This is a genomic window from Streptomyces sp. NK08204, from assembly GCF_020400585.1.
Lineage (GTDB): Bacteria > Actinomycetota > Actinomycetes > Streptomycetales > Streptomycetaceae > Streptomyces.
The window spans coordinates 1-115,343 of the sequence record NZ_JAINVF010000008.1; the positions used below are offsets into that span (position 1 = coordinate 1).

A 115,343-nucleotide genomic window follows, 5' to 3' on the forward strand; every position below is an offset into this window, starting at 1 on the left:
ATACCGGGCCAGCACCGCCTCCACCTCCGGCGCCAGCGCCGCCTTGAATCGCTCGTGCACCGACAGCGAGTCGTCGCCGAGGGCGTGCGCCGCCGCCAGGACCTGCTGTCGCTGGGGCCCTTTGGGCACTCCGGCCGCCGCACGCTCGTAGAGTTCGGCGCCCTCCTCCAGGACGAGTCCGGTGTCGATTCCGGCCGGCACCTTCACGGAGGCGGCGTGCCGCCAGGTCGCCAGCGGATGGCTCCAGGCCTCCACGCGGAAGGACCACAGCCCCGTGGCGTCCGGCGTGATCTGCGCGCCCCAGCGGTCGCTGCCGGGCGAGAGTTCGTGCATCGGCGTCCAGGGGCCACGGCGGCCCGACGGGTCGCGCAGGACGACGTTGGCGCCGACGGCGTCATGCCCTTCACGGAACACGGTGGCCGTCACCTGGAACGTCTCCCCGGCCACCGCTTTCGCCGGGCGCCTGCCGCACTCCACGGCCGGCCGGACGTCACGTACCGGTACGCGGCCGATGGCCGGGGTCCTGCGCATGTGGTTCACCTCCGCCGTGTGCGAAGCCGGGCAGCCCGGCCCGGCTTCGCGATCCGAGAAAACGGTTCGGCTGCCGCCGAACCGCCAAGACGCCTGTACAGTGCCAGGTCAGGGGCCCGACGGCGTGGAACGCCGCTCTGGCGGCCTCCTTCTGGCGGTGCGAGCCGGTTTCGGCCGACCGTCCTGCTCCTGCAGGTAGGTGACCAGGTTGGTGCGGAGATACCGCTCGGCGGCGTCCGCGGCCTCCCGGGCGCAGCGCTTGCCCATCAGCACGCACAGTGTGTAACCCGAGTCCTCGAAGGTGGCTCGGAGAGTGCGGTCGTGCGGCGAGGCGAGCATCATCCGCTCCCACGCCCGATAACGCCGCAACTGCCGGGCCACTTCGGCCTTGGCGGGTAGCAGCATGGCCCTCTTCACCTTCCACGCTCTCGACTGGGCGCGTTCCCGACCCTCGGGTGGCATCCGCGCACGGAGGGGCGCGGCACCGTTACGGCGATCGAGGCTTTCACTTATGGTGCACGTCCGAGCACGCAGCGTCTTGTTGGAGCTTCAACCACGGGAGTGTCGTGGTGCTCGTGTTGCACGAATGGCGTAGCGGCCCCACTGTGGATGTGACTCTGAAGCGACAAGCGCTCACGCTTTGTGTCTGGAATCCCTTCGGACAGGTGAGGGGAGCGGGAGCTTCGCGGGTGAGGAGCAAGCGACTATGAAGACCGCAGTGCCCTGCTACTACCACATCGAGGTGGAAGTCAGCCCCGAACGGGTGGGACAGGTCAGCCGCATCCTGGCTGCCCATCTGCGTTACTGGGACCTCGAGAACCTCGTGGTCCCCGTCCGCCACGGCGCCGAACTGCTGCTGCGGGCGATCGACGAGCACGCGAAGGACAAGCACACCTCCATCGAGATGTGGTGGAACGGCCAGCACCTCATCACCGCGTTCGGGGGCGACGACCCCGATCTGCGCCCCGACCAGGACCTGCGGGCCTGCCTGGCGGACATCGCCGCCATGAGCGACGGCTGGGGCTGCTGTGCCTCGGACACCGGCAGCAAGATCATCTGGTTCTCGCAGCGTGCCCGCGCCGGTGAGCGCGTCCCGCTGGTGCCCGTCTCCCCGGCGCCCGCCCTGAACCAGGGCCTCCAGGTGCCGCGTGAGGAACCGGTGGTCGTGCTGGCCGCCCCCGCGGCCGCCGTGGACGACGCCCTGGAGGGCAGCCGGTGACCGCCCGCAAGTCCAGGAAAGGGGTGCCCGTGTGGAGCGGGCACCCCTACCCGTTGGGTGCCGTCTTCGACGGGCAGGGCACCAACTTCGCCCTGTTCAGCGAGGTCGCCGATCGGGTGGAGCTGATCCTCGTCGACGACGCGGGCAAGGAGACCTGCCTCCCGCTGCAGGAGGTGGACGGGTTCGTCTGGCACGCGTACCTTCCCGGCGTCGGCCCCGGCCGGCGCTACGGCTACCGGGTGCACGGGCCCTGGGATCCGTCCCTGGGTCACCGGTGCAACCCGGCCAAGCTGCTGCTCGATCCGTACGCCCGTGCCGTGGACGGGCAGATCGACAACCACGCCTCCCTCTACGAACGTGCGCCGCACGGCCCTGCCCCGGCCGACAGTGCCGGGCACTCCATGCTCGGGGTGGTCACCGACCCGTACTTCGACTGGGGTGACGACCGCCCGCCCCGGACGCCGTACGCGGACTCCGTGATCTACGAGGCGCATGTACGTGGCCTGACCCGCACCCACCCGGACGTCCCCGACAGGCTGCGCGGTACCTACGCCGGTCTCGCGCATCCCGCGGTGATCGAGCATCTGACCTCGCTCGGCGTGACCGCGGTGGAGCTGATGCCGGTGCACCAGTTCGTGCAGGACGGCGTCCTGCAGGACCGGGGTCTGTCCAACTACTGGGGCTACAACACCATCGGCTTCTTCGCCCCGCACAACGCCTATGCCGCCTTCGGCAGCCGCGGCCAGCAGGTCGACGAGTTCAAGGCGATGGTGAAGGCGCTGCACGCGGCCGGCCTGGAAGTGATCCTCGACGTGGTCTACAACCACACCGCCGAGGGCAACGAGATGGGCCCGACCCTGTCCTTCCGGGGCATCGACAACGCCTCCTACTACCGGCTGGTCGACGGTGACTGGGCGCATTACTACGACACCACCGGCACCGGCAACAGCCTGCTCATGCGGCACCCGTACGTGCTTCAACTGATCATGGACTCGTTGCGGTACTGGGTCACCGAGATGCATGTCGACGGCTTCCGCTTCGACCTCGCGGCCACCCTGGCCCGGCAGTTCCACGAGGTGGACCGGCTGTCGGCGTTCTTCGACCTGATCCAGCAGGACCCGGTGATCAGCCGCGTCAAGCTCATCGCCGAGCCGTGGGACGTCGGCGAGGGCGGCTACCAGGTGGGCAACTTCCCGCCGTTGTGGTCCGAGTGGAACGGCAGGTACCGGGACGCCGTACGGGACTTCTGGCGCGCCGAGCCCGGTTCGCTCGGCGAGTTCGCCTCCCGCCTCACCGGCTCCTCCGACCTGTACCAGCACAGCCGGCGCCGGCCGCGTGCCAGCGTCAACTTCGTCACCGCCCACGACGGTTTCACGCTGCGCGACCTCGTGTCGTACAACGACAAGCACAACGAGGCCAACGGGGAGGGGAACCGGGACGGGGAGAACGCCAACCGGTCCTGGAACTGCGGGGCCGAGGGGGAAACCCGCGACCCCGCCGTGCTCGAACTCCGCGCCCGGCAGCAGCGCAACCTGCTGGCCACGCTGCTGCTGTCCCAGGGCATCCCGATGCTCTGCCACGGCGACGAACTCGGCCGTAGCCAGCGCGGCAACAACAACGCCTACTGCCAGGACAACGACATCTCATGGGTCAACTGGGAGCTGACCGAGGAGCAGCGGGCCCTCGCCGACTTCACCCGCCGTCTCATCGCCCTGCGCGCCGCGCATCCCGTGCTGCGCCGGCGGCGCTTCTTCCGGGGCGAGACGGTGACCAACGCGCGGCAGCCGCTGCCCGACCTGGTGTGGCTGCGGCCCGACGCCCGGGAGATGACCCGCCGGGACTGGCACCGCGAGGACGCCCACTCGATCGGCATGTTCCTCAACGGCGACGCCATCGCCGAACGCGACCCCTACGGCCGCCGCGTCGTCGACGACTCCTTCCTGCTGCTGCTCAACGGCTACTGGGAGCCGGTCGACTTCCGTCTGCCCGATGGCTCCTTCGGTGAACGCTGGACGACCCTGATTGACACCGCCGACCCCGAGGGGATCCCCGACGAACGCGAACGCAAGGCGGGCACCAGGCTCCGTGTGGAGTGCCGCAGCCTGGTCCTTCTGTCGCGCCCGTCGCGCGCGGGGAGCTGACCGCACTGGGCCCGCACGCGGAGGAGCTGCGCGCCCTGGGCTTCGGTCCCCGCGGGCGGTCGCCGCCCGTCCTCAGCGGGCGCGGTGCGAGGTCACGGTGAACTGGGCGCCGTCGGGGTCGCGCAGGATCGCCTCGGACTCGTCCGCCTCGCGCAGGACGCTGCCGCCGTGCTTCTCCGCCGCGCGGGCGCAGGCGGCCACGTCGGCCACCGCGAAGTGGACCTGCCAGTGCGGTCGCACCTCGGGGTCCGGGGCGTCCTCCACCGCGCCCGAGTCGATGCGGGCCACCACGTCACCGCGGCTGCGCAGCACCACCTCGCCGCCCTCGTACTCGACCTCGCAGCAGCCCGGAATCTCAGAGGCCCAGTCGAGGATCTCCCCGTAGAAGATCGCGGAGTCGAAGGCGTTGCGCGTGTGCAGCCGGATGAAGGTCGGTGACGCCCGCCGCCACGTCTCCCAGTTGGAGATCAGCTCACCCTGCCAGATACCGAAGGTGGCGCCGTCCCGGTCGGCGAGCAGCGCGGCCCGGCCGGGCGGGAAGGACAGCGGCCCGACCGCCGCCGTACCGCCGCGCTCCCGGGCCCGGGCCACGGCCACGTCGGCGTCCCGCACCGCGAAGTACGGAGTCCAGGCCACCGCCATCTGCCACATCGAGGCGACCGCGGCGATCCCGGCCACCGGCACCCCGTTCGCCAGCGCGATCCGGAAGTGCTCACCGAGCTCGGCGCCACGCCAGCGCCAGCCCAGCACGGCCGCGTAGAACTCCTCGGTGGCCTCCAGGTCGCGGCTGGTCAGGCTCACCCAGCACGGTGCGCCGAAGACGGAACTGGTCGAGAGGACCTCTCGCTTCCTCGGCGTGTCGCCGGCGGGCGTGTCGTGGTTCATGTTCAGTCGCGTCCTGGTCTCGGGGCCCTCGAGGCCCGCTCTCGTTCCGGTGTCCGACGGACGACCTCGTTCCAGTGTCCAACCGGAACCGGGGCGGGCGCAGGTCGAGTACCCCGGTGGCAGAGGGCCAGTCGAGTGAGCACGATGGAGGCATGGGAGACAGCGAGCCGGACCGGATCCTCGCCCTGCAGGCCGAGGTGGATCAGTTGAAGGAGGCCGTGGCCTCCCACGCGGTCGTCGACCAGGCGATCGGCATGATCGTGGCCCTCGGCCGGGTCACCCCGGACGAGGGCTGGCAGGTGCTGAAGGACATCTCGCAGCACACCAACATCAAGCTCCGCAACGTCGCGGAGCTGATCCTGATCTGGGGGCGCAGGGGCGACATCCCGTCGGACATCCGTGCCGCGCTGGAGGACGCCCTCGATCGGTACGGGCCCACCCAGATCCCCGGCGCGGCGGACGAGTGAGGCATCAGCGGGCCTCGGCGAGCAGTTCCTCGCGTATCCGGTCGAAGCAGCCGCTCAGCAGCCGGGACACGTGCATCTGCGAGATGCCGAGCTGCTCGGCGATCCGGCTCTGCGTCATCCCGCGGAAGAACCGCAGGTAGAGGATGGTGCGCTCGCGCTCGGGCAGCGCGGCCAGGCACGGTCCCACGGCGGCCCGGTCGACGACGAGGTCGTAGCCGGGGTCGGACCGGCCGAGCGAGTCACCGAGGGCGTAACCGTCCGTGCCGGCGACCTCGGCGTCCAGGGACAGCGCCGTGAAGCACTCCAGGGCCTCCATCCCGGTGCGCACCTCGGCCTCGGTGAGCCGGGCGTGCGCGGCGATCTCGGCGACGGTGGGCGCCCGGCCCGGAGTGGTCTGCCCCAGCTCCTTCGCGGCCACGCGTACCCGGTTGCGCAGGTCCTGCACCCGGCGCGGTACGTGCAGGGTCCACATGTGGTCCCGGAAGTGGCGCTTGATCTCGCCGGTGATGGTCGGCACCGCGTACGCCTCGAAGGCGCGACCGCGTGCGGGATCGTAGTGGTCGACGGCCTTCACCAAGCCCAGGGCGGCCACCTGGTACAGATCTTCCAGGCTCTCCCCGCGCCCCCGGAAGCGCACGGCGATCCGCTCGGCCATGGGCAGCCACGACCGGACCACCTCGTCCCGGAGCGCCCGGCGCTCAGGACCGTCGGCCAGCGTCGCCAGCCGCTCGAAGGACTCGCCCGTGTCGGGGGCGTCGTCATGGGGATGGGGTTTCGTGCTCGCGGTGACACGCATGGTGCGCACCTCTCTCAGCAGGTGCTGGAAGGGACAGACACCGTGGGAGAAGGGGCGCTCGGACCAGGAGGGGGATCACCGGGGCACCCGGCGGAGCGGGCTCCCACGGACGTGCCTCCGGTCCGAAGCACTGACATCAGCTTCCCACAGAGGGGCACAGCAAGACAAATGCACCGATAAGGGGCAGGGGGGTGAACCGGGCCAGGGTGTGACCGGGAACGTGATGTGCGGCACGCGCCGGCACTCCTCCTCGGGGCCCGTACACGGATTCCTGCTGGGCAGCGCTTGATCAGCGATCAAAGCGGGCGAATCCGCTGACCACAGAGCATTCTGCTCATTTGACAGTGCGCTGAGCACACAGATAGACAGCAGCTCTCGAAGGTCGAGAGGGGCACTGTGTACGAGCCGAACGTGGTCGGGGACTGGCACGAGTACGACGAGCACGCCGGTCTGCGGGTCCGTGTCCATCGCCTGGAGGCGGCCGAGCCGCCGCGCGGACGCGACGACGCCGCCGTCGAGCTGGCGTACTTCCGTGTCCGGGTGACCGTCGAGAACCGTGGCGCACGGCACTACGGCATCCACCTGGAGGACGGTCAGGTCGACGTCCGGGTCGGCCCGGACGGGGAGGGCGCCTTCATCGACTGGCGCAACTCCCAGTTCATCGAGGGCTTCGACGTCTACCCGCTGCGCCGGGCCACCGCCGTGCTCTACGCGGCGGCTCCGGAGGCCGCCCTCGCGCACGTGGACGTGCAGGTCCAACTGCGCGTGAACGACGAGTGGACCGACCGGCGGCTGTGGGCGGGCGGCATCGGCGCACTGCAGGCGACCGCGGCGGCCACGCCGGCGGGCAGCGGGCCGGGTAGCCTGGCCCACCAGCTCAGCGTGTTCCTGAAGGACCAGAGCGAGCCGGGCACCGCCTGACCGGTCGGGGACGGGCTGCGCCCCCGGGTCTTGCGCCGTGCCCGGCCCCCAGGTCAGTGCGGGATGCCGTCGATGATCTCCCGTGCCCCCTGCCTGAGCAGCGCCACCGCCACCGACGTGCCGAGCGTGGCCGGATCGAGCCGGCCCGCCCACTCGTGGGCGTTCAGCCGGGTCTTGCCGTCCGGGGTGAACACGCAGGCGCGCAGGGACAGTTCACCGCTGCGGTCCACTCGGGCGTAGCCGGCGATGGGGCTGTTGCAGTGGCCCTGCAGCACATGCAGGAACATCCGCTCGGCCGTCGCCTCCCGGTGGGTGGCCGGATCGCCGAGCCCGCTGACCGCGTCGATCAGATCGGTGTCGTCCTCCCGGCACTGCAGGGCGAGGATGCCCGCGCCGATCGGCGGCATCATCGTCTCCGGGGACAGCACTTCGCTGATCACGTCGCGGCGGCCGATCCGCTCCAGGCCGGACACCGCCAGCAGCAGCGCGTCCGCGTCACCGGCGGCCAGCTTCTCCAGCCGGCGGTTGGCGTTGCCGCGGAACGGCACACACTCCAGATGGGGGTGCGTCACCGCCAGTTGGGCCACCCGGCGCACCGAGGAGGTGCCGATGCGTGTACCGGCCGGCAGTTCGTCGAGGGCGAGCCCGCCCGGGTGCACCAGCGCGTCCCGGATGTCGTCCCGCTTCAGGAACGCGGCGAACACCGTGCCCGCGGGCAGCGGACGGTCGGCGGGCACGTCCTTCACGCAGTGCACCGCGAGATCCGCCTCACCGGCCAGCAGGGCGGCGTCCACCTCCTTGGTGAACGCCCCCTTGCCCTCGACCTGGGACAGGTCGCCGAGCCACTTGTCGCCGGTGGTCCGCACGGGGACGACCGTGGTGCGCACACCTGGATGCAGGACGGCCAACTCGGCGCGGACACGCGCGACCTGAGCCAGCGCCATGGGCGAGTCGCGGGACACGATACGGATCAGTTCGGGAACCGGCATGTCGCACACGATAGACCCTCGGCCGCCCGGGCGGACCGGTCATCGGGCCAGGGGCAGGCTGTAGCGGACCTTGTCCTTGGCCCGGGCACCGAGACGGTCGTAGAAGCGCACCGCGCCCTCGTTCCAGGCCGGGGTCTGCCACTGCACCTCGGTGAGACCGAGCCGCCGGGCCTCGGCGACCACCGCGTCCACCAGCAGCGCACCGAGTCCGAGGCCGCGGTGTCCGGCCTCCAGGAACAGGCAGTCCATGTGGAGGTACTCGCGCCCCTCCCACGTCGACAGTTCGGGCGCGCAGGTGGCGTACCCGACGATCCGGCCGTCCACCGTCTGGGCGACCAGGCAGCGCAGCCGCGGCGCCGGGGTGTCGAACAGCAGGCGGGCCAGCCGGTCGGCGAGACCCGGAGGGGGCGGGGCGTCCCGCTCGTACTCGGCGTGCAGGGCGGCGAGTTCGGCCACGCGGGGCAGGTCACCGGGCTCGGCGTGCCGGATCAGGGGGGTGCCGCTCACCGGACCTCGCCCTCGACCGTGTCCGCGGCCCAGGCGGTGAGACGGTCGGCGAGCGGGCCGGTCCCGTCGAGGACGTGCCGGGAGAAGGCGTCCCGCTCGTGCGCGAGCAGGGCCGCCTCCCAGACACAGGGTGCGAGGCCCGCCCGGCCCGGCCGCAGCTCACCGGGCCGGCCGGCCGGCCCGGTGAACACGGCGAGGTCGGACATGTGGCCCTCGATCCACGTGTGCACCAGGACGTAGTCCCCGTCACCGCCCGCGTGCACCAGGAGCACCGCGAGCCCGAGCGAGCCGCGCAGCCGGCCGAGCGCCAGGTGCCCCCCGGCCAGTTCCAGCGCCGTCTTCGCGGCGGCCTCGCCGACCGAACGGCCCGGCGCCGTGAGGGCGTACACCTTCACCAGGTGCCCGGCGGCCTCACGGACGCCCAGGGCGCGGGCGGTACGGGTGTGATGGCCCCCGGCCATATCGAGCAGAGCGGTGGTGTCCACCGCCGGGGGCAGTTCTGCGTGAAGATCCATCCGGCCATCATGGGGTGCGGCCGGGCGGGGGTCCACGCCCGGTGCGGGAACGAATACGGAACGCGGATCTCCCAGTTGCTCGCCGCGGCGGCCGGCCGGCGACCGCGCCGCACCCGTCGAGCACCGCCCCGCTCTCGCGGCAGGGGTGAGGCGGTGCAGCCGCGGTCGAGGTGGTCGCGGCCGGCGGCCGGCGGGGCCGCCGGCCGCCGACGGCCAGGGACCCGTTCTCCCGGGAACAGCTCCAGGACCGCCTTGCCGGTCCTGGCGAGGCCGCCCCGCGCCTCGCCACGGGTCATGCGAAGCCCTCCGGCAGGTCCGCCGCCGACTCCTCCGGCGTGAGGTCCGGGCGCAGCCGCAGCCAGGACGGCTGGCGCAGCATGCCCGCCCGGGTACGGGTGCTGTAGCTGACCTCGCCGACCAGCCGGGGCAGCACCCAGTGGGCACCCGCGATCCGCGGCACCGGGTCGAAGGGGCACCGGCTGCTCGCGTCGCCCCGCAGCAGCGCCGCCAGTTCCGTCCGCTCCGCCTCGCTCCAGCCGGTGCCCACCCCGCCGACGTAGCGAAGCCGGCCGCCGGCGCGCTGGCCGACCAGCAGCGCCCCCGGCAGTCCGGTCAGCCGCCCCTTGCCGGGCAACCAGCCGCCGACGATCACGTCCTCGGCACGCATGTTCCGGATCTTGACCCAGGCGCGGGACCGGACCCCCGGCTCGTACACCGAGTCAAGCCGCTTGCACACGATGCCCTCCAGGCCGTGTTCCCGGGTGGCCCGCAGCGCCTGCGCGCCGTGCCCGACGACGGCCGCCGGAGTCGACCAGTTGGGCCCGGCGAGCCCCAACTCCTCCAGCCGCTCCCGCCGCCGTACGTAGGGCAGCCGCAGCAGCGGTTCCGACAGGTAGGGCACGTCGAACAGCACCAGGTGCACCGGCACCTGGGCGGCCCGGCGCGCGGCCCGCGCGGGGGCGTGCGCGAGGCCCATGCGGTTCTGCAGCAACTGGAAGTCGGGCCGCCCCTGCTCGTCCAGAGCCAGCACCTCGCCGTCCAGGACGGCGGGCGTGGTGCCCAGGGCGCCGCCGAGCGGCCGGAGTTCGGGATAGGCGCCGGTGATGTCCTCACCCGAGCGGGCCCGCAGCAGCACGCTGCCGTCGCCGGGCAGATAGGCCATCACCCGCTGGCCGTCCTGTTTGGTCTCGTACGCCCACCGCGCGTCCTGCGCGGCGGGCGGCAGGGTGCCGGGGGTGGCGAGCATGGGCGGGACGAGCGGGAGGGTCACGGCGGTCACGGCTGAAGGTCTCGACCGCCGCCGGCGTCCTCACGCGCCCTGCACCCACGGTTCCCCTGAACGGGCCCGGTGGTGCGCAGGGCCGGCCCAGCAGGTCGTCACTCGCGCAGCGTCGCGATGCTGACCGCGTTCGCGGCCACGACGGCCCCGATGGCAGCCCACTCCGCACCGCCCAGGTGCTGCCCGAGGACCAGCAGTCCGACCAAGGCGGCGAGCACCGGGTTGACGCTCATGAACAGACCGAACGTCTGGGCGGGGACGTGACGCAGCGTCAGCAGGTCGGCGAGGTAGGGCACGGCGGAGGACAGGACGCCGGCCGCGACGGCGCACAGGACCGCTCTCGCGGTGGGCGGGTGGCGCAGGGCGACCGCGACCCCGGCCGGCAGGAAGACGAGGGCGGACACCAGCGCTGCCGCCGCCGCGCCCTGCGCCCCGGCGATCCGGCGCCCGACGAGACGGTTGAGCAGGATGTACGACGCCCAGCAGCACGCCGCCACCAGGCCGAGAGCCATACCCGTGTAGTCCGCGGAGGGACGCGGGCGCGCCAGTACGACCACCCCGCCCGCCGCCAGCACCGCGCACCCGGCGTCGAGCCGCCGGCGTGCGGCGGCCAGCGCGACGGTGAGCGGGCCCAGGAACTCCAGGGTGACGGCGAGACCGAGGCCGATCCGGTCGACGGCGCTGTACAGGCTGAGGTTCATCGTGCCGAAGACCCCGGCCAGCAGCAGCACCGGCCACCACTGCCGCCAGGTGAGGGCGCTCAACCGCGGCCTGCCCACGGCCAGCAGCACGAGCGCGGCGACGTACTGCCGGACCGCCACCACACCGAGGGGACCGAGGACGGGGAAGGCCAGCGCTCCGAGGGCGGCACCCGTCTGGTTGGACAGCCCACTGCCGATCATGGTGGCCACCCCGGCCACTCGCCGGGCCCCGGGCGCCGGGACGGGCGCGGTCGCAGAAGCGGATGCCGTGAGGCGTTCGAGAGCTTGTCGCATGCCCGGATGGTGCGCCGCCCGGGTCCTTGCGCAAAATGCATGTACCGCTCCATCTATACGCTGACCGTATGGACGGCATCGATCTGCGGCAGCTGCGCTGCCTCGTGGCCATCGTCGACGAAGGCACCTTCACCGACGCGGCGATCGCCCTGGGTGTCTCCCAGGCCGCCGTCTCGCGCGCCCTGGCCTCGCTGGAACGGGCCCTCGGCGTACGGCTGCTCAGGCGCACCTCCCGGCAGGTGACGCCGACCGCGACCGGGCTGCGCGTGGTGGCACAGGCCCGGCGGGTGCTCGCGGACGTGTCCGACCTGGTCCGGGAGGCGACCTCCGGGCACACACGCCTGCGGATCGGCTACGCCTGGTCGGCGCTCGGCCGCCACACCCTCGCCTTCCAGCGGCGCTGGAGCGCGGCGCACGTGGACACCGACCTGCACCTGGTGCGCGTCAACTCGCCGTCGGCGGGTCTCGCGGAAGGGGCCTGCGACCTCTGCGTCGTCCGCCGTCCCCTGGACGACCGGCGCTTCGGCACCGCCGTCGTCGGCCTGGAGCGGCGGCTGTGCGCGCTCGCCTCCGACGACCCTCTGGCCAGACGCCGTTCGGTGCGGCTCGCCGACCTCGCCGACCGCACCCTCCTCATCGACCGCCGAACCGGTACCGCCACACCGCAGCTGTGGCCGCCCGACGCCCGCCCGGCCACCGAGGACACCCATGACGTGGACGACTGGCTCACCGCCATCGCCGCCGGACGGGGCATCGGGGTGACGGCCGAGTCCACCGCGCACCAGTATCCGAGGCCCGGTATCGCCTACCGGCCGGTGCGCGACGCCGAACCCGTCGCCGTGCGCCTCGCCTGGTGGCGCGACGACCCGCACCCTGCTCGGCAGGCCGTGCTCGAACTGCTCACCGAGCTCTACCGGACGGCAGGCAGGGGTACCTCCTCCAGTACCGTCCCGTAGGATCCGGCGGCAGGTCATCACAGGAGGTGCCGTGCCCCGGTCCGAAGGCTCGCCCGTGCTGGACGTACGCCGGCCAAGCGGTGGAGCCGGTGCCGGCCGCCGCAACGGCCACGCGCCGGACCCGTGCGGTGGCCGCGAAGACGGCCGCGGCCTTCCTCGCCGGGGCGTTCCCGGCCCATGTGAAGATGGCCATCCAACGGCGGCAACTGCCCGCCCGCAGCGGACCGTCGCCCCCGGGCGGCTGCCGCTCCAGGTTCCCCTGGTGCTGTGGGCCCGCGGTGCCGCCCGGAACGGGAAGGGACAGTCGTGACGAAAACCATCGGGATCGGCGACAAGGTCGAGGACTTCGCGCTGCCCGACGAGACCGGCGCCACGCGCCGGCTCACCGAACTGCTGGCCGAAGGGCCGGTCGTCCTGTTCTTCTACCCCGCCGCCCTGACGCCCGGCTGCACCGCCGAGGCCTGCCACTTCCGCGACCTCGCCGCCGAGTTCGCCGCCGTCGGCGCCCAGCCCGTCGGGATCAGCGGGGACAGCGTGGAGCGGCAGCAGGAGTTCGCCGGGCGGCACACCCTCGGCATGCCGCTGCTCTCCGACACCGACGGCACGATCCGCGAACGGTTCGGAGTCAAGCGCGGCTTCTCCCTCGCGCCCACCAAGCGCGTCACCTTCGTCATCGGCCAGGACCGGACAGTCCTGGACGTCGTCCGCAGCGAACTGCGCATGAACACCCACGCCGACCGGGCCCTGACCACACTGCGCACGCACCGGGGCTGACACGCCCCGGCCACCGCTGCGGTCCACCGCTTCGACGCGGGGCCGCAGCGGTCGGTGTGGACGAGGGTCGGGCCGGAGGCCGAGCAGCGGGCGGTACGAAGCCTCCGCGACGACCTCGACTCCGGCCGGTGGGCCGAGCGCAACAGCGACCTCGCTCACCTCGACGCGGTAGATCTCGGCCTCCGCCTGCTCATGTCGTGAAGGGACGCCGGTCGCGGTCCTTGACCCGGCGCCCGCCAGGTCAGCGGTGACGCGTTCCTCCTGCCGGCCGCGATGCTCCGGCCACCCTGTCAGTCCTCCGTCCGTCCTCGTCACCGAGCCCGGCCGCGACCCGGGTCGCCCGGCGGGCCTCACTGCCGGTGGCGGAGTCGCGCGGGGGTCTCGACGCGGTCGGGCGTCAGTCGCTCGTAGGCGCCGGGTTCGGCCGCGCCCCAGCCGGCGCCGTGTGCGCTGCCGGGTGAGGAGTCGGACATCGGTGCGCGGTAACGACCCCGTGGTGACCGGGAGTCCGCGGGCAGGCGCGGGCCGGGCCCGGCTTGGAGGAGGTCGCAGGCCGGGCGAGACCCCACAGAGGACCCCGCCCCCGTTGTTCCGCCCAGGGGGACGAAAGCCTCCCTCCGGGCGCAGCCGTGCGGTGCCCGGAGGCGGTCCCGGCGCACAGCCGGCCCATAGGGAAAACCCTCGATTGAATCCCACCCTGCTGACATGAACGGGTCATCACTGTCATTCTCCCTCCGCACGCTGATCCTCCCCGTTCTGTTCGCGGATCACGGTCCGGCTCAGATCAGCGCACCCGCGCAGACGACCCGTCTGTGCGGTCTGTCATCGGCCGCGACCCGGCGGTCGCAGCAGGAGGAGTTCGAGTGAGACGCCTTCCCCACAGACGCCTTTCCCACAAGCGGGCCATGGCCGGAGCCGCCCTGGTCTCCACCGCGGCGTTCCTCGCCGTCGGCCTCCAGGCCGTCCCGGCGACCGCCACGCCCGCGGCCCCCCACCCCAGCCCGCTGCGCACCGGCGCTCTCGAGGCGAAGCTCAGCCCCGCCCAGCACCGCGCGCTGATCGACAGCGCCCGGAAGCAGACCGGCGCGACGGCCCGCACCCTCGGGCTCGGCGCGAAGGAGAAGCTGGTCGTCAGGGACGTCATCAAGGACAACGACGGCACCCTGCACACCCGTTACGAGCGCACCTACGCCGGACTCCCCGTCCTCGGCGGCGACCTCGTGGTGCACACCCCGTCGGCCTCCCTGGCCAAGGGCACGGTGACCACCACCTTCAACAACAAGCACCGGATCAAGGTCACCTCCACCACCGCGACCTTCACCAAGTCCGCCGCCCAGGCCAAGGCGCTCAAGGCCGCGAAGGCCCTGGACGCCAAGAAGCCCACCGCCGACAGCGCCCGCAAGGTGATCTGGGCCGGCCAGGGCACGCCGAAGCTCGCCTGGGAGACGGTGATCGGCGGCTTCCAGGACGACGGCACGCCCAGCAAGCTGCACGTCATCACCGACGCCACCACCGGCAAGGAGCTGTACCGCTACCAGTCGGTCATGACCGGTACCGGCGTCACCCACTACAGCGGCACGGTCAGCATCAACACCACGCTGTCGGGCTCGACGTACCAGATGTACGACACCACCCGTGGTGGCCACAAGACGTACAACCTGAACCACGGCACGTCCGGCACGGGCACCCTGTTCTCGCAGTCCACCGACACCTGGGGCGACGGCGGCACCACGTCCAACGCCGCCACCGCGGGCGCGGACGCGCACTACGGCGCGCAGGAGACCTGGGACTTCTACAAGAACACGTTCGGCCGCAGCGGCATCAGGAACGACGGCGTCGCCGCCTACTCCCGCGTCCACTACGGCAACGCGTACGTGAACGCGTTCTGGGACGACACCTGCTTCTGCATGACCTACGGCGACGGCTCGAACAACACCGACCCGCTGACCTCCCTCGACGTCGCGGGCCACGAGATGACCCACGGTGTCACCTCCAACACCGCGGGCCTGAACTACAGCGGCGAGTCCGGCGGCCTGAACGAGGCCACCTCCGACATCTTCGGCACGGGCGTGGAGTTCTACGCGAACAACAGCTCGGACCCCGGTGACTACCTCATCGGCGAGAAGATCGACATCAACGGCAACGGCACGCCGCTGCGTTACATGGACAAGCCGAGCAAGGACGGCGGCTCGGCGGACAGCTGGTACTCGGGCGTCGGCAACCTGGACGTGCACTACTCGTCGGGTCCGGCGAACCACATGTTCTACCTGCTCTCCGAGGGCAGCGGCACCAAGGTGATCAACGGCGTCACCTACAACAGCCCGACCTCCGACGGCGTCGCCGTCACCGGCATCGGCCGGGCCGCCGCCCTGCAGATCTGGTACAAGGCGCTGACGACGTACATGACGTCCAGCACCAACTACGCGGGTGCCCGCACTGCCGCCCTGAACGCGGCTGCCGCGCTCTACGGCACCAACTCCGCCCAGTACGCGGGCGTGGGCAACGCGTTCGCCGGCATCAACGTCGGCAGCCACATCAACCCGCCGGCCAGCGGTGTGACGGTCACCAACCCGGGTAACCAGTCCTCCACCGTCGGTACCGCGGTGAGCCTGCAGGTCCAGGCGAGCAGCACCAACGCGGGCGCGCTGACGTACAGTGCCACCGGTCTGCCGGCCGGCCTGTCGATCAACAGCTCCACGGGTCTGATCACCGGCACGCCCACCACGGCGGGCACCTCCAGCACCACCGTGACGGTGAAGGACTCCACCGGCGCCACCGGGACCGCGACCTTCACGTGGACGGTCGCCACCAGCGGCGGCGGCTGCACCTCGACCCAGCTGCTGGCCAACCCCGGCTTCGAGTCGGGCAACACCGGCTGGACCGCGTCCAGCGGGGTCATCGACAACAGCACCGGTGAGGCCGCGCACAGCGGCTCCTACAAGGCCTGGCTCGACGGCTACGGTTCGTCGCACACCGACACGCTGTCGCAGTCGGTGACCATCCCGGCCGGCTGCAAGGCCACGCTCACCTTCTACCTGCACATCGACACCGCCGAGACCACCACCAGCACCCAGTACGACAAGCTGACGGTGACCGCCGGTTCGACCACCCTGGCGACGTACTCGAACCTGAACGCCGCCTCCGGGTACACGCAGAAGACCTTCGACCTGTCCTCGCTGGCGGGCCAGACGGTCACCCTGAAGTTCAACGGCGTGGAGGACTCCTCGCTGCAGACCAGCTTCGTCGTGGACGACACCGCCCTGACGACCGGCTGACCTGACACACACCGAGGTCCCGCACGCGGAAGCCGTCCGCGTGCGGGACCTTCGCATGTCGGAGCGCGGTCAGAACGCGCGCTTGAGCAGCGACAGCAGCGCCGCCCAGTGCCGTTCGTCGGCGTCCCGGTCGTACGCCGGGGTGTCCGCCTGGGTGTAGCCGTGGCGTGCGCCCTCGTAGACCTCGCAGGTGTGCCGTACCCCGGCCGCGGTGAGGGCCTCTTCCAGCCGATGGACCTGCTCCTCGGGGAGAGCCCGGTCCGCGTCGGCGTGCCCGAAGTACAGCTCGGCGGTGATGTTCCCGGCGTCCAGGTGGGGGCTGTCGGCGTCCTCGGTCGCCAGCATCCCGCCGTGGAAGCCCGCCGCGGCGGCGACCCGGTCGGGATGGGTGGCCGCTGTGCGCAGCACCAGCCGGGCGCCCATGCAGTAGCCGGTGACCGCCACCGGGCCGTCGGCCGCCAGCGGGCTCGCGGCGAGCCAGCCCAGATACGCGTCGGCGTCCCGTCGGCTCTGCTCCGGCGTCAGCGAGTCCAGGATGGGGCCGAGCCGCTGCCAGATGGTCGGGTCGGCTCCGGTGTCGATGAAGTCCGGCAGTTCCACGACCGGGGTGCGGCCGTGGCGGTAGAACACGTTCGGCACCAGGACGGTGTAACCGGCGGCGGCCAGCCGGTCGGCCATCGCCCTCAGATGCGGGCGCAGCCCGTAGGCGTCCTGGTAGAAGAGCACGGCCGGGTGTGGATTCCCGTCGGCCGGGTGGGCGAGGTAGGCGTCTGCGACGCCGTCCGCGGCCGGGATGTCGATGGCTGTGCCGTGTACGGCGGTCATGCGGAGAAGCCTCCCGTGGGATCGGCACCGGAAGGCGCGGGCCCCTCGGTGCTGCGGTCACCCCTCATGCTGCCACGCAAGATCGTTTCGGTTCACCGGAGTTCCGTCGCTCATTCGAAGCGGGTGGTGTCTCCCGCGCCGTGCCGTACGATCTCCACCTCGTCGCCGGAGAAGTCCACCACGGTGGTCGGCTCGGTGCCGCAGTCGCCCGAGTCGACCACCGCGTCCACCACGTGCTCGAGCCGGTCCTTGATCTCCCAGCCCTGTGTCAGCGGCTCCGCCTCGTCCGGCAGCAGCAGCGTGCTGGACAGCAGCGGCTCGCCCAGCTCGGCGAGCAGCGCCTGGGTGACCACGTGGTCGGGGATGCGCACGCCCACCGTCTTCTTCTTCGGGTGCAGCAGCCGGCGCGGCACCTCGCGGGTGGCCGGGAGGATGAAGGTGTAGCTGCCGGGCGTGGACGCCTTCACGGCCCGGAACACGTCGTTGTCCACCCGCACGAACTGCCCGAGCTGGGCGAAGTCCCGGCACATCAGGGTGAAGTGGTGCCGGTCGTCGAGGCGGCGGATCGACCGGATCCGGTCCATGCCGTCCTGGCTGCCCAGCCGGCAGCCCAGTGCGTAACAGGAGTCGGTGGGATATGCGATGAGCGCCCCCGCGCGCACCGCGTCGGCGATCTGGCCGATGCTGCGCGGCTGCGGGTTGTCGGGGTGCACGTCGAAGTACTTCGCCATCTGCCGAGCTTATGCCGTTCCCGGGCGTCGGCGGTGGAGGACGGGCGGGGCCCCGTCGGGTAGGGTCCAGGTTCATTCCGCCCAGGTCGATGCGAGGACGAGGAGAGGGGCACGTGACCGGTCGACCGGACGAGGGCCCGGGTGCGCGGCAGCCGTACGACAGCGACGGCGCGTGGGCGCGGCAGTTGCTCGACCAGCTCCGCCCCGCCGGACGTGACCCGGGCCGGGTGGTCGACTGGCTGGCCCGGACCGCCGGCGCGACGGTCTGTCTCCAGGACGCGGACGGCGCCCTGCTCGCCGGGCAGCGCCTGCCGCTCGATCCCGCCGTGGTCGCCGATGTGGCCGCCGGCCGGATCTCCGCCGCCGCCGTGCAGGACGCCGAACGGCACGTACGACTGCTCGGCATACGGCACCGCGAGCCGGGCACGGAGGCGGGCGCGGTGCTGGCCGTGGCCCGCCCGGCCCCCTTCGACCGACAGCTCTCCGAGATCCTGGGGCACACCGTCCGTGTCCTGGAACTGCTCCTGAGAGAGAGGGAGCTGACGGCCTCCGGGTACCGGCTGCGGCGGGCCGCGGCGGACCTGCGGCTGGCCATCCTGCAACTGCTCATGGTGGAGGACACCGTCTCCGCCCGCCGGGTCGCCGCCGGCCTGTGGCCCGGTCTGCTGGCCGAGGACAGCGCGCATGTGTACGTCGTCGAGGGCTCGCCCGCCGATCGGGACCGGCTCGCCGAGGAGTGCGTGGACGTCACCGAGGGCCAGGCGCTCGTCGTCCGCTGCCCGGCGATGGACGCTCATGTCATCGTCCTCAGCTCGGCACCGGCGGCGGGGGAGCGGCTGCGCTCGCTCGTCGGGGGGCGGCCCGGCACCTTCCTCGGCGGCAGCCTCCGGCAGAGCCTCGCCCGGACAGCCACCGGATACGGGCAGGCCGTCAGTGCCCTCGCCGTCGCCCGCTTCCGCCCCGACCAGGCCGCCGTCTACGCCGAACGCACCCACCCCGAACGGCTGATGGACCCCAGCGCGCTGCACGCCTGGTCCGCCGACGTGCTGCGCCCGCTGGACGCCCTGCCGCACCACATCCGCGCCGAGCTGCTCGCCACCACCCGGCTGGGCCTGGAGTTCACCGCCGTCAACGCGGCCAAGGTCCTCGGCGTCAGCCGTAACACCGTCCGCGCCCGTATGGACCGCGTCGCCGCCCTGCTGGGCGCCGACTTCTCCGTCCTCACCGTCCGTGCCGCCGCCCACCTCGCCCTCAACACCGCCGCGACGGGCGGCCCGTACGACCTCGACGGCACGGCCGTGGCCATGCCCGGCCCGGTCCGGCTCGGCGATCTGCTCGGCGGCGCGGAACTGGGCGCGTGGGCCCGGGACCTGCTGGGCCGCCTGGACGGGGACGGCCGTGACCTGCGCGGCACGCTGCGCGCCTGGATCGCCGCCGACGCGAACGCCGAACGGGCCGCCGGCGTGCGAGGCGTCCACGCCCAGACCGTCCGGGAACACACCCGGGCCGCCGAACCCGTACTGGAACGGCAGCTGCTGGCGACCGGTACCGATCTGTACGAGGTCGTCCTGGCCCATCTGGTCGTCGGGGACCTCCCCACACCCGTGCTCGGCCGGGCAAACCGGAAGCATCCGGACTCACCTGTGCACGGATGAGCCCCGCACGCGTCCGGGCGGGCACCGGTGCGCTACCCCGTGGTGAGAACCGCCGATAAGTTCAGGAGTGCGCGGGGAGCGACTGGGACGGGGGTCCGGTCGAATCCCCGCGTCCAGCTCTCAGGTCCCCAGCCGGACCGGAATCTCACGCCAGCCGTGGGCGATGAACGACGGAGTGTGCCGCAGCTCCTCGGGCTCGACGGCCGGCCGCAGTCCGGGGAAGCGGGCGAACAGCGCCGGGAGCGCCGTCAGGGCCTCCAGCCGGGCCAGCGGCGCCCCGACGCAGCGGTGTACGCCGATCCCGAAGGCCAGATGGTCGTCGGTCCCCCGCGCGGCGTCGAAGCCGGACGCGTCCGGCCCGTAGTGTTCGGGGTCCAGGCCCGCCGCGGCGTACGTCGTGATGATCGCGTCCCCGGCCGGGATCGTCACCTCCCCGACCGTCAGGTCGTCCACGGCGAACCGCAGCGGCAGCGCGGCGATGGACGGATGCACCCGCAGGGTCTCCTCGACCACCGCGGCCCAGCCGACCGTGCCGGAGCGCACCGCCGCCAGCTGGGCCGGGTCCGTCAGCAGGGCCACGATCGCGTTGCCGATGAGATTGACCGTGGTCTCGAATCCGGCACCGACGATCAGGAGCAGCGTGTGCAGCAGCTCCTCGTCCGAGAGCCGGTCGCCGGCCTCGTCCCGGACCCGGATCAGCTCCGTGGTGATGTCGTCGCCCGGGTCCGCACGCCGGTGCTCGATCAGCGCGCCGAGCACCGTGCCGATCCGCTGCTGCACGGACGCCGCCTGCTCGGGACTCTGGTCGGAGGTGTCCATGATGTCGGCGACGAGCCGCGCGGCGTCCGGCCGTAACGCGACCGGGACACCGAGCAGGTCGCAGATCATGCGCATCGGCAGCGGATGCGCGAACTGCGCCCGCAGGTCGACGACGCGCCCGCCGGCACCCTGCGCCGCCAGCGTGTCCAGCAGTTCGGCCGTCAGGGCCGCCACGCGCGGGCCCATCGCCTCGGTGCGCCGGTGGGTGAAGCTCGGCGCCACCAGCCTGCGCAGCCGGGCGTGCTCCGTGCCGTACGCGGAGAGCATGTTGACCACGCCCACCCAGGTCACGATCCAGCTCCAGGACGGGTGCCGGCCGATCTGCGGCCACAGCCGCCAGTGCCGGCGTGCGTCCTTGCTGACCCGGGCATCGAGGATCAGTTCCCGGAGGGTGTGGTGACCGGTGGGCGCCCAGGCGGGGATGCCGCCGGGCAGTTCCACGGGCACGACCGCGCCGAGGGCGCGCAGCCGGGCGCTCTCCGCGACGATGTCGGTACCGAAGGGGTCGAGGGCGATGCGGTCGTGGCGGGTCACGGCGGGCCTCCTGGGTAAGCGCTCTCGCGAGGCGGTCGCTGTCCCAGTACACATCGTGATCGCATGACGACATACAGTGAACATCTGTCCGGGCTCGAATCCGGCCGCGTCCGTGCCCCGCCGGTCAGCGCCCTCATGGCCCGGCAGCGAGCCGTCGCGGCCGGTCCGGGCGTGGACGTCGAAGATCCCCCGGCCCCTACCGTGCGCCCGGGGCCGGGGCCGCCGCCGGCGCCGGCGGCACGGCCGGCCGCTGCCTCCGCATCGCGGGGTGATGTCCGCCGCCCGTCCGGGAACCGGGCCGTGGCGACCGTGCGCCCCCGGACGTGCAGGTCCCGCGGTGTCGGGATCACCGCGAGCGGCCAACTGCTGGGGCGTGAAGCCGCGCGAGCGGGCCTGGCCGGTCGCGGACGCAGCGGGGTGTCCGATACCGGCCGCAGGTCAGGGGGGTGACAGCACCAGCATGGTCACGTCGTCGCGCACGTCGCAGTGCCGCACCAGCTCGGCCCACACCTCGCGGGGCAGCGCGGCCGGGTCGGGGGCCGTACCGGACAGGGCGGCCAGCCGCTCGGTCAGCGGATAGAACGCGTCGTCCGCGTCGCGCGCCTCCCACACCCCGTCGGAGGCCAGGAACAGCACGTCACCCGGGTCCAGCGACAGCGTGACCCCCTTGGGCGGGTCCGCCCCGACCAGGCCGACGCCTAGTGGCACCCCCGGGGTCACCGCGACCTCCCGGGCGCGCCCCTCGCGCAGCAGCACGGGCGCGGGATGACCGCAGGTCACCACCCGCACCGCGCCCGCGTCGGCGGAGAACTCCAGCAGCACCGCCGTCGCGAACAGCTCCGCGTACCGCACCCGCGTCGAGTCCGTCGCCAGCCTGCGGTCCATCCGGGCCGCGACCGACTCCAGGTCCGGCTGGTCGAGCGCCGCCTCCCGGAACGCCCCCAGCAGCGACACGACCGTCCCCACCGCCGCCAGCCCGTGCCCCTGCACGTCGCCCATCACCGCCCGGACGCCGTAGGGCCCCTCCCGTACGTCGAAGAAGTCCCCGCCGACCAGCGTGCCGTCCTGCGCGGCCCGGTACAGGCCCACGCATCCGATGCGCCCGACCCGGTCCGGCAGGGGCGGCAGCACGGCCCGCTGCACCGCCTCGGCGATACTGCGTTCCGCGACGAGCTGGGCGTCCCGGTGACTGCGCACGTACGACACGAACACACTCAGGGCCGCGACGAAGAGGATGGTCAGCAGGTCGGTGTTGCCGGGCCGGTTGAGATGCGCGGCCGGCAGGTTCAGCAGGATCACGACCAGCAGCCCGAGAACACCCGTGGCCAGCGGCCCGTACGACAGCACGGCCAGCGGGGGGATCGCGCCCAGCACGAACCCGATGTCGCGCGCGTCGGGAGTGGCCGTCGTGGCACCGGCCACGCCCACGAGCAGCAGGACGGGCAGCACACGCACCCAGCCCGGCGGCGGCGCACCCCGCAACCAGCCGCGGTCCTCCTCGTGCCGACGTGACGCCCTGCCGCGCTGCGACCTCACACGCCCACGTTACGCCGCGGTCCGCAAAAGCGGTGGACGCGGCAGCGGCCGTCCGCCTAGCCTGTGGGCACCACGCCCGAGACGGACGGAAGAAGGAGGCGAGCGTCATGTTCACACCCATCCTGCGCTCCCCCCTCCCCGTCGCGTGGGCGTGTCACGTCTGACCGGGAGCGCTCCACGTAGCACGGATCCCGGAGGATTCCTTGACCGCTGTGGTCATCCGCACGCTCGACGAGAGCAGTGCACACCTGTTCGACACCCTGCCCGACCCGCTCGGCTTCGGTGACCGCCACCGCACCACCCGTTACCGCCCCGACTGGCGGCGCATCGCCGTGCGTGACGGCCGGGTCGTGGCCCGGGCCGCCTGGTGGGCGAGGCCGGAGGACCCCGAGCCTCTCCTGATCAACTGGTTCGACGTGGCCGACGGCGAGGCCGACGCCGGGGCCGAACTCCTGCGGACCGCGCCCTGGCAGGTCGACGAACTCGAACTCGACCTGCCCGTCGGCTGGCGCGACACCCCGCATCTGCGAGCCGCCGCCGACGTGCGCACGGCCGCCGCGCGCAGGGCCGGATACGAGCCGCTGGTGGACCGCTTCCTCTACCGCTGGACCCGGGACCGGGGCCTGCCCGAGCGCCCCGGACGCCTCGTCTTCTCCCCCGAACCGGACGACCGGGTGTTCTTCGACGCCCTGCGCCGCATCCACTCCGTCACCCTCGACGCCCACGCCCTCCGGGCCATCGCACAGGGCGGGGTGGACCAGGCGGCCCAGGAGGAGCTGGACATCTTCCGGTGGTTCCCGTCACCGCGCGAGTGGTGGCAGATCGCGCGCACACCCGAGGGTGACCTGGCCGGCATCCACATTCCCGCGCGCAACCCGGCCGGGCCCTGCGTCGGCTTCATCGGCGTCCTGCCGGAGCACCGCGGCCACGGATACGCCTACGACCTGCTCGCCGAGTGCACCCACTTCCTGGCCGAACAGGGCGCCGAGTTCATCGCGGGCGGCACCGACCAGGGCAACTTCCCGATGGCCGCGCACTTCACCGAGGCCGGTTACCCGGTCGTGCGGGAACGCCGCAGCTTCTGGGCGGACCGGGTGCCCGACGCCGGGTGACGTGCGAGCCGGGCGGGGGCGGGGGCGTTCACGGCCGGACCCGGCCGTCGGCCGCGCCCCCGGCCCCGCCGCCGTTCAGCCGGGCCTCCGCCGTCGCCAGGATCTCGGTGACGCGGAGGCCGAAGGCCGCGTCGCAGGCGTGCGGGCGGCCCGTGGCGGCTGCGGCCAGGAGGGCGTCCGTGGCACGGGCGAGAGCGGCGACCGCGCTCTCGGAGCTGCTCGGCAGGAGGGTCACCCCCGACTCGCCGCGCAGTTCGACCTGCGCCCCGGCCGCCGCCGCGGGGGCGCTCAAGCTCAGTGTCAGCGTGCTCGACGCGCCGGCGGTGTGGTCGAGGACCAGGTGCACGGTGTCCGCCGGTCCGTGCACCGCCGCCACCACCTGGCGTACGTCACCGAGGACCGGCAGCAGCACGGACAGGGCGTGCGGGCCCACGTCCCACAGCGCGCCCTTCTCCCGCCGCCACGGCGAGGCGGCGAACGGACTGTCGCCCGTGAACACTGCGCCCAGCCACTGCGCCTGCGCTGTGAACCAGCCTCCCCGGCAAGCCTGTTCGGCCATCCAGGCCTCCGGTTCCCGCTGGAAGCGTGTGGTGAAGAACACCACCGACGCCACCCCGGTGCGCTCCACCGCCTGCACCACCGCCCGGGCCTCGGCGACCCCCAGCGCCAGGGGCTTGTCCAGCAGCAGATGACGGCCCGCCCTCGCCGCCCGCACCGCCAACTCCGCCTGCACGGACGGCGGGAGCGCCACTGCCACCGCGTCGACGTCGGCCAGCAGGGCATCCACCTCGCCGTACGCCCGCACGCCGTACCGCCCGGCCAGCGCGGTCGCCGCATCCGCCCGGCGACCCCACACCCCCGCGAAGTCCAGGCCGGGGTGCCCGGCGAGCGCGGGGGCGTAGGCCGCACGCGCCCACGGGCCCGTGCCCAGCAGTCCGATCCGCATGCCGCCGTCCTTCCCCGGGGCCGTTGTCCGCTCCCTCGGCCCCCCCGGCCTCCCCGGCCTCCCCGGCCTCCCCGGCCTCCCCGGCCTCCCCGGCCTCCCCGGCTGCCCCGGCTGCCCCGGCTCCGTCATCTCGGTCAAGAGGCCGCGCTCCGGTTGGCGTCGGCGCCCGCGCCGCCCTGGTCCCCGTCCCGGGCCAGCCAGTCGGCGATGGTCGCGGCGATCGGCTGGCCGGTGTCCATCTCGACGAAACCGAACTGGCCCGACTGGTTGCACTCCAGGAACCACCAGATCCCGTCGGTGTCCTCCGCGAAGTCGAACGCGCCGTAGGACAGTTCGGCACCCCTCATGTACCGCAGGACACCCTCGGCGACACGGGGAGGCACCTCGGCCGGAAGCCAGGGGGAGCCCGACCGGGCGAAACGGACGTCCACCTCGTCGGAGCCGGCGTCCGGGTCGGCGGGCTTGCGCGCGGCGAGCAGGGCGTCGCCGACGACGGTGAGCCGGATGTCGGCCCGCTTCACGACGCGCCGCTGCAGCAGGGTCGGGCCGTAGGCGACCGCGGCGAAGTCGGTGTCCGGCGCGACCCGGCTGGTCGGCACCGCCCGCGGCGGTTCCTGCGGGTGCGCGCCGGACACGGGCTTGACCACCAGGTCCGGAAAGCGTTGCGCGAACTCCCGGGCCGCCTGCGGGAAGGTCGTGATGAGCGTGGCCGGCACGGGGAGTCCGCTGCGCTGCGCCAGGTGCAGCTGCCAGGGCTTGTGGCGGGCACGCCGGGCGGCGTCCGGATGGTTCATCCAGCGCGCGTCCGTCCAGCGCAGCATGCCGTACAGCGCCTGCGCCGACTCCTCGGTCAGCCAGGCCGACGGCTGTGCGGCGCGGGCGGCCGGGTCGCCGGGCCTGCGCACCCAGATGGAGCGCAGGCCGTTCATGCCCACCAGGCGCCCGCCGACGGACAGGTGTCCACGGCAGGCGCCCTGCACGTACTCGCCCGACAGCGCCACCCCGTTGGTGAGGTCGGCGGGGTTCAGGCGGACCACGGGCACGCCGGTCCCGGTCAGCCGGAGGACCACCATGTCCGCTGTCACGTCTTCTTCACTGGTCAGGATGAGCACGGTCATCTGCTGTCGGCCCGTTGCTCAGTCGTCGAAGTGCGTCTTGGAGCCGGCGGTCGAGGTCGTCGTGCCCAGTGCTCTCAAGGTCGCGTGGTCGGTGGCCGCGATCCGCCCGTCCGGGAGGACGTTCAACTGCAGTCCGGAGTCATACGCGTACGGAGTGGTGACGTCCAACTGCACAGCGGGCCGCGCGTAGTTGAGCGTGAACGGTTGCATGGGCTCTCCCTGATTCGGTTTTCACGTCCTTATACGAATCGAACGAGTGGTTGGTTTCCTTACGCTCCGTGATCGGCGTCCGAGAGCGTGCCAAGAAGGTCGTGTGGAGAGGGTAAGGAGAAGGTGCCGGAACAAGGAAACAACGAAACGTTGTTCTGTTGGCGCGCCGGGATAGCATGCGCACATGGCACATGACACCCGCGAGACGGCCCGGCTCAGGCTCGCCGCCCTCACGGCCCGACCAGCTGCCGGCGGCGCCCCGGCGTACCGGCTCGCCGAGGACGCGGCGCTCCTCGGCCGGCTGCTGGCGGTGACCGGGCGGGTGTGGGCCGACGCCGAGGATGTGCCGGAGATCACTGTGGGCGACATCGGTGCGGCCCTGAGTCTCTTCGACGGGCTGCGGCTCCAAGTGGACCGGCTGGAGAGCCAGGTGGTGATGGAGGCGCGGCGCCGCGGCATGGACTGGCGGCAGATCGCCCAGCACCAGGGGCTGAACTCCTCCCAGGCCGCCTCCCAGCGGCACCAGCGGCTGACGACCCGGCTGGAAGAGATCCGCCAGGGCGTCAGGTAGAAAGACGAGTGTGGAAATGACGGACCAGCCCGATGAGCTGTTCGCGGCGGTGGACTTGCTGCTCGCCGCCGTCGACGGCGGCACCGTGCTGCCCGCCCCCGCGGAGCGGACGCGCCTGCGGGAGGCAGCCGGCCTGACCGAGGCCGCCGTCGCCCAGGCCCTCGGCGTACGGGTCCCCAGTATCCGGTCCTGGGAAGCGGGCCGCACCGAGCCCAAGGGCGACCGCCGAGAGGCCTACCGCCGCCTCCTCGACGGCCTTGCGGCCCGCTACCCGGCACCGCCTGCCGAACCGGCGGAGCCGGCCGCCGACACATCGCGAAGCGCGCGGCGCCGGGAGCCGGGCCCGACCGGGTCCGTGCCGACCGGGTCCGTGCCGACCGGGTCCGCGCCGACCGGGTCCGCGCCGACCGGCCCGGGCCGCAGGGAGCCGGCAGAGCCTGCCTCCCGTCCCCGTGTTTCGCCGTCGGCCGCGGCGGCACCGGACGGCCCGGTGGACGCCGGCCCGCCGCGCCCCGCCTCTGCGGCACCGGCCGTCGTGCCGTCGGTCTCCGGTGCACCGGGTGGTGGCGGGGCATCACCGTCGGTTGTTCCGGACCCGGGTGTGCCGTCGTCGGTCGCCGGCGTGCCGGGCGGCGCCGGCCGGGTGCTCGGGGCCGGAGTGCCGGGTCAGGGTGTTCCGGGTCAGGGGGTTCCGTCTTCTGCCTCGGACGAGCCGGGTGATGGCAGCCGGGTGCCGGGAGCCGCTGCTCCGGGGCCGGTCGCCGCGTCGTCGTCCGAGGCCCCGCACGCCGCCGCGTCCGCGAGCGGTGCACGGCCGGCTGTGCGGCCGGTGCCCCGTGCCGGCTCTCCGTCCCGTCCCACTGCCAGGAAGTCCGTCCCCGCCAAGGCCCGAACCGCCGCCGAGGGGGGCGTCGACCCACGTTTCGCGCACGGGCCGCTCGCCGTCGTCGACGTCGATGACGACGGGTGCGTGAGTGCGTACTGCGTCGGCGGGCTGGTTCTCGACGTGCCCGCCAAGTCGCTGCCCGCGCTGGTGGAGTGGACGCTGGCCGAGGCCCGGCTGGGGCAGCCGCGGCTGCACCGGTCCGGCAAGGACGCCGACCCGCTCGTGGTGCTGACGGAGTCGGCGTGCGTGCGCTACGGGCTGCCGCCGCGGCTGAGCGACGAGGAGCGGCTGGCCGGCCGGATCGCCGACACGCACAAGGCGGTCCGGCAGCTGCAGAAGGCCGACTGGCGGCTCACCAGGCGCGGCTTCGGACCGTGGGCCCGGATCTACCGCCCCGCCGAGGGCGGCCGGCGCAGCTGTGTCCAGCTGTGCCTGCCGTCCTGGCACGCGCTGGACGCCCGGCACTGGGGCGACGCCGCAACGCTGCCGGCCGCCGAACTCGCCAGGGTCCTCGGTGTCTACGCCACCCGTGTGCTCACCCCGCGCGGCTCCACCGCCGTCACCGGCCTGGAGCTGATGACCGCCCTGCATCCACCGACCCGCGCCGCGAAGGACGAGCACGGCCAGTGGGTGTCCGCGCCGAACCCGGGCGCCCTGACCGAGGCCGTCGACTGCGCGCCCTGCGAGGCTCCGGACGGGCACCCGCTCCTGGCCCACCTGCCCCGCTTCCACCAGCGCACGCCGAGCGAGATGCTCTTCGAGGAGGCGTACGACTGGGCCCGGCCGCTGACCGACGAGGAGTGCATGCAGCCGTACCTGGTCGGTATCGACGTCAACATGGCGTTCGCGGCAGCCGCCAACCGCACGGTCGTCGGCCTCGGCGCCCCGCGGCACGTGCACAACCCGGAGTTCGACCCCGCGCTGCCCGGCTCCTGGCTGGTGGACCTCTCCCACATCCCTCTCGACCCCCGGCTGCCCAGCCCCTTCACCCCGCACGGCGAGCCGCCGGAGGGCCCCGCCTGGTACGCGACGCCCACCGTCGCGTACGCGCTCGAACTCGGCTACGCGGTCGCCCCCTTGGAGGCCTACGTCCGTCCCGAGCACGGCGCCTACCTGGACGCCTGGTACACCCGGCTGCGCGATGCCTACATCGCCACGATGGCCGACCTCGGGGTGACCACCGACCTGGCGCCCGAGGAGTTCCTGTCCGCGATGGACGGTCACAGGAGCCGCGACCCGCACCTCGCGCTCGTGCTCGCGGCGATCAAGGCAACCGTCAAGGGCGGCATCGGCAAGCTGCGCGAGCGGGCCCGCTCCGGCTGGCGGCCGGGCGAGCGCTGGGCGGCACTGGACCGGCCGACCTGGCGCCCCGACATCCGGGCCGCCATCATCTCCAAGGCCCGGGTCAACATGCACCGCAAGATGCTGAACCTGGCCCGCGCCACCGGCTGTTACCCGGTCGCGGTGCTGTCCGACTGCGCGGTGTACGCCTCCGCCGGGCCGACCCCGCTGGACTTCCTGCCGTACCGTGACGGCAAGCCGCTGCCCGGCGGCTTCCGCATCGGCGTGAGCCCCGGCATGGTCAAGCACGAGGGCACGCAGAGCGTGCTGTGGGCGGAGGGGCTGCGCGAGGAGCACGGCGATCACCTCAACCTGGCCCGCTACATCAAGTCCGGGCGGATCACCGCCCCGGACGAGGGGGAGTAGCTCCCCGGGTCACCGCGCGGCGAGTGCGTCGCGTGCCGCCGCCAGGGTCCGGTCGACGTAACCACGGCCGAACAGCACGACGTGCACCAGCAGCGGGAAGAGCCGGTGCAGCCCGACCCGCTGCCGCCAGCCGTCGGCCGGCGGGGACACCTCCCGGTACCCGGCCAGGACCCGCTCCAGCTGAGGGCAGCCGAACAGCTGGAGCATCGCCAGGTCCGTCTCCCGGTGCCCGCCGTGCGCGGCCGGGTCGATGAGCCGGACCTCACCGTCGGCACCCCACAGCACATTGCCGTTCCACAGGTCGCCGTGCAGTCGTGCGGGCGGTTCGGGCGGCCCGGCCAGCTCCGGGAGCCGCTCGCAGACCCGCTCCACCGGTGCGGCCTCGTCCGCGCCGAGGGTGCCCGCGTCCACCGCCGCCCGCAGATACGGCAGCACGCGGTGCTCGGCGTACCAGCGCGGCCAGTCGCCGTCCGGGGCGTTGCGCATGGGCGCGCGACCGATGTACGCGTCCTGCGGCCCACCGGGCGGCGGCGCCCCGAACGCGGGTGCGCCGGCGGCGTGCAGTGCGGCCAGCGCCCGGCCGAAACAAAGCGCCGCCTCGGGTCCGGGGCGGCCGGTCGGCACCCGCTCGGTCACCATCCAGTGTTCGTCGTGGCCGAGCACCTCCGGCACCCGCACCGCGCCCGCCGCGGCCAGCCAGCGCAGCCCCGCCACCTCCGCGCGCACGACTCGGGGGGCGTCGCCGCGCTTGACCATCACCACCGTCCCACCGTTCAGCGTGACTTCGGTGGGTGACCCGGACGGCCCCCGCACGCCGGTGACCCCGCGTCCGGTGAGCCGCGCCGCCACCTGTACCGGATCCTCGTCTCGGTCGACCACGGCCCCAGGGTACGGCCCGCAACCGACGCCCCCGCCCCGGCGCCTGTCGGTCGGGCGCGACCGGCGTGGCGAGCTCCGGCCGACGGGGCGCGGCTTCGTCTGCACCGGCCTGTACGTGGCCCGGATGCACGAGGTCTTCCGGGACGTTCCCCGACGGCGCCCGCCGCAAGGCGGTGAATAACCTGCGCGGTGGTCGCGCCGGTCGTCGGACGCCGAGGGCCTACGACCGGGTCAGCCCGACCGGGTTGCCCGGCGGCAGCAGCCCCGAGCCCTCGACGGCCCGCGCCAGCGGCTCCAGCAGCCCGGCGAGCCGCGAGGCGCGGTCCGCGCCCAGTACGGTCCACGGCCGCTCGGCCGCCGCGTCGGTCAGCGCCTCGATGTCCGCGCGCAGGGCCGCCCCGGCCGGGGTCGGCGAGCCGTCCTCGGCCAGGAGGCCGTCCTCGCGCAGCCGGGCCGCGGCGGCATCCCAGTCCGTCTGCTCCCATTTCCGGGTCTCCCGCAGGAACGGCCCGTCGGACTCCCCGGCCGCCGCCTTGAGCACCATGGCCTCGAGCGGCCCCAGCCCCCGGCTCACCAGCGCCGCGACATGACCGTCACCGCGGTGCTCCCGCAGCGTCGTCACCGCCTGCCACAGCCGCGCGGCGGGCCGCTCCGGGCGGTCCAGCGCCTGGTTCGCGGCGCCCAGCACCCGCCCCGGCACATCGGCCGCTGCCGCCGCCTCCCAGGCGAGGTCGGCGGCCTGGGTGAACTCCGCGGAAGCCAGGACATCCTGGCCGAACAGGCGGCTCATCGCCGCCTCCATGGCCTCGGACCGGGCCGTCAGCACGTCCGCCGGAGCGGCGTACGCCCAGGCGTCCGGCAGTGCACGGCCCACCCGGGCGGGGTGGAAGACGTAGAAACTGCTCGTCACCACGGACGGGCCGACCGGGCCGAGCGGGGCGGCACGCAGTGCGAAGTATCCCATCCAGAACCCGCGCAGCCCGAGCGCGTCCGCCGCCGCGTGCGCCTCCGGCGCAAAGTACACAAGATCGTGCACCGGCTCGTACCGCTCCCACATGGCGCGCGCCATCCCGTCCGCCACTGTTTCCTCCCGCCGTTTCGGCCTGCTGTGCTGTCGGCACCAGCCTGCGTTATGACGGCGGTCATAACAAGACCCTCTCCGTGGTTTGCGGACGGGTGCGTTGGTTCAGACGGGTGGCGCGGTGACCCGGCTGGGCTGGCTCGGATGGTGCGGGACCCGTCGCTGACTGACGGTGGTTCATGTCGGGGCCGGTGTGACCAGCTGATGAGGTATCCGCTGCCCGGCCACGGCGGAAGGACACCGATATGCGTTCTGCCCGCATGCTCCTGGCCACGGCGGCAGCCACCGCCGCCCTCGCCTTCGCCACGCCCGGCGCCGCGTTCGCGGTGCCCGCAGGCGATGACGGCGGCCGTGACGACTCCTCGTACAGCCAGGACCACGACAGCGATCACGACGGCGACTACGACGGCGACTACGACGGCGACCACGGCGGAGACCACGACAAGGGTTCGGGTGGTGACCACGACAACGGTTCGGGTGGTGACCACGACAACGGTTCGGACGGTGACCACGACAAGGGTTCGGGCGGTGACCACGACAAGGGTTCGGGCGGCGGCCACCACTACGGCAAGGGGCACGGCGGCGACCGGGCAGGCAAGCCTCGCGGCGGAGTGCACACGGGCGGCGGTGCGCTGTCCCTGGTGCGGGGCGACGACTGGGGCTCGGACGACGGCGACAGCGACCACGACAAGGGCTCCGGCGGAGACCACGACAGCGACCATGGCAAGGGTTCCGGCAACGAGCATGGCAAGGGTTCCGGCCACGATCACGGCAAGGGTTCCGGCAGGGACCACGACGACGATTCGGGCCGCGACCACGACAATGACCACGGACGGGACAAGCCGCGTGGCGGTATGCACACCGGCGGCGGTGCGCTCGCCGTGGTGAAGGGCGACGACCAGGGCTCCGGTCGCGACGACAGCCGCTTCGATCCCGAGAGCTACCGGGACAAGGGCCAGGACGGCGGTCGCGGCTACAACGACCGGGGCGAGGACCGCGACGGGCCGCGCGGCGGTATGCACACCGGCGGCGGCGCACTCGCCGCGCCCAGTGTCACCGCGGGTGGGCTGGCCGTGCTCGCCGCGGGCGCGACCGGTGTCTACGTGCTGCGCCGCCGCAAGGCCGTCGAGCAGACCTCCTGACCGGCCGCCACGGCCCGGGGGCAGCGGTCGCCGCCGGCGCGCGCACCACGCCGGCGGCCCGCGCCCCCGCGGCCGGAACCCCGTCGCCATCCCGCGATGTCCTGTCCTGATTCCCGTGCTGCCGTTCCCGAGTGAGGTGGTGTCCGATGGCAGCAGATCCCTCCTCCGCGACCCCCTCCACACCGGCGGCGCACGACCAGGGCACCCGCCCCGGCGGGCGGCTGACGCTGTGGGGCGTGGCCGCCGCCATCCTGGCCGTCGGCGTGCTCGGCGGCCACCACGGGGTGTCCGTCACGACGGACGTGGCCCGCGGCTCGGGCGCGAACGCCGTCCAGGCCGATCCGCACCGGGTCGGCGAGGCGCTGCCGAGGTCCGCGCCGACCCGGCTGCTCATCCCGAAGATCGCCGTGAACGCCCCTTTCACCGCCCTGACGACCAACGCCTCGGGTCAGCTCCAGCCGCCGCCCGCGGCCAACACCAACCTCGTCGGCTGGTACTCCAAGGGCGCGGCGCCCGGCGAGGCCGGCACCTCGATCATCGCCGGGCACGTCGACACGGCGACCTCCGCGGCCGTCTTCGCCAACCTCGACGAACTGAAGGCCGGCGACCGGTTCTCCGTCGAGCGGGCCGACGGGAGCAGGGCGGACTTCGTCGTGGACAGCGCCGAGACCTTCGAGAAGGACAAGTTCCCCAGCAGGCGCGTGTACGCCGACGCGCCCCGCCCCGAGGCCCGGCTCATCACCTGCGCCGGGGACTACGACCACTCGGTCAAGGACTACACCGAGAACCTGGTGGTCTTCGCCCACCTCGTGTGAGTACCGCGTACCCACTTTTTTGTGGGTACTTGGCGTTCCCTGCCCGTACGCGAGAGGCTCTTGGGCGAGGCCGGGGGCCGACGGAGAACGGGACGGAGGTGAGACGGTGACAGTACGTCAGGACGCCGGGAGGGACTCGGTGAGCCTCTCCAGACGGCGGTGGCCCCAGTCCGACAACGGGCCGAGCGCCTCGGACAGGTCGCGGCCGAACCCGGTCAGCGAGTACACGGTCTTCAGGGGCAGCGTGTCGTGCACCTCCCGGTGCACCAGACCGTCCTCCTCCATCTCGCGCAGCGCCTGAGTCAGCACCTTCTCGCTCAGCCCCGGCAGCAGGCGGCGCAGCTCGCCGGGCCGGTGCGGGCCGGACTCCAGCAGCCACAGCAACGACGTCTTCCACTTGCCGTCGATCACCGCGATCGCCGCGGTGACTCCGCAGACGTTCACGTCCCGGGCTCGGCTGCGCGTCATCCTCGTCCTCTCAGGTCCGCCGTCCGGCCACTCTTCCTTTACCGGCGGATCTTGTCATAGTCGTTCATGCATACGGGAGTTGAGTCATGCCCATATCCCCGACACGGCCCGCTGTCACCGTCCTCGGACTCGGTCCGATGGGGCGCGCGCTCGCCGGCGCGTTCCTGAAGGCGGGACTGCGGACCACGGTCTGGAACCGTACGCCGGGCAGGGACCGGGAGCTGATCGGGCAGGGGGCGGCCGGTGCCGCGTCCGCCGAGGAGGCCGTGGCCGCCGGTGACCTGGTCGTCGTCTGTGTCGTGAACTACGCGGCCGTCGACGCCGTCCTGCGGCGCGACCCGGTCGCCCGCGCGTTGAAGGGCCGTACCGTCGTGAACCTCACCGCCGACACCCCGGACCGCGCCCGCGACACCGCGGACTGGGCGGCGTCCCACGGCATCCGCTACCTCGACGGCGCCGTCATGACGCCGGCTCCCAGCATCGGCACGCCCGAGGCGGTCTTCCTGCACAGCGGTCAGCGGGACCTCTTCGAGGAGCACCGGGAGGTTCTGGAGGCCCTGGGCGGGACGCACACCCATCTCGGTGAGGAGGTGGGGCGCGCCGCCACCTACGACATCGCCTTGCTCGACATCTTCTGGACGGCGATGGCGGGCTTCGCGCACGCCGTGGCGCTCGCCCGGGCCGAGGGCGTCACCGCCGGGGAACTGGCGCCCTTCGCCCAGGGCATCGGCGCGATCCTGCCGCCGCTGTTCGCGACCTTCGCCGAGGACGCCGACAACGGCACCTACTCGGGGCAGATCAACCCCATCACCTCGGCCGTGTCCAGCATGGCCCATGTCGTCGAGGTGTCGGAGGCGCACGGCATCGACGCGGGGGTGATGCGCGCGGTGGAGGGCATGGCCCGCCGGGTCATCGGGCTCGGCCACGGCACGGACGGGTTCATACGGGTCGCCGAGGTGATCGGCCGCCACTGAGGCGGGCCCCGCGCCCCTGCGTGGCCGGCACGAGCCGTGGTACGCCACTCGAGGCACCGGAGTCCGCACGCAGCGTGAGCGGCCCGGCCGCTGACTGAGCCTCGACTTGTGCCGGCGGCGCCACGATGGAACGCTTCGGTCCGCCGGTCGCCACCATGGTCGGCAGTGGCTGTGAGCACCGGTTTCACCCAAGGCGCACCCTCGCCCGGGACCGGTCGTGGGACGAGCGGGGGAGTGGCCGATGGAGCTGGAACTGCGGCATCTGCGTGTGCTGTGCGCGATCGCCGACGCGGGCAGTGTGGGCCGTGCGGCCACACAGCTCGGGTACTCGCAGCCCGCCGTGAGCACCCAGCTCCGGCGCATCGAGCGCCATCTGGGCGAGCCGCTGTTCGAACGCGGCAGCAGCGGGGTGCGGCCCACCCGCTACGGCGTCGAGGTCGTCGCGCAGGCCAGGGATGTCCTGGCCCGCGCCGACGCCATCGGCCACCGGTCGGCCGCGGCCCGATCCCGGCGCTCGCTGCGGGTGGCAGCGACCAACTCGCCCATCCTGTCCGGCACGGTCTCCCGCGTCCGTACCCGGCTGCCGGAGTTGTCCCTGGCGGTCAACAGCGTCTACGCCTCCTCGCGGATAGTGGAACTGCTGGAGGAGGGCACGGTGGACGCGGCCATCGCCGCCGACTACCCGGGCATGGAGCTGAGGCACTCGACCGCCGTGCAACACCGGGGGATCGTCACCGAGCCGACGTTCGTGGCCCTGCCCTCCCGGCACCGGCTGCGCCAGTGCGCCCAGGTGCAGCTGGCGGACCTGGCCGAGGACGCCTGGTTCGTGACCCCGGACGACGGCGCCGGGTGGCCCGGGGTGTTCTACGACGCCTGTGCGGCGGCCGGGTTCGCCCCGGTCACCGTCCACGAGTTCCTCGGCGACCAGACCCAGCTGCAGAGCATGATCGCCGACGGCTTCGGGGTGGCCATGGTCCAGCCGACGCTGCGTCCGATCCCGCACATCATGGTCAAGCCGCTCGCCGGCTCCCCGCTGTGGTGCCGTTACGTGCTGGCCTGGCGGCCTGACACCGTCGGCGACGACGTGGTGGAGACCCTCTTCCAGTCGGCCACCGCCGCCTACCGTGACCTCGTCGGGCAGGCACCGCACCTGCGGGACTGGGCCTCGCGCATCTGGAACATCGCCGGCGCGTAGCGGGCCTGGACGTACAGGGATCGCCAGGATGTTATGAGCGATCAATGTCATGTGCTATGTCACGCGGCATTGTTGGGGCCGGTGGCGCACTGAGAAAGTGCCTCACACGCCTCAACCCCCCACAGAGGCGCATCTATCAGTGGAGGAATCCTGATGCGCTATCGCTTCACGCTGCCCAGACGCGTGGCGGGCGCCGCCGCCGTCTGCGTGACGGTGGCCGGCCTGCTCGCGACGCCTGCGTTCGCGGCACCCCAGCCACACACCGGCACGACCGTCACCGCTTCCCGCCGGCACACCCCCGTGCCACCGCCCACCGGTGCGCTCACCGATGCCACCGAGCGTTCCGCGAGCCAGGCGCGAAAGCTCAGTCCGGCACAACTCCCGCCGCAGGCACCGATGTTCACCCGGCACCGGAGTATGGAGTCCCACCGGGTCCGGGCGGCGTCCTGCACCCCGGCCGACTTCGGCAGCCGTACCGGATCCGCCCTGGTCTCCTTCGTGAAGGCCTCGTCCGCGGAGTGCCTCAACAGCCTCTTCCCGGTCACCGGCAAGGACGCGCACGACATCTTCCGGCAGTCCCAGATGCAGACCGTGGCAAGGGCGTTCACACGCACCGCCGGGCGCTATCAGGGCGACAACTCGGGCAGTCTGCTGCAGCTCGTGATGTTCCTGCGCGCCGGCTACTACGTGCAGTTCAACGATCCCGGCGACGTGGGGTCGTACACCTCGCGCCTGACCACCGCCGTCACGGGCGGCCTGGACACGTTCTTCGCCCGTTCCCACTCCGAGGACGTGACGGCCGCGAACGGTGACATCCTCGGCGAGACCGTCATCCTCACCGACAGCGCCGACCAGCAGGGCCGCTATCTGTCGGTGTACCGGCGGCTGCTCGAGGACTACGACAGCTCCTACGACGCCGTCGACAGCATGATCAGGGCCGTCAACGACGTCTACACGCCGCTGTGGCGCGGCAACTGGAACCCGGCGTACGTACAGGCGCTCGACGCCGACCCGCGCATCATCGACACCCTGCACGACTTCGCGCTGGCCAACACCGACCAGCTCGGCACCAGCCTGGCCTTCCTGGACGCCAACGCCGGCATGAACCTGGCCCGTTACGTCGAACACCCCGAACTGCGGGACGCGGTGAAGCCGTTGACCAAGGACCTGCTGGACCGGACCGGGATCACCGGCCCCACGGCCGGACTCTGGGTCGCCGTGGCCACGCAGGCGAACTACTACGACAGCGCCGACTGCGCGTACTACGACGTCTGCGACCTGCCGGGCAAGCTCACCAAGGCCGTCCTGCCCGTCACCCACCAGTGCGACGCGAACATCAGCATCCGCGCCCAGGCGCTCACCGCGGCCGACCTCGACGCCGCCTGCGCCAGCGTGCTGAACCAGGACGCCTACTTCCGCTCCGTGGTGAAGTCCGACGGCCCGATACCGGGCCAGTACGTCTCGGCCATCCAGCTCGTCGTCTTCGCCAGCCGCGCCGACTACCAGACCTACGCGGGCGCGATGTACGGCATCAGCACGGACAACGGCGGCATGACACTGGACGGTGACCCGTCGAACCCGGCCAACCAGGTGCTGTCGATCATGTACCAGAAGGGTTATGACGACGGCTTCACGGCCCGGATCTGGAACCTCAACCACGAGTTCACGCACTTCCTCGACGGCCGCGACGACATGTTGGGCGACTTCGGCCAGCAGATCTCGGTGCCGGACATCTGGTGGATCGAGGGTGTCGCCGAATACGTCTCCTACAGCTACCGCGGCCTCGCCGACGACCAGGCCGTCCAGGAGGCCGGCAAGCACACCTACAAGCTGAGCACGCTGTTCCAGAGCACGTACGACAACAGTGATGTGATCCGTACCTACCCGTGGGGCTACCTCGCCGTGCGCTACATGGCCGAGAACCACCCCGACGACCTCCAGCGCATGCTGGCCCGGTTCCGCGTCGGCGACTACGCCGGCGGCCACGCCGTCTACCAGGATGGCATCGGCACCCGCTACGACGCCGACTTCGACCAGTGGCTCACGGCGTGCGCCGCGGGCGCCTGCGCCACGCCCAGCAAGGCCTGACCGCACACGCCACAACGACGACGGCCGCCGACCGGAAACCCGGTCGGCGGCCGTCGCCCTGCGTGGACACCCGTCAGACGGCCGTCGCCGGGTAGGTCGGGTACTCGACGCCCGAGACGTGCTGGACGACGCGGACGACCTGGCAGGAGTAGCCGAACTCGTTGTCGTACCAGAGGTAGAGGATGGCGTTGTCGCCGTCGACCTTGAGCGCGCCGGCGTCCACGATCGAGGCGTGGCGCGAGCCGATGAAGTCGCTGGAGACCGCGTCGGGCGCCGTGGTGAAGTCGATCTGGCGCTTGAGCGACGACGTCAGCGACACCTCGCGCAGGTAGTCGTGGACCTCCTCGCGGGTGGCCTCACGGGCCAGCTGCAGGTTGAGGATCGCGATCGAGACGTCCGGCACGGGGACACGGATCGAGCTGCCGCTGATCTTCGCCTTGAGGTCCGGCAGCGCCTTGGCGACGGCGGAGGCGGCACCCGTCTCGGTGATCACCATGTTGAGCGGCGCGGAGCGGCCCCGGCGCTCGGACTTGTGGTAGTTGTCCAGCAGGTTCTGGTCGTTGGTGAACGAGTGGACGGTCTCCACGTGGCCGCGCAGGACGCCGTACTCGTCGTCCATCGCCTTCAGCGGCGGGACGATCGCGTTGGTGGTGCAGGAGGCGCAGGACAGGATCTGCTCGTCCGGCTTGATCGTGTGGTGGTTGACACCGTGCACGATGTTCGGGACGTCGCCCTTGCCCGGCGCGGTCAGGACGACCTTCTCGATGCCCGGGCGCAGGTGATTGGACAGACCCTCGCGGTCGCGCCACTTGCCGGTGTTGTCGATGAGGATGGCGTCCCGGATGCCGTACTCGGTGTAGTCCACGGCCGTCGGGTCGTCGGCGTAGATGACCTTGATCGCGTTGCCGTTGGCGACGATCGTGCTGGTCTCCTCGTCCACGGTGATCGTGCCCTGGAACTGGCCGTGGATGGAGTCGCGGCGCAGCAGCGAGGCGCGCTTGACGATGTCCTGCGCGCCGCCGCCGCGCACGACGATGGCGCGCAGGCGCAGGCCGTTGCCGGAGCCGGCCTTCTCGATCAGCAGGCGGGCGACGAGCCGGCCGATGCGGCCGAAGCCGTAGAGGACGACATCGCGCGGCTCGCGGCGGTCGATCTTGTTGGCGCCGGTGGCACCCGCGACGGCCTCGGCGGTGAACTCCGCCACGCTCAGGCCGCGCTCGTCGGCCTGGTACATGGTGGCCAGCATGCCGAGGTCGATCTGGGAGGGCCCGAGGTCGAGGGCGGTCAGGGCCTGGAGGAACGGCATGGTCTCGGTGACCGACAGCTCCTCACCGGCGATCTGCCGGGCGAAGCGGTGCGTCTTCAGGATGCTGACCACCGACTTGTTCACCAAGGAGCGGCTGTGCAGCAGGACGGTCACGTCCCGCTCCCGGTGCAGCTTCCCGATGAGCGGGATCATCGACTCCGCGATCTCCTCGCGGGTCTTCCAGTTAGTGAACGAGTCGTCGTTGACAGTCACAGATCTATCTTTCGAGCTAGGCAGCGCTCATATGGTAACCACACCTTACGGCCGCCCTTCATGGGGCCTCTCACAGGGGTGGCGGGCGGGGGTGGTTCGTCCCTGTTTCGCCACCCGTGGAGTCAGTTCCTGAATCAGGGTGGAACATCGTAAGAAACCCGGGTCGTCGAGTGCCCGCGCGGACCGGTGTGATCAGGTCGGAGGGTGAGCACGTCCTCCGTCCCCCCGCCCGAACGGGCCGCCCCCGCCGGTCCCCGTCGCCCGTCCCCGCGCCCGGGTGCCCGGCACCGGATCCCGCCCGGCGCCCTGCCGGCCCTCGCCCTGTTCGCGGCCGTGCGGCTCGCCGGCGTCCTCGCTGTGATCTTCACCAACCACCTCACCGGACACCCGCTGGTCAGAAGCCTCGCCCACTCCTGGGACTCCCGTTGGTACCTGCACATCGCCACACACGGTTACGGCCACCTCATCTGGGTCGCCCCGACCAGCGCCGTCCAGACCGACTGGGCGTTCTTCCCGCTCTACCCGGGACTCATCCGCGCCCTGACCCTGGTGCTGCCGCTCACCCCCGCCCAGGCCGCGATGCTCATCGCCTGGGCAGCGGCGGGCGTGGCCGCCTACGGCATCTACGCCATCGGCCATCTGCTGGAGGGGCGGGGCCTCGCCACCGCGCTGGTCGCCCTGTGGGCCGTGCAGCCGCACGCCGTCGAACTCACCATCGCCTACACCGAGTCGTTGTTCGCCGCGCTCGCCGCCTGCTCCCTCTACTGCGTGCTCAGGGGCCGCTGGCTGTGGGCGGGAGCGCTGGCCGCGCTGGCCGGCCTCACCCGGCCGACCGGCTTCGCCGTCGCGATCGCGGTGGGTGCCGCCGCCGCGCACGAGGTGCTGCGCCGGCGCGGCCGGGTACCGGTGACCCTGTGGGCGGGGGTCCTGCTCGCCCCGCTGGGCTGGCTCGGCTATGTGCTGTGGGTCGGGCACCGCATCGGCGACCTGACCGGCGGCTACTTCACGGTGCAGAGCGCGTGGGGCTCGCGCTTCGACTTCGGCACCGGCTCCCTGCGCTTCCTGCGGGCGCTGCTCCTGCACGGCGGTGGCGTCGTGTATCCCGCCGCCCTGGCCGTCGTCGCGGCCGGGGTGCTGCTGTTCGTGCTGCTCTGCCTGGACCGCGCTCCGCTGCCCCTGGTGGTCTTCGCCGGAGTCCTGGTCCTGGTCGTGGTCTGCGGATCCGGTTCCTTCTCCTCCAAGCCGCGCTTCCTGCTGCCGGTCTTCCCGCTGCTGATCCCGCCCGCGCGAGCACTCGCCCACGCCTTCCGGACGCGACCGGCGCAGGTGCTGGTCGTCGGAGCCGCGCTGACCGTCGTGTCCCTGCTGTTCGGCGCCTATGTGACGGTGGTGGCCCACTCCCCGCTGTGAGGTCGGTGCGGGCCGGTACGCCGCTCGCGAAGGGCGCTCCGCCCGGTGCCGACCCGCCCGGCGCGAGCCCGGGTGCCGCCCCCTCGTACCGCTTGCGTGCGGGGTTGGCGAGCGGCTCTGCCGGCACGTCGCGCGGGTCCCCCGCCTCCTGGGCCGTGCCGAGCCCGTGTCGTCCGGCGGCCTGTCGACGGCGTACGCCGTGCCCCGGGAGCCGGTCCAGGCGAACATGGCGTGGCTGCGCCGTCCGGGCGACGGCCGGGTACGCTGGCCCGTCGGCCGCCCCTGGGGCAGGATCTTCCTATAACGGTAAAAACTAGGCGTTTGTCTGGAAATCCAGGCGGTCGCCCGCAACGGCCACCGCCCCGCCGGAAGTGATCGATGCCCCGCAAGCGCTCCACGGACCAAGGCGACGAGCTGTTGGCCAGACTCGGGTCGCTCACCGCCCAGGCACGCGAGCGCGCGGAACTGCAACGCACCCAGGTCGAGCTGGCCGTCGCCCTGCAGCGCGGCATGCTGCCCCGGGACCTGCCCGCGGCCCCCGGCCTGCACCTGGCGGTCCGCTACGCGCCCGCCTGCTCCGGCCTCAACGTGGGCGGCGACTGGTACGACGCCTTCGCCCTGCCCGACGGCCGGATCGGCCTGTCCATCGGCGACGTACAGGGCCACAACATCGAGGCCGCCGCCTTCATGGGCCAGGTCCGGGCCGGGCTGCGCGCGCTCGCCTCCGTCACCGGCGAGCCGGGAGAACTCCTCGGCCGCACCAACGACCTGCTGCTGTCCCTGGGCAGCGAGCTGTTCGCCACCTGCACCTTCATGCGGCTCGACCCCGCCACGGGCGAGCTGGAGAGCGCGCGGGCCGGGCACATTCCCTTCGTGTGGGCCACGGCCGACGGCAAGTCCGGCGTCGTCGACGACGAAGGGGGGCCGCCGCTCGGCATCCAGCACGGCATGGACTACCCCGTCACCCGGCACCGGCTCACCACCGGCGGAGTGTTCGTGCTGCTCACCGATGGTGTGGTGGAGGGACCCAGGCTGACCATCGAGGACGGGCTCGAGCAGGTGGTGCGCCTCGCGGGCATCGCCGCGGTCTCCGGCCTGGAGTCGCACGCACTGGCCGCTGCCGTGATCAAGGGCGCCGAGAGCGTGGGCCACGAGGACGATGCCGCCGTCCTCGTCGTGGGCCTCGACAGGCCCGGCGTTCAGCCATAGGGCCGGACGGGGCGCCTCTCGCCTCGCCGCCGTCCGGCCTTCGGTGTCGAATTGCTGCTGTGGTGGCTATCCAGGATCTGCGCCGGCCGGGCGGCTACGCCGTTCAGGTGCTGGCCGTCGCGGCCTGCTACTACGGCGCCGGCCGGCTCGGACTGCTGCGCCGGCTCACCGTCGAGGGCGCGGTCGTCACCCCCGTCTGGCCGCCCACCGGTGTCGCCGTCGCCGCGCTGCTGATCCTCGGGCTGGGCTGCTGGCCCGGCATCGCGCTCGGCGCCTACCTCGTCGTCGCGTCCATCAACCCTCCCCACGTCGACGTGATCGGCATTCTCTTCGGCAACACGGTCGCACCGCTGTGTGCGGCACTGCTGCTGCGCCGCGCCCGCTTCCGCACCGACCTCAGCCGGCTGCGGGACGGCCTCGCCCTGGTGTTCCTCGGTGCGCTGGCCGCGATGACGATCAGCGCGACCGTCGGCGTCGGACTGCTCGTCGCCACCGACAAGCTGGCCGCGCACCGCTTCCTGCCCGTCTGGCTGGCCTGGTGGGTGGGCGACGCGATGGGCGTCCTGATCGTCACACCGTTGTTGCTGCTGCTGCACAGAGCCCGCTGGCCGCCACCCTGGCGCCGCTGGAAGGAGTCGACCGCTCTGGCCGTCGTCGCCTGCGGCCTCGTACCGCTGGCCATCTACAGCTCGGTCAGCCTGTTCTTCCTCGTGTATCCGCTGATCATCTGGGCCGCCCTGCGCTTCGAACTCGTGGGCAGCACGCTCTGCGCACTGTTCACGTCCGTGCTGGCCACCGTCGCGGCCACGGACGGGGTCGGGGGCTTCGAGGGGCTGAGCCAGATCGAGGTCATGGCGAAACTCCAGGCCTTCAACGGGGCGATGGCCCTGACCGCGCTGCTGCTGTCCGCCGTGATCACCGAACAGCACAACACCCGGCGCTCGGTGGAACACGCCTGCCAGGAGCTGGTCGAGGTGCTGGAGCACCTCACCGCGGGTGAGGCCCCGCCGCTCGAGCCGCGGCCGGACGCCACCGACGACCGCACCCGGCCCACCGAGACCCAGTGACGACCGGGGAACCGTGCCGACCGACTGGCGACCCGCCCGGGCCCGGACCTGGCGCCCGACGGCGGACACGGACGGCTCTGCCCGTCGCCCGCGCGAAGAGTCCGCTCGTGACGCGGCCGGACCGGCGCCGGCTGTTCCTCGTGGACGACGCTGTTCGTCCCGATCCGGTGGCGGGCGCTCCCCGCAGTGGATCACCCCGCCGCCTGTCCGGCCCGGGCACGCGCGGGCAGTGTCCGGGCCGTCCGACGCCCGTCAGCGGGCCGGCGGCTGCCTCGGGCCGTCGGTCCCGGTCACCGTGCCCGTCACGGCCGGCGTCGTGGCCGTGGCGGTGCGGCCCGGCAGGCCGGCGTCCGGCGGCCGGTCACGGCTGCGTCGAACCGGCGGCTGAGCTCCCGTGACGCCGCCGCAGCAGGTGTCGTAGGGCCAGCGCCGCGAGCAGCGCGCCAAGTCCGGCGAGGACGTAGACCTCGTAGCGGGTGATCCGGTCGTAGACGGTTGTGATGTGGGTGCCCGCCAGGTCGGCCAGGGTCGCCCAGAGGCCGACCCACAGGGCTGCGCCGAGCGCGTTGAAGGCGAGGAAACGGCGCCAGTGCATGCCGGTCGTACCCGCGACGATGCCGTTGGCCTGGCGCAGGCCCTCGACGAACCGGGCCACGGTCACGATCTTGCCGCCGTGCCGGCCGAAGAACTCCTCGGCGGCCACCAGGCGTTTCGGGGTGAGGAAGACGTAGCGGCCCCAGCGGTGCACGAGGGACCGCCCGCCGGTCCGGCCGATGAGGTAGCCGATGTTGTCCCCGACAACGGCCGCGGCGAAGGCGATGGACGCCACGGCCACGATGTTCAGCCGTCCGGCGCCGGCGTCGACCGCCGCGGCGACGAGGATCGTCTCCCCGGGCGCCGGGACGCCGAAGTCCTCCACGAGGACGACGGCCCCGACGGCCCAGTAGCCGTAATGCCCGAGCAGCGGCGCCAGGTGGGCCAGCGGACCCGGAAGCGGAGGGGCCATGCCCCCACGGTACGCCGGGACGCCGCGCCCCCCGCCCGTGGTGGACCGAGGGCGCGGCCGTGACTGCTGTGGGATGCCTACGGGGCTGTCACAGGGCCATGTCGCCCCCGGCGTCACCGGGGTCGGGCTGGCAGGTGTGGCACAGCTCGTGTTCTCCGTCGCGGGTGACGACAGTTCCCCAGCCGAGGCAGTGCTCGCAGTTCCGGGCGAGCGTCAGGTCCGGGCGGGGAGGCAGCAGGGGACTGCGGCCGGCTCCGTACGCCATACGGTGAGCGGCTCCTTGGAATCGGAGGGAATTGTGGGACGTTCTGGGGACACCGCAGGGAAAACGCTGTCCGGATCCCTTCCATTATGTCCCATTGGTTCTATGTCCGATTGGTTCCCGAATGCCGGTAGCTGGTGTCGCCGGACGCCGCTCTTCGGGCCCGGCTCAGTCGAGATTGCCCAGTCGTGCGTCCCGCCACAGGTCGACGCCGCCGTCGGTGGCGTACTTGTCGATCTCGGCCAGTTCCTCCTCGCTGAAGTCGAGGTTCTCCAGCGCCGCGACGTTCTGCTCCAGCTGCTCGGTGCGGGAGGCGCCGATCACCAGGGAGGTGACCCGCCGGTCCCGCAGCGCCCAGGCCAGCGCCAGCTGGCCCAGGGTCTGCCCGCGGCGGGCCGCGATGTCGTTCAGGGCGCGCAGCCGGTGGCGCATGTCCTCCGTCAGCCAGGCGGCGTCGAACGACTTCCCCTGCGCGGCCCGCGAGTCCTGGGGCACGCCCTCGAGGTAGCGGCCGGTGAGCAGCCCCTGGGCGAGCGCCGTGAAACCGATGACGCCGAAGCCCTCCTCCTGGGCCGCGTCCAGCAGGCCATCGGTCTCGATCCAGCGGTTGAGCATGCTGTACGACGGCTGGTGGATCAGCAGCGGGGTGCCCAGGTCCCGGAGGATGGCAGCGGCCTCACGGGTGCGCTCGGTGTCGTAGGAGGAGATGCCCACGTACAGGGCCTTGCCCTGGCGGACGGCGGTGTCGAGCGCGCCCATCGTCTCCTCCAGGGGCGTGCTCGCGTCCAGCCGGTGCGAGTAGAAGATGTCCACGTAGTCCACGCCCATGCGGCGCAGCGACTGGTCCAGCGAGGCGAGCACGTACTTCCGGGAGCCGCCGCCCTGCCCGTAGGGGCCGGGCCACATGTCCCAGCCGGCCTTGGTGGAGATCACCAGCTCGTCCCGGTAGGGCGCGAGGTCCTGCTTCAGCAGCCGCCCGAAGTTGATCTCCGCCGAGCCGTACGGCGGCCCGTAGTTGTTGGCCAGGTCGTGGTGGGTGATCCCGAGGTCGAAGGCGCGCAGGGCGATCTCGCGCTGCGTCTCGAACGGGCGGTCGTCGCCGAAGTTGTGCCAGTAGCCCAGGGACAGGACGGGCAGGTCCAGTCCCGAGCGGCCGGTGCGCCGGTAGCGCATGGTGCCGTTGTAGCGCTCAGGGTCCGCGACGTGGTTCATCGGTGGTTCTCCGGGTGGTGCTGTAGGGGTGCCCGTCGTGTGCGACGGTGCTCGTCCACCCTGCGCCTTCAAGATTCGTAAGTCCAACCGCCGTAGCGGCCGACCCGCACGGCAGGACACCGCGCTCCAGCGGGTCCAGCGAGCGCGACCTGGTCTGGTGCGCCCCGGCCGGCGCCTCGGGCGCTACGCGGTGTGCGGCAGGTCGGCGAGGGCGGACGGCGCAGCCATGGAGCGCAGCCCGGCGGCCTGCAGCTTCGTGATGCGCTCGATCAGGGCGACGGCCAGGGCCGCGGCCAGGAGGCCGAGGGCCTGCACCGCCACGAGCAGCGGCAGCGAGGTGCCGCCGCCGAACCTGCCCGCCAGGGGCAGTACGCCATGCCCGATCCAGGCCGACCACCAGACGTTCACCATGGTGTCCGAGCGGCGCGTGTCCGTGCCGACGGGTGCGCTCGCACGGTGGACGTCCTGCACGAGCCCGCGCGGTACCCAGAGGTTGAACACCGGTATCAGCCAGGCCAGGACCGCCCAGGAGGGGGAACCGGGGAGCTTCTGCGCGCAGAGGAGTTCGGCATTGCGCCGGCAGCGGGCGAACCAGGTGAGGAACAGCACGATCGCCACGGTCATCACGTACAGGTACACCCTCACGGACCAGGCGGCCGAAGAGGCCGACGGATCCAGCAGGTGAGCGCGGACCCGGAGCCCCCGCACCAAGTCGGCACCGGCCGCCGCGCCCACGGCCAGCTGCGTGCAACGGGCGAGGAACCAGGGGGCCTTGGCAGTGGATCCGGGCACGGTGGAAGACCTGTCTGTAAGAGGCGTCCGGCGAAGTCGGCACCATGGAATGGAGATCGGAGGATCGGATCATAGGGCAGGCCGTTCTGGAGGTGTCTCGTCCTGGTGGGGCGTACTCGCACGCCGGGCCCCCGGCAGGGAAAGATGGGCGTCGAGTGTTCGATCACACCGATTGCGGAGGAACGGACTCATGCCGCACGAGCGAGCCGGCCGTCCGGCCGGGCCCGGGGACCTTGTCGACGTGGCGCGGCTGGTCACGGCGTACTACGCGCTGCACCCCGACCCGGCGGACCCGGCACAGCGGGTGGCGTTCGGCACGTCGGGGCACCGGGGTTCGTCCCTGGCGAGAGCCTTCAACGAGGACCACATCGCCGCCACCAGCCAGGCCATCTGCGAGTACCGCGCCGCCCAGGGCACCGACGGCCCCCTCTTCCTCGGCGCCGACACCCATGCCCTGTCGGAACCGGCGAAGGTCACCGCACTCGAGGTGTTCGCCGCGAACGACGTGAGCGTGTTCATCGACGCCGAGGACGGCTACACGCCCACCCCCGCGGTGTCGCACGCCATCCTCACCCACAACCGGGGCCGCACCTCGGGCCTCGCCGACGGGGTCGTCGTCACCCCCTCGCACAACCCGCCCGCGGACGGCGGCTTCAAGTACAACCCGCCCAGCGGGGGACCCGCCGCCTCCGATGCGACCTCCTGGATCCAGGACCGGGCCAACCGGATCATCACGGGCGGCCTGAAGGACGTACGACGCCTGCCCTACGCCCGCGCGCTCGCCGTGGACACGACCCGGCGCTACGACTTCCTCGGCGGCTACGTCGGCGATCTGCCCAGCGTGCTCGACCTCGACGCCGTCCGTACGGCCGGGATCCGGATCGGGGCCGACCCGCTCGGCGGCGCGTCCGTCGGCTACTGGGGGCGCATCGCCGAACAGCACCGCATCGACCTGACGGTGGTCAATCCGCACACCGATCCCACCTGGCGCTTCATGACGCTGGACTGGGACGGCCAGATCCGCATGGACTGCTCCTCGCCGTACGCCATGGCCTCCCTCATCGAGCAGCGTGACCGGTTCCGCATCGCCACCGGCAACGACGCCGACGCCGACCGGCACGGCATCGTCACCCCGGACGGGGGGCTGATGAACCCCAACCACTACCTCGCGGTCGCCGTCTCCTACCTCTACCGGCACCGCGAGCAGTGGCCCGCCGACGCGGGCGTCGGCAAGACCCTCGTCTCCTCCACGATGATCGACCGGGTCGCCGCCGACCTGGACCGCCGACTCGTCGAGGTACCGGTCGGGTTCAAGTGGTTCGTGGACGGACTGGTCAGCGGCGCCCTCGGGTTCGGCGGCGAGGAGTCGGCCGGCGCCTCCTTCCTGCGGCGGGACGGCTCGGTGTGGACCACCGACAAGGACGGCATCCTCCTCGCCCTCCTCGCCTCCGAGATCACCGCCGTCACCGGCCGTACCCCTTCCGAGCATTACGCCGAGCTGACCGCCCGCTTCGGCGAACCCGCCTACGCCCGTATCGACGCGCCCGCCACCCGCGAACAGAAGGCACTGCTGGCCGCACTGTCCCCGGCACAGGTGACCGCCGGCACGCTGGCCGGAGAAGCGGTCACGGCCGTGCTCACCGAGGCGCCCGGCAACGGCGCCGCCATCGGCGGCATCAAGGTGACCACCGCCAACGCCTGGTTCGCGGCCCGGCCCTCGGGCACCGAGGACGTCTACAAGGTCTACGCCGAGTCGTTCCTCGGCGCCGACCACCTCGCCCGGGTGCAGGAGGAGGCCAAGGACGTCGTCCGCGGCGCGCTCGGCGGCTGACCTGCCACCCGTCCCGCGACGGCCTGCACCGTGCCACGACGGCCTGCGCACCGTGCCACGACGGCCTGCGCACCGTGCCACGACGGCCTGCGCACCGTGCCACGACGGCTTCCGTCCCGTGTGCGGGCGGAAGCCGTCGTCGTGACGCGTGCGGCGCGTCAGTCGCGTCCGCGGCCCTGCGCCAGCCGGTCCAGCACGGCCCGCGCCATGGCCTGCTCGCCCTGCGCGTTGGGGTGCGCGGGGGCCGCCGGCGCGGCCGGCTGCAGGGGCTCGATCCAGCGGTCCGCGGGCGCCTTGCACATGTCGTGGCCGACGGTGGGCCCGTACGTGTCGACGTACTCGGCCCGGTTCCAGCCGGCGACCAGCCGCAGCATCAGGTTCACCCGCTTCTCGGTGTCCCGCAGATAGGGGAAGTCACCCTGTGCGAACGGCACCGCCGGGAAGCAGCCGACGCCGTCGTCGGGCAGCAGGTCCGGGTAGCCGACGACGACCACCCGGGCGTGCGGCGCCCTGGCGTGCACGGCACGCAGCACCCGGTCGACCTTCGGGGCGGTCTCGGCGATCGTGACGGCCAACTGGTCGTACCCGGACGCGTTGTAGGACCGCTCGCACGGGTTGCCGGCCGGGTCCTGGACGGACAGCCGGGCGCAGGTGCCGATGATCGAGCCGAAGCCGACGTCGTTGCCGCCGATCTGGACCGTCACCAGGTCGGTGTCCCGGTCCAGCGCGTCGAGCTGGGGCTTGTTGGTGCCCTGTGCCTGCCACATCTCGGCGGTCGTGGCCCCGCTGCAGCTGACGTCCGTGAACGTCGTCGCCTGCTGCTGCGCCGCGACGAGCGAGGGGTAATTACGGTCCGAACGGCGGCAGTTGGCGTCCACCTGCTCGGGGATGGCGGGACCGGAGGTGTAGGAGTCACCGAGGGCCACGTAGGCGAGGTGGCGACCGGGGCCGGGGTGTGCGGCGGCCGGTGTCGTCACACCGGCGGCCAGGGCGCAGCCGCCCAGCGCCGCCCCGAGCACGGCGGCCCGCCGCCTGCGTCTCGAAGCACCCCGCGGACGTGTCTCGTTCACCATGCATCCTCCCCCTCGGGCCTGGACCTCGCAGTCGGGCGGCACCGACGAGCGGCCCTCGTGCGTTCGACTGGGTCTGTATACCGTCCGGTAGGTCCCGGCGACCAGAAGCGGGAACCCACGAGTTGAGGGGCTTGTGCGCTCGCCCTGTCGCCCGGTCGGGTGTCCCCCGGTGCGCACCGGGCACGAGCGAGGTGCGGTGGTCTGCCGCCCGGTCGCCGGTGAAGTCCCCAGCCACTGGGCCGGGTTGGCGTCGGCGCTGACCTGTACGGACGGGCGGCCGGCGCCCGGGCGAGCGCGGACGATGTGAAAGGGTGCGAAGGTCGACGCCCGCCCAACGGAAAAGAGAAGCACCGGCATGGCCCTGATCCACCACACCACCCTCAAGCCGAGCAAGGTCGACCTGCTCGCCGACTGGCTGCCGACCCGCCCCTGGTACCGGGGCGGACCGGAGCCGGTGCTGGAGAAGGCCGGCGGGTTCCGGCTGGACGACCCGGAGGGCGAGGTCGGGATGGAGTTCATGGTGGTCACCGACACGACCGGCGACGGGCGGACGGCCTACCTGGTGCCGCTCACCTATCGCGGTGCACCGCTGGAGGGCGCCGAGCACGCCCTGGTCGGGACGATGGAGCACGGGGTGCTGGGCAAGCGCTGGGCCTACGACGGCTGCCACGACCCGGTCCTGGTCGGCGAGTTGCTGTCCCTGGTCGAGGGCAGGGTCCAGGCACAGGACCAGAGCCTCTCCGACACGCCAGACCGCGAGGTGACCCGCTCCCACACCGGCGCCCCCTTCTCTGCGGCCGGCTTCGCCCCCGAGCCCGTCGACGACCAGGACGGCACCCGCGTGCCCGTACCCGGGGGCGCCACCCTCCATGTCCACCGCGTCCTGCGCCCCGTCCCCGAGAACCCGCCGCTGCCGCCGCAGGGCGCTGCCGGTCACGTGGCGGGCGGCTGGTCCGGCCCGGACGGCACCCGTCTCCGGGCGCTGTTCATGGTGCTGCAGACCGGCTGATCCGCCGCTTCCCGGGCCGGTGCATCAGGAGCACCGGCCCTCACTTCGCCCAATCTTCTGGCATGGGCAGGTCAAATCTGTCACTCTTTCGGCAGTCGTGGCCCCGACCTCGTCAGGGCGCGGCGCACCCCACGCACAGCGATCACGCAACCCCACCGAGGCCGCCCCCGGCGCACCCCGCCGGCCGGCGGTCACCGAGCAGGCCGGAACCCGGCCGCCGCAAAGGAGCAGCGTTGAGATCGACCCCCCACAAGGCCCTCGGCGCCGGTGTGCTCACCGTCGCCGCGCTGGCCGCCCTCTCCCTCCCCGGTACTCCCGCCGCCGCCCAGCCCGCCACGGCACCCCTGGCCGCCACCTGCGCTCCCACCCAGGTGGTCGCCAACGGCGGCTTCGAGAACGGCACCTCCCCCTGGACCCAGTCCTCGTCCACCGTCATCACCAGCCGCACCGGCGAGACCGCCCACGGCGGCAGCTACTACGCCTGGCTGGACGGCACCGGCAGCACCCGCACCGACACCCTGACCCAGAGCGTCACGATCCCGAGCGGATGCAGCACCGCCACCCTCACCTTCTGGCTGCACGTCGACACCGCCGAGACGACCTCGTCCACCGCCTACGACAAACTGACGGCGAAGATCGGCACGACGACGCTCGCGACGTACTCGAACCTCGACAAGAACACCGGGTACGTCAAGAAGTCGATCGACGTCTCGGCGTTCATCGGCCAGACCGTCGACCTGTCCTTCACCGGCACCGAGGACTACAGCCTCCAGACCAGCTTCGTGCTGGACGACATCGCCCTCGACACCTCCGGCGACACCACCCCGCCGTCCACGGACTCCACCCGCACCCCGGCCACCCCGTCGTACACCGTCAACCTGAGCAGCGACAGCAGCGGCACCAGCTGGAACGGGCACGAGAGCGTGTCCTTCACCAACGCCTCCGCCACCGCGCTCAGCGAGGTCTACCTGCGGCTGTGGGACAACTACCACGGCACCTGCTCGGCGATGCCGATCACGGTCACCAACGTCACCGGCGGGACCGCCGGCTCCCTCTCCGCCGACTGCACCGCCCTGAAGATCACCCTGCCGGCGCCCCTAGGTCAGGGCCAGAGCGCCACGATCGGCTTCGACCTCGGTATCACCGTGCCCAGCGGCGCGGACCGGTTCGGCCACGACGGCGCCTTCAGCTTCATCGGCAACGCCCTGCCGGTCCTCGCCGTCCGCGACGCCGCGGGCTGGCACCTGGACCCGTACACCAACAACGGCGAGTCGTTCTACTCCCTGGCCGCCGACTTCAAGGTGACCCTCGACCACCCCAGCAGCCTGCTGGTCCCGGCCACCGGCGCCTCCACCGACACCCCCGGCTCCAGCGGCCGTACGATCACCACCGCGACCGCCGCCAAGGTCCGTGACTTCGCCTGGGCCGCCGGGCCCTTCACCAAGATCTCCGGCACCTCGCCCGGCGGTGTCCCGGTGAACGTGTACTCCGTCTCGGGGATCAGCTCCAGCAGCGCCCAGTCCATGCTCAGCACGGCCGAGTCCGCGGTCGACGCCCACGCGGCACGCTTCGGCGCCTACCCGTACGGCGAACTGGACGCGGTCCTCGACAACAACTTCTGGTTCGGCGGCATGGAGTACCCGGGCTTCGTCCTCGACCTGGTCAGCACCACCGCGCTCACCCACGAGATCGCCCACCAGTGGTGGTACGGCATCGTCGGCGACGACGAGTACAACAGCCCCTGGCTGGACGAGTCCTTCACCGACTACGCCACCGACCTCGCGCTCGGCAAGACCGGCACCAACTGCTGGAGCAGCGTCTCCTGGGCCTCCAGCGCGGAGAAGATCACCAATTCGATGGCGTACTGGGACGCGAACTCCTCCCGCTACTCCACCGTCGTCTACGGCTACGGCAAGTGCGCCCTGCACGACCTGCGGCGGCTCATCGGCGACACCGCCATGGCCAAGCTGCTGAAGGACTACGCGACCGCCCACTGGTACGGCGTGTCCACCACGGCCGAGTTCAAGGCGGCGGCCCAGGCCGCCACGAGCACGGACCTGACCTCCTTCTGGAGCCAGCACCGCATCGACGGCTGACCCGGCCACCGGCCGGGCTCACCCGAACGGGCCAAACCCGGCCGGACAAGGGTTCGTTGGGCGGTACCCGGAGTGCGGTACCGCCCGACCGCGGGTCAGATGGATTCCGTGCGAAGCGACATACACCTGACCGCCACCGGTGTCCTGACCGGCCTGCTCCTGTCCCTGTCCGCCCCGGCCGCCCGGCCCGCCTCCGACCCGGTCCCACCCGTGCGGGGCCGCGCCTACATGGGCATCGGCGTCCTCGCCCACGACGGACGCGACAGCACCGACGACGAGACCACCGCCGACGACGGCACCCGCGACGACGGCACCGGTGACGCCGCCCCCGACACCCGGACCGGGCAGACCGAGGGCGTGGACGTCTCCGGCCACCAGCGTGTCGTCGCCTGGCAGACACTGTGGGACAACGGCACCCGATGGGCGTACAGCAAGGCGACGGAGGGGACGTCGTACAAGAACCCCTACTTCGCCCGGCAGTACAACGGCTCGTACGCCATGGGCATCATCCACGGCGCCTACCACTTCGCCACCCCCGACACCAGCCGCGGCGCCGCCCAGGCCGACCACTTCGTGGACCACGGCGGCGGCTGGTCCGAGGACGCCAGGACCCTGCCCGGCGCGCTCGACATCGAGTGGAACCCCTACGGCGACGCCTGCTACGGCAAGTCCAAGAGCGCGATGATCCGTTGGATCCGCGCCTTCCTGAAGCGCTACAAGGCGCGCACCGGCCGGAACGCCGTCATCTACACGTCCACCACGTGGTGGACCCGGTGCACCGGCGACTACACCGGCTTCGGCGCGACGAACCCCCTGTGGATCGCCCGCTACGGCCCGACACCGGGGCCGCTGCCCTCGGGCTGGTCGTCGTACACGATGTGGCAGTACACCTCCTCCGGGAAGACGGTCGGCGACCACGACCGGTTCAACGGCACCCCGAGCGCACTGCGGGACCTCGCCACCGGCTGACGCCCCCGCCCCGCCCGACCCCGTCAGAAGGAGGGCCCGGCAGCCCGGTCTGCGTCCGGTGCTGCGTCTTCTTCCCTATGAGCCCCGTGACGCCGGCGGCAGTCTGCTGCAAAACACGGCTTGGAGGCTCACAGTGACAGCAGGCCCGGCCCCCGAAGGGGCACCGAACGACGGCGACACCCGTACGGCATCCTTCGCGCAGCGCCGGCTGTGGTTCCTGGACCAGCTGGCCGGCACCTCCACCGGGTCGATGCTGCCGCTGGTCCTGCGGCTGCGCGGAAACCTCGACGCCGACCGGCTCGAACAGTCCCTGACCGAGGTCGCGGCGCGGCACGAGGTGCTGCGCACCCGGTTCACCGCCGTCGACGGCGAGCCGGTGCCGGTCGTGGACGCCGCCACCGGCGTCGTGCTGCACAGGATCGCGGTGGACGGTCCGGACGACCTGTTCGCCCGCTGCCTCGGCCGGCCCGTCGACCTGTCCGCACAGCACCCGGTCCGGGCCACGCTCGCCCAGGTCGCCCCCGACGACCACCTGCTGCTGATCGAGGTGCACCACATCGCCGTGGACGGCTGGTCCTGGGGCGTCCTGCTGGACGAACTCGCCGCCGGATACCGCGGCGAGCCCATCACACCGCCCGCCGTGCGGTACGCCGACCTCGCCCGCGCCCAGGCCGAACGGCTCTCCGGAGCACGCCTGGAGCGGCTGCTCGGCCACTGGCGTGAACGCCTCGACGGCCTGACCCCGCTGGACCTGCCCACCGACCGGCCGCGCCCGCGCGTGTGGGACGGCTCCGGCGACGTCGTCCGCTTCGACCTGCCCGCCGACCTGGTCGCCGGAGTCGACGCCCTCGCCCGCACCGGACGCGCCACCCGCTACATGCTGCTGCTCACCGCCTACCAGGCCCTCCTCGGCCACTGGTCGGGCCGTACGGACGTCGCCGTGTGCAGCACCCTCGCCGACCGCGGCGCGCGGGGCGCCGACCGCCTGATCGGCCCGCTCGTCAACACGGTCGTCCTGCGCACCGACCTGTCCGGCCGGCCGGGCTTCGCCGCCCTGCTGGCCCGGGTGCGGGCCCAGGTCCTGGGCGACCTCTCACACGCCGAGGCCCCCTTCGACCAGGTGGTCGGCGTGGTCGGCGGCGACCGGGACCTGTCCCGGCACCCGCTGGCCCAGGCGTCGTTCACCCTGCTCAACACCCCGATCCGAGCGGTGCGGATGCCCGGCCTCGACGTACGGCTCGTCGAGCCGCCACTGACCCAGACCCCGCTGGACGTCTTCCTCGACCTCACGCTGCGCACCGACGGCAGCATCGCCGCCATCCTCCAGTACGCCACCGCCCTCTTCGACGCCCCCACCATGCGGGCCTTCGCCCGCGCCTACGTGGCCCTGCTGCGCGCCGTGCTCGCCGACCCCGACACGCCCGTGCAGGACCTGGCCCGCACCCTGCCCGGCATCCCCGGCGCACCCGCCCGCCCCCGCCCCGACTGGCACCACGCCCCCGACACGCCCGCCGCCCCGCCGTCCTCGCCCGCCTTCTGCGGCGCCCCCGACGCGACCGCTCTCAGCTGCGGCGACGACAGCGTCACCTACGCGGAGCTGGACGCCCTCACCGGCGGACTCGCCGCCGCCCTCACGGCGGCCGGTGTCGGTGCCGGCAGCGCGGTGGGCGTGCTGCTGCGGCGCGGCCTGTGGTCGGTCGCCGCGATCGAGGGCGTCTGGCGGGCCGGCGGCGCCTACGTACCGCTCGATCCGGAACTGCCGGCAGAACGGCTGCGGTTCATGGCCCAAGAGGCGCAACTGGCGTGCATCGTCACCGATCCGGCGACGGCCGCGACCGCAGACGGACTCGCACCGGTCACCGTCGACGTCACCACCGTCACCCCGGACGCGCACGGCCCCCGGCACCGGCCGCACCCGCGCGAGCTGGCCCACGTCATCTTCACCTCCGGCTCCACCGGCCGGCCCAAGGCGGTCGGTGTCGAACACGCGGCCCTCGCCTCCCACGTGGCCGCCGCCCGGCAGCGCCTCGGCATCACCGCCGCCGACCGGGTGCTCGCCTTCGCCTCCTTCTCCTTCGACGCCTCCCTCGACCAGGTGCTGCCCGCGCTCGCCTCGGGCGCCACCGTCGTCATGCGCCCCGACGAGCCCTGGCTGCCCACCCAGGTGCCCGAGATCGTCCAGCGGCACGCCCTGACCGTCGTCAACGTGCCCCCGACCTACTGGGCGGAACTCACCCTCTGCCTCGACCGGCGCCTGGCCGCCGCACTCGCCCCGCTGCGCCTGCTGGTGCTGGGCGGCGAGGCCGTCCCGGCCGACACCCTCGCCGTCTGGCGGGCCGCCGTGCCCTGGGCACGCGTGTGCAACGCCTACGGGCCCACCGAGACCACGGTCACCGCCACCACCTACGACGCGGGCGACCCGCCCGACGGCAGCGTGCCCATCGGCCGCCCCCTCGGCCGGCGGCGGGTGTACGTGGTCGACGCCGACGGCGAACCCGTCCCGGTCGGTGTCTCGGGCGAACTGCTCATCGGTGGCACGGAAGTGGCCCGCGGCTATCTGAACCGGCCCGCCCTGACCGCCGAGCGCTTCGTGCCCGACCCCTACGGGCCGCCCGGCAGCCGGCTGTACCGCACCGGCGACATCGTCCGCTGGCGGCCCACCGGAGACCTGGAGTTCGTCGGCCGCCGCGACGAGCAGGTCAAGATCCGCGGCTTCCGCATCGAACTCGGCGAGGTGGAGACGGTGCTGCGCGCCTGCCCGCTGGTCGCCGCAGCCGCCGCCCGCCCCGACCGCGCCACCGGACGCAGCCTCGTCGGCTACGTGGTACCGGCCGCCGACGCCGCCCTGGCCGGCGATGCCGCCGTGGACCGGGCCGAACTGCGCGCCTGGTGTGCCCGCTTTCTGCCGCACTACGCCGTACCCTCCGAGTTCGTCGTCCTGGACGCCCTTCCGGTCGGCGTCTCCGGCAAACTCGACCGGTCCGCCCTGCCCGACGCGGCCCACGCCCGCCCCGCCGCCGGACCCGGCTACGTCGCGCCGCGCGACGAGACCGAGCGGATCGTCGCCGAGGTGTGGGCGGACGTCCTCGGGCTGGACCGGATCGGCATCGACGACGGCTTCTTCGACCTCGGCGGACACTCCCTGCTCGCCACCATGGCGGTCTCCCGGATCGCCCAGCGCCTGGGCCGCGAGATCGAACTGCGCACCGTCTTCGAGAACCCCACCGTCCGCGGGTTCACCCCGCGCGTGGCCGCCGCCCGCGCCTGCGGAGCCGCCGAGGTCGTCCCCGTCGACCGCACCCGGCCGCTGCCGCTGTCCTTCGCCCAGGAACGCCTGTGGTTCCTCGACCGCACCTCCGACCGCGGCGACTCCTACCTGCTGTGGTACTGCTGGCGGGTGCGCGGCGGTCTCGACCGCGCCGCCTGGCAGCAGGCCCTGGACGACCTGGTCGAGCGGCACGAGGTGCTGCGCACGGCACTGATCGAGTCCGACGGCCGCCCGGTGCAGCAGATCTGCGACCCGGCCGGGGTGCCGCTGCACTGGGAGCGGGCACCCGGGGCCCCGGACGAGACCTCCCGCCTGGACGCCGTACGCCGGCAGGCCGCCGCCCTGGCCACACGCCGCTTCGACCTCGCCCGACCGCCCCTGCTGCGGGCCGGCGTGTGGGAGCTGGCCGACGACGACCACGTGGCCGTCCTCGCCCTGCACCACGCCGTCACCGACGGCTGGTCCAAGGGTGTCCTGCTGGACGAACTCGCCGAGCACTACGCGGCCCGGCGCCAGGGCCGTGCCGCCCCGCTCGCGCCGCTGCCCGTGCAGTACGGCGACTTCGCCGTCTGGCAGCGCGACCGCGCCGACAGCGGCGCCCTGGAGCCGCAGCTCGCCTACTGGGAACGCACCCTGGACGCGGCACCCGCCCTCGACCTGCCCACGGACCGGCCCCGGCCGGCCGCGTTCACCGGCAGGGGCGGCGCGGTCGAGGTCGAGCTGCCCGCCGGGCTCGTCGAACGCGTGGACGCCTGTGCGCGCGAGCACGGCGCGACCCGCTTCATGGTGCTGCTGGCCGCCGCCCAGGCGGTCCTCGCCCGCTGGTCCGGGCAGACCGACGTGTCCGTGGGCACTCCCGTCGCCGGGCGCGGCCGACTCGAACTGGAGCCGCTGGTCGGCTTCTTCGTCAACACGGTGGTGCTGCGCACCGACCTGTCCGGACGGCCCTCCTTCGCCGAGCTCGTGGAGCGGGTGCGCGACGTCGTCCTGGGCGCCTTCGACCACCAGGAAGTGCCCTTCGAAAAGGTCGTCGAGCGGCTGCGCCCCGAACGCGACCTGTCCCGCAACCCGTTGTTCCAGGTGATGGTGGACGTACAGGACGCGGCCACCGGCGGCAGCGGACTGCCGGGCCTGGACGCCACCGCCTTCGCCCTGCCGTGGGGATCGGCGAAGTTCGACCTGACCGCCACCTTCCTGGTGCGGCCCGACCGGTTCGCCCTCAACGTCGAGTACGCCGCCGACCTGTTCGACCCGGCGACCGCGACCCGGTTCGCCCGGCACGTCGGCCGGGTGCTGCGCGCCCTCCTCGACGATCCCGGCAGCCGCGTGGACGAGGCCGCTCTGCTCGGCACGCGGGAACGCGGCCGTCTGGTGGCCGGCGCCGGAAGGGACGCGGCACCCGCCCCCCGGTTCCGGACGGCAGGAGAGCCGCACCACCCGGCCGTGGTGTGCGAGGGGGAGACGCTCGACTACGCACAACTGGACGCCCAGACCGGTGGATTGGCCATCGCGCTGACCGACGCGGGGGTGCGGCCGGGCGACGCGGTGGGCGTCTGCGTCGGCCGGGGTGTGTGGCCGGTGGCGGCGATGCTCGCCGTCTGGCGCACGGGCGGCGTCTACGTCCCGCTCGATGCCGGGCTCCCCGCGGAGCGGCTGCGGTACATGCTGGACGAGGCGGGCGTACAGCATGTGGTCACCGACGCGCCCACCCGGGAGAAGGTCACCGGACTCGGCGCCGTCGCGATCGACATCGGGCAGGCCCGGCCCTCGGCACCGGACGCACCCCGGCACGTGCCGGACCCCCACGACCTCGCCTACGTCATCTTCACCTCCGGCTCCACCGGCCGCCCCAAGGCCGTCGGCGTCGAGCACCACGCCCTGGACGCCCATGTGGCGGCGGCCCGCCAGGTGTTCGGGCTGACCTCCCGGGACCGGGTGCTCACCTTCGCGTCCACCTCGTTCGACGCCTCCCTGGAACAGATCCTGCCCGCGCTGAGCACCGGGGCCACGGTGATCGTGCGCCCGGACGAGATCTGGTCGCCGGAGGAACTCGCCGACCGGGTCGCGGCCGAGCGGGTCACCGTCATGGAACTCACCCCGTCCTACTGGGCCGAGCTCGTGGCCCGCCTGGACACCCTCGCACCCCGGCTGGCCTGCCTGCGGCTGCTGGTGACCGGGGGAGAGGCGCTGCCCGCCGACCCCCTGGAGCGCTGGTTCGCGCAGCTGCCCGGGGTGCCCGTGGTCAACACCTACGGACCCACCGAGGCGGTGATCTCCGCCACCGCGCAGCCACTCTGCGAGGCCCCGAGCGGCCGGGTGCCCATCGGCTACCCCCTGGGCAGCCGGCGCGCCTACGTCGTCGACCCCCTGGGCGGCCTCGTCCCCGAGGGTGTGCCGGGCGAACTCCTCATCGGCGGCCCGGAGCTGGCGCGCGGCTACCTGGGCAGGCCCGCGCTGACGGCGGAGCGGTTCGTGCCCGACCCGTTCGGCTCCCCGGGCGGCCGGCTCTACCGCACCGGTGACGTCGTACGCCGACTGCCCTCCGGCGAGCTGGAGTTCCTCGGCCGCAACGACGACCAGGTGAAGATCCGCGGGTTCCGTGTCGAACCGGGGGAGGCGGAGGCGGTGCTGCGTGCCCATCCCGGCGTCCGGGCCGCCGCCGTCGTGGTCCGCGCCCCGTACGGCGAACCCGCCCTCGTCGGCTACGCCGCCGGCAGCGGCCTGTCCGCTCAGTCCCTGGAGACCCACTGCCGGGCCCGCCTGCCCCACTACCTCGTCCCGTCGGCCTTCGTGGTCCTCGACGCCCTGCCGCTGACCGTGCAGGGAAAGCTGGACACCGCCGCCCTGCCCGAACCGGCGGCGCCCGCGCCGCGCGCTTTCGTGGCACCGCGCACCCCGGCCGAGACGGTCGTCGCGCAGATCTGGTGCGAGGTGCTCGACCTGCCGCGGGTCGGCGTCCACGACGACTTCTTCGCCCTGGGCGGGCACTCCCTGCGCGCGGTGTCCGTCACCTCCCGGCTGCGGACCGCGTTCGACTGCCCGCTGCAGGTCCGGGACCTGTTCGAACACCCCACCGTGGAGCGGCTCGCCGCCGAGGTGGAGCGCCGGCTGCTGGAGCTGATCTCGCAGATGAGCGACGACGAGATCGACCTCTCCCTGACGGCCGACTTCTGAGCACGCGCTGCTGAGCCCGCTGCTGAGCACCCACCTCTGAGCACGGCTTCCGTGCGCCGCTTGCGAGCGCCGGCTTCCGGGGGCCGCACCGCCCCTTTCAACGGCTTCCTTTTCCAAGAGTGAGATCGGAGTGCCCCCATGACCACATCCGACGTGCGTCCCGGCCCCGCCGCCCCGGGCGGCGGACTGTCCCCGGCGGCCCGGCGCCTGCTGGAGCAGCGGCTGCGCGGCCGGACCGCCGCCCCGGACGACGGCCCGACCCGCCTGCGGCCGCGCCCGGACCGGATCCCGCTGTCCCCGGCCCAGCAGCGCCTGTACTTCCTGGACCGGCTCGACCCCGGCGCCGCCACCTACCTGCTGCCCGCCGCCTGGCGGTTCACCGGCCCGCTGGACGTCCCGGCCCTGCGCGCGGTCGTGGCGGACCTGGTCGCCCGGCACGAGCAGCTGCGCGCAGTGTTCCCGGAGCACGAGGGCATCCCGTACCAGCGGATCCTGCCGGCCCCGGGCGGTGTCCTGGACGTCGTGGAGGTGACCTCACCGGCCGGCGCGGACCGGGAACGGCACCTGGCCGCCGCCGTGCACGCCGCTGCCGTCCAGCCCTTCGACCTCTCCCGCGAACCCGCCTTCCGCGCCACCCTCGTGCGGGCCGCCGACGACGACCACGTCCTGGTCCTCGGCATGCACCACATCGTCTCCGACGGCTGGTCCCTGGACCTGATCGTCCGCGACCTGGCCGAGCTGTACCGGGCCAGTACCGGGGGCCGCAGTGCACAGCTGCCCGAACTGCCCCTGGACTACGCCGACTACGCCATCTGGCAGCGCACGTGCGACCAGTCCGCCGCGCTGGACCACTGGCGCTCCCGGCTGGCCGGCCTGACCCCGCTGGAGCTGCCCACCGACCACCTCCGCCCGGACACCCCCGGCGATCGCGGCGCCGCCCACACCGTCACCCTGCCGGCCGCGCTGACCGAAGGCATCGCCGCGCTGGGCCGGCGCTTCGGCACGACCCCGTACATGACGGTCCTGGCCGCCTTCCAGGCCGCGCTGGCCTTCCACACCGGGCAGAGCGACATCGCCGTCGGCACCGTCGTCGCCAACCGGGAACGGGCCGAGACCGAACAGCTCGTCGGCTTCTTCGTCAACACCCTCGTGCTGCGCGGCGACGTCAGCGACGACCCGACCCCGGCCGCGCTGCTGGCCCGCACCCGCGACCGGGTCCTGGAGGCGTTCTCGCACCAGTCGCTGCCGTTCGAACAGGTCGTCGACGCGCTGAGCCCACAGCGCGACCTCGCCCGCAACCCGCTCGTCCAGGTCCTCTACACGCACACCGACGCCACACCCGGCGGCTTCGACCTGGACGGCACCAGCGGAACGCCGTACCGGATCGACCTCACCACCGCCAAGTTCGACCTCACCCTCGACCTGCGCGACGGCGCCGGCCGCACCGACCTGGTGTTCGTCTACCGGCCCGACCTGTTCGAGGAGACCTCCGTCGCCGCGCTCGCCCGGCACACCGTGGCCCTGCTGGAGGCGTTCCGCGCGACACCCGACACCCCGCTCAGCGCCGTCGACCCCCTCACCCCCGCCGAACGCGCCCGGTTGCTCGGCCCCGAGGGCCCGGCCAACGCCGGCACCGACCCCATCCCCGCGCCCGCCACCGCCCCGGAACGCCTCGCCGAGTACATCGCGGCCACCCCGCACGCCGTCGCCGTCAGCGGTTCGGGCCGCTCCCTGACGTACGGAGAGCTCGACGCGCGCGCCTCCGCCCTGGCCCGACGGCTGCGCGCCCGCGGCGTCACCCGTGGCTCCCTCGTCGGTGTCTGCCTCGACCGCACACCCGAGCTGGCCGTCGCCCTGCTCGCCGTCTGGCGCGCCGGAGCCGCCTACCTCCCGCTCGACCCCTCCCACCCCAGGGCCCGGCGCGAGTTCACCGTCACCGACTCCGGCATCGACTGGATCGTCACCGACGCGGCCACCCGCCCGGCGGTCGAGGGCCTGCCGGCCGGCCTCATCGAGCTGGACCCGGACGACCACGACCAGGCGCCGGACGACGGCGATACGCACCCCGCGCCGGACGACCTCGCCTACGTCATCTACACCTCCGGCTCCACCGGCCGCCCCAAGGGGGTCGAGGTCACCCACGGCAACCTCGCCTGGCTGCTCGGTGCGGCCGACCGGCACTTCGACTTCGGTCCCGCCGATGTGTGGACGCTGATGCACTCGCCCGCGTTCGACTTCTCCGTGTGGGAACTGTGGGGCCCGCTCACCAGCGGCGGACGGGTCGTCGTCCTCGGCGCGGACGAGGTGCGCGACCCGGCCGCCGTGCACCGCACGTTGCGCGAGGAGGGCGTCACGGTCCTCAACCAGACCCCGGGCGCCTTCAAGGGCCTGCGCGCCCACCTCGCGGACACCGGAGCCGACTTCACCGGACTCGCCCTGCGTACGGTGATCTTCGGCGGCGACGCCTTCGACGTAGGGGACTACCGCACCTGGTTCACCACTCCCGGACCACGTCCCGCCCTGGTGAACATGTACGGCATCACCGAGACCACGGTGCACGTCACCCTCCGCACCATCACCGAGGAGGACGTGCACGGAGCCGTCCGCTCGCCCATCGGCCGCCCGCTGGCCGGACAGCACGGCTACGTCCTCGACGCCTGGGGCAGACTGGTGCCGCCGGGCAGCGTCGGCGAACTGTACGTCTCCGGCGGCGGTGTGGCCCGCGGCTACCGCAACCGGCCCGAACTGACCTCCGAACGCTTCCTCGACGACCCCTTCGGCGCGCCCGGCGCCCGCATGTACCGCACCGGCGACCTCGTCCGGGTCCTGCCCGACGGCCAGTTGGCGTACGTCGGCCGCGCGGACCACCAGGTGAAGATCCGCGGCTACCGCATCGAGCCCGGCGAGATCGAGACCGCCCTGCGGGCCCTGCCCGGCGTCGCCGACGTCGCCGTGGTGGCCCGCCGCGACGGCCGGGCAGCCCGCCTCGTCGCCCATGTCGTCACCCCCGAGGGGCGCCCGCTCGACGCACCCGCCCTGCGCGAGGGACTGCGCCTGACCCTGCCCGACTACATGGTCCCCGCCCTCTTCGTCCGTCACGAGCGGCTGCCGCTGACCGCCAACGGCAAGGTGGACCGCGCCGCGCTCACCGCCGTCGAGCCCACCGTGACCGGGCAGGGCACCCACGTGCCGCCCGAGGGACCCGTGGAGCAGGCGCTCGCCGGTGTGTGGAGCCAGGTGCTGGGCAGCGAACACGTCAGCCGCACCGGCAACTTCTTCGAGCTGGGCGGCGACTCCATCCTGGCGCTGCGCCTGGTCGGTCTCGCCCGCCAGGCCGGCCTCGGCTTCACCGTCGCCGACGTCTTCCGCTCCCGCACCCTCGCCGACCTGGCCACGGCCGTCACCGACGTCGTCGACGTCCCCGCCCCCGTCGCTCCCTTCTCCCAGCTGGACCCGGCCGACGCCGACCGTCTGCCCGACGGGCTCGCGGACGCCTACCCACTCACCATGCTCCAGGCCGGCATGCTCCACGAGATGCTCGCCGACCCCCGGCGCGGCGCTTACCACAACGTCACCGACCTGAAGATCACCGTCCCGGAGGGCTTCGACCTCGCCGCCTTCCAGGCCGCCGTGGACGCGGTCGTCGCCGCCCACCCCAACCTGCGCACCTCCGTCGATCTCGTCTCCTACCGGGAACCCCTCCAGCTCGTGCACCGCAGCGCCCACCTGCCCGTCGGCTACACCGACCTGCGCGGACTGCCGCAGGACGAGCAGCGGGCCCGACTGCGCGCATTCGTGGAGGAGGAGTTCGAACGCCGCTTCGACCTCGCCGCCGCGCCTCTCGTGCGCATCCACCTCCACCACGTCACCGACCACGACCTGCGCCTCGTCCTCACCGACTGCCATGTCGTCCTGGACGGCTGGAGCCTGACCTCGCTCGTGGCCGACCTGCTCGCCCTGCACCGGGAGGCCGTGGCCCACCGCACCACCCCCCGCCCGCCGAGCGCCCCCGCCTTCGCCGAGTACGTCGCCCTGGAGCGGGCCGCGCTGAACAACGAGGAGTCACTGGAGTACTGGCGCCGCTGCCTGGCCGACCTGCGGCCCGTCACCCTCGGCCGGCGCGTGGCCGGCACCGCGGCGGGGCAGCCACCGGTGCACGAGGCGCGCCGCTCCTACGCCCACCTCGCCGAGGGCGTCGGCCGGCTGGCCAGGCAGGCCGGAGTGCCCCGCCGCACCGTGCTGTTCACCGCCTTCCACCACACCATGAGCCTGTTCGCCGACCGAGACGACGAAGCCATCGGCCACAGCATCGGCCTGGTCACCAACGGACGGCCGGAGATCCCCGGCGCGGACAGGATGCGCGGACTGTTCCTGAACACCGTGCCGTTCGGTGTGGCCCGCCCGCGCGGCAACTGGCTCGCCTACCTGCGGGACGTGTTCACGGCCGAGCAGGAGATGCTCCCGCACCGCAGGGTTCCCTTCGCCCGCATCGCCGGGCTGCGGCCCACCGAGACGAGCCTGACCGATGCCGTCTTCAACTACGTCAACCTCCACCGGCTGTCGCACGAGTCCTGGGACGACTCCCTGGAGATCGCCCGCACCATGTTCCCGGTGATGATGAACGCGAGTGTCAACGCGTTCACCCTGGACACCGACCCGGAGTTCGCCGCCCCCGCCACCGCCGAGCAACTCGCCGACGTGTTCTGCGCCCAGCTGGAGGCCATGGTCGCCGACCCGCACGCCCGCGTGATCCGGCCCGCGCTCACCGGCGCCGCCCGCACCACGGCCATCGACGTGTGGGGGCGCGGACCCGACATCCCCTCGTCCTCGCTGCTGTTTCACGAACACATCGCCGCGCAGGCGGCCCGCACCCCGGACGCGGTCGCGGTCGAACACCTCGGGCAGGAGCTGACCTACGGCGAACTCCAGCGGCAGACCGAGGAGTTGGCGTGGCGGCTGCGCGGACTGGGAGTCGGGCCCGACACGGTGGTCGGTATCTGCGTCGAGCGTGGACCCGACCTGGTCCGTGCGGCGGTCGGTGTCCTGCGCTCGGGCGGTGCGTTCCTGCCGCTCGACCCCCAGCACCCCACCGAGCGGCTTGCGTTCATGGCCGAGGACAGCGGCATGCGGGTGCTGCTCACCCAGCGGGCGCTCGACGGGACCGTGCCCTTCGACGGACCGGTGCTCCACCTCGACGCCCCCATGGCACCGGTGGACCCGGTACCGGGCCCGGACGCCGGCGCCGACAACCTCGCCTACGTCCTCTACACCTCCGGCTCCACCGGTGTCCCCAAGGGCGTCGGCATCCCGCACCGCGGCCTGTCCAACCTGATCGAGGGCCAGCGCGACCTCGTCCGCGTCACCCCCGAGGACCGTGTGCTGCAGTTCACCTCGTTCGGCTTCGACGTCTCCATCCACGAACTCACCTCGTCCCTCGCCAACGGGGCGCGCCTGGTGACCGCGCCGAAGGAAGCGCTGCGTCCCGGCCCGGACCTGGCCCGCACCCTGCGCGAGCAGCACATCACCTGCGCCGTGATGACACCCAGCGCCCTCGCGGTCCTCGGTGAGGACGACTTCCCCGAGCTGCGCGTCCTCCAGGTCTGCGGCGAGGCCTGCCCGGCCGAACTCGCCGACGTATGGGCGCGCGGGCGCCGCTTCCACAACCTGTACGGCCTCACCGAGACCATCGTGTGGTCGGTGGTCGCCGAACTGAGTCCCGGCCGGGGCCGCCCGCCCATCGGCATCCCGATCCGCAACACCAGCGCCCACGTCCTGGACGAGGACCTGCAGCCGGTCCCCGTCGGTGTGCCCGGCGAGGTCTACCTCGGGGGACAGGCCGTCGCCCGCGGCTACCTCGGCCGGCCCGCGCTCACCGCCGCCACCTACGTCCCCGACCCCTACGGCGCCCCCGGCGAGCGCCTGTGCCGCACCGGCGACCTCGGCGTACGCCGGCCCGACGGTTCGGTGGAGTGGCTCGGCCGCGGCGACAGCCAGGTCAAACTGCGGGGGTGCCGCATCGAACTCGGCGAGATCGAGCATGCGTTGCGGCAGATGCCCGAGGTGCGGCAGGCGGTCGTCCTGCACCGCACCGACCTGCCCGGCGAACCGGCGCTCGTCGCCTACCTCGTCACGCGCGGTCCCGAGCAGCCCGACCCCGAGGAGCTGCGCGGCGCCCTGCGCGCCTGCCTGCCCGCCTACATGCTGCCCGCCCGCTTCGTCTTCCTCGACCGGATGCCCGTCAACCGCAGCGGCAAGACCGACAAGCGGGCGCTGCCCCGGCCGTCCGCCGACCGCGGGCCCAGCGACACCGAGTACGTCGCCCCGGCCACCCCGGCGGAGAAGGTCCTCGCCGAGGTGTGGCGCGAAGTCCTCGGGCTGGCCCGCATCGGCGTCCACGACGACTTCTTCCGCATCGGCGGCAGCTCCCTGTCCACGGTCCGCGTCTCCCTGATGGCCGCCGAAAGAGGCCTGACCGTGTCGGTCGGCGACCTCATCGAACACCCGACGATCGCCCGGCTCGCCGCCCACGCCACCCGTACCGCCGGCGCGGCCCAACCGGCCGCCGTGAGCTCCGAGGTACGGCTGCGCGAAGGCGCGGGGGAGCCCCTGTGGTGCATACACCCCTCCGGCGGCAGCGCCGCCTGGTTCGTGCCGCTCGCCCGCGCCCTGCCGCCCGGCCGGCCCGTGCACGCCTTCCAGGCGCGCGGCCTGCTCGGCGGTGTCGACCCGAGCACCGTGACCGGCATCGCCGCCAACTACGTCGCCGAGATCACCGATCGGGCCGGTGACGGCCCGCACGCCCTGCTCGGCTGGTCCATGGGCGCCAACATCGCCCTGGAAATGGCCACCCAGCTGCACCAGGCCGGGCACCGCGTGGACCCACTGGTCCTCATCGAGCCCTATGTGCCCAACGCCGCCGCACGGGCCCGGCTCACCGGCGTCACCAAGGACCTGCGTGACGCCCTGCGGCTGCGGAACCGGCTGCGCGAGCTGCCGCCCTCACCCCAGCGCGACCGGACCACGGCCGAACTCACCGCCACGCTGCTGGGCGCCGGCATGAGCCCCGCCGAGGCCGCGCTCGTGGAGAACGCGCCGATCGAGGTGTGGCACTCCCTGCTCGCGGCGCTGGCCGCCTACGAGCCCCGCCCCTACCCCGGCCATGTGCACCTGGTGATCGGCAGCGAGGCCGCCGGGACACCGCGCGGCCGGACGATGCCGGGCCTCGACGCCGACTACGACACCTACGTCGCACGCTGGGGTGAGGTCGCCGAAGGCGGGCTCACCCTGCACATCAGCGACGGCGACCACATGTCGATGCTGGCCGAGCCGCGGGTGTCCGGCATCGCCGCCGTGCTGGCCGGGATCGAGGCGGAGGGTAACCGATGACCACCACCGCCCCGGCCTTCACCGAGCGCTACCTGCTGTCCCCGGACGCGGTCGCCGAGCCCTACGGCTACCTCAACGCGCTGCGCGCGCACGCCCCGGTGCACTGGAGCCCGATGCACCACGCCTGGCTCGTCACCGGCTACGACCATGTGATGCGCTGCCTGCGCGACCCAGCGGTCTCCGCGGACCGGGTCCGGCCGCTGATGGACGCCGTACCGCAGGGGGCCGGCGAGGACGCCGAACGCGCCTTCGGGATCCTCGCCCGCTGGATGGTCTTCAACGACCCGCCGCAGCACCGCAGGCTTCGCCAGGTCTTCCAGGAGGCCTTCGCCGCCCGGGCCGTCGCCCGCTACCGCGCCTTCACCGAGAAGGCCACCGCGGCCGTCCTCGCCCGCCGGGCCGTCCCGGGCCGCGGCGGCGACCTGATGGCCGACATCGCCAAACCGCTGCCCGCGCTGGTCTTCGCCCGCTGGCTCGGCATCCCGCGCACCGACGCCCCCTCCTTCTGGTACTGGAACGCCCGCGTCGCCGACCTTGTCCTCGGCACCGCCCAGGAGGAGAGCGAGTACCGGGCCTCCCTGCAGGCGCTGGTGAGCCTGGAGGACTACCTGGGCGCGCTGGTCGCCCGCCGCCGGGCCGAGCCCGGTGACGACCTGATCAGCCAGGTGCTGCGCGAGGGCCGGGTGGGGGAGTCGGTCAGTGAGGAGGAGTTCGTCGGGATGCTCACCCAGATGGCGTTCGCCGGCGGGGAGACCACCAGCAACCTCATCGCGAACACCGTCCTGGCCCTGCACATCCGCCCCGACCAGCTCGCCGCCGTCCGCGCCGACCCCGCGCTGGCCCACGGCGCCGTGGAGGAGACCCTGCGCCTGGACGGCCCGTCCAAGATGTCGATCCGCACCGCCGCCCGCGACCTGGACCTGGACGGCCGCACCCTGCGCGCCGATGACCGCATCTTCCTGGTCACCGCAGCCGCCAACCGCGATCCGGCTTGCTTTCCGGACCCCGACCGGTTCGACGTCCGCCGCACCGGCTCCACCCACCTCGGCTTCGGCTTCGGCGCCCACTTCTGCATCGGGGCCGCGCTGGCCCGCCTCGTCGCCGTGGCCGCCGTCACCACCCTGGTCCGCGACCACCCGGACCTCACCCTGACCGACCCCGACCGGCTCACCTGGCAGCCCTCCCTGCTCAACCGCAGCCTCACCGCCCTGCCCGTGCGCTACTGACCGGCGCTTGCCTGCCGCGGCATCCGGTTCCGCCGGATGCCGCGGCCCCTTCACGACCGACGACGAAAGGCTCGACCATGGCCACCACTGTTGCCGGCGCCGGTCCGCGGCTGTGGGCACCCGCCCGGCACCGCCCCTTCCGACTCCTGTGGCTGGGACAGTCGCTGTCTCTGCTCGGCGACGGCTTCAGCGTCGTCGCCTTCTCCTGGATCACCCTCGGCCTGACCGGCTCCACCCTCACCCTCGGCTACGTCCTGGCCTTCCAGGCCGTACCCAGGGCCCTGCTGACCCTCGTCGGCGGCACCCTCGGCGACTCGTGGTCCACACGCACGCTGATGGCCGCCTCCAGCTGGACCCGGGCGGCACTCATGACGGCGGTCGGACTGACCGGTCTGACCGGGCACCTGACGGTGTGGCTGCTGTGCGCGGCAGCCGCGGCCTTCGGAGTCGTGGACGCCTTCTTCCAGCCCGCGCGCGTGTCCATCCTGCCCTCCGTCGTCGACGAGGACCTGCTCACCCAGGCCAACGCGCTGCTCGGCGCGGGCACCCGGACCGCCGCCGTCATCGGCCCCGCCATCGGCGGCATGGTCATCGCCGTCACCCGGGCCCCGGTGGCGTTCCTCGTCGACGCCGTCTGCTTCGCCCTGTGCGGCTGGTGCGTCGCCCGCATCCGCACCCGCACCCCCGTGACCCGCCCGGACACCGAGGCGGCCGAAGAGGCACCCCAGTCCCTGGGCGCCCGTATCCGCGAGGGCGTCACCTACACCTGGCGCGACCCCCGGCTGCGCACCGTCGTCGCCCTCGACACCGCCGTCAACTTCTGTTACGCCGGGCCCTTCACGGTCGGCTTCGCCACCCTCGCCGACCAGGTACTACGGGGCGGTTCGGCCACCCTCGGCGTGCTCAACGGCTCCCTGGCCGGAGGCGCGATGCTCGGCACCCTCGCCGGCGGCGCCCTCGGCGGCCGCCCCCCGGTGGGCCTGCTGATAGCCGGGCTCGCCGGCTGGCTCGGCGCCGGAATGGCCGTCCTCGGCCTGGTGCACAGCACCGCCGCCGTGGTCGTCACCGTGCTCGCCATGGGCTTCGCCATCGGCTTCCAGGGTGTGTTCGGGCTGAGCTGGATCCAGCGCAACATCCCGCAGAGCGTCCTCAGCCGGTTCGTCTCCGTGGACATGGTCCTCGGCTACGCCGCGGCACCGCTGTCGCTCGTCCTGTGCGGCGCGCTGGCCCGCAGCAGCACGTTCGCCCTGTTCGGCGTGGTCGCCGCCGTGCTCGCCCTGACCGGACTGGCCGTCCTCGCGTCGCGGGCGGTGCGGGAGATGCGCTAGTAGATGATCGAGTCCGAAGTCCGGGCTGGTCAGTGGTCGCAGGCGGTCAGTGATCGCTTGCTGGTGGCACCGGTCTTGGTGTTGTGCCAGATTGCCGCGGCCATGGCCAGCAGGCGCTGACCGATCCGGGCGAAGATCCCGCCGTAGGTCCGGGCACCGTGCCGTTCAGTGACAGCTGCTCTTCGAGGGTGTCGAAGACCGCCTCGATCCGCTGGCGCATACGCAGCAGCTTGCGCTCGGCGGGGGTGGAGGCCGGGTCGGCGGTGCCGCGCCGGGCCGGGCGGACCAGGTGGACGCCCAGCTCGGCGCGCAACTGCTCGAACTCGCCGCCGGCGAAGCCCTTGTCGGCCAGCAGTACCTGGCCCTCGGCCACCAGGTGGTGGTCGGCCTCCGGCATCGCGGTCATCACTTCCCGTTCGAGCTTCGGGTTGGCCAGGCACCACATCAGCGGCATGCCCTGAGCGGAGGTGAGCAGGTACAGGCGCATCCCCCAGAAGAACCGGGAGTGCGAGGCGCAGTAGCCGTATCCGGCCTCCCCGGCCAGGTCCGAGCGCTTCGTGGTCTCCCGGGACATGCCGCACGGCACAGGCGTGGAGTCGATCAGACGCAGCCCGTCCACTCCGGTCGGGGTGACCAGCGCCGACTCTCGGATCATTGCCGCGATCAGCGGCCCGGCCGCGCGCAGCCGCTTGTTGTAGCCGGACTGCTCCAGGACGTACGGGAACAGATGCCGCAGGTGCTTGCGGGCGTAACGGGTCCAGTGCCGCTCCCCGGCGAACCCGAGCAGCACCTGGGCGATCGCCAGAACTCAACGCCTGTGCCGGGACGCGATACTTGGCACCTGCTCTGAGCCGTGACCTGGGAAGCGATGCCGTTCGTGCCTCGATAGGTGGCATCGGCGTGCCAACCTGCCTGGCACCAGCTCGTGCCGCCGCAGTCGACGAACCTGTTCGAGGCGCGGGCGAAGCGGCCTCACCCCGGCAAGCGTGCCGTGATCACCAGGGCACGACGCCGGCGTCGTCGAAGAACTTGCCGGTCGGGCCGCCATCGGGCAGCGTCGCGAGTCTGACGGCGATCAGCGCGCCCTGCTCCGCGGTGCGGTCCCCGAAAAAGCCCGTGAAGTCGGTCGCGACCAGGCCCGGGCAGGCGGCGTTGATCAGGATGCCCGTGCCTGCGAACTGCCGGGCGTACTGCACGGTCACGGCGTTCAAGAACGACTTCGACGGCGCGTAGGCCGCCATGACCGCGCCCAGCTCGACATCCGGGTCGGACTGCAGGGCCACGGAGCCGACGCTGCTGGACATGTTGACGATGCGCGGCGAGGACGAGCGGCGCAGCAACGGGAGCATCGCGTTCGTCACCCGGATGACGCCGATCACGTTGGTCTCCACGACCGCGCGGACCACATCGAGGTCCAGGGTCGTCGGGTCCTGCGCCCAGTCCGGGCCCATCGGCCCGGAGACACCCGCGTTGTTGACCAGCACGTCCAGCCGTCCGGCCTGGCGCTCGACCGATGCCGCGGCGTCGGCGGCGCTGCGGTCGCCGGTCACGTCCAGCAGCACGCCGAACGCGTCGGCCCCGCCCGCGCGGAGCTTCTCGACGGCGGTTTCCAGCCGGGCCGCATCCCGCGCTCCCACGGCCACCCGGTACCCCAGGGCGCCCAGGCCCGCAGCGATCTCGTAGCCGATTCCCTTGTTCGCGCCGGTGACCAGCGCGACCTTCGTTTCGCTCATGCAGGCCATGCTGCCCCTGGATTCCGGGTGCGGTCCAAGACCGATCGGGTGGGCGACGATACCTTCAGGGTATGGACGCCGGTATCGTGGCCGCATGGAGACCCGGGAACTGCGCTACTTCGTCGCCGTCGCCGAAGAACTGCACTTCGGGCGCGCCGCACAGCGGCTCGGGATCGCCCAGCCACCCCTGTCCCGCGCGATCCAGCAGCTCGAACGCCGGCTCGGAGCAGTGCTGCTGGACCGGACCAGCCGCACCGTCACGCTGACCGAGGCCGGCTCGGTGCTGCTGGACGAGGGCCGGGCGGCCCTGGACGCGGTCGCCGCCGCCGAGCGCCGGACCCGCCGCGCGGCCGGGAGCGCGACCGGCCGTCCCGGCCTGGTCCTGGCCGCCAAAGCCAGCGCCTCCCGGGAACTGCTGGCGAAACTGCTCGACACGTACGCCGCCGAACCCGGTGCGCTCCCCGTCGACGTCATCCTGTGCGGCCCGGCCGAGCAGGAACGGCTCCTGCGCGAGGGCCGGGCCGACGTGGCGCTGCTGCACCGGCCGTTCGACTCGACGGCCGGGCTTCACACCGAAGAGCTCAGCACGGAGGGCCAGGTGGTGGTCCTGCCTGCCGGACATCCGCTCACCGCTCGGGCCCATGTGCACATGGCCGACATCACCGGGCTGCCGGGCCTGCCCCTGCCACGCTGGCCCGACCCCGACGGCACCTACCCGCCCGGCCCCGGCCCGCAGGTCCGCGACAACGCCCAGTTGTTGCAGCTCGTCGCGCTCGGCCGGGCTTGCGCGGTCTCACCGGAGTCGTGCCGAGCCCAACTGCACGGCGACCTCGCCGCCGTGCCCGTGCTGGACGCGCCGAAAGTCACCACCGTGATCGCCTGGCCACCGCACAGCCGGTCCAGAGCCGTCGCCGACCTTGTGCGGACTGCGACACATCTCCAGTAGTTCCACCATGCATGGCCAGGTCCCATACCGATCGTGGCCCGGCTCAGCAACAGGTTTCTCCCTGGTTCGACCGTGGTGCCACCTATCGAGTCAAGTGCCGAGTACCGAGTCATGCCACCACACGATGACCAGACCAGACTTCGGAGTCGATCACCTAGGCGGAACGCAGGGCGGCCGAACGGGCGCACAGGTCGGCCCGGTTGGCCGCTCCCGTCTTGGTCATCAGGCTCGCGATGTGCTTCTCCGCCGTACGCGGTGAGATGAACAGCCGGTCGGCGACGTCCTTGTTGCTCAGCCGCTCCGCCAGCAGCCGGAACACCTCGAACTCCCGCACCGTCACGCCGAGGGCGCGCAGCTCCTCCGGGATACCGCTGGTGCCGGTGCGGTGCTGGTGCACGGGCGCCCCCAGGCGGCGCAGCGCGGCCCGGCAGGCGCCGGCGACGGCCGGTGTGTCACGGCCGTGGAAGTAGTGCTCCGCCCGCCGCAGCCAGCCCACCGGGTCGCCCCAGCAGTCCTCGCGCGCGGCGTCCGCGATCAGCCGCAGCCCGAGATGCTGGGCCAGCGGATACGGCTCCGCCACCGACAACGCCGACTCGACCGCCTGCGCCGCATCCGCGTCCGCGCCCTCCCGGCCGAGCAGCACGGCGTCGGCGAGCAGCACGAACTGCCGGTTCCAGCGCATCCGGGCCACGGCGGTGGCGGTGATCTCGTCGTGCCGGGCGCGGTCCGCGGTCCCGGCGAGCACGTCCAGCAGCAGCACCAGACCGTGCGTACCGCTCAGATGGTAGGTGGAGGGGTTGTCCGTCTCCAGCGTCAGCACCGACCCCAGTTCCGCCCGTGCCAGCTCCCGGTCCTCCTCCAGCAGCGCGCAGAACGCCCGGGCCAGGCCGAAGCCCAGCGGCTCCTCCTGCGAGCCGGACCCGTCCCACTCGGCGAACGCCGCCAGCGCTGCCTCCATCCCCGCACGGTCCCCCAGGTGCGCCGCGAGTGCGGCCTGCGCCGTCAGCACATAGCGCACGGCGGGGGCGAGCCGCAGGCGGCGTACGACGGCCAGGCACTCGACGGCGGCCTCGCGTGCGGTGTCGTACGCACCGCGCAGCACGCTGTCGAGGACGAGGATGCCGTCCACGGTGTGCACGATGCTGACCGAGCCGAGCCGCAGGGCCTCCTCGCGGGCCGCCAGCAGCCCCGCGGTGTCGCCGTCGGCGAGCCAGGCGTTGCCGCCCATGCGGGTGGCCGCGTACATGCGCTGCAACGGCAGCCGGTGCCGCTCCGCCGTGGTGAGGGCCTGCTTCAGCATCGCCGCCGACTCCTCCGGGTCCCGCTCCCGGGCGACCGTGGCGAGCAGTTCCCGGGCCTGGCAGGCGACCACCGGCAGCCCGTACCGCTCCGCGGCGTCGGCGGCCGAGCGGGCCAGTTTCTCCGCGTGCTGGGTGCGGTCGGGGCCGGGCGTGTCGAGGGCGAGGTAGGCGGCGGTGACGTCCACGGCGGCGGCCGTCGCGTCGTCCGGCGCGGACGTCAGCACCTCGCGGGCGCGGGAGATCTGCCGGTTGCCGTCGCCCCATCGGCCCGCCGTGTGCGCGACCTTGGCCAGCCGGGTGTGCAGTGTGGCCAGCCGGGCGGGACTGAGGCCCGCGCCGTCCAGCGCGTGCAGATCCTCGGCCAGGTCGAAGGCGCGGGCGAAGTCACCGGCCTCGGCGAGCGCCGGCAGCAGGTTCTCCAGCACTTCCGCCCGGGCCTGGGGGTCGGCACCGGCGGCCAGCAGACGCTCGGCGCTGCTGAGCAGGGTCACCGCCGAGCCGAGCGCACCTGCCGCGAGCGCCCGGCCACCGGCGGTGGCGAACAGCCGCCCGGCTTCGGCGCGGTCCCCGGCCTCGCAGCGCAGCCCGGCCGCGAGCGCGCACCAGTCGCCGCCCAGTTCGGGATGCAGCTCCTCCGTGGCCTCCGCGCCCCGCCGGGCCAGCTCCGCCCGCCGGCCGGGCGTCATCTGCGTGAACAGGGCCTCCACGGTGAGGGAGTGCCGGAAGGAGTACCAGTCGGGGGCGGGCTCGTCGGGAATCACCAGCCGGGCGGCCACCCCCGCGTGCAGATGGCTGAGCAGGGCCCGGTCGTCGATGTCCGTCATGCGCTGCAGCACGCTCAGCGGGAAGCGCCGACCGAGGACGGCGGCGGCCGACAGCAGGGTCAGGCCCTGCTCGCCGAGCCGGTCGATACGCCGCAGGATGCCCCGCGCCAGCGTGGAGGAGACGTCACTGCGTAAATCGCCGACCGCCCGCCAGCCCTCCGGCCCCTGCACCAGGGTACCGGCCCCGATCATGGACTGCAGCAGTTCCTCGACCAGGTACGGGCTGCCCGCGCTGTCCTCCCACAGCCGCTGCAGCACCGGCACCGGCACCTCGGCGGGGGAGTCCGTGCCGAGCTGGGCCGCGACCATGCCGTCGACCTGGGGGCGGGTCAGCGGGGGCAGTTCCACCAGAGTGGCGGCTCCGCGGCGGCGGGCCGACTGCGCGAGGTCGAGCGCGTCGCTGAAGTCCGTCCGCACGGTGGCGAGCAGCAGGACCGGCGTGTATTCGAGGTTGTCCACCAGGTATTCGAGGACGCCGAGCGTCTCCGGGTCGGCGTCGTGCAGGTCCTCCAGCAGCAGGAGCTGGCCCTGGCCGCGGGCGGCGGCCATGAGCAGACGCAGTACCGCCTCGCCCAGGATGACCATGGAACTGCTCTCGCGCTCCCCGGTGTCCCAGTCGGGAATCAGCCGTCCGAGGACCGGACGGTAGGGACCCAGGGCCGAGTCGTCGAGGGGTTCGCCGCTGCGGAACAGCGACATCAGCGCCTCGGTCAGCGGCCGGAACGGTACGGCCGGGCCCGTGGTGCTGCTGCGCCCGCGCAGGACCCGCATCCCGGCCCCGAGCGCACCGCCCACGGCCTCCGCCGCCAGCCGCGACTTGCCGACACCGGCCTCGCCGACCAGGAAGACCACACCGCCGCGTCCTTGCCGGGTGTCGGCCAAGGCGCTTTCGAGTAGACCCAGTTGAAGGTCCCGCCCGACCAGGGAAGGCGCATGGGAACGCATGAACGCAGATGATAATCGGAATGTCGGGATGTGCGGCAGGTCGCGCCGCAGACCAACGCGGCGGCGCGGGCCCGCCGAGCGGGTCCGCGCCATCGCGAGGTGGTCAGATCTGACCGGGGGTCACTGCGGGGCGGAGACCGAGGTGTCCAGCGTGCTCAGGGTGATGACGATGCCGCTGGTCAGCACCAGGCCGGCCAGCACCCGGGCGCGGGCGCAGGCGCGGTTGCGGCCCTTGAGCGTGATTCCGCCCGCGGCGTCCTGCTCGGTCCCGGCGGCGTCGGCGGTGGCGGTGGCGGTGGCGGTGGCGGTGAGGTTCTGGTCCATGGCGGTGATCCCCTTCTGGTGTCCCGTGCGGGAACACGGGGTGGGAGGTGGATTGAGTCCGTGGTGCGCTTGGGGGTTGAGCGGCCGAGCGGTTGCGCGATGGAGCGGTTGAGCGTCAGTGGGCCGGGTGGTGGCCGAGGAGCAGGACGGACGGGACCGTCCCGGGGTGGGCCAGACGGAGCAGCCCGTAGCCGATGCCGGACAGTCCGGTCAGCAGCCCGGGAGAGGGGACGTGGTCGGGGGTGGCACATCGGTGGCTCTGTGCCTCGACCAGCGCGAGCACCTGCCCGGTGAGCCCGGTCAGAGCCCCGGCGGCAGTCCTCTCGCCGTGTCCGGCGAGCACGGCCAGGGCCTCCAGGGTGCCGAGGCCGCCGTGCCCGAGGCTCAGGTCCGGACCCACCCCGGCCTGAGCGAGCCGCGCCGACGCGGGCCGCACATCGGCACCGGACGCCGGCTGAGCGGCGGCTGCCGCCACCCCGGCGAGCCCCGACGCCCAGGACGGATCCCCCGCCCCGGCACCGTGGAGCGCGTCGCGCAGCAGCGCACGGCCGGCCTCCGCGTGCCCGGCGGCACGTCCGGGCCGCAGCGCGGCGTAGCGCAACAGCGCCCAGCCGATGCCTGCGATGCCGTCGGCGAATCCCCAGGCACCGGCGAACCCGGGGTCTGCGTCGCTGCCGGCCACTGCCACCAGCAGCCGGTCCGCCACGGTGTCCGCAAGGCGCAGGGCCTCCGGTACGCCCGCCGCCTCGTGGGCGGTGACGGCCGCTGCCAGCGCGCCGGCGGTGCCGGTGGCCAGGCTCGGGTCGGGGCAGGCGGCGGCTGCGTGGCCGAGCGCGGTGAGGGCGTCCGGCAGACAGCCCGTCAGCTCCGGGTCCAGCAGGACCGACAGCCGCACCAGGGCGTACAGGATGCCCCCGAGCCCGTCGTACGCGCCGGGGCCGGCCGCCGCGCCCAGTTCGGGGTCGGCGGCCAGCGCCTTCAGCAGCGCGGGCAGCGGCTGTACGGCCTCGCGGGCCAGCGTGGCGTACCGGCCGGCCCCGGCCAGCGCGTCCGCCTGGGCCAGGAACAGGGCGGCCCCGCAGTAGCCCTGCGCGAGCCCGGCGCCCATGGGCAGCACCGCCCAGTGCGGTCCGGACACCCGTTCCAGCCCCAGCCAGTTGGTCCGGCCGCCGTCGCGCACCGCGCGGGCCGCGATCTCGTCGGCGATCCCGCAGGCCGCGGCGAGCAGCCGGGACGGCTCCGGCGCAGCGGCCGGCACCGGCGCCACCGCCAGTTCGGACCTGGGCCGTGCCAGCGGCGAACCGGCGCCCCGGGCCGCGAGCGTGGCCGAGATGACCCACTCCTGGTCGTGGCAGTCGACCTCGTCCATCCGGGAGATCTTGGCCCGGACCGCGTCCAGACTCGCCATCGGCAGCACCCCGGGGAGCCAGGTCCCGCCGGCCGCCCGGACCCCTGTGCCGGACGGCCGGTGGACGAACAGCGGTACATCCCCGCGCCACAGGTCGGCCGTCTCGTGCTCGACGAGCCGCCGGCGTGTCTCGTCGTGCTCCGACTCCGTCCACAGCACGGCGAAGACGCTCTCCCGGGCCAGCGCGTCGCTCAGCAGCGACGGGTGCGTGGACTCCTCCAGGAGTGTCGTGTAGAGCCGGGTCGAGCGGGCGATGAGCCGCGCCGGGCTGTCGGCCCTGGCCGTCAAGGGCCCGCCTTCGCCGATCAGTTCACCGCCGTGCGCGGCGATCGCCGCGTACGCCGTGCGGAAGCCCGCCAGCAGGGCCGCCCGGTGGTCGGCGCCGTCCAGCGGGTGGCCGTCGGGCAGCGGATGGTTCTGCGCGGCCGGACTGAGCACCAGGGCGCGGACGGCCCGCATGGTGTCGGTGCCGCTGTCCTCCCAGCGCAGGCCCTCGCTCGGGTACGTGCCGTCGGTGGACCGGCCGAGCGCGGAGATGTCGAGCGCCCCGTGCTCGCCGATCAGCAGATGGGGGAGCAGGCAGGTGCGGTGCACCGAGGAGTGCAGGGCGTCCGAGGCCGGGTCGGCGCCGGCCGTCATGGCCTGCGGCAGCCCCGTGTGGAGCAGGGTCTCTGCGTCCACCAGGACGGGCTGGTCGCCGCAGGCGATCACGTTCTCGTAGTGCATGTCCGCGCCGTCCACCGCGTACAGCAGCGCCAGCAGCGCGCCCTGGCGGCGGTAGAACGTGTCGGTCTCGGTCACCGAGCGGCACCAGCGGTGTGCCACGAACTCCAGCCACCCGTACGCCTCGCGGCGCAGGCTGCGTGGAGTGCGCAGGTCCAGCCCGGGAACCCTGGCGTTGAGCCAGCCCACCAGGTCGTCCAGCAGGGCGTGCTGCTCCAGCGACCGCGGCTTGTACACGAGCCGGTCGCCGGCCGCGAAGTGCAGCACCGCGACCGCCCGGTTGCCCTGGTGCGCATCCCCGCGGCCGAGGTCGGCCCGGGTCAGCGCGCCCGGGTCCCGCCCGTCGAGGAGTCCGGCGACCAGGTCGTCCCGGTCGGCCCGGAACCGGCGCACCAGTTCCGCCGTGGCGTCGGCCGCGTCGAGCGCGGTCTGCCCGAGCATCCGGGCCAGCACCGGGTAGGCGGCCAGCAGCTCGCCCAGGCCCCGCCGGCCGCCGGTCCCGGCGACGAAGGAGGCGAACCGCTCGCGCGGGCCGGCCCCGGCCAGCCGTCCGGCGCGCCGCGCGAGGTCGAGTTCGCGGACCAGGGTACGGGCGGCCTGCCGTACCAGCTGATACGTCAGCCGCTCCTCGAACGCCCCCCGCCACACCGCCTGTTCGGCCTCCGGGAGTTCCTCCAGGACGGCGGCCAGGCGTGCCGTGGCCGGGGCGACGAGCAGCCGTACGACGGGGGCGAAGACGTCGGGTCCGTCTCCCGGGGCGCGGTCCGCCTCCGGCTCCCGGCCTTCCGTGCCGCGCGCTGCCATGCCCTCGTGCGCCGCCGGGCCCCCGCAGGCCGCCTCGCCCTCGGGTGCCGTCTCGTACTGTCCTGTCGGCTGCAGGGCCTCTTCGACGTACGCGGCCCAGCGAGGCTTGGCGGTCCGGGCGGCCAGCCGCTCGGCGCTCTCCGCCGCCAGGGCCGCCGCCGTGGCGCCGTCCACCCCCAGGTGGGCCAGCCGTGCGGCGAAGCCTTCGAGGTCCCCGGCGGCCCAGGGAGCGGGGCCGGCGGGGGCGGTGGCGGCGGCCGCCACCGGGAGGCCGGGGGCGGCGAGGCGTTCCGCGAGGGACAGCGCCGGGGCCCACCAGGCGAGCGGCAGGCCGGCGCTCCGGGGAGTCGGGAGGCTGGCGGTCTCAGTCACGAGACGAAGGTCGCAGACCCCGTACACCCCCCACATGGGGAACCATCCCCCATATTCTCCGCGGGCCCCCACCCCGCCTACGTGCCGGCTGGGGGACGGGCATCGGCCGTCCGGTGTCTGGTCGGGTAGAAGTGCAGGTCGGCCAGGGTCCACCCGGATCCGTCCGACCGCTCGCGCAGGCCCCTGCGAAGAAGAACGGCGCCACCCACAGGCGAGCCGATCCGGCCCCCGCTCCCACTCGGCCGACGGGCCGAGCCCCCATCCGCCGGCCCTCGACCCCCGTGTCCCGCTACCCCGTCCCCCCACCGCTGCCCCCACCCGCCCCGCACAGAAGCCGGCTCGGTCCGTCCGGCGGCCCGGATCGCCCCGCCGTCATCGTGCGCCGGCCCTGTGAGCGCCGCGCCGGCGCCCGTCCCCCGGGGCACTGCTCGCCGGTCCGGCGGGAAAGGTGGGGAACGACTACCGATGTTCCCCACCGGGCCCCCACGGCAGGGTGCTGCCCAGTACCCCCCACCGCCCGCAGCGCTCATGGCAGGGCGGACGACCTTCCAAGGAGCAGCAGATGGGAGAACCCGTACCCGTCGGTGTGGCCGCGCTCGACCCGGTGCTGGAGGCAGGCACCCGCAGCACCCTGCTGGCGTGCCCGGAGCTGACCGTGTGCGAGCCCGGTGCCGCACGGGTCGCCGTCCTCACCGTGGACCGGCTCGGACCCGCCGAACTCGACATGGTACGCATCACCCGCGCCCAGCCCGCCCGGCCGGCCGTCGTCGTCGTGGCCGGCGCGCTCGCCTCCGGCGACGCCCTGCACGCCCTGGCCGCCGGTGCCCGGGGCCTGTTGCTGCGCCGCGAGGCCGACGCGGCGCGCTTGGCCCACGCGGTGCTGGCCGCCGCCCGAGACGACTGCACCCTGCCGCCCGACCTGCTGGAACAGGTGCTGGACCGGCCGGGCGCCGCCCGGCACGGCAGCGGTGGCTGGGCGGGCAGTGCCCTGTCGGAGCGTGAACGCTCGGTCCTGCGGCTGGTCGCCGACGGGCACGAGACGGCGGAGATAGCCCAGCGCCTCGCCTACTCCCCGCGCACCGTGACCACCGTGGTGCACGACATCACCCAGCGGTTCCGGTTGCGCAACCGCGCCCACGCGGTCGCCTACGCACTCCGGGCGGGCCTCCTGTGACGGCCACGCTGCCCACCGTCCCCGCCCTGGCCGCCGCCACCGTCACCGCCCTTTCCGCGCCGCCCGGTGTGCCACGGATCCGCATCCGCTCCGCGCGTGACGCGGACCGCCTGCGCACCCTCGCCCGCCGCGCCGGCCTCGCCTGCACATCCGGACCCGAAGACCCCGCCTGCCCGCCCCACGAACCCGGCACCGTCACCGTGCTCGTCGCCGACGACGCGGAACGGGCCCTGCGGGACGTGCGGCGCGCAGGGCCGCTGCTCGTCGTGTGCGACAGCGTCACCCGGTCCGGCCTGCTGCGCGCCGTGCGTGCCGGAGCCGTCGTCCTGCGGAGCGCGGACCTCACCGAGGAGACGCTGCTGGCCGGGGTGCGCCGGGCCGGCCATCCGCACCCGAGCATTCCCTACCCGGTGCTCTCCCACCTGCTGACCGCGGGCCCCGAGCACGGCGGCCCGGCCCTGTCCGGCACCCGGCCCGCACTGACCGCCCGGCAGACCTCCGTGCTGTGCCTGCTGGCGGAGGGACACGCCAACGCGGACATCGCGCGGCTGCTGCGCTGTTCCGAGCACACCGTGAAGAACGTCGTCTACGAGGTCATGGCACGCCTGCAGGCCCGCAACCGGGCCCACGCGGTCGCCCACGCCCTCCGCCACGGCCTCATCTGACACCCCGTCGGGCGCACCGTGGAGGCCGGTGCGGGAGACGGGAGCCGGGGGACGTACGCCTCAGTACGGCGCAGCGGGCAGCCGCCGGGGTTCGATGCGCTCCTCCACCGCCCGCCCTCCCTCCCGCGTCACCACGTACGCGCCGGCGCCCGGCACTTCGGTGACGGCCTCGACCAGCTCGGTGCCCCGGTAGACCAGGCCCACCCCGTCGTCGGTGCAGTGGGCCGTCGCGAAGGTGCCGTCCGCCACGAGCCGGTGGATCAGCGGGCGCCGGCCCGCGTCGGAGTCGTAGTGCACGCCGTTGCCGTACGGCAGCAGCCCGAGCGCGTCGGTGACCGGGCGCAGGTCGGGCCCGAAGGAGTCGGTCGCACCGCCCTGGTACCAGCAGATGGAACCGGCGCTGACGCCGGCGAGGACCACCCCCGCCCGCCACGCGCGGCGCAGCACGGCGTCCAGGCGGTGCACCCGCCACACGGCGAGCAGGTTGGCCACCGAACCGCCCATCACCCACACCACGTCGTGCCCGAGGACCGTGTCCTCGACGTCCTCGACGTTCGGCATGGGGAACAGGTGCAGGGGAGTGAGGTCGAAGCCCGCCACCCGGGCCGCCTCGTGCATCCTTGCGGTGACGTGCTCGGCGTCCCCGACCGCCGTGCCGACGTACAGGATCCGCGGGCGTCTGCGGTGCACGCCGGAGAGGTCGACCGCGTGGTGGACCAGGCCGTCGAAGAGCACCCTGGTGCGGGCGCTGACGCGGTGGCCCCCGGAGGTGGCGAGGATCGTGGGCTGCGCAGCGGTCACGCGTGTGATCGTAACGCGGCGGCCCTTCCCGGGACGTGGGGAAGTCGTGAAGGCGGAGTTCCGCGGTGCTCCGGGTGACGACGCACCCCTCTGCCGACGGCCCAGCGGGGGCCGGTCGTTGCGACCGGCCCCCGCTCATGTCGTCTCTCCAGGTCAGGACGTCTGCAGCGCCACAGCCGCCGCATACCCCGCCGGGACGAGGACGTCCCGCAGGGTCCAGTCGGCCGCCGGTGCCACGGGCAGCGGACCGGTTCCGACGTAGTCCAGCGCCGGATTGCGCACCAGACCCGTGCCCAGGCCCTTGAGGTAGGCCTCCTTGCGGACCCAGGCCCGCGTGAAGGCCGCCGGACGTTCGTGCGCGGGCAGCCGCGCCAGCTCGTCGGCCTCCGCCACGTGCAGCGCCGACTGTGCGTCGAGCACCGCCTGCGCGGTGGCCAGCCCCTCCACGTCGACGCCCACCGGCGCCGGAGCGAGCGCCACCATCACCAGGCCGCCGCTGTGCGACAGGGAGAAGTGCACGCCCGGCGTGCGCAGCGCCGGCCGGCCGTGCGGCCCGCCGCAGCCCGCGCACGGTTCACGCACCAACGGCAGCGCCTCGGCCCGGATGCCGAGCAGCACGCTCAGCACGCTGCGCAGCGCCGCGTGCGCGACGACGTAGGCGTCCCGGTCCCGGGCGCGCCGGAACGCGCGCGCCCGCGCCCTCTCCTCCGCGTCCAGCAACTCCTGCGCGTCACGCAGTGCCCGCTCGTCCTGTGCGCCGACCTGGGCCAGGTACAGCTCCAGCGGCCCCCGCAACGCGCGCGGGCGCAGGCCGTAGGGCTCACGCCGCAGGCACGACAGGTCCAGTACGGCCGGGCACAGCCCCTGCGCATCCGGCGGGGCATGGGCCGGCCGGGACAGCAGCGGACCCGCGTGCGGCTCAGACATCAGCCCCGGCCAGGCGGCGGCGCAGGCTGAGCGGACGCATGTCCGTCCAGATCACGCCGATGTGGTCCAGGCACTCCTGCCGGGAACCGCGCCGGCCCTCCGGGTGCCAGCCCGCGGGCAGCTCGCGGTCCGCCCGCCAGATCGAGTACTGCTCCTCGTCGTTGCGCACCACGAGATACACCTCGTCGGTGTCGGGGGGTGCGGTGTCCGCGCGTCCGTTCTCGGGGCGGACCCCCTGACCGCCCGTGCCGGTCGCGGAGTTGTCGTGCGTCACGGTGAACCTCCCGCAGGTGATGGGCCGGCCGCAGGTCGCCAGGCCGACGAGGCCAGCGTGGACCGGCGCCCCGCGCCAGGGCAGGGACGAACGCGCTGACCCGGTGGCGCGCGTTGCTGCCGGATCTTCCCTGGTGGCGAACCACCCCGGCGCGGGACCGTGCTGACCGGTCGCGGAGAGCCCGGCGCCCCGGAACACCCGACGGCGGCACCCGCCGCCCGGCCGGGCCACGCCCACCCGCGACCCCCTTTCCGGAAGGAGCCACGCGATGTCGGACGAGCACGCACCGGTCCTGCTGCCGGGCGGAGGATGGCGGCTGTGGGAGCAGTTCGCGCTGCGCGGCCCCGGCTTCCCCGCCGACGGCGTGCTGCGCCTCGCCCCGCCCGGACTGGCGGAGGCCGCCGACAAGTTCGGCCCGGACTTCGACCAGGCCGGGCCCGAGTGGCAGGCCTTCACCGAGGATCTCTGCGAGGCCGCCGTACGCACCGCCCGGCAACTGCAGGAGATCGCCGCCGAGCCCCGTTTCCAGGCGGCCCTGGCCTGGCAGAACCCGGCCGTCCTGCGTACCGGTATCGCTCCGTTCCTGCGCTGGACGCCGAGCGCGGCCGGCCGCAGCAGCATGCCGCGCCAGCGCGAGGAACTGGTCGCCCACTACTGGCAGCGGTTCTGCGTGAAGAACGACACCATCGGCTTCTTCGGGCCGGTCGGCTGGGGCCGCTGGGACCCGGCCGCGCCGCACGCCGTGGGCATCGACGCCGGGCAGGGCTTCCTCGCCGCATCGGAGGTGTACTTCTCCGGCTGGGCGATCGACGCCCTCGCGAAGGTCCTCGCCCAGGACCGGGACCTGATGCGCTGGATCCCGCCGCGCCGCGTGTCCTTCGTACGCCTGTCGGACGGGACCGTACGGGTTCCGGGACGGCCCTCCCAGCCGATCGGCGCGGCCGAGCTGGCCGTGCTCGAGCTGTGCGACGGCACCCGGCACCCACAGGCGATCGCCCGGGCCCTCGGCATCGAGGCCGGCGAAGCCGCCCGGATCGTCGGCGAGCTGGCCTCCCGCCGCTGGGTGCACTGGCGTCTGGAGGTGCCCGCCGCCACCCACCCCGACCGTGCCCTGCGCGCCATCCTCGAGCGCGTCCCCGACACCGAAGCCCGGGACCGGGCCCTGGCCGCACTCGCCGTGCTGGAACGCCGCCGGGACGCCGTGCGCGCCGCCGGTACCGACGCCGCCGCGCTGACCGCCGCGATCGGCGCCCTGGAGGCCGACTTCGCCGCCCTCACCGACAACGACGCCCAGCGGGCCAAGGGCGAACGCACCGCGCCCTGCCGGGGGTTGGTGTACTCCGACACCCGGCGGGCGGCCACCGCCACGGCCGGCGCCGGGCTGCTCGCCCATCTGGAGCCGCTGCGACTGTGCCTGACCGCCGCCCGCTGGATGACCAACCACTTCGCCGACGCCGTCCGCACCCGCCTGCGCGCCGCCCACGACCGCCTGCGGGCCGACGGCCAGCCCGTGGACGTCGGCACCCTGTGGCTGCACACGCTGCCCTCCCCGCACCCCGACGCCGGTGACCTGATCGACGCCGCCCAGGCCGAACTGCGCGCCAGGTGGGCGAGGATCCTCGACCTGCCGCCGGACGCGCGCCGGGTGCGGTTCACCACCGAGGAGCTGGCGGAGGGCGTGCGCCGCGAGTTCGACGAGCCGGGCGACGGCTGGTCGCTGGCCCGGTACGTCAGCCCCGACGTCCTGGTGATCGCCGAGGACGACGATGCCCTCGCCCGCGGCGACGTCCGACTCGTCCTCGGGGAGATGCACTGCGCCCTGAACACGATGGGCGCCTCCCTCTTCGTCCACCAGCACCCCGACCGGGACAGCCTGATCGCCGAGACCGGCCGCGACTTCCCCGGCCCGCGCCTGCTGCCCATGCTGCCCAAGGAACTCCCGCTGAAGTGGTCGACGCGTAGCCGGCCCTCCCTGGACCGGCCCGAGGACCACTGCGTGGCCCTGGTCGACCAGACCGGCGACCCGTACCGCCCCCGCACCGTGCTCGCCGCCGACGTCGAGGTCCAGGACCGGGACGGCCGCCTGGCCGCCGTCCTGCCCGACGGAACCGCCTACGACCTGCTCGACGTGTACGCCAACACGCTCACCCAGCGCGTCATGGACCGCTTCACGCTGCGCCCCGAGGGCGAGCACACCCCGCGGATCACCGTCGACCGCATGATCGTGGCCCGCGAGAGCTGGCAACTCCCGGTCAACGAGGTGGACTTCGCGGACGAGAAGGGGGAGGCCGCGCGCTTCGTCCGGGCCCGGCACTGGCAGCGCCGGCACGAGCTGCCCCGGTTCGTGTTCGTCGTCTCGCCGACCGAACCCCGGCCGTTCTACGTCGACTTCGACAGCCCCGTGTACGTCACCATCCTCGCCAAGGCGGCCCGCAGGCTCGCCCGCAAGGACCCCGGCGCCCGGCTGAAGGTCAGCGAGATGCTGCCCACCCCGGAGCAGGCCTGGCTCACCGACGACGAGGGCCGCCGTTACACCTCCGAACTCCGTTTCGTCGCCGTCGACCAGACGGCCGGCGGCCTGGCAGCGGGGGAGGCGTGATGCGCACCGTCGCCGACGACATCGCCCAGCACGCCGCCCGGGAGCCCGGCCGGATCGCGCTCAGCACCCCGGCCGGGGACGTGACCTACGCCCGGCTCGCCGCACGCATCGAGGAACTGGCAGGCCGCTTGCGTTCGTGCGGCGCCGGGCCGGAGACCGTGTGCGCGGTGGCCGTGGAGCACGGCTCGGAGGCGGTGGCGGCCATCGCGGCGGTCCTCCGCTGCGGGGCGGCCTTCCTCACCCTGGACGTCGGGCAGCCCCGCGAGCGCCTGGCCGCCTTCGCCCGCAGTGCGGGCGCCCGCCTGCTGGTGACCACCTCCGCGCTCGCCCCGGCCCTGGACCCCGCCCTCGGCCCGGACCTGCCCGCCGTCCTGCTGGACCGGCCCGTGAGCCAGGACCCCCCTGCACCCGGCCGTCCCGCCGTCGACCCCCGCGCCCTCGCCTACGTCAGCCACACCTCCGGCAGCACCGGGGAGCCCAGCGCCGTCCTGGTCGAACACGCCGCACTGGACACCTACTTGCGGGACACCGCCCACGCCTTCCGCCTCGGCCCCGACACGGTGGCCCTGCAGACGGCACCGCTCGGCTACGACGCCTCGATCCGGGACACCTTCGCGCCGCTCCTCGCCGGAGCCCGGCTGGTGATCGTGGACCGGGCCCGGCTGCTGCGTCCCGAGGAGTTCGCGCGGACCGTACGCGAGCACCGGGTGACGGCCCTGCTGAGCGTGACCCCGTCCTTCCTGGCCCACCTGGCCGGACAGACCGGCCTGGACGACCCGCTGGCCGGCGTCACCCTGGTGGCCTCCAGCGGCGAGTCCCTGCGCCCGTTCCTCGCCGCCGGCGGACGCGGTCTCGTACCCGGCACGCTCGTCAACCAGTACGGGCCCACCGAGTGCACGATGACCACCACCCGGCACCGCGTGCCCGCCGAGCCGGACCCCTCCGCCGACCTCGTGGGCACGCCCCGCGCCGGAGCCGTCGTCCGGGTCCTGGACGCCGACCTCGCGCCCGTCGCCGACGGCACCGTGGGCGAGGTGTACATCGGGGGAGCCGGTGTGGCCCGCGGCTACGGCGGCCGGCCGGCCCGTACGGCCGAGTGCTTCGTCCCCGACCCCTACGGCCCGCCCGGCGCCCGCCTCTACCGCACCGGTGACCTCGGCTGGCTGGGCCGGGGGGGCCTGCACTACGTGGGCCGCACCGACCGGCAGGTGAAGATACGCGGCTACCGCGTCGACCCCGCCGAGATCGAGGGCGCCCTGCTCTGCCACCCGAACGTCACCGGGGCCGTGGTCACGCCCCACAGCGACGACCGGGGGCGCGTCCACCTCCTCGCGCACGTCACCGGCGATCTGGCCGGCACCACCGACGCGGAGCTGCGCCGCCACCTCGCCCGCACGCTCCCGCCCCACCTGATGCCCCGTCGCTTCCTCCGCCTCGACGCGCTGCCCACCACCCGCGGCGGCAAGGCCGACCGACGGCTGCTGGCCGGCGCCGGGGGCACCGCATGACCGCCACCGCGGTCCGCCTGGGCCACGCCGACCTGAGCGCCGCCGCCGACCGTATCGCCCCGCACGTCGTCCGCACCCCGCTGCTGCCCGGACCGGCGCCGGCGGGCGGCCCGCGGCTGCTGCTGAAGGCCGAACACCTCCAGTCGGCGGGCTCGTTCAAGGTACGCGGCGCCGCCAACGCCGTCCTCGCCCTGGGCGCCCGCCGGATCGTCACCGGCTCCTCCGGCAACCACGGCCTCGCCCTCGCCCGGCTCGCCCGCACGCTCGGCATCCCGCTGACCGTGGTCTTCGCGGCGGGCGCGGCCCCGGCCAAGGCCGCCGCCATCCGGGCGCTCGGCGCCCGGACCGTGCAGGTGGGCGGCGGGGTGGCCGAACGGGAGGAACGCGCCCGTGCCCTGGCGGGCGAGAGCGGCGCCGTGTTCATCCCCTCCTCCGACCATCCCCTGGTGGTGGCCGGTCAGGGCACCGTCGGCACGGAAGTGCTCGCCGACGCCCCCGACACCGAGACGGTCTACGTCCCCACGGGCGGCGGCGGACTCCTCGCCGGCGTCTGCCTCGCCGCCGTCGGCCACCCCGTCCGCGTGGTCGGTGTCGAACCAGCCCTCACCCCGCGCTACGCCCGCTCCCTGGCCGCCGGCCGTCCGGTCCGCCTGCCTCCCGCCACGACCGTGGCGGACGGGCTGCGCGGCCAGCGCCCCGGAAACGTCCCCTATCCGATCATCCGCCACCGCGTCGACGACCTGATCACCGTCGGCGACGCCGAGATCCTGGCCGCCACCGCCCTGCTGCGCCGGTACGGCATCGACGCCGAACCGAGCGGAGCCGTCGCCCTCGCCGGGGCCCTGCGCGCCGGCCGCCGCGAACGAGCCGTGGCCGTCGTCTCGGGCGGCAACACCGCCGCCCGCCTGCACGCCCTCCACACGACTGCCCAAGGAGCAGACACCATGAACCCGAACACCGCCACCGCCACCGCCACCAGCACCCTCGACCTGCTCGTCGGCATCTTCCGGGACGTGCTGGGCCTGCCCGAGCTCACCGCGGACACCGACTTCTACGAGGCGGGCGGCGATTCGCTCACCGCCTTCCAGATCACCGGCCGCCTCCAGGAGGTGCTCGGTGCGGACGTCCCCGTCTCCCTGGTCTTCGCCTACCCCACGCCCCAGGACCTGGCCGAGGTCGTCGACGCGGACTACGGCGTCGCCTGACCCGCTTCTCCGCCGGCCAGGACCGTCCGACCCGTCGTCCACCCGCGCTCGCCAAGGAGAGCCGTGCCATGACCGAAGACCTCGTGCCGTCCCTCGGCCGCTGGCGGCTGTGGGAGCAGTTCGCCCTGCGCGGGCCCGGCTTCCCCGCCGACGGCGTACTGCGCCTCGCCCCGCCCGGACTCGCCGAGGCGGCCGACAAGTTCGCCCCCGGCGACACCCTCGACGGCGCCCGCTGGAGGGAGTTCACCCCGCTGTTCGCGGGCGCCGCCGTGGACACCGCCCACACCCTGCAGAACATCGCCCGCATACCCGCCTTCCGCGAGGCGGTCGCCTGGCAGAACCGGCCGGTGCTCGCCTCCGGGATCGCCCCGTTCCTGCGCTGGACCCCGAGCGCGGACAGCCGCAGCAGCATGCCGCGCCAGCGCGAGGAACTGGTCGCCCACTACTGGCAGCGGTTCTGCGTGAAGAACGACACCATCGGCTTCTTCGGCCCCGTCGGCTGGGGCCGCTGGGACCGGACCGTGCCGGGCGTCGCCGTCGACACCGGGTCCGGACTGATCGCCGACTCCACCGTCTACTGGGCGAGTTGGGGCATCGACGCACTCGCGAAAACCCTGGACGCCGACCCGGAGCTGCGCGAGTGGATCGCACCCCGGCGGGTGCCCTTCGTCGCACTGGACGGGAACCGGGTCCGGGTGCCCGGCCGGCGCCCGGTGGCCGTGTCCGCCGAGGCCGCCGCCGTACTCGCCCGCTGCGACGGCATCCGGCCGGCCCGGCGGATCGCCGCCGAGCTGCCCGGCCTCGACGTGCCGGCCGTCCTGGCCGACCTGGTCGCCCGCCGCTGGGTGGTGTGGCGCCTGGAGGTCCCCGCCGGCACCCACCCCGACCGCGACCTGCGCTCCTGGCTGGACTCCGTCGGCGCACCCGGGCCACGCCGGCGCGCACACGCGGCCCTCGACCGGCTGGAGCGGGGGCGCGCCCTGGTGGCGGCGGCCCGGGACGTGGACGAGCTGGTCACGGCCCTGTCCGGCCTGGAACGCGAGTTCACCGACCTGACCGCCACGCCCGCCGTACGGGAGAAGTCCGCGGCCACCGCCCCCTGCCGGGCCCTGGTGTACTCCGACACCCGCCGGGCCGCGACCGCCCGCCTCGGCCCGGCCGTCCTCGACGCGTTGCGCCCGCTGCGCCTCCTGATGGACAGCGCCGGGTGGCTCACCTCCCGGCTGGCCGCGACGGTGACGGCCGAGGCGCGCCGCGTGTACGACCGGCTCGCCGCCGAGGGACCGGTCGACCTGGCGTCGTTCTGGTTCGGCTGCCTGCCCGTGCTGCACGGCCCCGCCCGCGCCGAGGCCACCTCCCTGCAACGGGAGTTCGCCGAGCGCTGGCAGCGCGTCCTCGCCGTCGCCCCGGGCGCCCACCGGGTCTGCGTACGGCTCGCGGACATCGAGGACCGGGTCCGCGAGGAGTTCGGCACGGGCGGGGGCGGCTGGACGGCCGCACGCTATCTGAGCCCGGACCTGATGATCGCCGCCGACGGGGCCGAGGCAGTCGCTCGGGGCGCGTTCACCCTCGTCCTCGGCGAACTCCACATCGCCGCCAACACGTTGGGCGCCTCCCTCTTCACCCACCAGCATCCCGACGTACGCGAACTGCACGCCCTCACCGACCGCGACCACCCCGGCCCGCGCCTGCTGCCCCTGATCCCCAAGGAACACCGCGCCCGCCTCTCCGCCCGCGTCCGCCACACCCTCGTACGCCCCCAGGACCACCAGGTCGCGCTGGCCGACTTCACGGCGGATCCCGCCCGGCCGCGCACCGTGCGCAGCGCCGACGCGCGGGTCGAGGAACGCGACGGCGATCTCGTCGTCGTCCTCCCGGACGGCTCGGCGTTCCCCGCGATCGACGTCTTCTCGCACGTCCTGACCACCCTGGCCATGGACCTGTGCCGATTCCTCCCGGAGGCGGAGCACTCGCCCCGGGTGACCGTCGACCGGCTCGTCGTCGCCCGGGAGACCTGGCGGGTGCCGGCGGCGGACGCCGCCTTCGCCGACGACAAGGACGAGGCCCGCCGGTTCGTCCGCGCCCGCCACTGGCGCACCGGACTCGGTCTGCCCCGCTTCGTTTTCGTCGTCTCCCCGACCGAATCGCGGCCGTTCTACGTCGACTTCGACAGCCCCGTGTACGTCACCATCCTCGCCAAGGCGCTGCGCCGGCTGGCCCGCAAGGACCCCGAGGGCACGGTGACGGTCACCGAGATGCTGCCGACGCCGGAGCAGGCCTGGCTGACCGACGACGAGGGCAGGCGCTACACCTCGGAGCTGCGATTCGTGGCCTTCGACACCGAGTCGGCGCCCTGACCTCTCGGGGGCGGCCCGGACCAGGGTGAGCGGGTGGTCGTGGAACAGGGCGTGCTCCTGCCCGGCCTCGCCCACGTGGTGGGGCGGCCCGTCCGAACCGGCCGCCGGTGACACGGGTGGGTCCGGAAAGCACTTCCGGACCCACCCGGTCCGTCACCACGGCCTCGCCCGACCGGACGACCGGTGTGGTGCCCGGGGCCGGTTACTCTGAGTGGATGCTTGAGAATCTTCCTCCCTGTCCGAAATGCTCCTGCGAGTACACCTACGAGATGAACGCCCTGGTGGTATGCCCCGAGTGCGGCCACGAATGGGTGCCGGCCGAGGGTGCCGGCGAGGGCGCCGCGCCCGCTGAGCGGATCGTCAAGGACTCGGTCGGCAATGTGCTGAGCGACGGCGACACCGTGGTGGTGGTCAAGGCGCTCAAGGTGAAGGGCAGCCCCTCGGGGATCAAGGCCGGCACCAAGGTCCGCAACATCCGGCTCGTCGACGGGACCGACGGCCACGACATCGACTGCAGGATCGAGGGCTTCGGGGCCATGCAGCTGAAGTCCAGCGTGGTCAAGAAGGCCTGATCCGCCGCACCGGACCCGGGGGCTTCGCGCGGAGGCGGGGGTCGGCTGATGCGGAGTTGCAAAATTTCGCAATTGGTTAGATGCTTTGTTTGCTGCGTTCGCAGGTAGCCGCGGACGCAGCCCTCCGCGTCCGCCCCGGGGCTGAGGCGCTGTGTGGCGCTGCACGTCCCGGGAAAGAAGGGCCTGTCCCCGTGTCCGTTCCGCTGTACCAGGCCAAGGCCGAGTTCTTCCGGATGCTGGGACACCCGGTGCGCATCCGGGTGCTGGAGCTGCTCCAGGACGGGCCGAGCCCGGTCCGGGACCTGCTGGCCGCCATCGAGGTGGAGCCGTCCAGCCTGTCGCAGCAGCTCGCGGTGCTGCGCCGCTCCGGGATCGTCACCTCCGAGCGGGACGGCTCGACCGTCGTGTACGAGCTGGCCGGCGGGGATGTCGCGGACCTGATGAAGGCCGCGCGGCGCATCCTCACCGAGATGCTGGCGGGCCGCACCGAGCTACTGGCCGAGCTGCGGGAATCCGAGGTGACCGCACGATGACGACGACCCTGGCCGCCGTGCGGGACCGGATCACCGCGCTGCTGCCCAACAGCGGCGATCTCGCGGACATCCGCCGCGACCCGCGGCGCGATCTGCTCGCCGGACTGACCGTCGCGATCGTCGCGCTGCCCCTCGCACTCGGCTTCGGCATCTCCTCCGGGCTCGGCGCCGAGGCCGGCCTGGCCACCGCCGTCGTCGCAGGCGCGCTCGCCGCCGTGTTCGGCGGCTCGAACCTCCAGGTCTCCGGCCCCACCGGGGCGATGACCGTCGTCCTGGTCCCGATCGTCGGCAAGTACGGACCCACCGGTGTTCTCACCGTCGGGCTCATGGCGGGCCTCATGCTCGTCGCCCTGGCCGTGCTGCGTGCCGGGAAGTACATGCGGTACGTGCCCGCACCGGTGGTGGAGGGCTTCACCCTCGGCATCGCCTGTGTGATCGGGCTCCAGCAGATCCCCAACGCACTGGGGGTGCCCAAACCCGAGGGCGACCGGGTGCTGGTGGTGACCCGGCGCGCGTTCGAGGAGTTCGCCGCGGCCCCGAACTGGACCGCCGTCGGCCTCGCGGTCGCGGTCGCCGCGGTCATGCTGGCCGGGGCGCGGTGGCGGCCGGCGATCCCGTTCTCCATCGTCGCCGTCATCGGCGCGACGGTCGTGGCGCAGGTCGCGGGCCTGGACGCGGCGAAGCCGATCGGCGCCCTGCCGGCCGGTCTGCCCGCCCCCTCGCTGTCCTTCCTCGACCTCGGCTCGTTCGGCTCGCTGCTGGCCCCCGCCGTCGCCGTCGCCGCGCTGGCGGCCCTGGAGTCGCTGCTGTCGGCGTCGGTCGCCGACGGCATGACGGTGGGCCGGCGGCACGACCCCGACCGCGAGCTGTTCGGGCAGGGTCTCGCCAACATCGCCGCCCCGCTGTTCGGCGGGGTCCCCGCGACCGGTGCCATCGCCCGCACCGCCGTAAACGTCCGCACCGGCGCGGGCTCCCGGCTGGCCGCCCTGACCCATGCCGCGGCGCTCGCCGTGATCGTGTTCGCGGCGGCGCCCCTGGTCTCGAGGATTCCGCTCGCCGCCCTCGCCGGTGTCCTGCTGGCCACCGCGATACGCATGGTCGAGGTCGGCTCGCTCAGGGCGATGGCCAGGGCCACCCGCTCCGACGCGGTCGTCCTCGTCCTCACCGCCGCCGCCACGCTCGCCCTCGACCTCGTCTACGCCGTCCTCATCGGCCTGGTCGCCGCGGGTGCGCTCGCGCTGCGTGCCGTCGCCCGACAGGCCCGCCTCGACCAGGTGCCGCTCGACCGCGGCGACCACACCGCCGAGGAGCACCGGCTGCTGGCGGAGCACATCGTCGCCTACCGCATCGACGGCCCGCTGTTCTTCGCCGCCGCCCACCGCTTCCTGCTGGAGCTGACCGAGGTCGCCGACGTGCGGGTGGTCATCCTGCGCATGTCGCGGGTGTCGACCATGGACGCCACCGGTGCCCTCGTCCTCAAGGACGCGGTGGAGAAGCTGAACCGGCGCGGCATCCTCGTCCTGGCCTCCGGGATACGCCCCGAGCAGCGCCAGGTCCTGGACTCCGTGGGCGCCCTGGATCTGCTGTGCCACAAGGGCCGGGAGTACGCCGCCACCCCCGAGGCGATCCGGGCCGCCCGGGACCACCTGGAGAACGCCGGAGTGCTGCCCGTCCAGCCGGCCGCAAGCCGCAGCGAGGAACCCGCCCGGCCCCTGGAGCCCGGCCGCCCGGTCCGCCCGGAGGTGCGATGACCACCCCGCCGTGCACCCTGCCCCGCCGGCACGTGCTCACCCTGCCCACCGAGCCGGCCGCCGTCGGCCTCGCCCGCGAGACGGCCGAGCAGGCGTGGGCCGAGTGGGGTATCGGCCCGAGCCGTCCCGCGCTGGGCCCGGCACTGCTGATCCTCAGCGAGCTGGTGACCAACAGCGTCCGCCACGCCGCGGCGCTCTCCCCGCAGGTCACGGTGGTCTACGCGGCGGGCGCCGACTGCCTGGCCTTCGCCGTCCACGACCGCCACCCCCACCTGCCCCTGCTGCACGCGGCGGTCACCGGCTCCGGATCCGGCGGACTGGCCACCGTCATGGAACTCACCCTCGGCCTCGGCGGCACCGCGGTGGTACGCCCGGACGCGGACGGCGGCGGCAAGAGCATCTGGATCACCCTGCCGCTCTGACCCACCCGACCGGTCGTCCCCAGCCTCACCAGCGAGGACCTCGCCCCAGCGGGGGCCGGGTGCGTCACCATTGCTAACCTCGGCAGTTCGGTACGGCCGTACGGGGTACCGGGAAAGGGACGGCACGATGAGCGCACCGCTCTACCAGTTGAAGGCCGAGTTCTTCAAGACACTCGGCCATCCCGCGCGTATTCGGGTCCTGGAACTGCTGAGCGAGCGCGAGCACGCGGTTGCCGAGATGCTGCCCGAGGTGGGCATCGAGCCCGCCCACCTCTCCCAGCAGCTGGCCGTGCTGCGCCGGGCCAACCTGGTGAAGACCCGCAAGGAGGGCTCGAACGTCTACTACTCGCTGACCAGCCCGCACGTGGCCGAGCTGCTCCGCGTGGCCCGCACCATCCTGTCCGGCGTCCTGACCGGCCAGGCCGAACTCCTCGCCGACCTGCAGGCCGCCCAGTCGGAGCCGAAGCGGCCGTCGTGACGGCCGGTCAGCGCCCGTCCGGGCGCGGCGTGTAGTGCCTCAAGAACATGTCGACCCCGCTCGCGATCAGACGGTCGGTCAGGCCGTCGTCGATCGTGGTGCCGTAGGCGCCGAAGACGAGGTGCGGATAGAGCAGGAGCGCGTACAGCTGCAGGATCGCCACCTCGATGTCGGGGACGTCGAGCCGGCCTTCGTCCACCAGGTGCTGCAGGGCACCGGCGACGACGGGGTGATGGCGTTCCGGTCCGGCGTCCTGCCAGACGGAGCCGAGTTCGGGGAACCGGTGCAGTTCCCGGGCGACGACGTTGCGCAGGTTGAGGACGTCGGGGTTGGCGCGGATGGCGTGCACCCAGGCGCGGGCCGTCGCGGTGAACGCCTCACGCAGGTCGTCGGCGTGGGTGAGGTGCTCGATCGCCTGCTCCAGGCTGTCGCCGAGCGGGCCGTCGAGTGAGTCCTTGACGGCCCCGATGAACAGGGCTTCCTTGCTCCCGAAGTGGTTGTAGACGGTCACCTTCGACACGCCCGCGGCCGTGGCGACCGCGTCCACGCTCACCTCGAAGCCCTCACGCAGGAACAGCTCCCGGGCGGCTTCGACGATGGCGCGACGCTTGGCCTCGGCGCGCGGGCCGGTGGGGGGCTGCTTGGCGGGCGGCACGGCGTTCGAGGAGGTCATGGGTGCAGTCTACCCAGGGATCTGAACTGAACGGTTGAGTTCACATGAACTGGCCCGTACAGTTCACTTCGCCTGTCGGGCCGGTCCGGTCCCGTCGGGGCCGTCCTGCTTCTCGGAGGAGTCGTTCATGAGCCACGCCCACCGCACCATCCATGCGCCACCCCCGTCCGCCCCGCCCCTGCCGCGCCGCTGGACGATGCTGGCGGTGCTCTGCCTGACCCAGTTCATGCTCGTACTGGACGTCACGGTCGTGAACGTCGCCCTGCCGGACATGGCGGCCGACCTGCACCTCGGCCGCGAAGCGCTCACCTGGGTCGTCACCTCCTACACCCTGTGCTTCGGCGGGCTGATGCTGCTCGGGGGCCGTCTCGCCGACGCGCTGGGCGCCCACCGCACGGTGCTCGCCGGTCTGGCAGTCTTCACCGGCGCCTCGCTGGTCACCGGGCTCTCCCAGGACGCGCCCCTGCTGCTGACCGGGCGGGTCTTCCAGGGCGTCGGGGCCGCACTGCTGTCCCCGGCCGCGCTGTCGATCGTCACGACCAGCTTCCACGGCGCCGAGCGCAACAAGGCCCTCGGCACGTGGGCCGCGCTCGGCGGCACCGGCTCGGCCGCGGGCGTCCTGCTCGGCGGCGCGCTCACGGCCGGCCCCGGATGGCAGTGGGTGTTCTACCTCAACGTGCCCGTCGGCGTCCTCGCGCTCGCGGTCCTGCCCGGCCTGCTGCCACGCAACGCCCCGCGGCCCGCGCGGCTCGACCTGCCCGGCGCGGTCCTGGTCACCGCGGGCACCGGCGCGCTGATCTACGGCCTGGTGCAGGCGGGCGACGCGGGCTGGGCAAGCGCCGGCGCCGCCGTGCCGCTGCTCGGCGCCCTCGCGCTGTACGGCGCGTTCGCCGCCGTCGAGCGCGCGAGCCGGGCCCCGCTGATGGACCTTCGGATGCTCACCCGGCGCCCGGTGGTGGCCGGCGCCTTCCTGATGCTCGTCGCCACCGCGCTGCTGATCGGATATTTCTTCCTCGGCTCGGTCTATCTCCAGCACCTGCGCGGCTACAGCCCGCTGCGTACCGGCCTGTTCTTCCTGCCGGTCGCCGTGGGGACGGGGCTCGGCGCCCACCTCGGATCCCGGTTCGTGGGCCGGATCGGCAGCCGGGTCACGGCGGTCGCCGGGCTGGTGATCGCCGCTGCCGGAACGGTGCCGCTCGCCCGGCTGACGAGCGAGAGCAGCGTGCCCGCACGCCTGCTGCCCGGCCTGGTCGTCGCCTCGCTCGGCGTCGGCGCGGTGTTCGTCACCGCCACCACCACCGCGCTCGCCCTGGTCGCCCCGGAGGAGGCCGGACTCGCGTCCGGTGTCGTCAACACCTTCCACGAGGTGGGCGGGTCGGTCGGCGTCGCCGTACTGTCCACGATCGCCGCCTCCGGGATCGAGCACGGTGCTGTCGGCGGCTTCCGGGACGCGTTCACCGCGAGCGCGGCCGTCGCCGCGGCCGGCGCCCTGGCCGGCCTGGTCCTCGTACCGCACCGCAGGCCGCAGGCGACCGGCGGTCCGCACGTGCACTGACGCGCGGGCGCGCCGTTGCGGACGGTGCGGCACTTGCAGGAATCGCGCGGTGCACAACGGCTGCCCGCCGCCCGGACAGCGGCCGAGGTCCGGCAGGAGAGGGGCCGGGGCCAGTGGCCACCGCTTGGTGAGGAACGGCCCCGGACGGCGGAAGATGAGTACGACGACTCAGGCGCCGCCCCCGGGAGCTGCTGAAGGGTGAGGGCATGACGTCGCCCTCACCGTTCCCCCCGGCCCAGCACCCTGGTCCCCATCCCCAGGCCCACCCTCACCCGTTTCCCGGTCACGAACCGCAGCCGCCGTCCGCGCCCCCTCGGCCGCGCCGCCGACGGGCGGTCGGCCTGGTGGCGCTGGTCGTGGCCGCCGTGTGTGCCGTGGCCGCCACCTGGTGGACACGGTCGGACGGTTCCGGCCCGCTCGCGGGCAGGCCCCGGGTCACCGACACACGGGCCGGGCTCTCCTACGCCGTGCCGGAGGGCTGGAAGCACGACGCCGCCAAGGACAACGGCCTGATCGGCGGGTTCTCGTCCCAGATCAGCCGGACGTCGGGCGCGGACTCCTCCAGCGGCGCCACCGTGCTGGCCGGCCGCGCCGGGCGGACCGTCGCGCGGGCCGACCTGCGCCGGGCCACGGAGGCGGCGGCCCGCTCCAACGCCGAGTTCTTCTTCCCGGACCGGCCCGCCACCCTCGTCACGTCACAGGCGACCGAGGTGGACGGCCGGCCCGCGCACACGGCCGTCCTGGAGATCTCCACGGACGGCGGGGACTCCGCACGCCTGGAGATGACCCTGCTGACCGTCCGCGGCGAGCGCACCTCCTTCCTCCTCGGCGTCACCACCGGTGCCTCCGACCCGACGGTCACACAGGACATCCACGAGGTCGTGGCCGACGCCGACGTCCGGTGACCTACCGCCAGGGTTCGCGTCGGCGTCCACCGCGCCGCAGGTAGAGGAGTGCTCCTCGGACGAGAGCCGGGCACCTGCAAGGCGCCGGGACAGCCGAGGGACGTCCCCGCCCGGGCGTCACGGACCGCGGGCCGACGACGGGCTGACAACGGGACCGGACACGGCAGGCGCCGCCCCCGCGAGGCGCGGGCGGGCGCTCGCCGACCCCGCTCACGGCGGCACCGCGCGCAGTGCGCGCAGCACCGCCCACACCACCGAGATGAGCGGCACCGCCACCACGGCACCGATCACCCCGGCCACGATGCTGCCCGCGATGACCGACACGGCGACGACGAGCGGGTGCAGCTGGACCGCCCAGCTCATCACCAGCGGGTGCAGCACATGCCCTTCGATCTGGCCGATCACGACGATGAGCACCAGCACGGCCGCCGCGATGAACGGTCCGCGTCCGGCGAGGGCGACCACCGTGGCCACGCCGAGCGCCACCGGCGAGCCCACCAGCGGCACGAACGCCGCGAAGAACTCCAGCAGCGCCAGCGGCAGCGCGAGCGGCACCCGCAGCACGAGCAGCGCGATGCCGACGAGGACGGAGTTGGTGGCGGCCACGATGATGATGCCGCGCGTGTACCCGGCGAACGTCCGCCACGCCGCCCGCCCCGCCAGCTCCCAGGCCGGGCGGGCACCGCTGGGCAGCAGCTCGTCGCGTGCCCACGCCCACAGGCGCTCGCCGGAATGGATGAAGAAGACGGAGGCGAAGAGCGCGAGCGCGACGCCGGTGGCCACCTCCACCACGCGGCCCAGCCCGGTCACGGCGGTGGTGAGGAGGCGGGAGCGGTGCACGGACAGGTAGTTCGTCACCTGGCCCTGCAGGTCGGCGAGCTTGCCCGGACTGAGCCGGAACGGCGGACGCTGCAGCCACTGCTCGATCTGGTGGATGCCGCCGCGGAACTCGCCCACCAGCTTCGACGACTCGTTCGCCACCGCGTTGCCCACCAGGGCCAGCAGTGCGAACAGGGCCAGCAGACTGCCCAGCAGCGCGACGGCGACGCACAGGGGCCGCGGCAGCACCCGGTTGAGCAGATCCGTCAGGGGACGCAGGACGGAGGTGACGACCAGGGCGAGGAAGAGGGCCACGGCGATGAGCTGGAAGCGGCCGAGGATGCTGAAGACGCCGTAGACGACGATGCCGACGATGATCAGCCGCCAGGCGTAGGCCGCCGTGGTCCGCAGCCATCCCATCCGGTGCATGGCCGGCGGCTCTCTCAGCTCGGCACGGCGGCGCATCGGCAGCCGCACCGAGTGGGCCGGCCTGCTGCCCAGCACCGCGCGGCCCGTCCGGCGCCCTCCGCCGGGGCCGGACGCCGGCCGGCGCGCATCACCCACCACTCCTCCCGACTCCTCTGCGTGACTGCCGCTGACGGCGGGTCACGTCTACAGAACCGTAAGGGCAAGCTGGGGGAGCGGCCCGTGCAACGCGCCCGCGTGCGGCGTGGACGGGCCCGCTCTCCAGGGCCGCCATCAGCGGGACGTCACGCTCTGGTACGGCCCCAGGAAGGTCCGTCGACCCCAGGAAGTTTGTTCCGTCCCCCGGCAGACCTCGTTCGGCCGGCTCCTGCCGATGCCCGCATCCCTCACCGCCCGAGGCGAGCACCGCCTCGAGCCGCGCGAGTTCCCCGGTCCGGCCCACCGACGGCGCCACGTGCGCCCTTGCAACCTCCCCGCGGTGCCCCTCCGCACCGGCGGCACCCTGGCGGGGCGTGGGCGCCCGCGGCGAGGCCGCGGGGCCGTGGCCCGTCACGCGCGCGTGCCACCGCTCCCGTGGGACCGGTTGTCACGCCGTGGGACGTGACGGTACGCGGGCTGTCCCGGCTCAGCGGCCGGTGCTCTCGCGTGCGCGTCCCACCGGCAGCAGTTCGCGGATGTCGGCGGGCAGCGCGTTCGCCATCCGCTCGGTGAGTTCCGGAGCCAGTGCGGCGTCGAGCACCTCCAGGACGGCGGCGGCCTCACGCAGGGCCGTCTCCTCGTCCGTGCCGGTCCGGTCGGCGATGCGCCCGGCGAACACGATCAGCCCGAACCGCTCGCCCGACGTTCCGGAGTCGGCCCCGGCGGACGCGTCCACCGCCTGCCGCATCGCCTCCGCCATGTCCGGCGGCAGCTGGGCGGCCACATGCCGGACGAGCCCGGACGGCAGCCGCTCCGCCAGCGTGCTCACTACGGCGTGCGCCACTCGTTCGGCCGCCGCCCGGTCCGGCAACTGGGCGAGGGCCTGCACTTTGGTCATCATCTCGTCGTGGTGCATGAGGCGGGCCCCTTCCTCACGATATCCGCGCGACCCCTGCCGAGTACCCCATGTGCGCTGCGCCGACCGCCGGAGCGGCTGGGCCCGCGAGGTCGAACGCCACCATGGCACGGCCAGTCGCATCGAGAAGCTGCTGACCGACCTCGGCCAGCCGCTCGACGCCCCGACCGACACCCCGCAGAAGGGTCCCCACTGATCAGCGAGCCGGGAAGGAAACCAGAGCAAGGTCCCATTGGTCAGCGGCGTGAATCAGCGCAGCCGTATCCATCCGCACCTCCACGACGTACTGGTAGATGCCCGCCCCGTCATCACCCTGCTGCCACGGGGGTGCCGCCTCCAAGGACAGATGAACGCGAATCACCGCCTCACTGTCGTCCCGATCGGCGAGGCCAAAGGCCAGAACCGGCTCGACGAACCACGTGTCCGGGTTCAACCAGCCTTCGGCATCAGGTCCCGTCACAGCCACCGTCCCCGCGGCCACCGCACGCAACCAAGCAGACACCTCGCGGGCTTCACCGGTCAGAAGACACGGATCGGCGAAGGACCAGCTGCCCTCGGGCGTCGTGACCGTTCCACCGACGACCAGCCAGTTGTCGTCGTAGGGGTCACCGCGGACTTCGGAGAACTGATAACGCAGCAGGCGGAGCTCGACACTGCTCGCGTGATCGCTCAAAAGCACCCCCACAGGATGTCACGGGCCCTCCCGGCTGTGCACCGCGCGGTTGGTCACCCTCACATGCGCACCCGGAGCCAGTCCCCGCCGGAGCGGTCACCGGCCGGCTCGTCGGCGCTCTCACCGGCTCCCGCCTCATTCGCGGTGGGCCGTGTGGGCACCGGTGAGGCCTCCTGAGCCCTGGAGCGCCGCTGATCCCACCGGTGCCGCCCGCCTCTGAGGGGCGCGGGCCGGCGGAGGCACGGGCGGCGACGGCCCTCGGTGCGGCGACATGCGTCAGCCCTCGCGTTCCTCCGCCACCGCCGTCTCGTAGGCGTGCAGCGTGTCGACGAAGAGGCGTCGCTGGGCGGGGGTGAGGGGGCCGAGTGCCCGCCGCCAGGCGGCGGCGCCGGGGGCGAGCCAGGCGGCGATCGCGTCGTGCTGGTCGGGGGAGACGGCCACGATTCTGCGGCGCCGGTCGGACGGGTCCTCGCGGCGGTCCAGCACGCCCTTCCCGCTCAGCTCCCCCACCATCAGGCTGACTGTGGTGGGGGCCACCTGCAGACGGGCGGCCAGTTCATTGACGGTCATGGGGCCGTCGAACAGCAGGCAGGACAACAGGGAGAGGTGACGGGGCGCCAGCGACAGCGACTCCAGCACCGGGGGCACGGGAATGCGCTTCGCCCTGCTCACCATCCGAGGCATGAGCAGCAGCAGCTCGCGCACCGCGGCGTCCACGTCGTCCGCCCCGGTCCCGCGCCGCGCAGATCCGGCCATCACACACACCCCTCACCATTTACCTTTGATGGCAAAGATGCTTTGCTTGCAAAGGTTTCCGTCCAGCATTCACCGGCCTACCTGCCCGCTGCCACGGGCACGAACGGAGATTCCACCATGCCGCACTTCACCGTGCACATCAGCGAGAGCGCTCTTGACGGCAAGACCGAGGAGGGTCTGATCCGCGGACTCACGGACGCGGTCGGCTCCGTCTACGGCGACCGCTTCAGCCGCCTCGTCGTAGTCGACCTCGTCGGACTTCCCGCCCACCGTCGGGGCATCGGCGGGAGAGCGGCCGACCAGGCCGCCCCGGACGTCACGCTGCGCCTGCGTGAGGCGGCCTACCGGCACCCGCAGGTGCCGGACACACCGGCGCGCCTGATCGCCGCCATCACCGATGCGGTGACCGGCGTGCTCGGCGAACAGGTCCGTGAGCAGGTGGCGGTCAGCCTGCTGTCCGTACCCGAGGGACGCTCCGGCGTCGGCGGCCAGGTCGCCTGACCCCGCGCGGCACCCTGCCGGAAGGTGCTCGCGCGTGCGCCTCACGCGAGCGGCGCGATGTCGACGCAGCAGCGGACGACGTCCCGTACGACCGGATTCCGGTCGTCGGCCGGAGCCCGGAGCCCAGGTGACGCCCACCCGTGGGGGGCCGGCTCCGGTCACCGGCCGGTGGACCACAGCGCAGGGCCCCCTCCGGCGAGGCCGGGGACACCCCCCGGACGAGTCGCCGGTGTCCGCTTCCGGCTTCCGAGGAGGAGACGTCGTGGACCTCGTTCCGCCGACCGTCATGTGCGGCGGCCGTCCTGACCGACGCCGGTATCGCCGCAGCCGACCTCGTGAAGGCACCGTTCGTGCTCGCGCATGCGGCGAGGCGGGGGGCCTACCCCGCCTTCTTCCGACGCCGGCCTTCCAGCGCCGGCCTTCCTGAAGGCGGTCGGCGCGGCGGGTCTGCCGCTCGGCCTGCTGGGCCCGCGCCCCCTCGGCGTCGCCGCCGGTATCGGCCTGGTCCTGTTCTGTACCGGCGCCCTCGCCGCGCGTGTGCGGGCACGGATGTTCCACACCATCGCCTTCCCGGGCCCGCTCCACGCACGGGCGCCGGCAGCACCGACCGTCACGGTGACACGGTGACTGGATTCAACTCCTCGCTCGGCAAGGGAAGTTACAGTTCAGCGTCCCGTTGCTCCTCCTCTGTCGGATGCACACAGAAGCCCCATAAACTGCCGTTCCCGCAGACATGCGGGCATTGTTGAGGGGGGAGCCACCATGTCCGAAGGTCCGTACGGTCCGAGCCAGGGGTTCGCCCTGCCGCCGATGCCACCCGTGCCGCCTGGACCACCCGGCCCGCCACCCGTGGCCCCGGACGGCCGGCGGGCGGCGGCCGTGGCCCTGCTCAACCTGAGCGGTCTCGGCCTCGGCTACGCACTGCTCCGGCGCTGGGTCGCGATGGCCGCCTGCTGGGTGGCGACCGTCGTCCTGCTGCTCGTGGCCCTGCCCGCGGACGCGGACGGCGTCCCGGGACTGGCGGTGACCGTCTACGCCGTACTCCTGCTGGCTGCGGCCGTCCACGGCGCGTTCGCCGGCCTGCGCGCCAGGCTCTCGTGGCCAGGGCGCGCGCCCCTGGCGCTGGCGTTGGGCGTGCTGCTGCTGGCCCTGCCGACAGGCGGCACGCTGTGGTACGAGGACGCCCACGACGAGGCCGTCGAACAGGCGCTCCTCGACCGGCTGGACCAAGCCGACCGCCTGGTGACGGCCGGCGACGGCAAGACGTTCGCCGCCGCCGAGACGGGTTACCGGGAGGCGCTGAGCACGTACCGGGACATCGCGCTCCACCACTCCGGCTCGCGCGCGGCCCGCCAGGTCCCCGACCGGCTGCGCAGCTACTACACCACGGTCGGCGCTGCCTACAGCCACAAGAACTACTGCGAGGCCATCGATGCGTTGAAGTACCTGCGCACCGTGCCCGACAACATGCCGAAGGACCAGCTGGGCTCGCTCACCCGCTGGCCCGACGACAGGCTGGCCACCTCGCTGTACGAGTGCGGAGCGAGCGGGCTGGCGGGCGGCGACGCGGACTGGGTCAGCCGTTTCGGCGACCTGCTCAACACGTTCCCCCGGTCGGCACAGGCGGCCAAGGTCGTGCCCGCGGTCGACGCGGCGGTGACGGCGGCGCAGAAGGCCGTCGGCGGTGACGAACCCTGCTCGGCCGTCGAGCAGTTGGGCACGCTCGACACGAAGATCGGCGACCTGTCGACCACGGCGGGCGACAACGGCGGCGGCCTGGCGAAGGCGGCGGACCGCGCCGGCAGAAGCGGCAGGGCGGGTAAGTACTCCTGCGGCGTGAGCCAGTACAAGGACGGCGACTTCGAGTCGGCCCAGAAGACCATGGAGCAGTTCGTCGCCGACAACAAGCACCACAGGAACGCGGCCCGCGCCAAGAAGATCGCGATCGCGGCCGAGGTCGCCCAGACGATCCCGGCCGCCGGGAAGAAGCTGCCCACCACCGCCTCCGGCGGCAGCATCTCGGTCACGGTGAAGAACGACAGCCCCGACGACGTCACCGTCCTCTACACGGGCCCGGTCACCGGCAGCTTCACCCTCAAGGGCTGCGGCAGTTGCACGTCGTACACCCTCGCCGACACCCTCATGCGCGGCTTCAAGCCCTGCAACGACAGCAGCAGGCACTACCCGCAGCGCACGCTCTACCTCCCCGTCGGCACCACCTACTTCGTGCACAAACCGCACGGCGGCAGCACCGCGACCCCGGCCTCGGACACCGCCAGGCTGCGCTCCGGGTACATCTACACCGAATGCGCGTACACGACCCGGACCTTCAGTTCCGGCACCTGACGGACGACGGAGCCACGGCCGGTCACACGACCGTGGCTCCGTCCCTCACCTGCCGTACCGCCGGTCACGGACCGCGTACGAACGCAGCGCACGCAGGAGGTCGATCTGCCGGAAGGCCGGCCACAGCACGTCGACGAAGTGCACCTCGGCGTAGGCGGACTGCCACAGCAGGAAGCCGGACAGCCGCTGCTCGCCCGAGGTGCGGATGATGAAGTCGGTGTCGTGACCGGTCGGCGAGTACAGGTTGTCGGTGATGTGCTCGAGGTCGAAGTCGGCCGCCAGGTCCCGGGGATCGCCCCCGGCCGCCATGTGCTTGTCGAAGGCGGTCCTGACCGCGTCGACGATCTCGCGGCGCCCGCCGTAGCCGACGGCGACGTCCACCTTCAGCCCGTTACGGCCGGTGGTACGGGCAGCGGCCTCCTTCAGGACCAGGGCGGTCGACCCGGGCAGCAGGTCGAGCGCGCCGATGATCTCGATCTCCCACGGCTCGTCGACCGCGCAGATGCGCAGCACGCTCTCCTCGATTATCTCCAGCAGAGGGCCGAGTTCGTGGGCGGGGCGGTGGAGGTTGTCGTCGGAGAGCATCCACAAGGTGACGTGCTTGATCCCGGCGTCGGCGCACCAGCGCAGGAAGTCGGTGACCTTGGCACCACCGACACGGTAGCCCTCGCGCACGTCGTCGTGCCCGGCGCCACGCGCCCAGCGGCGGTTGCCGTCCAGCATGATCGCCACATGCCGCGGCCGGGGCAGACCGTCCAACTTGTGGGCCAGACGGCGTACATACACCGCTTCCAACGCCGAGCGCAGAGCCTTCAAGGCCACGCCAACACTCCTTCAACGACCGGGGGTGCGCGTCACCTTATCTGTTACCGCCCCGGAAGCAGTATTTGCCCCTGCACACCACCAGGGCCGACCGCCCCGGCGGGACGAACGGCTTCACGAGGGCGCTGTGACGGCTCCGGGCGCGGCCAGGGCGAGGTTGCCATTGCCCGAATGACGTGCGAACTCCCGCAGCCCCAGCCACTGCCGCTGCCCGAGGGAGAAGTCGAGCACCCGAGTGAAGAAGTCCTCCAGCTTCCCGGAGCTGAACGGCTCCCAGGCGGCCAGCCGCCCGGCCAGCTCGGCGGACTCTCGGCGCGCGAGATCACGCGCGGCCAGCAGGCTGCGGTGCACCAGTTCGACGATGTCCGGCCGTTGCTCCGCCGCCTCTCTTCGCACCGCCCACACGGCCAGCACCAGGGGCAGCCCCGTCCAGCGCTTCCACAACTCCCCGAGGTCGTACACGTGGACACCGGGGTGTGCCGGCCGGCTCAACGTCGCGGCCAGGGCGGCGTCCCCGGTCAGCACGGCGGCATCGGCCGACGTCAGCATGGCGTCCAGATCGGGCGGCTGCGTCACGTACCTGGGGGCGATCCCGTAGTGCTTCTCCAGCAGCAGCCGGGAGATCTGCGCGGAGGTGGGGCTCGTGGTGGCGAGCGCGACGGTGCGGCCGTCCAGATCGCCGAGCGGTACTTTCGTGACGATCACGGATGTCTGGATGGGCCCGTCACTGCCCACGGCGATGCCGGGCAGTACCACGAGGTCACTGCTGTAGCGCAGGTACTCGACGGACGAGATCGCGCTGACGTCCACGTCCCCGGACAGCAGCCGCCCGGTCAGCCGGTCCGGTGTGTCCTGCACCAGGTCGATGTCCAGCAGAGCGGTACTGCGTGCCAGGCCCCAGTACAGGGGAGCGCACGTCAAGAACCCACTGCGTCCGACGCGTGGCCGGGGCGTCGGGCGGCTGGTCACTCCGGAGGACGTCATGGCGGTCAGCCTAACCTTACGCATGCACGAGGTGGCCTGTCCGAGGGTTGATCGACCGCTTCCCAGGTGAAGATGCGTATCTGGCCCTACTCGCGTGCCCGCGTCGAGGGCGGCGGCGGTCCGGGCAAGCCGCTGTCCTCTGAAAGGTGCTCTTGATCGTGGCCAGGCGACTTTGACCGATCGGGGCCCGGGACGGGTGGCTGCTGCCGGGTCTGTGATGATCGATCCGAACTCCGAGGAGGACGCGGTGGACGGGCAGAAAGAGGCGTCCGGTGCGGACCGGCAGGGTGCGGACGACGCCGCCGCCGTCCGGTTCCGGCCGTATGACGTGCTGGAACTGGCGTGTGCGTTCACCGAGACCACGGTCACCGATGTCTCTCGCTCCTGCATCTCCGTACGGTGGCCGTGGTCGGCGGTGGACCCGCAGGCGGAAAACATCAGGTGGAACGGCCAGAGGGCGCTTCCCGTGCATGAGGCCGACGACTGGGAGATCTTCCGCACCGAACCAGTGGAGGCGGCGCTGAAGCCGGGCGACACCTGTCAGGTGGGGATCCCCCCGACCGTGGTGCACGTCCTGGCAGTCCATCACTTCGATCCGCCTTCGGTGACCGGGATGCTGCCGCGGCCTGCGTCCTACCTGGAAGTCCTGCGACAGGGCGAAACCCATGACCCCGAACTCGAGGACCAGGGCTACGCGTTCGACCCGGCGGGCGGTGAACCGATCCGCATCGTGCCGCTCTTCCGCCCCTACGCCTTCCTCGAACCAGGCGATGAGGTCACCGACCGGGACGGGCGTCTTTGGCGGTTCGACGCGGCCTGGGACTGGCACCCCTTCGACGAAGCGCAGCCCAGCGCCCCGGCCTGGCCACTTGCCCTGCTCTTCCGCAAGGGCGAGCCCACACCCGAGGAGGCCGCCGCGGTCGCCCGGGCGACCGCGGTCGGCAGCCACGCCGAGGAACTGGAGCGGTGGACCGAACGCACTCTCGCGAGGCCGGTCACCCGCCAGCAGTGACCTTGCCGGGACCAAACAAGATCCGGTGGCAAGGAGCCGCCGACTGCTTCACTGAATGCGGTGGTCCTCCGGGCGCCCCGCTTTATTGACGCCGCCGTCGCCCAGCTCCGCGCCGGGGGCCGTGAGATCCGAGACGAGGACGTGGCCCGGTTGTCCCCGCACAAGCAATGAGCGTCAGGAGCGTCCACCCGACGGTGCACTTCCAAGCACCCACCGAGGGTTCCCGAAAAGCACTGTTCCCGTTGGGAGTCAGACCCTACTTTGCTGCCGGTGACAAGCGACCCCCGTGAACCGTCAGAGCCTCTTCCCACCCCCGGACTCTTCTCCCGCACGTATCTGGCTGCCACGGCGAGTTTCGCCGCGGTGATGTTCCTGACCGGGTTCGCGGCCATGGCGGTGATGCCGTTGCTGCCGGTGGCCGCTCGGGACCTCGACGGAGTCAGTCTCTACCCGCTGGTGGCAGGGGCGTTCGTGGCGGCGAGCCTGCTCGGTGGTGTGCTGGGCGGGGCATGGGCGGACCGCGGCGGGGCCCGGCGACCGCTGACAGCCGGGGTGGTCCTGACCGTCGCGACACTCCTCGTCTCCGCCACCAGTACCACCATCTGGCAGCTGGGCCTGGGACGCTTCACCGACGGGATCGCGGCGGGCCTGGTGGCGGTCTCCGTCAACGCGGCCATCGGGCAGTCCTACCCAGATCACCTCCGCGCCCGCGTCCTGTCCCTCATGAGTGCCTGCTGGATCGTGCCGTCACTGGCCGGTCCCCCGCTCGCGGGCTTCGTAGCCGCGTGGTGGTCATGGCGAGCGGTGTTCTTCGGCCTCGCGGCGCTCACCCTGATCCCTGCGGCGGCCGCGGTACTGCTTCTTCGTGGACGACCAGGTCGGCCAGGAGCATCGCAGGAGTTCGACACTCCCGAGGCGTCCGTGCGGCGGCCCGCCTTGCCCGCCGCAGTGACGGTAAGCGTGGCCGCGGCTCTCACCCAGTACGGCGTCACTGCCTGGAACGTACGTCACACGGTGTGCGCGCTGGTCGGTGTGGTGCTGCTTGTGGCGTTCGCCCCGCGGCTGCTGCCACCGCACACCTGGCGAGCCGAGGGCGGACTGCCCGCCACCGTGCTGTTGCGGGCGTTGACCTCCGGCGCGTACTTCACGCTGGAAGCCTTCGTCCCGCTGATGCTCAGCACGGCGCGACATGTGCCGGGCATGGTGACGGGGTTCGCGTTCACCGGGGCGGCACTCGCCTGGGCGGGGGCCTCCTGGGTGCAGGGCCGCCTGCAGAACCGTGTGCCGCGGCACCGGCTCGTCGCCGTTGGGGCCGGAATCATGGCGGCGGCGGTGGTGGTGGCGGCACTGTGCACTCTGCCGGCGGTGCCTCCGGCGGTAGCCGTGTCCTCGATGGCGATGGCCGCCGTCGGCATGGGGCTTGCGGCGCCGTCACTCACACTGCTGTCGCTCGCGCACACTCCAGCCGACCAGCAGGGCTACGCAAGCGGCGCGATGCAGATCTCGCAGAACCTCGGCCAGACCCTGGTCCTGGCCGTGGCATCGGCTCTGTTCACAGCGATCTCAGCGGCGTCGACGAGTCAGCTCCCGGCGTTTGCCGGGGCATTCGCGCTCCTGCTGCTTCCGATTGCGGGGGCCGCCGGTCTGGCAGGCCGGACGCGCGTCATGGGCGCAGAACAGCAACGCGCCTCCGGGCCGTCCGTCGCTACGCCCCCTGCTGAAGCCGGCAAGGGAACCTAGGGGTTCGGGGGTGCCACCGTGCGCATGACGATGCCGGTTCACGACCGGTGGCCGCCGGCAGAGGCCACCGCTACGGTAGGCCGATGCCACCGACGCCGCACCGCGCCGCGCTCCTCGTCATCGACATGCAGGACGCCATGATGCCCCTCATGCACCGCCCTGACCGAACCGTCGCAACCATCGCGGGTCTCGGCTTTCGGGCGCGTGCCCGGGACGTTCCCGTCATCACGGTTCGACAGCAAGGGGGCGGCGACGTCCTGCCGGAACTGGCGCCGCGGAACGGCGAGCCGGTGGTGACGAAGACCTCTGCGGACGCCTTCTTGGACACCGGCCTCGATGAGACGCTGATCCGCCTCGGGGTGACCGAGGTCCTCGTCACCGGTTTCGCCACGGAGAACTGCGTGGAGACGACCGCCCGCCAGGCCCTCAGCCGCGGCTACGACCTGGTGCTGGTGGCGGACGGGCACACCACATCCGTCCGCTCTCAGCCGACAGACTTCGCCCCGCCAGACCAGTCGATCGCCCATCACAACGAGATCTACCGGCACATCGACTTTCCTGATCGCAGCGTTCGGGTCCTGCCTGCCAGAGAGATTGACTTCATGGCGCCTCAGTCATCGGGACGCGTTTCATAGGTGGGCCACTTTGCGCTCACCCTCCTTTTCACGCATGCGGGAGACTGGTCGGCCTGGTACCGGGGCCGCGTCCTGGCTGGTCCGGCCGGCCGGACTCCCGGACCCTTAGCCGCCGTTGGAAACGTCGGCGCTCTGGGGCACGGCTCGCTGCGCACGGGCAGCCGCCGCAGCCGCGTGGGTGGCCCGAAGCGCGGGGTGTTTTTGCCGTCGCCCACAGGAATCGCCGCCGAAGCGACGGTCGGGTTCGTGCTGCTCGCCGCACTGGGGGTGGCGGCAACTGAGCCGCGCCATACCCACCGGGCAGTCATCCGCCCCGAACTTGTCTGGTCAAGTTTGGTCCTGGTTCTTCCGTTCGACAGCAGAGACCAGTACTCATGTCCCGTTAGTTGTGCACAGTCAGGCCGTGGGGTCATGACCCACGGCACCCCTCACAACGGGACGAGGTAACACGCATGCGACTGCGCTGGAGATCCCTCGGCGGGCTCCTCACCCTCCTCGGCGCACTGATCGTCTCCGCTCCCGGCCCCGCCCAGGCGGCCGGGAGCAGCGGCAACCTGATCGTCAACGGCGACGCGGAGACCGGCGGCTACTGCACCGGCGACTGGGCGGCGGCGAGCACCGTGCCCGGCTGGACCACCGAGGCCGGCGGACCGAACGTCATGTGCCACAGTGTCGCGTCCTTCGCACTGCCCAATGACGGCAGGACTCCCGGCAAGGCCTTCTTCGCACCGGGCAACTTCGGTGACGGCGCGATGACACAGACCGTGGACGTCTCCTCCGCGGCCACGGCCATCGACGGCGGCGGGATCACGTACAACCTCTCCGGCTGGCTCGGCGGCTGGACCACCTACAGCGGCCATGTCGCCGTCAGCCTCCACTTCCGCGACGCGAGCGGCCGTCCGACAGGCGCGACGGCCGTGCTGCCCACCGTGTCCGCGACCGACCGCGGCCTGACCACCGAGTTCCTCGCCCGCAGCACCACCGGCTCCGTGCCGACCGGGACACGGTCCATCCAGGTCGAGGTGCAGTTCCTGTCGAGCTCCCAGGAGACCGGCTACCTCGACAACCTCTCCCTCACTCTGAACACCCCGGTCACCACGCCGCCCCCGGCCACGCCGCCCGCCTCCCGTGTGCCCGGCTACGACCACGTGTTCATGGTCATGATGGAGAACACGGACTACTCCGAGGTCATGAACGACCCGGCGGACACCCCGTACATGCACAGCCTCATGGCCAAGGGCGCGACCCTGACGGACTACCACGGCGTCTACCACCCCAGCGACGAGAACTACCTCGCCATCGCCGGCGGCGACACCTACGCCAAGGGCGCCACCTACTGGCCCCACATCAACTCCCCCCAGCGGAACCTGGGAGACACCCTCGAAGCGGCCGGGAAAACCTGGAAGGCCTACGAGCAGGGCATGGGTACACCCTGCAACACCAAGAACGACTACGACAGTTACTACGAGCCCGACGACGCGCCGTTCATCAACTACACGGACATCAGCGGCGACGCCGCCCGCTGCGCGGCCCACCTCTTCGACACCTCGCAGCTGACCACCGACCTGCGGTCGGCATCGACCACCCCCGCGTTCTCCTGGATCGCCGCCGACGACTACTACGACGGCGAGGCCTCCGGCAACGGAAGCGCCACCAGTCTGAGGACACAGGACGGCTGGCTGAAGCAGACCCTCGACCCCGTCCTGGCCTCCCCGGCCTGGACCCAGCAGCGCTCCCTGCTCATCCTGACCTGGGACGAGAGCCAGAGCGAGGCGTACAACCACGTCGTCACCACGGTCCTCGGCTCCCAGGGCACCGTCCCGGCCGGTACCAGCAGCCCCAGCCACTACGACCACTACGGCATCGCCCGCACCATCGAGGACGCGCTCGGCCTGCCCGGGCTGACCGGCAACGACACCTACGCGACACCGCTCAACGCAGCCTTCGCGCCGTCCACCGCCACCACGCCGACCCTCACCAGCACCCTGAACGCGGTCGCCGACGGCGGGAACGCCACCTTCCGGTACGCCGTTCCGTCCGCTGCGCAGGTGAGTGCCAAGAACTGGATCGGCATCTACCCGGCGGGCGTCAACCCCGGCCAGCGGTCCGCGCTGACCTGGGCATACGCCCCCAATGCCAGCGGCGCCCTGACCTTCTCCACCAGCAAGCTGAACGGCGCCGGGACGTACCAGGTCTACTACCTCGCCAACGACGGCTACTCGGTACTGGCAGGGCCGTTCACCCTGTCCGTCGGCTGACCACCGACACGCAGCAGGGGCTCGACGAGGTCGGCTGCACGGGGTAGGACGGGGGAGGCGGGGTCGGCGGCCCGCCTCCCCCGGTGGTGGACGCGCTGCGGCCGACACGGTGGCCACGCGGTTCTCCGAGGCCCCGGCGAGCAGGTCGGCCGCCACGCCACCGGACGCTGAGAAGGCGAGGACACAGCGGCGGTGTCGTCGGCGACGACACCGCCGCCGGTGAGCGTGGCGACCGTCTCGCACAGCGCGAACAGGCCGCCGTGCGCGAGCGGCCCGTGATGTGCGGCCGACCGGCTTCGTCGACCACCGTGCGGACCGGCGTTCCCACGTCGTCCCACCGCCTCGGGGCACGCGGTCCTCAGCAGGTCCGTACGGCCTCGGGCCAAGCCCGCACCGCGAACGGCGTCACGTTGCGTGCCTGGCCGGCTCGGCGTCGTAGTCGATGCCAGGTCCGGCGGACCGGCCGGACCGCCCGGCCCCGGATGCGGCGCGCCCACGGTGTCCGGTTGCCGGGGCCAGCCCGTGCCGACCACCCGCAAGAAGGTGCACGATGGTGTCGTGAGGCTCAGCGGTGGGCGCCGTACCCCCTGACGCAAGGCCGCCGACGCGCGAGAGGAGGCGGCGGCGATGACACGTACACCTCCCATGACGGTCGCCAGGGTGCGGCTGTGGCGGTGGCGAGCCAATCCGCTCAGGCGGCACAGCGATGTCGTCGAGGCCTGGATCGTCCTCGCCACCTGGGTGCTCGTCCTGGTCGGCGGGGCCCTCGCGGGGTGGGCGGCGGCGCACACCGCGGACGCGACGTTCTCGGCCCGGCGGGCCCGGGTGCACGCCGTGTCGGCCGTGCTCACCGGGGACGCGGCACGGACCCCGCCCGCCGGCACCGGATACGACGACGCGCGGGTGCCGGCCACCGTGCGCTGGACGGACGCGCACGGCACCGTGCACACACAGCGGGCCAAGGTCTTTCCCGGTACCCCTCCCGGCGCCCGGGTCACCGTGTGGACCGACCGCACCGGCCATGTGGTGTCCGCACCCGTGACCGGCGCGGCGGCCACCGTGCAGGCGGCGCTCACCGGCGTCCTCGTCGCCCCGTCGGCAGGTGCGGCGGTCTGGGCCGTGGGATGGGTCGTCCGCACCCGTCTCATCCGGCGACGGATGGCCGAATGGGACGAGGAGTGGAAGCAGATCGGCCCTAGGTGGGGCAACCTGAGCGGCGGCGGCAGGGGAGGCTGAACGCAGCGCCCGCCCCCCGGAGCGGCACGAGAGGCTGATACCAGCGCCCGTCCCCCGGCAGCGGCACGAGAGCGGCATGACCAGGACGGTGCGGACACGTGCGCGGGAAGGGCCACCACCCCACCGGGGCCGACCGCCCCAGTTCCGCAACTGGCAGGCGCCGGCGGGAACGCGAAGCCGATCGAGGCCGGTTCCTGCGCCACCGATGCGCGATGCCCGATGCCCGATGCGCTGAAGCCTCCGGGCTGGTGCCGATGAAACAGCGGCTGGAGCAGAGACTTTGAGCACCCGCCATCTTGTCGGCGATGGCGCAAGGCATTTCAATGCTGGCAGCCTCCCACAGGAGAAACATCCGCCCCACACACCCAACCAAGGGGTTTTTCTTGACCGCTGTACGCGTCACCGCCATCACCGCAGCTGCCTGTGCCGCCGTGCTCGCTGCCGCGCTGCCTTCCTCCGCGATCAACTCGTACAACGCCACGCCCGCACCCGAACGCACCGAGGTCGGGGCGCTCGTCGCCACCTGGGACAACGACGACAACCCGGCGACCCCGGACCGCGTCGACTGGGTGTGCTCGGGCACGATGATCGACGCGAAAACCTTCCTGACCGCGGCGCACTGCACCAGTGACTGGCCGGCCGGCGTCCGGTTCTACGTGTCGCTGGACCAGGACGTCCAGGCCGGGCTGGACGCCGCCGCGAAGATGTACCCGGGCGATCCGGCCGCCCAGGCGAACGCGGTCGCCGTCGAGGGCACCGCACACACCCACCCCGACTACCCGGGCCCCTCCTCCGACCCGCACGACATCGCGGTCATCGAACTCGACGCCGCCAAGGTCGCGTCCCGCTGGTCCTTCACCCCGGCCACCCTCCCGGCCGCGAACCAGCTGGACGCCCTCGGCCCGCAGCAGCTGAACTCCACCGACTGGTTCGTCGCCGGCTACGGCACCCAGGAAGCCGCCAACGGCCCCGGCGGGCAGACGCACCCGGGCGGCGGCGTGCGCATGAAGGCGCCGGTGACGTTCGACGCCCTCAACGACGCCTGGGTCCGGCTCGCCATGACCGCACCACAGGGCAACGGCGGCGCCTGCTACGGCGACTCCGGCGGGCCCAACTTCGCGGTCATCGGCGGCAGGAACATCCTCACCTCCACCACCATCACCGGCGACACACCCTGCTATGCCACGAACGTCACCTATCGCCTCGACACACCGGGCGCCCGCGCCTTCCTGACCCCGTTCGTGAAGCTGCCGTAAGAGCAGACGGCATGGGAGGACGGTCGGACTCTCCGCGTCGAACGCGTGGCTCAGCTGTTCGGCGGGGAGGTCCGGCCCCCTGGCGCGTGGCCCGGGCAGCGGAAACAGAAGACGGGTCCCGGACGCCCTCGTCGCCCGCCGCCCCGCAGCGCCCAGTGCCAGGACGGCCCGATGGAGGACAGGCGAGCGGCCACCACCTGCACCGCAGACGCGGGCACGGCGGCGCACTACCGCGGGGCCCTCGTCGAGCACCCCCCGTGACGCCGTCGGCTGCTTGCCGGCCGCGCTGACCGCTCCGTCGTCGTTCCGCCTCTGCGCGGTGTTCGCCGTCCTGGTCAACAGCCGCCGCTTCCGGGGTACTTCACGACCAGACCGTCCTGGACCACACCTCCGTCGACGCCGAAGTCCCACGACCGCCGCGGTCATCAGCGGGGCCGGCCTTCAGGCCGGCCGGGTCCGTCGGCCGCATCGGGTGCGACGCCGCTCTCGCGGGGCTGCCCGCGTTGGACCGCTGGCCCCGCCAGGCCGTCGTGCGACACGACACTGGGCCGGATCGTCGTGAAGCTGTTCCCGGAGTACGCGCCGGAGAGCATCGCCGACTTCCTCGGACTGGCCGACGGAAGCCGCCCCTGGCGCGCCCCGGCCACCCGGTGCACCCGGCCAGGGGCCGCTCGGCAACGGAACCGTCTTCCGCCGGGTCATCGACGGCTTCATGATCCAGGGAGGCGCCCCCCTGGGCACCGGCCGTGGTGGCCCGGGCTACGAGCTCAAGGACGAGTTCCATCCCAGGCTCCGTTTCGACCGGCCCTGCTTCCTGGCGATGGCCAACCCCGGACCAGGCACCAACGGCTCCCAGTTCTTCATCACCGTGGGCCCGACGGGTCCGGACGAGCCTCCCCTCACGGACCTCAGGGTCGAGTCCATCGCCGTCGACCGGTCGTGATCCGCGTCCGACAGCCGATTCCACGGCCTGGGCGGTTGCGAACTGCCGCCCGGCCGGCCCAGCGGGCCGGCCGAGAGCGGTACGCGGTTCTAGCGGGCGGTTCCGAAGTCCTGGGTCCAGTAGGAGCCGGGCTGTGCGAGGCCGACGCCGATCTCCTTGAACGCGCAGTTGAGGATGTTCGCCTTGTGGCCGGGGCTGGACATCCAGCCCGCCATGACCTGCTCGGGAGTGGAGTAACCGTAGGCGATGTTCTCGCCGTACGTGCTCCAGACGTAGCCGGCACGCGTGATCCGGTCGCCGGGGGAGGAGCCGTCGGAACCGGTGTGCGACATGTTCTGGTGGGAGGCCATGTCGGCGCTGTGCGCCTGCGCGGCCTTGGTCAGGGTCGCGTTGAGGGTCACCGGCGCACAACCGGCCTTGGCGCGCTCGGCGTTGACGAGTTCGACGATGCGGGCAACGACCCCGGACGCCGTGGCGGTGGGCTTCGGTGTGCTGGGAGACGCGGTCGCCGTGGGCTTCGGGGCGGTGGGCTTCGGGGTGGCGGTCGGGTGCGGGGAGGCGGTGGCCTTCGGCACGCTGTGAGACGGGCGGATCCGGTGCTTCGCCGCGGCAGCCTTCCAGTGCGCAGGGGCGGTCACGGTCCTCGAGGCGACCGGGGTGGGCTCCCTCGCCTCGTCCCGGCTCCAGTGGTGATACCAGTCGGGACGGTTCCACGGATGCTCGA

The 115,343-nt window shown here is 73.1% G+C and carries 94 protein-coding genes and 1 pseudogene (1 of these 95 running past the window's edge); 53 read left to right on the forward strand and 42 right to left on the reverse strand.

Annotation, left to right across the window (positions count from 1 at the left end):
• Window positions 1-531: maltotransferase domain-containing protein (locus K7G59_RS14765; protein ID WP_225834256.1), on the reverse strand; the 531-nt coding region annotated here is incomplete at its 3' end.
• A gap of 108 nt (window positions 532-639) precedes the next feature.
• On the reverse strand, window positions 640-936 hold the full coding sequence (locus K7G59_RS14770) for a DUF5133 domain-containing protein (protein ID WP_225834257.1): 297 nt from the start codon (window positions 934-936) through the stop codon (window positions 640-642).
• 301 nt (window positions 937-1,237) lie between these two features.
• On the opposite strand from K7G59_RS14770, the gene K7G59_RS14775 reads away from it, so the two are divergent.
• Both K7G59_RS14775 and glgX read left to right on the forward strand, forming a co-directional pair.
• Window positions 1,238-1,750 carry a pep a2 gene (locus K7G59_RS14775; protein ID WP_225834259.1) on the forward strand — a complete coding sequence of 171 codons (513 nt, stop codon included), beginning with the start codon at window positions 1,238-1,240 and terminating at the stop codon, window positions 1,748-1,750.
• Window positions 1,747-3,891 (forward strand): glycogen debranching protein GlgX, encoded by a 2,145-nt coding sequence (gene glgX / locus K7G59_RS14780; RefSeq protein WP_225834261.1) that lies wholly within the window; start codon window positions 1,747-1,749, stop codon window positions 3,889-3,891. The genes K7G59_RS14775 and glgX overlap by 4 nt, the downstream gene beginning before the upstream one ends.
• A gap of 72 nt (window positions 3,892-3,963) precedes the next feature.
• Here the strand turns inward: glgX and K7G59_RS14785 are convergent, their stop codons facing one another.
• Window positions 3,964-4,776 (reverse strand): VOC family protein, encoded by an 813-nt coding sequence (locus K7G59_RS14785; protein ID WP_225834263.1) that lies wholly within the window; start codon window positions 4,774-4,776, stop codon window positions 3,964-3,966.
• Window positions 4,777-4,928: 152 nt separating this feature from the next.
• On the opposite strand from K7G59_RS14785, the gene K7G59_RS14790 reads away from it, so the two are divergent.
• Window positions 4,929-5,243 carry an ANTAR domain-containing protein gene (locus K7G59_RS14790; protein ID WP_225834265.1) on the forward strand — a complete coding sequence of 105 codons (315 nt, stop codon included), beginning with the start codon at window positions 4,929-4,931 and terminating at the stop codon, window positions 5,241-5,243.
• Window positions 5,244-5,247: 4 nt separating this feature from the next.
• On the opposite strand, the gene K7G59_RS14795 is transcribed toward K7G59_RS14790, so the two are convergent.
• The gene (locus K7G59_RS14795) at window positions 5,248-6,039 is read right to left on the reverse strand and encodes an RNA polymerase sigma factor SigF (protein WP_225834267.1); all 792 of its coding nucleotides are present in this window, start codon (window positions 6,037-6,039) and stop codon (window positions 5,248-5,250) included.
• A 396-nt stretch (window positions 6,040-6,435) separates the two neighbouring features.
• Between K7G59_RS14795 and K7G59_RS14800 the strand changes: the two genes are divergently transcribed.
• Window positions 6,436-6,960 carry a hypothetical protein gene (locus tag K7G59_RS14800; RefSeq protein ID WP_225834269.1) on the forward strand — a complete coding sequence of 175 codons (525 nt, stop codon included), beginning with the start codon at window positions 6,436-6,438 and terminating at the stop codon, window positions 6,958-6,960.
• Between the two features lie 53 nt (window positions 6,961-7,013).
• Here K7G59_RS14800 and hemC read toward each other — a convergent pair whose 3' ends face one another.
• From hemC to K7G59_RS14825, 5 genes are all read right to left on the reverse strand, one after another.
• Window positions 7,014-7,949: a hydroxymethylbilane synthase gene (gene hemC / locus K7G59_RS14805; protein WP_225834271.1), complete on the reverse strand. Its 936-nt coding sequence runs from the start codon at window positions 7,947-7,949 to the stop codon at window positions 7,014-7,016.
• Window positions 7,950-7,988: 39 nt separating this feature from the next.
• The gene (locus tag K7G59_RS14810; RefSeq protein WP_225834274.1) at window positions 7,989-8,456 is read right to left on the reverse strand and encodes a GNAT family N-acetyltransferase; all 468 of its coding nucleotides are present in this window, start codon (window positions 8,454-8,456) and stop codon (window positions 7,989-7,991) included.
• The gene (locus K7G59_RS14815) at window positions 8,453-8,971 is read right to left on the reverse strand and encodes a hypothetical protein (protein WP_225834276.1); all 519 of its coding nucleotides are present in this window, start codon (window positions 8,969-8,971) and stop codon (window positions 8,453-8,455) included. The genes K7G59_RS14810 and K7G59_RS14815 overlap by 4 nt, the downstream gene beginning before the upstream one ends.
• A 292-nt stretch (window positions 8,972-9,263) precedes the next feature.
• Window positions 9,264-10,241 carry an ATP-dependent DNA ligase gene (locus K7G59_RS14820; protein ID WP_225834624.1) on the reverse strand — a complete coding sequence of 326 codons (978 nt, stop codon included), beginning with the start codon at window positions 10,239-10,241 and terminating at the stop codon, window positions 9,264-9,266.
• 107 nt (window positions 10,242-10,348) lie between these two features.
• A complete protein-coding gene (locus tag K7G59_RS14825) occupies window positions 10,349-11,161 on the reverse strand; it encodes an EamA family transporter (RefSeq protein ID WP_308295048.1) in 813 nt (270 codons plus the stop codon).
• A 152-nt stretch (window positions 11,162-11,313) separates the two neighbouring features.
• Here K7G59_RS14825 and K7G59_RS14830 point away from each other — a divergent pair, with 152 nt between their 5' ends.
• The 3 genes and pseudogenes from K7G59_RS14830 to K7G59_RS14845 all read left to right on the forward strand — a co-directional run.
• A complete protein-coding gene (locus K7G59_RS14830; RefSeq protein ID WP_225834280.1) occupies window positions 11,314-12,201 on the forward strand; it encodes a LysR family transcriptional regulator in 888 nt (295 codons plus the stop codon).
• A gap of 306 nt (window positions 12,202-12,507) precedes the next feature.
• On the forward strand, window positions 12,508-12,975 hold the full coding sequence (locus K7G59_RS14840; RefSeq protein ID WP_308295036.1) for a peroxiredoxin: 468 nt from the start codon (window positions 12,508-12,510) through the stop codon (window positions 12,973-12,975).
• Window positions 12,976-13,026: 51 nt separating this feature from the next.
• Window positions 13,027-13,176: pseudogene (locus K7G59_RS14845) on the forward strand (MerR family transcriptional regulator); the annotation flags it as partial.
• Window positions 13,177-13,325: 149 nt separating this feature from the next.
• Here the strand turns inward: K7G59_RS14845 and K7G59_RS34715 are convergent.
• The gene (locus K7G59_RS34715; RefSeq protein ID WP_263976375.1) at window positions 13,326-13,448 is read right to left on the reverse strand and encodes a hypothetical protein; all 123 of its coding nucleotides are present in this window, start codon (window positions 13,446-13,448) and stop codon (window positions 13,326-13,328) included.
• Window positions 13,449-13,880: 432 nt separating this feature from the next.
• On the opposite strand from K7G59_RS34715, the gene K7G59_RS14850 reads away from it, so the two are divergent.
• A complete protein-coding gene (locus K7G59_RS14850) occupies window positions 13,881-16,250 on the forward strand; it encodes a M4 family metallopeptidase (protein WP_225834283.1) in 2,370 nt (789 codons plus the stop codon).
• Between the two features lie 69 nt (window positions 16,251-16,319).
• On the opposite strand, the gene K7G59_RS14855 is transcribed toward K7G59_RS14850, so the two are convergent.
• Window positions 16,320-17,075, reverse strand: a complete 756-nt coding sequence (locus K7G59_RS14855; protein WP_225834285.1) for a dienelactone hydrolase family protein — start codon at window positions 17,073-17,075, stop codon at window positions 16,320-16,322.
• Window positions 17,076-17,185: 110 nt separating this feature from the next.
• Window positions 17,186-17,806: an L-threonylcarbamoyladenylate synthase gene (locus tag K7G59_RS14860; protein WP_225834288.1), complete on the reverse strand. Its 621-nt coding sequence runs from the start codon at window positions 17,804-17,806 to the stop codon at window positions 17,186-17,188.
• 113 nt (window positions 17,807-17,919) lie between these two features.
• Between K7G59_RS14860 and K7G59_RS14865 the strand changes: the two genes are divergently transcribed.
• On the forward strand, window positions 17,920-19,461 hold the full coding sequence (locus K7G59_RS14865; RefSeq protein ID WP_225834290.1) for a helix-turn-helix domain-containing protein: 1,542 nt from the start codon (window positions 17,920-17,922) through the stop codon (window positions 19,459-19,461).
• Window positions 19,462-19,581: 120 nt separating this feature from the next.
• On the opposite strand, the gene K7G59_RS14870 is transcribed toward K7G59_RS14865, so the two are convergent.
• Together K7G59_RS14870 and K7G59_RS14875 are read right to left on the reverse strand one after the other, a co-directional pair.
• Window positions 19,582-20,814, reverse strand: a complete 1,233-nt coding sequence (locus K7G59_RS14870) for a cytochrome P450 (RefSeq protein ID WP_225834292.1) — start codon at window positions 20,812-20,814, stop codon at window positions 19,582-19,584.
• Between the two features lie 438 nt (window positions 20,815-21,252).
• The gene (locus K7G59_RS14875) at window positions 21,253-22,350 is read right to left on the reverse strand and encodes a PP2C family protein-serine/threonine phosphatase (RefSeq protein ID WP_225834294.1); all 1,098 of its coding nucleotides are present in this window, start codon (window positions 22,348-22,350) and stop codon (window positions 21,253-21,255) included.
• Between the two features lie 203 nt (window positions 22,351-22,553).
• Here K7G59_RS14875 and K7G59_RS14880 point away from each other — a divergent pair, with 203 nt between their 5' ends.
• Entirely contained in the window at window positions 22,554-23,462 is a 909-nt protein-coding gene (locus K7G59_RS14880) for an N-acetyltransferase (RefSeq protein ID WP_225834295.1), read from the forward strand.
• Window positions 23,463-23,490: 28 nt separating this feature from the next.
• Here the strand turns inward: K7G59_RS14880 and K7G59_RS14885 are convergent, their stop codons facing one another.
• From K7G59_RS14885 to tgmA, 3 genes are all read right to left on the reverse strand, one after another.
• Entirely contained in the window at window positions 23,491-24,408 is a 918-nt protein-coding gene (locus tag K7G59_RS14885) for a Gfo/Idh/MocA family protein (protein ID WP_225834297.1), read from the reverse strand.
• A 134-nt stretch (window positions 24,409-24,542) separates the two neighbouring features.
• A complete protein-coding gene (gene tgmB, locus K7G59_RS14890; RefSeq protein WP_225834299.1) occupies window positions 24,543-25,526 on the reverse strand; it encodes an ATP-grasp ribosomal peptide maturase in 984 nt (327 codons plus the stop codon).
• Between the two features lie 18 nt (window positions 25,527-25,544).
• Window positions 25,545-25,736: a putative ATP-grasp-modified RiPP gene (tgmA, locus tag K7G59_RS14895; protein WP_020938095.1), complete on the reverse strand. Its 192-nt coding sequence runs from the start codon at window positions 25,734-25,736 to the stop codon at window positions 25,545-25,547.
• Between the two features lie 184 nt (window positions 25,737-25,920).
• Between tgmA and K7G59_RS14900 the strand changes: the two genes are divergently transcribed.
• Together K7G59_RS14900 and K7G59_RS14905 are read left to right on the forward strand one after the other, a co-directional pair.
• The gene (locus K7G59_RS14900; protein ID WP_225834301.1) at window positions 25,921-26,307 is read left to right on the forward strand and encodes a hypothetical protein; all 387 of its coding nucleotides are present in this window, start codon (window positions 25,921-25,923) and stop codon (window positions 26,305-26,307) included.
• 16 nt (window positions 26,308-26,323) lie between these two features.
• On the forward strand, window positions 26,324-28,900 hold the full coding sequence (locus tag K7G59_RS14905; RefSeq protein ID WP_225834628.1) for a helix-turn-helix transcriptional regulator: 2,577 nt from the start codon (window positions 26,324-26,326) through the stop codon (window positions 28,898-28,900).
• A 9-nt stretch (window positions 28,901-28,909) separates the two neighbouring features.
• On the opposite strand, the gene K7G59_RS14910 is transcribed toward K7G59_RS14905, so the two are convergent.
• Window positions 28,910-29,779 (reverse strand): fructosamine kinase family protein, encoded by an 870-nt coding sequence (locus K7G59_RS14910; protein ID WP_374114229.1) that lies wholly within the window; start codon window positions 29,777-29,779, stop codon window positions 28,910-28,912.
• Window positions 29,780-29,999: 220 nt separating this feature from the next.
• Window positions 30,000-30,860 carry a hypothetical protein gene (locus K7G59_RS14915; RefSeq protein WP_225834304.1) on the reverse strand — a complete coding sequence of 287 codons (861 nt, stop codon included), beginning with the start codon at window positions 30,858-30,860 and terminating at the stop codon, window positions 30,000-30,002.
• A 245-nt stretch (window positions 30,861-31,105) separates the two neighbouring features.
• On the opposite strand from K7G59_RS14915, the gene K7G59_RS34720 reads away from it, so the two are divergent.
• Together K7G59_RS34720 and K7G59_RS14925 are read left to right on the forward strand one after the other, a co-directional pair.
• Window positions 31,106-32,002: a hypothetical protein gene (locus K7G59_RS34720; RefSeq protein ID WP_263976329.1), complete on the forward strand. Its 897-nt coding sequence runs from the start codon at window positions 31,106-31,108 to the stop codon at window positions 32,000-32,002.
• 146 nt (window positions 32,003-32,148) lie between these two features.
• On the forward strand, window positions 32,149-32,817 hold the full coding sequence (locus K7G59_RS14925) for a class F sortase (RefSeq protein ID WP_225834307.1): 669 nt from the start codon (window positions 32,149-32,151) through the stop codon (window positions 32,815-32,817).
• A gap of 117 nt (window positions 32,818-32,934) precedes the next feature.
• On the opposite strand, the gene K7G59_RS14930 is transcribed toward K7G59_RS14925, so the two are convergent.
• Window positions 32,935-33,285, reverse strand: a complete 351-nt coding sequence (locus tag K7G59_RS14930) for a helix-turn-helix domain-containing protein (protein WP_225834309.1) — start codon at window positions 33,283-33,285, stop codon at window positions 32,935-32,937.
• Between the two features lie 86 nt (window positions 33,286-33,371).
• Between K7G59_RS14930 and K7G59_RS14935 the strand changes: the two genes are divergently transcribed.
• The 3 genes from K7G59_RS14935 (at window position 33,372) to K7G59_RS14945 (ending at window position 37,542) form a co-directional block, all read left to right on the forward strand.
• A complete protein-coding gene (locus tag K7G59_RS14935) occupies window positions 33,372-34,259 on the forward strand; it encodes an NAD(P)-dependent oxidoreductase (protein WP_225834311.1) in 888 nt (295 codons plus the stop codon).
• Between the two features lie 241 nt (window positions 34,260-34,500).
• Window positions 34,501-35,454, forward strand: coding sequence for a LysR family transcriptional regulator (locus K7G59_RS14940; RefSeq protein ID WP_225834313.1), 954 nt, complete (start codon window positions 34,501-34,503; stop codon window positions 35,452-35,454).
• Between the two features lie 153 nt (window positions 35,455-35,607).
• Entirely contained in the window at window positions 35,608-37,542 is a 1,935-nt protein-coding gene (locus K7G59_RS14945) for a collagenase (protein ID WP_225834317.1), read from the forward strand.
• A gap of 73 nt (window positions 37,543-37,615) precedes the next feature.
• On the opposite strand, the gene K7G59_RS14950 is transcribed toward K7G59_RS14945, so the two are convergent.
• Entirely contained in the window at window positions 37,616-39,061 is a 1,446-nt protein-coding gene (locus K7G59_RS14950; RefSeq protein ID WP_225834319.1) for a glyceraldehyde-3-phosphate dehydrogenase, read from the reverse strand.
• A gap of 204 nt (window positions 39,062-39,265) precedes the next feature.
• On the opposite strand from K7G59_RS14950, the gene K7G59_RS14955 reads away from it, so the two are divergent.
• The 3 genes from K7G59_RS14955 (at window position 39,266) to K7G59_RS14965 (ending at window position 42,747) form a co-directional block, all read left to right on the forward strand.
• Entirely contained in the window at window positions 39,266-40,471 is a 1,206-nt protein-coding gene (locus tag K7G59_RS14955; RefSeq protein WP_225834321.1) for a hypothetical protein, read from the forward strand.
• Window positions 40,472-40,849: 378 nt separating this feature from the next.
• Window positions 40,850-41,680, forward strand: coding sequence for a PP2C family protein-serine/threonine phosphatase (locus K7G59_RS14960; RefSeq protein WP_225834324.1), 831 nt, complete (start codon window positions 40,850-40,852; stop codon window positions 41,678-41,680).
• A gap of 59 nt (window positions 41,681-41,739) precedes the next feature.
• Window positions 41,740-42,747, forward strand: a complete 1,008-nt coding sequence (locus tag K7G59_RS14965) for an MASE1 domain-containing protein (RefSeq protein ID WP_225834326.1) — start codon at window positions 41,740-41,742, stop codon at window positions 42,745-42,747.
• A gap of 361 nt (window positions 42,748-43,108) precedes the next feature.
• On the opposite strand, the gene K7G59_RS14970 is transcribed toward K7G59_RS14965, so the two are convergent.
• The 4 genes from K7G59_RS14970 to K7G59_RS14985 form a co-directional block, all read right to left on the reverse strand.
• On the reverse strand, window positions 43,109-43,753 hold the full coding sequence (locus tag K7G59_RS14970; RefSeq protein ID WP_225834328.1) for a DedA family protein: 645 nt from the start codon (window positions 43,751-43,753) through the stop codon (window positions 43,109-43,111).
• Between the two features lie 88 nt (window positions 43,754-43,841).
• Window positions 43,842-44,018 (reverse strand): hypothetical protein, encoded by a 177-nt coding sequence (locus K7G59_RS14975; protein ID WP_225834330.1) that lies wholly within the window; start codon window positions 44,016-44,018, stop codon window positions 43,842-43,844.
• Between the two features lie 165 nt (window positions 44,019-44,183).
• Window positions 44,184-45,227 carry an L-glyceraldehyde 3-phosphate reductase gene (gene mgrA / locus K7G59_RS14980; protein ID WP_225834332.1) on the reverse strand — a complete coding sequence of 348 codons (1,044 nt, stop codon included), beginning with the start codon at window positions 45,225-45,227 and terminating at the stop codon, window positions 44,184-44,186.
• A gap of 183 nt (window positions 45,228-45,410) precedes the next feature.
• Complete coding sequence (locus tag K7G59_RS14985) at window positions 45,411-46,019, reverse strand: DUF4328 domain-containing protein (RefSeq protein WP_225834334.1); 609 nt, start codon at window positions 46,017-46,019, stop codon at window positions 45,411-45,413.
• Between the two features lie 190 nt (window positions 46,020-46,209).
• Between K7G59_RS14985 and pgm the strand changes: the two genes are divergently transcribed.
• The gene (pgm, locus tag K7G59_RS14990; RefSeq protein ID WP_225834336.1) at window positions 46,210-47,850 is read left to right on the forward strand and encodes a phosphoglucomutase (alpha-D-glucose-1,6-bisphosphate-dependent); all 1,641 of its coding nucleotides are present in this window, start codon (window positions 46,210-46,212) and stop codon (window positions 47,848-47,850) included.
• Between the two features lie 158 nt (window positions 47,851-48,008).
• On the opposite strand, the gene K7G59_RS14995 is transcribed toward pgm, so the two are convergent.
• On the reverse strand, window positions 48,009-48,923 hold the full coding sequence (locus tag K7G59_RS14995) for an SGNH/GDSL hydrolase family protein (RefSeq protein ID WP_225834338.1): 915 nt from the start codon (window positions 48,921-48,923) through the stop codon (window positions 48,009-48,011).
• A 355-nt stretch (window positions 48,924-49,278) separates the two neighbouring features.
• Here K7G59_RS14995 and K7G59_RS15000 point away from each other — a divergent pair, with 355 nt between their 5' ends.
• The 7 genes from K7G59_RS15000 to K7G59_RS15030 all read left to right on the forward strand — a co-directional run bounded on the left by K7G59_RS15000 (window position 49,279) and on the right by K7G59_RS15030 (window position 69,379).
• A complete protein-coding gene (locus tag K7G59_RS15000) occupies window positions 49,279-49,932 on the forward strand; it encodes a 1,4-alpha-glucan branching protein (RefSeq protein ID WP_225834340.1) in 654 nt (217 codons plus the stop codon).
• 233 nt (window positions 49,933-50,165) lie between these two features.
• Window positions 50,166-52,028, forward strand: a complete 1,863-nt coding sequence (locus K7G59_RS15005; protein WP_225834342.1) for a M1 family aminopeptidase — start codon at window positions 50,166-50,168, stop codon at window positions 52,026-52,028.
• Between the two features lie 99 nt (window positions 52,029-52,127).
• The gene (locus K7G59_RS15010) at window positions 52,128-52,997 is read left to right on the forward strand and encodes a lysozyme (protein ID WP_225834344.1); all 870 of its coding nucleotides are present in this window, start codon (window positions 52,128-52,130) and stop codon (window positions 52,995-52,997) included.
• A gap of 133 nt (window positions 52,998-53,130) precedes the next feature.
• The gene (locus tag K7G59_RS15015; RefSeq protein WP_225834346.1) at window positions 53,131-59,439 is read left to right on the forward strand and encodes a non-ribosomal peptide synthetase; all 6,309 of its coding nucleotides are present in this window, start codon (window positions 53,131-53,133) and stop codon (window positions 59,437-59,439) included.
• Between the two features lie 138 nt (window positions 59,440-59,577).
• Entirely contained in the window at window positions 59,578-66,825 is a 7,248-nt protein-coding gene (locus K7G59_RS15020) for a non-ribosomal peptide synthetase (protein WP_263976330.1), read from the forward strand.
• Entirely contained in the window at window positions 66,822-68,051 is a 1,230-nt protein-coding gene (locus K7G59_RS15025; protein WP_225834348.1) for a cytochrome P450, read from the forward strand. The genes K7G59_RS15020 and K7G59_RS15025 overlap by 4 nt, the downstream gene beginning before the upstream one ends.
• A gap of 77 nt (window positions 68,052-68,128) precedes the next feature.
• A complete protein-coding gene (locus K7G59_RS15030) occupies window positions 68,129-69,379 on the forward strand; it encodes an MFS transporter (protein ID WP_225834350.1) in 1,251 nt (416 codons plus the stop codon).
• Window positions 69,380-69,425: 46 nt separating this feature from the next.
• Here K7G59_RS15030 and K7G59_RS15035 read toward each other — a convergent pair whose 3' ends face one another.
• Window positions 69,426-70,169, reverse strand: coding sequence for an IS982 family transposase (locus K7G59_RS15035; protein WP_225834353.1), 744 nt, complete (start codon window positions 70,167-70,169; stop codon window positions 69,426-69,428).
• Between the two features lie 205 nt (window positions 70,170-70,374).
• A complete protein-coding gene (locus tag K7G59_RS15040) occupies window positions 70,375-71,112 on the reverse strand; it encodes an SDR family oxidoreductase (RefSeq protein ID WP_225834355.1) in 738 nt (245 codons plus the stop codon).
• 94 nt (window positions 71,113-71,206) lie between these two features.
• Between K7G59_RS15040 and K7G59_RS15045 the strand changes: the two genes are divergently transcribed.
• Window positions 71,207-72,058, forward strand: a complete 852-nt coding sequence (locus tag K7G59_RS15045; RefSeq protein WP_225834356.1) for a LysR family transcriptional regulator — start codon at window positions 71,207-71,209, stop codon at window positions 72,056-72,058.
• A 154-nt stretch (window positions 72,059-72,212) separates the two neighbouring features.
• On the opposite strand, the gene K7G59_RS15050 is transcribed toward K7G59_RS15045, so the two are convergent.
• From K7G59_RS15050 to K7G59_RS15060, 3 genes are all read right to left on the reverse strand, one after another.
• Window positions 72,213-75,128 carry a LuxR family transcriptional regulator gene (locus tag K7G59_RS15050; RefSeq protein ID WP_225834357.1) on the reverse strand — a complete coding sequence of 972 codons (2,916 nt, stop codon included), beginning with the start codon at window positions 75,126-75,128 and terminating at the stop codon, window positions 72,213-72,215.
• Between the two features lie 120 nt (window positions 75,129-75,248).
• Window positions 75,249-75,452 (reverse strand): hypothetical protein, encoded by a 204-nt coding sequence (locus K7G59_RS15055; RefSeq protein WP_225834358.1) that lies wholly within the window; start codon window positions 75,450-75,452, stop codon window positions 75,249-75,251.
• 115 nt (window positions 75,453-75,567) lie between these two features.
• Entirely contained in the window at window positions 75,568-78,759 is a 3,192-nt protein-coding gene (locus K7G59_RS15060) for a type 2 lanthipeptide synthetase LanM family protein (protein WP_225834359.1), read from the reverse strand.
• A gap of 562 nt (window positions 78,760-79,321) precedes the next feature.
• Between K7G59_RS15060 and K7G59_RS15065 the strand changes: the two genes are divergently transcribed.
• Together K7G59_RS15065 and K7G59_RS35040 are read left to right on the forward strand one after the other, a co-directional pair.
• The gene (locus K7G59_RS15065; RefSeq protein WP_225834360.1) at window positions 79,322-79,933 is read left to right on the forward strand and encodes a response regulator transcription factor; all 612 of its coding nucleotides are present in this window, start codon (window positions 79,322-79,324) and stop codon (window positions 79,931-79,933) included.
• A complete protein-coding gene (locus tag K7G59_RS35040; RefSeq protein ID WP_225834361.1) occupies window positions 79,930-80,598 on the forward strand; it encodes a response regulator transcription factor in 669 nt (222 codons plus the stop codon). The genes K7G59_RS15065 and K7G59_RS35040 overlap by 4 nt, the downstream gene beginning before the upstream one ends.
• 60 nt (window positions 80,599-80,658) lie before the next feature.
• Here K7G59_RS35040 and K7G59_RS15075 read toward each other — a convergent pair whose 3' ends face one another.
• From K7G59_RS15075 to K7G59_RS15085, 3 genes are all read right to left on the reverse strand, one after another.
• Complete coding sequence (locus tag K7G59_RS15075) at window positions 80,659-81,399, reverse strand: peptidase E (RefSeq protein ID WP_225834364.1); 741 nt, start codon at window positions 81,397-81,399, stop codon at window positions 80,659-80,661.
• Between the two features lie 153 nt (window positions 81,400-81,552).
• Window positions 81,553-82,326: a 4'-phosphopantetheinyl transferase superfamily protein gene (locus K7G59_RS15080; RefSeq protein ID WP_225834366.1), complete on the reverse strand. Its 774-nt coding sequence runs from the start codon at window positions 82,324-82,326 to the stop codon at window positions 81,553-81,555.
• Window positions 82,319-82,507 carry an MbtH family NRPS accessory protein gene (locus tag K7G59_RS15085; protein ID WP_225834638.1) on the reverse strand — a complete coding sequence of 63 codons (189 nt, stop codon included), beginning with the start codon at window positions 82,505-82,507 and terminating at the stop codon, window positions 82,319-82,321. The genes K7G59_RS15080 and K7G59_RS15085 overlap by 8 nt, the downstream gene beginning before the upstream one ends.
• Window positions 82,508-82,868: 361 nt before the next feature.
• Between K7G59_RS15085 and K7G59_RS15090 the strand changes: the two genes are divergently transcribed.
• The 9 genes from K7G59_RS15090 (at window position 82,869) to K7G59_RS15130 (ending at window position 94,025) form a co-directional block, all read left to right on the forward strand.
• On the forward strand, window positions 82,869-85,199 hold the full coding sequence (locus tag K7G59_RS15090; RefSeq protein ID WP_225834368.1) for a lantibiotic dehydratase: 2,331 nt from the start codon (window positions 82,869-82,871) through the stop codon (window positions 85,197-85,199).
• On the forward strand, window positions 85,199-86,707 hold the full coding sequence (locus tag K7G59_RS15095) for an amino acid adenylation domain-containing protein (RefSeq protein ID WP_225834371.1): 1,509 nt from the start codon (window positions 85,199-85,201) through the stop codon (window positions 86,705-86,707). The genes K7G59_RS15090 and K7G59_RS15095 overlap by 1 nt, the downstream gene beginning before the upstream one ends.
• Window positions 86,704-87,912, forward strand: coding sequence for a pyridoxal-phosphate dependent enzyme (locus tag K7G59_RS15100; protein WP_225834373.1), 1,209 nt, complete (start codon window positions 86,704-86,706; stop codon window positions 87,910-87,912). Before K7G59_RS15095 ends, K7G59_RS15100 begins: the two co-directional genes overlap by 4 nt.
• Before the next feature lie 68 nt (window positions 87,913-87,980).
• Window positions 87,981-90,269: a lantibiotic dehydratase gene (locus K7G59_RS15105; RefSeq protein WP_225834375.1), complete on the forward strand. Its 2,289-nt coding sequence runs from the start codon at window positions 87,981-87,983 to the stop codon at window positions 90,267-90,269.
• A 215-nt stretch (window positions 90,270-90,484) separates the two neighbouring features.
• On the forward strand, window positions 90,485-90,841 hold the full coding sequence (locus K7G59_RS15110) for a zinc ribbon domain-containing protein YjdM (RefSeq protein WP_225834377.1): 357 nt from the start codon (window positions 90,485-90,487) through the stop codon (window positions 90,839-90,841).
• A gap of 191 nt (window positions 90,842-91,032) precedes the next feature.
• Window positions 91,033-91,374: a metalloregulator ArsR/SmtB family transcription factor gene (locus K7G59_RS15115; RefSeq protein ID WP_225834379.1), complete on the forward strand. Its 342-nt coding sequence runs from the start codon at window positions 91,033-91,035 to the stop codon at window positions 91,372-91,374.
• Window positions 91,371-93,125: a SulP family inorganic anion transporter gene (locus K7G59_RS15120; protein ID WP_225834381.1), complete on the forward strand. Its 1,755-nt coding sequence runs from the start codon at window positions 91,371-91,373 to the stop codon at window positions 93,123-93,125. Before K7G59_RS15115 ends, K7G59_RS15120 begins: the two co-directional genes overlap by 4 nt.
• Window positions 93,122-93,547, forward strand: a complete 426-nt coding sequence (locus tag K7G59_RS15125) for an anti-sigma regulatory factor (RefSeq protein ID WP_225834382.1) — start codon at window positions 93,122-93,124, stop codon at window positions 93,545-93,547. The genes K7G59_RS15120 and K7G59_RS15125 overlap by 4 nt, the downstream gene beginning before the upstream one ends.
• 127 nt (window positions 93,548-93,674) lie before the next feature.
• On the forward strand, window positions 93,675-94,025 hold the full coding sequence (locus tag K7G59_RS15130; RefSeq protein WP_225834383.1) for a metalloregulator ArsR/SmtB family transcription factor: 351 nt from the start codon (window positions 93,675-93,677) through the stop codon (window positions 94,023-94,025).
• Window positions 94,026-94,032: 7 nt separating this feature from the next.
• On the opposite strand, the gene K7G59_RS15135 is transcribed toward K7G59_RS15130, so the two are convergent.
• Window positions 94,033-94,698, reverse strand: coding sequence for a TetR/AcrR family transcriptional regulator (locus K7G59_RS15135; RefSeq protein ID WP_225834384.1), 666 nt, complete (start codon window positions 94,696-94,698; stop codon window positions 94,033-94,035).
• Window positions 94,699-94,825: 127 nt separating this feature from the next.
• Between K7G59_RS15135 and K7G59_RS15140 the strand changes: the two genes are divergently transcribed.
• Window positions 94,826-96,253, forward strand: coding sequence for an MFS transporter (locus K7G59_RS15140; RefSeq protein ID WP_225834385.1), 1,428 nt, complete (start codon window positions 94,826-94,828; stop codon window positions 96,251-96,253).
• Window positions 96,254-96,597: 344 nt separating this feature from the next.
• Complete coding sequence (locus tag K7G59_RS15145; protein WP_225834386.1) at window positions 96,598-97,158, forward strand: hypothetical protein; 561 nt, start codon at window positions 96,598-96,600, stop codon at window positions 97,156-97,158.
• A 210-nt stretch (window positions 97,159-97,368) separates the two neighbouring features.
• On the opposite strand, the gene K7G59_RS15150 is transcribed toward K7G59_RS15145, so the two are convergent.
• Together K7G59_RS15150 and K7G59_RS15155 are read right to left on the reverse strand one after the other, a co-directional pair.
• Window positions 97,369-98,544, reverse strand: a complete 1,176-nt coding sequence (locus K7G59_RS15150) for an AI-2E family transporter (protein ID WP_374114230.1) — start codon at window positions 98,542-98,544, stop codon at window positions 97,369-97,371.
• A 484-nt stretch (window positions 98,545-99,028) separates the two neighbouring features.
• Complete coding sequence (locus K7G59_RS15155; protein ID WP_225834398.1) at window positions 99,029-99,457, reverse strand: DUF2267 domain-containing protein; 429 nt, start codon at window positions 99,455-99,457, stop codon at window positions 99,029-99,031.
• A gap of 52 nt (window positions 99,458-99,509) precedes the next feature.
• Here K7G59_RS15155 and K7G59_RS15160 point away from each other — a divergent pair, with 52 nt between their 5' ends.
• Complete coding sequence (locus K7G59_RS15160; RefSeq protein WP_225834399.1) at window positions 99,510-99,653, forward strand: hypothetical protein; 144 nt, start codon at window positions 99,510-99,512, stop codon at window positions 99,651-99,653.
• Here K7G59_RS15160 and K7G59_RS15165 read toward each other — a convergent pair whose 3' ends face one another.
• Both K7G59_RS15165 and K7G59_RS15170 read right to left on the reverse strand, forming a co-directional pair.
• On the reverse strand, window positions 99,654-100,136 hold the full coding sequence (locus K7G59_RS15165; RefSeq protein ID WP_225834400.1) for a hypothetical protein: 483 nt from the start codon (window positions 100,134-100,136) through the stop codon (window positions 99,654-99,656).
• Window positions 100,137-100,406: 270 nt separating this feature from the next.
• Complete coding sequence (locus K7G59_RS15170; protein WP_225834401.1) at window positions 100,407-100,886, reverse strand: MarR family winged helix-turn-helix transcriptional regulator; 480 nt, start codon at window positions 100,884-100,886, stop codon at window positions 100,407-100,409.
• A 117-nt stretch (window positions 100,887-101,003) separates the two neighbouring features.
• Between K7G59_RS15170 and K7G59_RS15175 the strand changes: the two genes are divergently transcribed.
• The 3 genes from K7G59_RS15175 to K7G59_RS15185 all read left to right on the forward strand — a co-directional run bounded on the left by K7G59_RS15175 (window position 101,004) and on the right by K7G59_RS15185 (window position 103,733).
• Window positions 101,004-101,387, forward strand: coding sequence for a hypothetical protein (locus K7G59_RS15175; RefSeq protein ID WP_225834402.1), 384 nt, complete (start codon window positions 101,004-101,006; stop codon window positions 101,385-101,387).
• 360 nt (window positions 101,388-101,747) lie between these two features.
• Window positions 101,748-102,014 carry a DoxX family protein gene (locus K7G59_RS15180; protein ID WP_308295038.1) on the forward strand — a complete coding sequence of 89 codons (267 nt, stop codon included), beginning with the start codon at window positions 101,748-101,750 and terminating at the stop codon, window positions 102,012-102,014.
• Between the two features lie 135 nt (window positions 102,015-102,149).
• Window positions 102,150-103,733: a hypothetical protein gene (locus K7G59_RS15185; protein WP_225834403.1), complete on the forward strand. Its 1,584-nt coding sequence runs from the start codon at window positions 102,150-102,152 to the stop codon at window positions 103,731-103,733.
• Window positions 103,734-103,778: 45 nt separating this feature from the next.
• Here K7G59_RS15185 and K7G59_RS15190 read toward each other — a convergent pair whose 3' ends face one another.
• Together K7G59_RS15190 and K7G59_RS15195 are read right to left on the reverse strand one after the other, a co-directional pair.
• The gene (locus K7G59_RS15190; protein ID WP_374114231.1) at window positions 103,779-104,555 is read right to left on the reverse strand and encodes an isoprenyl transferase; all 777 of its coding nucleotides are present in this window, start codon (window positions 104,553-104,555) and stop codon (window positions 103,779-103,781) included.
• A gap of 114 nt (window positions 104,556-104,669) precedes the next feature.
• Window positions 104,670-105,563, reverse strand: coding sequence for a menaquinone biosynthesis protein (locus K7G59_RS15195; protein ID WP_308295039.1), 894 nt, complete (start codon window positions 105,561-105,563; stop codon window positions 104,670-104,672).
• A 193-nt stretch (window positions 105,564-105,756) separates the two neighbouring features.
• On the opposite strand from K7G59_RS15195, the gene K7G59_RS15200 reads away from it, so the two are divergent.
• The 7 genes from K7G59_RS15200 (at window position 105,757) to K7G59_RS35045 (ending at window position 114,619) form a co-directional block, all read left to right on the forward strand.
• Window positions 105,757-106,551, forward strand: a complete 795-nt coding sequence (locus tag K7G59_RS15200; protein ID WP_225834405.1) for a hypothetical protein — start codon at window positions 105,757-105,759, stop codon at window positions 106,549-106,551.
• Between the two features lie 366 nt (window positions 106,552-106,917).
• Entirely contained in the window at window positions 106,918-108,291 is a 1,374-nt protein-coding gene (locus K7G59_RS15205; protein WP_225834644.1) for an MFS transporter, read from the forward strand.
• An 83-nt stretch (window positions 108,292-108,374) separates the two neighbouring features.
• Window positions 108,375-108,926, forward strand: coding sequence for an isochorismatase family protein (locus K7G59_RS15210; protein ID WP_225834406.1), 552 nt, complete (start codon window positions 108,375-108,377; stop codon window positions 108,924-108,926).
• A gap of 452 nt (window positions 108,927-109,378) precedes the next feature.
• A complete protein-coding gene (locus K7G59_RS15215) occupies window positions 109,379-111,184 on the forward strand; it encodes an alkaline phosphatase family protein (RefSeq protein WP_225834407.1) in 1,806 nt (601 codons plus the stop codon).
• Between the two features lie 627 nt (window positions 111,185-111,811).
• Window positions 111,812-112,420: a hypothetical protein gene (locus K7G59_RS15220; protein ID WP_225834408.1), complete on the forward strand. Its 609-nt coding sequence runs from the start codon at window positions 111,812-111,814 to the stop codon at window positions 112,418-112,420.
• A gap of 383 nt (window positions 112,421-112,803) precedes the next feature.
• Window positions 112,804-113,676, forward strand: a complete 873-nt coding sequence (locus tag K7G59_RS15225; protein ID WP_225834409.1) for a trypsin-like serine protease — start codon at window positions 112,804-112,806, stop codon at window positions 113,674-113,676.
• Window positions 113,677-114,388: 712 nt separating this feature from the next.
• Window positions 114,389-114,619 carry a peptidylprolyl isomerase gene (locus tag K7G59_RS35045; protein WP_308295040.1) on the forward strand — a complete coding sequence of 77 codons (231 nt, stop codon included), beginning with the start codon at window positions 114,389-114,391 and terminating at the stop codon, window positions 114,617-114,619.
• Window positions 114,620-114,708: 89 nt separating this feature from the next.
• Here the strand turns inward: K7G59_RS35045 and K7G59_RS15235 are convergent, their stop codons facing one another.
• A protein-coding gene (locus tag K7G59_RS15235) for a CAP domain-containing protein (RefSeq protein ID WP_225834410.1) crosses the window boundary here: on the reverse strand, window positions 114,709-115,343 show its 3' portion. The gene runs 151 nt beyond the window's last position; the window shows 635 of its 786 coding nt (coding positions 152-786); the start codon falls outside the window, past its right edge; it ends in the stop codon at window positions 114,709-114,711.

Excerpts from the sequence above, each read along its gene's own strand:
- K7G59_RS14770 (WP_225834257.1), bottom strand. The coding sequence starts at position 936 with ATGCTGCTACCCGCCAAGGCCGAAGTGGCCCGGCAGTTGCGGCGTTAT.
- K7G59_RS14775 (WP_225834259.1), top strand. The coding sequence starts at position 1,238 with ATGAAGACCGCAGTGCCCTGCTACTACCACATCGAGGTGGAAGTCAGC.
- K7G59_RS14785 (WP_225834263.1), bottom strand. The coding sequence starts at position 4,776 with ATGAACCACGACACGCCCGCCGGCGACACGCCGAGGAAGCGAGAGGTC.
- K7G59_RS14790 (WP_225834265.1), top strand. The coding sequence starts at position 4,929 with ATGGGAGACAGCGAGCCGGACCGGATCCTCGCCCTGCAGGCCGAGGTG.
- K7G59_RS14795 (WP_225834267.1), bottom strand. The coding sequence starts at position 6,039 with ATGCGTGTCACCGCGAGCACGAAACCCCATCCCCATGACGACGCCCCC.
- hemC (WP_225834271.1), bottom strand. The coding sequence starts at position 7,949 with ATGCCGGTTCCCGAACTGATCCGTATCGTGTCCCGCGACTCGCCCATG.
- K7G59_RS14815 (WP_225834276.1), bottom strand. The coding sequence starts at position 8,971 with ATGGATCTTCACGCAGAACTGCCCCCGGCGGTGGACACCACCGCTCTG.
- K7G59_RS14830 (WP_225834280.1), top strand. The coding sequence starts at position 11,314 with ATGGACGGCATCGATCTGCGGCAGCTGCGCTGCCTCGTGGCCATCGTC.
- K7G59_RS34715 (WP_263976375.1), bottom strand. The coding sequence starts at position 13,448 with ATGTCCGACTCCTCACCCGGCAGCGCACACGGCGCCGGCTGGGGCGCG.
- K7G59_RS14850 (WP_225834283.1), top strand. The coding sequence starts at position 13,881 with ATGGCCGGAGCCGCCCTGGTCTCCACCGCGGCGTTCCTCGCCGTCGGC.
- K7G59_RS14855 (WP_225834285.1), bottom strand. The coding sequence starts at position 17,075 with ATGACCGCCGTACACGGCACAGCCATCGACATCCCGGCCGCGGACGGC.
- K7G59_RS14860 (WP_225834288.1), bottom strand. The coding sequence starts at position 17,806 with ATGGCGAAGTACTTCGACGTGCACCCCGACAACCCGCAGCCGCGCAGC.
- K7G59_RS14885 (WP_225834297.1), bottom strand. The coding sequence starts at position 24,408 with ATGCGGATCGGACTGCTGGGCACGGGCCCGTGGGCGCGTGCGGCCTAC.
- tgmB (WP_225834299.1), bottom strand. The coding sequence starts at position 25,526 with ATGACCGTGCTCATCCTGACCAGTGAAGAAGACGTGACAGCGGACATG.
- tgmA (WP_020938095.1), bottom strand. The coding sequence starts at position 25,736 with ATGCAACCGTTCACGCTCAACTACGCGCGGCCCGCTGTGCAGTTGGAC.
- K7G59_RS14900 (WP_225834301.1), top strand. The coding sequence starts at position 25,921 with ATGGCACATGACACCCGCGAGACGGCCCGGCTCAGGCTCGCCGCCCTC.
- K7G59_RS14905 (WP_225834628.1), top strand. The coding sequence starts at position 26,324 with ATGACGGACCAGCCCGATGAGCTGTTCGCGGCGGTGGACTTGCTGCTC.
- K7G59_RS34720 (WP_263976329.1), top strand. The coding sequence starts at position 31,106 with ATGCGTTCTGCCCGCATGCTCCTGGCCACGGCGGCAGCCACCGCCGCC.
- K7G59_RS14925 (WP_225834307.1), top strand. The coding sequence starts at position 32,149 with ATGGCAGCAGATCCCTCCTCCGCGACCCCCTCCACACCGGCGGCGCAC.
- K7G59_RS14930 (WP_225834309.1), bottom strand. The coding sequence starts at position 33,285 with ATGACGCGCAGCCGAGCCCGGGACGTGAACGTCTGCGGAGTCACCGCG.
- K7G59_RS14935 (WP_225834311.1), top strand. The coding sequence starts at position 33,372 with ATGCCCATATCCCCGACACGGCCCGCTGTCACCGTCCTCGGACTCGGT.
- K7G59_RS14940 (WP_225834313.1), top strand. The coding sequence starts at position 34,501 with ATGGAGCTGGAACTGCGGCATCTGCGTGTGCTGTGCGCGATCGCCGAC.
- K7G59_RS14945 (WP_225834317.1), top strand. The coding sequence starts at position 35,608 with ATGCGCTATCGCTTCACGCTGCCCAGACGCGTGGCGGGCGCCGCCGCC.
- K7G59_RS14960 (WP_225834324.1), top strand. The coding sequence starts at position 40,850 with ATGCCCCGCAAGCGCTCCACGGACCAAGGCGACGAGCTGTTGGCCAGA.
- K7G59_RS14970 (WP_225834328.1), bottom strand. The coding sequence starts at position 43,753 with ATGGCCCCTCCGCTTCCGGGTCCGCTGGCCCACCTGGCGCCGCTGCTC.
- K7G59_RS14975 (WP_225834330.1), bottom strand. The coding sequence starts at position 44,018 with ATGGCGTACGGAGCCGGCCGCAGTCCCCTGCTGCCTCCCCGCCCGGAC.
- mgrA (WP_225834332.1), bottom strand. The coding sequence starts at position 45,227 with ATGAACCACGTCGCGGACCCTGAGCGCTACAACGGCACCATGCGCTAC.
- pgm (WP_225834336.1), top strand. The coding sequence starts at position 46,210 with ATGCCGCACGAGCGAGCCGGCCGTCCGGCCGGGCCCGGGGACCTTGTC.
- K7G59_RS14995 (WP_225834338.1), bottom strand. The coding sequence starts at position 48,923 with ATGGTGAACGAGACACGTCCGCGGGGTGCTTCGAGACGCAGGCGGCGG.
- K7G59_RS15000 (WP_225834340.1), top strand. The coding sequence starts at position 49,279 with ATGGCCCTGATCCACCACACCACCCTCAAGCCGAGCAAGGTCGACCTG.
- K7G59_RS15010 (WP_225834344.1), top strand. The coding sequence starts at position 52,128 with ATGGATTCCGTGCGAAGCGACATACACCTGACCGCCACCGGTGTCCTG.
- K7G59_RS15020 (WP_263976330.1), top strand. The coding sequence starts at position 59,578 with ATGACCACATCCGACGTGCGTCCCGGCCCCGCCGCCCCGGGCGGCGGA.
- K7G59_RS15025 (WP_225834348.1), top strand. The coding sequence starts at position 66,822 with ATGACCACCACCGCCCCGGCCTTCACCGAGCGCTACCTGCTGTCCCCG.
- K7G59_RS15030 (WP_225834350.1), top strand. The coding sequence starts at position 68,129 with ATGGCCACCACTGTTGCCGGCGCCGGTCCGCGGCTGTGGGCACCCGCC.
- K7G59_RS15040 (WP_225834355.1), bottom strand. The coding sequence starts at position 71,112 with ATGAGCGAAACGAAGGTCGCGCTGGTCACCGGCGCGAACAAGGGAATC.
- K7G59_RS15045 (WP_225834356.1), top strand. The coding sequence starts at position 71,207 with ATGGAGACCCGGGAACTGCGCTACTTCGTCGCCGTCGCCGAAGAACTG.
- K7G59_RS15050 (WP_225834357.1), bottom strand. The coding sequence starts at position 75,128 with ATGCGTTCCCATGCGCCTTCCCTGGTCGGGCGGGACCTTCAACTGGGT.
- K7G59_RS15055 (WP_225834358.1), bottom strand. The coding sequence starts at position 75,452 with ATGGACCAGAACCTCACCGCCACCGCCACCGCCACCGCCACCGCCGAC.
- K7G59_RS15065 (WP_225834360.1), top strand. The coding sequence starts at position 79,322 with ATGGGAGAACCCGTACCCGTCGGTGTGGCCGCGCTCGACCCGGTGCTG.
- K7G59_RS15080 (WP_225834366.1), bottom strand. The coding sequence starts at position 82,326 with ATGTCTGAGCCGCACGCGGGTCCGCTGCTGTCCCGGCCGGCCCATGCC.
- K7G59_RS15090 (WP_225834368.1), top strand. The coding sequence starts at position 82,869 with ATGTCGGACGAGCACGCACCGGTCCTGCTGCCGGGCGGAGGATGGCGG.
- K7G59_RS15095 (WP_225834371.1), top strand. The coding sequence starts at position 85,199 with ATGCGCACCGTCGCCGACGACATCGCCCAGCACGCCGCCCGGGAGCCC.
- K7G59_RS15100 (WP_225834373.1), top strand. The coding sequence starts at position 86,704 with ATGACCGCCACCGCGGTCCGCCTGGGCCACGCCGACCTGAGCGCCGCC.
- K7G59_RS15105 (WP_225834375.1), top strand. The coding sequence starts at position 87,981 with ATGACCGAAGACCTCGTGCCGTCCCTCGGCCGCTGGCGGCTGTGGGAG.
- K7G59_RS15110 (WP_225834377.1), top strand. The coding sequence starts at position 90,485 with ATGCTTGAGAATCTTCCTCCCTGTCCGAAATGCTCCTGCGAGTACACC.
- K7G59_RS15120 (WP_225834381.1), top strand. The coding sequence starts at position 91,371 with ATGACGACGACCCTGGCCGCCGTGCGGGACCGGATCACCGCGCTGCTG.
- K7G59_RS15125 (WP_225834382.1), top strand. The coding sequence starts at position 93,122 with ATGACCACCCCGCCGTGCACCCTGCCCCGCCGGCACGTGCTCACCCTG.
- K7G59_RS15130 (WP_225834383.1), top strand. The coding sequence starts at position 93,675 with ATGAGCGCACCGCTCTACCAGTTGAAGGCCGAGTTCTTCAAGACACTC.
- K7G59_RS15135 (WP_225834384.1), bottom strand. The coding sequence starts at position 94,698 with ATGACCTCCTCGAACGCCGTGCCGCCCGCCAAGCAGCCCCCCACCGGC.
- K7G59_RS15140 (WP_225834385.1), top strand. The coding sequence starts at position 94,826 with ATGAGCCACGCCCACCGCACCATCCATGCGCCACCCCCGTCCGCCCCG.
- K7G59_RS15155 (WP_225834398.1), bottom strand. The coding sequence starts at position 99,457 with ATGCACCACGACGAGATGATGACCAAAGTGCAGGCCCTCGCCCAGTTG.
- K7G59_RS15170 (WP_225834401.1), bottom strand. The coding sequence starts at position 100,886 with ATGGCCGGATCTGCGCGGCGCGGGACCGGGGCGGACGACGTGGACGCC.
- K7G59_RS15175 (WP_225834402.1), top strand. The coding sequence starts at position 101,004 with ATGCCGCACTTCACCGTGCACATCAGCGAGAGCGCTCTTGACGGCAAG.
- K7G59_RS15180 (WP_308295038.1), top strand. The coding sequence starts at position 101,748 with ATGCGGCGAGGCGGGGGGCCTACCCCGCCTTCTTCCGACGCCGGCCTT.
- K7G59_RS15185 (WP_225834403.1), top strand. The coding sequence starts at position 102,150 with ATGTCCGAAGGTCCGTACGGTCCGAGCCAGGGGTTCGCCCTGCCGCCG.
- K7G59_RS15195 (WP_308295039.1), bottom strand. The coding sequence starts at position 105,563 with ATGCGTAAGGTTAGGCTGACCGCCATGACGTCCTCCGGAGTGACCAGC.
- K7G59_RS15200 (WP_225834405.1), top strand. The coding sequence starts at position 105,757 with ATGATCGATCCGAACTCCGAGGAGGACGCGGTGGACGGGCAGAAAGAG.
- K7G59_RS15205 (WP_225834644.1), top strand. The coding sequence starts at position 106,918 with ATGTTCCTGACCGGGTTCGCGGCCATGGCGGTGATGCCGTTGCTGCCG.
- K7G59_RS15210 (WP_225834406.1), top strand. The coding sequence starts at position 108,375 with ATGCCACCGACGCCGCACCGCGCCGCGCTCCTCGTCATCGACATGCAG.
- K7G59_RS15215 (WP_225834407.1), top strand. The coding sequence starts at position 109,379 with ATGCGACTGCGCTGGAGATCCCTCGGCGGGCTCCTCACCCTCCTCGGC.
- K7G59_RS15220 (WP_225834408.1), top strand. The coding sequence starts at position 111,812 with ATGACACGTACACCTCCCATGACGGTCGCCAGGGTGCGGCTGTGGCGG.
- K7G59_RS35045 (WP_308295040.1), top strand. The coding sequence starts at position 114,389 with ATGATCCAGGGAGGCGCCCCCCTGGGCACCGGCCGTGGTGGCCCGGGC.